The organism is Tolypothrix sp. FACHB-123, from assembly GCF_014697075.1.
Taxonomy (GTDB): Bacteria; Cyanobacteriota; Cyanobacteriia; order Cyanobacteriales; family Nostocaceae; genus Aulosira.
Map to the genome: position 1 here is coordinate 1 of NZ_JACJRE010000021.1, position 115,343 is coordinate 115,343.

Annotated in this window: 96 protein-coding genes, 1 other RNA gene and 4 pseudogenes (1 of these 101 running past the window's edge); 52 read left to right on the forward strand and 49 right to left on the reverse strand. The window is 40.0% G+C overall.

Annotated features, from left to right (window positions below; all coding sequences use genetic code 11):
• Positions 1-112 precede the first annotated feature (112 nt).
• Positions 113-520 (reverse strand): annotated as a pseudogene (locus tag H6G41_RS15415) (alpha/beta fold hydrolase); the annotation flags it as partial.
• Positions 521-1,873: 1,353 nt separating this feature from the next.
• Here H6G41_RS15415 and H6G41_RS15420 point away from each other — a divergent pair.
• On the forward strand, positions 1,874-2,521 hold the full coding sequence (locus H6G41_RS15420; protein ID WP_190747069.1) for a hypothetical protein: 648 nt from the start codon (positions 1,874-1,876) through the stop codon (positions 2,519-2,521).
• 31 nt (positions 2,522-2,552) lie between these two features.
• On the opposite strand, the gene def is transcribed toward H6G41_RS15420, so the two are convergent.
• The 3 genes from def to H6G41_RS15435 form a co-directional block, all read right to left on the reverse strand.
• Positions 2,553-3,089: a peptide deformylase gene (gene def, locus H6G41_RS15425; protein ID WP_190747070.1), complete on the reverse strand. Its 537-nt coding sequence runs from the start codon at positions 3,087-3,089 to the stop codon at positions 2,553-2,555.
• A 199-nt stretch (positions 3,090-3,288) separates the two neighbouring features.
• On the reverse strand, positions 3,289-5,133 hold the full coding sequence (locus H6G41_RS15430; protein WP_190747071.1) for a bifunctional serine/threonine-protein kinase/formylglycine-generating enzyme family protein: 1,845 nt from the start codon (positions 5,131-5,133) through the stop codon (positions 3,289-3,291).
• Between the two features lie 354 nt (positions 5,134-5,487).
• A complete protein-coding gene (locus H6G41_RS15435) occupies positions 5,488-6,213 on the reverse strand; it encodes an ABC transporter permease (RefSeq protein WP_190747072.1) in 726 nt (241 codons plus the stop codon).
• A gap of 458 nt (positions 6,214-6,671) precedes the next feature.
• Here H6G41_RS15435 and H6G41_RS15440 point away from each other — a divergent pair, with 458 nt between their 5' ends.
• The 5 genes from H6G41_RS15440 to H6G41_RS15460 all read left to right on the forward strand — a co-directional run bounded on the left by H6G41_RS15440 (position 6,672) and on the right by H6G41_RS15460 (position 15,034).
• Positions 6,672-7,757, forward strand: a complete 1,086-nt coding sequence (locus H6G41_RS15440) for a glycosyltransferase family 4 protein (protein ID WP_190747073.1) — start codon at positions 6,672-6,674, stop codon at positions 7,755-7,757.
• Positions 7,758-7,999: 242 nt separating this feature from the next.
• The gene (locus H6G41_RS15445) at positions 8,000-12,064 is read left to right on the forward strand and encodes a hypothetical protein (protein WP_190747074.1); all 4,065 of its coding nucleotides are present in this window, start codon (positions 8,000-8,002) and stop codon (positions 12,062-12,064) included.
• A gap of 52 nt (positions 12,065-12,116) precedes the next feature.
• Positions 12,117-12,758: an SMI1/KNR4 family protein gene (locus H6G41_RS15450; protein WP_190747075.1), complete on the forward strand. Its 642-nt coding sequence runs from the start codon at positions 12,117-12,119 to the stop codon at positions 12,756-12,758.
• Between the two features lie 26 nt (positions 12,759-12,784).
• On the forward strand, positions 12,785-13,918 hold the full coding sequence (locus tag H6G41_RS15455) for a YbjN domain-containing protein (protein ID WP_190747076.1): 1,134 nt from the start codon (positions 12,785-12,787) through the stop codon (positions 13,916-13,918).
• A gap of 816 nt (positions 13,919-14,734) precedes the next feature.
• Positions 14,735-15,034 (forward strand): hypothetical protein, encoded by a 300-nt coding sequence (locus tag H6G41_RS15460; protein WP_190747077.1) that lies wholly within the window; start codon positions 14,735-14,737, stop codon positions 15,032-15,034.
• Between the two features lie 220 nt (positions 15,035-15,254).
• On the opposite strand, the gene H6G41_RS15465 is transcribed toward H6G41_RS15460, so the two are convergent.
• The gene (locus tag H6G41_RS15465; RefSeq protein WP_190747078.1) at positions 15,255-16,262 is read right to left on the reverse strand and encodes a metal ABC transporter solute-binding protein, Zn/Mn family; all 1,008 of its coding nucleotides are present in this window, start codon (positions 16,260-16,262) and stop codon (positions 15,255-15,257) included.
• A gap of 60 nt (positions 16,263-16,322) precedes the next feature.
• Between H6G41_RS15465 and H6G41_RS15470 the strand changes: the two genes are divergently transcribed.
• Together H6G41_RS15470 and H6G41_RS15475 are read left to right on the forward strand one after the other, a co-directional pair.
• Complete coding sequence (locus H6G41_RS15470; RefSeq protein ID WP_190633798.1) at positions 16,323-17,051, forward strand: metal ABC transporter ATP-binding protein; 729 nt, start codon at positions 16,323-16,325, stop codon at positions 17,049-17,051.
• A 115-nt stretch (positions 17,052-17,166) separates the two neighbouring features.
• The gene (locus H6G41_RS15475; RefSeq protein ID WP_190747079.1) at positions 17,167-18,051 is read left to right on the forward strand and encodes a metal ABC transporter permease; all 885 of its coding nucleotides are present in this window, start codon (positions 17,167-17,169) and stop codon (positions 18,049-18,051) included.
• Positions 18,052-18,127: 76 nt separating this feature from the next.
• Here the strand turns inward: H6G41_RS15475 and hisI are convergent, their stop codons facing one another.
• The 4 genes from hisI to hemB all read right to left on the reverse strand — a co-directional run bounded on the left by hisI (position 18,128) and on the right by hemB (position 22,609).
• A complete protein-coding gene (hisI, locus tag H6G41_RS15480) occupies positions 18,128-18,463 on the reverse strand; it encodes a phosphoribosyl-AMP cyclohydrolase (RefSeq protein WP_190747080.1) in 336 nt (111 codons plus the stop codon).
• Positions 18,464-18,477: 14 nt separating this feature from the next.
• Positions 18,478-20,322, reverse strand: a complete 1,845-nt coding sequence (gene thrS / locus H6G41_RS15485; RefSeq protein WP_190747164.1) for a threonine--tRNA ligase — start codon at positions 20,320-20,322, stop codon at positions 18,478-18,480.
• Between the two features lie 88 nt (positions 20,323-20,410).
• A complete protein-coding gene (locus H6G41_RS15490; RefSeq protein WP_308796216.1) occupies positions 20,411-21,487 on the reverse strand; it encodes a WD40 repeat domain-containing protein in 1,077 nt (358 codons plus the stop codon).
• A gap of 120 nt (positions 21,488-21,607) precedes the next feature.
• Positions 21,608-22,609, reverse strand: a complete 1,002-nt coding sequence (gene hemB, locus H6G41_RS15495) for a porphobilinogen synthase (RefSeq protein WP_190747081.1) — start codon at positions 22,607-22,609, stop codon at positions 21,608-21,610.
• A gap of 161 nt (positions 22,610-22,770) precedes the next feature.
• Here hemB and H6G41_RS15500 point away from each other — a divergent pair.
• A pseudogene (locus H6G41_RS15500) lies at positions 22,771-23,016 on the forward strand (DUF4351 domain-containing protein); the annotation flags it as partial.
• A gap of 1 nt (position 23,017) precedes the next feature.
• Here H6G41_RS15500 and H6G41_RS15505 read toward each other — a convergent pair.
• On the reverse strand, positions 23,018-23,410 hold the full coding sequence (locus H6G41_RS15505) for an MAPEG family protein (RefSeq protein ID WP_190747083.1): 393 nt from the start codon (positions 23,408-23,410) through the stop codon (positions 23,018-23,020).
• A 174-nt stretch (positions 23,411-23,584) separates the two neighbouring features.
• Here H6G41_RS15505 and H6G41_RS15510 point away from each other — a divergent pair, with 174 nt between their 5' ends.
• Complete coding sequence (locus H6G41_RS15510) at positions 23,585-25,150, forward strand: YARHG domain-containing protein (RefSeq protein WP_190747084.1); 1,566 nt, start codon at positions 23,585-23,587, stop codon at positions 25,148-25,150.
• A gap of 34 nt (positions 25,151-25,184) precedes the next feature.
• Here H6G41_RS15510 and H6G41_RS15515 read toward each other — a convergent pair whose 3' ends face one another.
• Positions 25,185-27,563, reverse strand: a complete 2,379-nt coding sequence (locus H6G41_RS15515) for an ATP-binding cassette domain-containing protein (RefSeq protein WP_190747085.1) — start codon at positions 27,561-27,563, stop codon at positions 25,185-25,187.
• 426 nt (positions 27,564-27,989) lie between these two features.
• Between H6G41_RS15515 and H6G41_RS15520 the strand changes: the two genes are divergently transcribed.
• From H6G41_RS15520 to H6G41_RS15540, 6 genes and pseudogenes are all read left to right on the forward strand, one after another.
• On the forward strand, positions 27,990-29,708 hold the full coding sequence (locus tag H6G41_RS15520) for an IMS domain-containing protein (RefSeq protein ID WP_190747086.1): 1,719 nt from the start codon (positions 27,990-27,992) through the stop codon (positions 29,706-29,708).
• Positions 29,709-29,721: 13 nt separating this feature from the next.
• Positions 29,722-30,537 (forward strand): D-alanyl-D-alanine carboxypeptidase family protein, encoded by an 816-nt coding sequence (locus H6G41_RS35145; protein ID WP_242037941.1) that lies wholly within the window; start codon positions 29,722-29,724, stop codon positions 30,535-30,537.
• Between the two features lie 229 nt (positions 30,538-30,766).
• A pseudogene (locus H6G41_RS35150) lies at positions 30,767-31,528 on the forward strand (protein kinase); the annotation flags it as partial.
• 174 nt (positions 31,529-31,702) lie between these two features.
• Positions 31,703-33,214: pseudogene (gene dnaK, locus H6G41_RS35155) on the forward strand (molecular chaperone DnaK); the annotation flags it as partial.
• 64 nt (positions 33,215-33,278) lie between these two features.
• On the forward strand, positions 33,279-33,893 hold the full coding sequence (locus tag H6G41_RS15535) for a Uma2 family endonuclease (RefSeq protein ID WP_190747088.1): 615 nt from the start codon (positions 33,279-33,281) through the stop codon (positions 33,891-33,893).
• Positions 33,894-34,077: 184 nt separating this feature from the next.
• Entirely contained in the window at positions 34,078-35,625 is a 1,548-nt protein-coding gene (locus H6G41_RS15540; RefSeq protein WP_190747089.1) for a serine/threonine-protein kinase, read from the forward strand.
• Positions 35,626-35,648: 23 nt separating this feature from the next.
• On the opposite strand, the gene H6G41_RS15545 is transcribed toward H6G41_RS15540, so the two are convergent.
• A complete protein-coding gene (locus H6G41_RS15545) occupies positions 35,649-36,218 on the reverse strand; it encodes a 2'-5' RNA ligase family protein (RefSeq protein WP_190747090.1) in 570 nt (189 codons plus the stop codon).
• A gap of 88 nt (positions 36,219-36,306) precedes the next feature.
• Between H6G41_RS15545 and H6G41_RS15550 the strand changes: the two genes are divergently transcribed.
• The 7 genes from H6G41_RS15550 (at position 36,307) to H6G41_RS15580 (ending at position 40,850) form a co-directional block, all read left to right on the forward strand.
• Positions 36,307-36,573: a YciI family protein gene (locus tag H6G41_RS15550; protein ID WP_190747091.1), complete on the forward strand. Its 267-nt coding sequence runs from the start codon at positions 36,307-36,309 to the stop codon at positions 36,571-36,573.
• Positions 36,574-36,610: 37 nt separating this feature from the next.
• An RNA gene (gene ffs / locus H6G41_RS15555) (signal recognition particle sRNA small type) lies at positions 36,611-36,707 on the forward strand.
• A 25-nt stretch (positions 36,708-36,732) separates the two neighbouring features.
• Positions 36,733-37,119: a phasin family protein gene (locus tag H6G41_RS15560; RefSeq protein ID WP_190747092.1), complete on the forward strand. Its 387-nt coding sequence runs from the start codon at positions 36,733-36,735 to the stop codon at positions 37,117-37,119.
• A 185-nt stretch (positions 37,120-37,304) separates the two neighbouring features.
• Positions 37,305-37,700: a hypothetical protein gene (locus H6G41_RS15565; RefSeq protein ID WP_190747093.1), complete on the forward strand. Its 396-nt coding sequence runs from the start codon at positions 37,305-37,307 to the stop codon at positions 37,698-37,700.
• An 87-nt stretch (positions 37,701-37,787) separates the two neighbouring features.
• Positions 37,788-38,174: a preQ(1) synthase gene (queF, locus tag H6G41_RS15570; RefSeq protein WP_190747094.1), complete on the forward strand. Its 387-nt coding sequence runs from the start codon at positions 37,788-37,790 to the stop codon at positions 38,172-38,174.
• 596 nt (positions 38,175-38,770) lie between these two features.
• Complete coding sequence (locus H6G41_RS15575; RefSeq protein WP_242037942.1) at positions 38,771-39,832, forward strand: hypothetical protein; 1,062 nt, start codon at positions 38,771-38,773, stop codon at positions 39,830-39,832.
• A 52-nt stretch (positions 39,833-39,884) separates the two neighbouring features.
• Complete coding sequence (locus H6G41_RS15580) at positions 39,885-40,850, forward strand: outer membrane beta-barrel protein (RefSeq protein ID WP_190747095.1); 966 nt, start codon at positions 39,885-39,887, stop codon at positions 40,848-40,850.
• 338 nt (positions 40,851-41,188) lie between these two features.
• Here H6G41_RS15580 and H6G41_RS15585 read toward each other — a convergent pair whose 3' ends face one another.
• From H6G41_RS15585 to H6G41_RS15630, 10 genes are all read right to left on the reverse strand, one after another.
• On the reverse strand, positions 41,189-44,464 hold the full coding sequence (locus tag H6G41_RS15585) for an efflux RND transporter permease subunit (protein ID WP_190747096.1): 3,276 nt from the start codon (positions 44,462-44,464) through the stop codon (positions 41,189-41,191).
• 173 nt (positions 44,465-44,637) lie between these two features.
• Positions 44,638-45,633: a permease gene (locus H6G41_RS15590; protein WP_190747097.1), complete on the reverse strand. Its 996-nt coding sequence runs from the start codon at positions 45,631-45,633 to the stop codon at positions 44,638-44,640.
• Positions 45,634-45,643: 10 nt separating this feature from the next.
• Positions 45,644-45,904 (reverse strand): thioredoxin family protein, encoded by a 261-nt coding sequence (locus tag H6G41_RS15595; protein ID WP_190747098.1) that lies wholly within the window; start codon positions 45,902-45,904, stop codon positions 45,644-45,646.
• Between the two features lie 27 nt (positions 45,905-45,931).
• A complete protein-coding gene (locus tag H6G41_RS15600; RefSeq protein WP_190747099.1) occupies positions 45,932-47,365 on the reverse strand; it encodes an efflux RND transporter periplasmic adaptor subunit in 1,434 nt (477 codons plus the stop codon).
• Between the two features lie 13 nt (positions 47,366-47,378).
• Positions 47,379-47,726 carry a rhodanese-like domain-containing protein gene (locus H6G41_RS15605; RefSeq protein ID WP_190747100.1) on the reverse strand — a complete coding sequence of 116 codons (348 nt, stop codon included), beginning with the start codon at positions 47,724-47,726 and terminating at the stop codon, positions 47,379-47,381.
• A gap of 92 nt (positions 47,727-47,818) precedes the next feature.
• Entirely contained in the window at positions 47,819-48,214 is a 396-nt protein-coding gene (locus H6G41_RS15610) for an SCP-2 sterol transfer family protein (RefSeq protein WP_190747101.1), read from the reverse strand.
• 150 nt (positions 48,215-48,364) lie between these two features.
• Positions 48,365-48,658 (reverse strand): helix-turn-helix transcriptional regulator, encoded by a 294-nt coding sequence (locus H6G41_RS15615; protein ID WP_190747102.1) that lies wholly within the window; start codon positions 48,656-48,658, stop codon positions 48,365-48,367.
• A gap of 16 nt (positions 48,659-48,674) precedes the next feature.
• Positions 48,675-48,965 (reverse strand): DUF4405 domain-containing protein, encoded by a 291-nt coding sequence (locus tag H6G41_RS15620; RefSeq protein WP_190747103.1) that lies wholly within the window; start codon positions 48,963-48,965, stop codon positions 48,675-48,677.
• Between the two features lie 4 nt (positions 48,966-48,969).
• Positions 48,970-49,422, reverse strand: a complete 453-nt coding sequence (locus H6G41_RS15625; protein ID WP_190747104.1) for a DNA-binding protein — start codon at positions 49,420-49,422, stop codon at positions 48,970-48,972.
• A 153-nt stretch (positions 49,423-49,575) separates the two neighbouring features.
• Positions 49,576-50,880 carry an NAD(P)/FAD-dependent oxidoreductase gene (locus tag H6G41_RS15630; RefSeq protein ID WP_190747105.1) on the reverse strand — a complete coding sequence of 435 codons (1,305 nt, stop codon included), beginning with the start codon at positions 50,878-50,880 and terminating at the stop codon, positions 49,576-49,578.
• A 412-nt stretch (positions 50,881-51,292) separates the two neighbouring features.
• Here H6G41_RS15630 and H6G41_RS15635 point away from each other — a divergent pair, with 412 nt between their 5' ends.
• From H6G41_RS15635 to H6G41_RS15655, 5 genes are all read left to right on the forward strand, one after another.
• Positions 51,293-51,523 carry a hypothetical protein gene (locus H6G41_RS15635; protein WP_190747106.1) on the forward strand — a complete coding sequence of 77 codons (231 nt, stop codon included), beginning with the start codon at positions 51,293-51,295 and terminating at the stop codon, positions 51,521-51,523.
• Positions 51,524-51,649: 126 nt separating this feature from the next.
• Positions 51,650-52,342, forward strand: a complete 693-nt coding sequence (locus tag H6G41_RS15640) for an MBL fold metallo-hydrolase (protein ID WP_190747107.1) — start codon at positions 51,650-51,652, stop codon at positions 52,340-52,342.
• A gap of 79 nt (positions 52,343-52,421) precedes the next feature.
• Entirely contained in the window at positions 52,422-52,961 is a 540-nt protein-coding gene (locus tag H6G41_RS15645) for a rhodanese-like domain-containing protein (protein WP_190747108.1), read from the forward strand.
• Positions 52,958-53,824: a sulfite exporter TauE/SafE family protein gene (locus tag H6G41_RS15650; RefSeq protein ID WP_190747109.1), complete on the forward strand. Its 867-nt coding sequence runs from the start codon at positions 52,958-52,960 to the stop codon at positions 53,822-53,824. The genes H6G41_RS15645 and H6G41_RS15650 overlap by 4 nt, the downstream gene beginning before the upstream one ends.
• 251 nt (positions 53,825-54,075) lie before the next feature.
• Positions 54,076-54,501, forward strand: a complete 426-nt coding sequence (locus H6G41_RS15655; RefSeq protein ID WP_190747110.1) for a hypothetical protein — start codon at positions 54,076-54,078, stop codon at positions 54,499-54,501.
• Between the two features lie 58 nt (positions 54,502-54,559).
• On the opposite strand, the gene H6G41_RS15660 is transcribed toward H6G41_RS15655, so the two are convergent.
• Positions 54,560-55,756, reverse strand: a complete 1,197-nt coding sequence (locus tag H6G41_RS15660) for an AAA-like domain-containing protein (RefSeq protein WP_190747111.1) — start codon at positions 55,754-55,756, stop codon at positions 54,560-54,562.
• Between the two features lie 719 nt (positions 55,757-56,475).
• Between H6G41_RS15660 and H6G41_RS15665 the strand changes: the two genes are divergently transcribed.
• From H6G41_RS15665 to H6G41_RS15675, 3 genes are all read left to right on the forward strand, one after another.
• Entirely contained in the window at positions 56,476-61,065 is a 4,590-nt protein-coding gene (locus H6G41_RS15665) for a YncE family protein (RefSeq protein ID WP_190747112.1), read from the forward strand.
• 142 nt (positions 61,066-61,207) lie between these two features.
• Positions 61,208-61,900 carry a bifunctional 2-polyprenyl-6-hydroxyphenol methylase/3-demethylubiquinol 3-O-methyltransferase UbiG gene (locus tag H6G41_RS15670; RefSeq protein WP_190747113.1) on the forward strand — a complete coding sequence of 231 codons (693 nt, stop codon included), beginning with the start codon at positions 61,208-61,210 and terminating at the stop codon, positions 61,898-61,900.
• Between the two features lie 20 nt (positions 61,901-61,920).
• On the forward strand, positions 61,921-62,484 hold the full coding sequence (locus H6G41_RS15675; protein ID WP_190747114.1) for an NUDIX hydrolase: 564 nt from the start codon (positions 61,921-61,923) through the stop codon (positions 62,482-62,484).
• On the opposite strand, the gene H6G41_RS15680 is transcribed toward H6G41_RS15675, so the two are convergent.
• The gene (locus tag H6G41_RS15680) at positions 62,481-64,265 is read right to left on the reverse strand and encodes a ShlB/FhaC/HecB family hemolysin secretion/activation protein (RefSeq protein ID WP_190747115.1); all 1,785 of its coding nucleotides are present in this window, start codon (positions 64,263-64,265) and stop codon (positions 62,481-62,483) included. The genes H6G41_RS15675 and H6G41_RS15680 overlap by 4 nt on opposite strands.
• A gap of 999 nt (positions 64,266-65,264) precedes the next feature.
• On the opposite strand from H6G41_RS15680, the gene H6G41_RS15685 reads away from it, so the two are divergent.
• Positions 65,265-66,740, forward strand: a complete 1,476-nt coding sequence (locus H6G41_RS15685) for an MFS transporter (RefSeq protein WP_190747116.1) — start codon at positions 65,265-65,267, stop codon at positions 66,738-66,740.
• 79 nt (positions 66,741-66,819) lie between these two features.
• On the opposite strand, the gene H6G41_RS15690 is transcribed toward H6G41_RS15685, so the two are convergent.
• On the reverse strand, positions 66,820-68,319 hold the full coding sequence (locus H6G41_RS15690) for a protein kinase (RefSeq protein ID WP_190747117.1): 1,500 nt from the start codon (positions 68,317-68,319) through the stop codon (positions 66,820-66,822).
• A 983-nt stretch (positions 68,320-69,302) separates the two neighbouring features.
• On the opposite strand from H6G41_RS15690, the gene H6G41_RS15695 reads away from it, so the two are divergent.
• Positions 69,303-69,977 (forward strand): hypothetical protein, encoded by a 675-nt coding sequence (locus tag H6G41_RS15695; protein WP_190747118.1) that lies wholly within the window; start codon positions 69,303-69,305, stop codon positions 69,975-69,977.
• 27 nt (positions 69,978-70,004) lie between these two features.
• Here the strand turns inward: H6G41_RS15695 and H6G41_RS15700 are convergent, their stop codons facing one another.
• On the reverse strand, positions 70,005-70,319 hold the full coding sequence (locus H6G41_RS15700; RefSeq protein ID WP_190747119.1) for a hypothetical protein: 315 nt from the start codon (positions 70,317-70,319) through the stop codon (positions 70,005-70,007).
• 581 nt (positions 70,320-70,900) lie between these two features.
• Between H6G41_RS15700 and H6G41_RS15705 the strand changes: the two genes are divergently transcribed.
• A complete protein-coding gene (locus H6G41_RS15705) occupies positions 70,901-71,488 on the forward strand; it encodes a L,D-transpeptidase (RefSeq protein WP_190747120.1) in 588 nt (195 codons plus the stop codon).
• A gap of 11 nt (positions 71,489-71,499) precedes the next feature.
• Here the strand turns inward: H6G41_RS15705 and H6G41_RS15710 are convergent, their stop codons facing one another.
• Positions 71,500-72,195, reverse strand: a complete 696-nt coding sequence (locus tag H6G41_RS15710) for a Crp/Fnr family transcriptional regulator (RefSeq protein WP_190747121.1) — start codon at positions 72,193-72,195, stop codon at positions 71,500-71,502.
• A 184-nt stretch (positions 72,196-72,379) separates the two neighbouring features.
• Between H6G41_RS15710 and hcp the strand changes: the two genes are divergently transcribed.
• Complete coding sequence (gene hcp / locus H6G41_RS15715) at positions 72,380-74,014, forward strand: hydroxylamine reductase (RefSeq protein WP_190747122.1); 1,635 nt, start codon at positions 72,380-72,382, stop codon at positions 74,012-74,014.
• A 128-nt stretch (positions 74,015-74,142) separates the two neighbouring features.
• Here hcp and H6G41_RS15720 read toward each other — a convergent pair whose 3' ends face one another.
• From H6G41_RS15720 to H6G41_RS15770, 12 genes are all read right to left on the reverse strand, one after another.
• Entirely contained in the window at positions 74,143-74,364 is a 222-nt protein-coding gene (locus tag H6G41_RS15720; RefSeq protein WP_190747123.1) for a DUF4327 family protein, read from the reverse strand.
• 774 nt (positions 74,365-75,138) lie between these two features.
• On the reverse strand, positions 75,139-75,663 hold the full coding sequence (locus tag H6G41_RS15725) for a DUF937 domain-containing protein (protein WP_190747124.1): 525 nt from the start codon (positions 75,661-75,663) through the stop codon (positions 75,139-75,141).
• Between the two features lie 543 nt (positions 75,664-76,206).
• Complete coding sequence (locus tag H6G41_RS15730; RefSeq protein WP_242037943.1) at positions 76,207-78,849, reverse strand: CHAT domain-containing protein; 2,643 nt, start codon at positions 78,847-78,849, stop codon at positions 76,207-76,209.
• Between the two features lie 197 nt (positions 78,850-79,046).
• A complete protein-coding gene (locus H6G41_RS15735; protein WP_306790433.1) occupies positions 79,047-80,201 on the reverse strand; it encodes an ATP-binding protein in 1,155 nt (384 codons plus the stop codon).
• Between the two features lie 24 nt (positions 80,202-80,225).
• Positions 80,226-80,369, reverse strand: a complete 144-nt coding sequence (locus tag H6G41_RS35995; protein WP_306790431.1) for a hypothetical protein — start codon at positions 80,367-80,369, stop codon at positions 80,226-80,228.
• 6 nt (positions 80,370-80,375) lie between these two features.
• On the reverse strand, positions 80,376-83,228 hold the full coding sequence (locus tag H6G41_RS15740; RefSeq protein ID WP_306790432.1) for a CHASE2 domain-containing protein: 2,853 nt from the start codon (positions 83,226-83,228) through the stop codon (positions 80,376-80,378).
• A complete protein-coding gene (locus H6G41_RS15745; protein ID WP_190747125.1) occupies positions 83,165-83,896 on the reverse strand; it encodes a DUF928 domain-containing protein in 732 nt (243 codons plus the stop codon). The genes H6G41_RS15740 and H6G41_RS15745 overlap by 64 nt, the downstream gene beginning before the upstream one ends.
• A gap of 560 nt (positions 83,897-84,456) precedes the next feature.
• Positions 84,457-85,134, reverse strand: coding sequence for a serine/threonine protein kinase (locus tag H6G41_RS15750; RefSeq protein ID WP_190747126.1), 678 nt, complete (start codon positions 85,132-85,134; stop codon positions 84,457-84,459).
• Positions 85,135-85,353: 219 nt separating this feature from the next.
• Positions 85,354-85,740, reverse strand: coding sequence for a type II toxin-antitoxin system VapC family toxin (locus tag H6G41_RS15755; protein ID WP_190747127.1), 387 nt, complete (start codon positions 85,738-85,740; stop codon positions 85,354-85,356).
• A 2-nt stretch (positions 85,741-85,742) separates the two neighbouring features.
• Entirely contained in the window at positions 85,743-85,991 is a 249-nt protein-coding gene (locus tag H6G41_RS15760) for a type II toxin-antitoxin system Phd/YefM family antitoxin (protein WP_190747128.1), read from the reverse strand.
• A 152-nt stretch (positions 85,992-86,143) separates the two neighbouring features.
• The gene (locus H6G41_RS15765) at positions 86,144-87,001 is read right to left on the reverse strand and encodes a metal ABC transporter permease (protein ID WP_190747129.1); all 858 of its coding nucleotides are present in this window, start codon (positions 86,999-87,001) and stop codon (positions 86,144-86,146) included.
• 91 nt (positions 87,002-87,092) lie between these two features.
• Complete coding sequence (locus tag H6G41_RS15770) at positions 87,093-87,833, reverse strand: metal ABC transporter ATP-binding protein (RefSeq protein ID WP_374939432.1); 741 nt, start codon at positions 87,831-87,833, stop codon at positions 87,093-87,095.
• A gap of 315 nt (positions 87,834-88,148) precedes the next feature.
• Between H6G41_RS15770 and H6G41_RS15775 the strand changes: the two genes are divergently transcribed.
• Together H6G41_RS15775 and H6G41_RS15780 are read left to right on the forward strand one after the other, a co-directional pair.
• On the forward strand, positions 88,149-89,063 hold the full coding sequence (locus H6G41_RS15775) for a metal ABC transporter substrate-binding protein (protein ID WP_242037947.1): 915 nt from the start codon (positions 88,149-88,151) through the stop codon (positions 89,061-89,063).
• A gap of 121 nt (positions 89,064-89,184) precedes the next feature.
• Entirely contained in the window at positions 89,185-89,655 is a 471-nt protein-coding gene (locus H6G41_RS15780; RefSeq protein WP_190747131.1) for a hypothetical protein, read from the forward strand.
• Between the two features lie 63 nt (positions 89,656-89,718).
• Here the strand turns inward: H6G41_RS15780 and H6G41_RS15785 are convergent, their stop codons facing one another.
• A complete protein-coding gene (locus H6G41_RS15785; RefSeq protein ID WP_190747132.1) occupies positions 89,719-91,140 on the reverse strand; it encodes an MFS transporter in 1,422 nt (473 codons plus the stop codon).
• Positions 91,141-91,209: 69 nt separating this feature from the next.
• Here H6G41_RS15785 and H6G41_RS15790 point away from each other — a divergent pair, with 69 nt between their 5' ends.
• The gene (locus H6G41_RS15790) at positions 91,210-91,746 is read left to right on the forward strand and encodes a phosphoribosyltransferase (protein ID WP_190747133.1); all 537 of its coding nucleotides are present in this window, start codon (positions 91,210-91,212) and stop codon (positions 91,744-91,746) included.
• A 184-nt stretch (positions 91,747-91,930) separates the two neighbouring features.
• On the opposite strand, the gene H6G41_RS15795 is transcribed toward H6G41_RS15790, so the two are convergent.
• Entirely contained in the window at positions 91,931-92,695 is a 765-nt protein-coding gene (locus tag H6G41_RS15795; RefSeq protein WP_190747134.1) for a Uma2 family endonuclease, read from the reverse strand.
• Positions 92,696-92,789: 94 nt separating this feature from the next.
• Entirely contained in the window at positions 92,790-93,707 is a 918-nt protein-coding gene (locus H6G41_RS15800) for an AEC family transporter (RefSeq protein WP_190747135.1), read from the reverse strand.
• 101 nt (positions 93,708-93,808) lie between these two features.
• On the opposite strand from H6G41_RS15800, the gene H6G41_RS15805 reads away from it, so the two are divergent.
• Positions 93,809-94,663, forward strand: a complete 855-nt coding sequence (locus H6G41_RS15805; RefSeq protein WP_190747136.1) for a D-alanyl-D-alanine carboxypeptidase family protein — start codon at positions 93,809-93,811, stop codon at positions 94,661-94,663.
• 679 nt (positions 94,664-95,342) lie between these two features.
• Here the strand turns inward: H6G41_RS15805 and H6G41_RS15810 are convergent.
• Entirely contained in the window at positions 95,343-95,735 is a 393-nt protein-coding gene (locus H6G41_RS15810; protein WP_190747137.1) for a carboxymuconolactone decarboxylase family protein, read from the reverse strand.
• An 84-nt stretch (positions 95,736-95,819) separates the two neighbouring features.
• On the reverse strand, positions 95,820-97,742 hold the full coding sequence (gene shc, locus H6G41_RS15815) for a squalene--hopene cyclase (protein ID WP_190747138.1): 1,923 nt from the start codon (positions 97,740-97,742) through the stop codon (positions 95,820-95,822).
• A gap of 376 nt (positions 97,743-98,118) precedes the next feature.
• On the opposite strand from shc, the gene H6G41_RS15820 reads away from it, so the two are divergent.
• Positions 98,119-99,318, forward strand: a complete 1,200-nt coding sequence (locus H6G41_RS15820; protein WP_190747139.1) for a glycosyltransferase — start codon at positions 98,119-98,121, stop codon at positions 99,316-99,318.
• Positions 99,319-99,413: 95 nt separating this feature from the next.
• Here the strand turns inward: H6G41_RS15820 and H6G41_RS15825 are convergent, their stop codons facing one another.
• Positions 99,414-101,726: an NACHT domain-containing NTPase gene (locus tag H6G41_RS15825; protein WP_190747140.1), complete on the reverse strand. Its 2,313-nt coding sequence runs from the start codon at positions 101,724-101,726 to the stop codon at positions 99,414-99,416.
• Positions 101,727-102,440: 714 nt separating this feature from the next.
• Between H6G41_RS15825 and H6G41_RS15830 the strand changes: the two genes are divergently transcribed.
• The 11 genes from H6G41_RS15830 (at position 102,441) to H6G41_RS15880 (ending at position 111,849) form a co-directional block, all read left to right on the forward strand.
• On the forward strand, positions 102,441-103,193 hold the full coding sequence (locus tag H6G41_RS15830; protein WP_242037944.1) for an acyl-CoA desaturase: 753 nt from the start codon (positions 102,441-102,443) through the stop codon (positions 103,191-103,193).
• A gap of 644 nt (positions 103,194-103,837) precedes the next feature.
• Entirely contained in the window at positions 103,838-104,035 is a 198-nt protein-coding gene (locus H6G41_RS15835; protein ID WP_096646630.1) for a hypothetical protein, read from the forward strand.
• 16 nt (positions 104,036-104,051) lie between these two features.
• A complete protein-coding gene (locus tag H6G41_RS15840; RefSeq protein WP_190747142.1) occupies positions 104,052-105,707 on the forward strand; it encodes a PRC-barrel domain-containing protein in 1,656 nt (551 codons plus the stop codon).
• A 111-nt stretch (positions 105,708-105,818) separates the two neighbouring features.
• Positions 105,819-106,064: a hypothetical protein gene (locus tag H6G41_RS15845; protein WP_096646632.1), complete on the forward strand. Its 246-nt coding sequence runs from the start codon at positions 105,819-105,821 to the stop codon at positions 106,062-106,064.
• A gap of 127 nt (positions 106,065-106,191) precedes the next feature.
• Positions 106,192-106,479: a pentapeptide repeat-containing protein gene (locus H6G41_RS15850; RefSeq protein WP_190747143.1), complete on the forward strand. Its 288-nt coding sequence runs from the start codon at positions 106,192-106,194 to the stop codon at positions 106,477-106,479.
• A 209-nt stretch (positions 106,480-106,688) separates the two neighbouring features.
• Positions 106,689-107,174 carry an allophycocyanin gene (locus H6G41_RS15855; protein ID WP_190747144.1) on the forward strand — a complete coding sequence of 162 codons (486 nt, stop codon included), beginning with the start codon at positions 106,689-106,691 and terminating at the stop codon, positions 107,172-107,174.
• Between the two features lie 493 nt (positions 107,175-107,667).
• Complete coding sequence (locus H6G41_RS15860) at positions 107,668-108,069, forward strand: fasciclin domain-containing protein (protein ID WP_190624240.1); 402 nt, start codon at positions 107,668-107,670, stop codon at positions 108,067-108,069.
• Positions 108,070-108,363: 294 nt separating this feature from the next.
• A complete protein-coding gene (locus tag H6G41_RS15865) occupies positions 108,364-108,879 on the forward strand; it encodes a response regulator (protein ID WP_190747145.1) in 516 nt (171 codons plus the stop codon).
• A gap of 138 nt (positions 108,880-109,017) precedes the next feature.
• Entirely contained in the window at positions 109,018-109,977 is a 960-nt protein-coding gene (locus H6G41_RS15870; protein WP_190747146.1) for an orange carotenoid-binding protein, read from the forward strand.
• A gap of 352 nt (positions 109,978-110,329) precedes the next feature.
• Positions 110,330-110,758 (forward strand): photosystem II assembly protein Psb34, encoded by a 429-nt coding sequence (gene psb34 / locus H6G41_RS15875; protein WP_190747147.1) that lies wholly within the window; start codon positions 110,330-110,332, stop codon positions 110,756-110,758.
• Between the two features lie 746 nt (positions 110,759-111,504).
• A complete protein-coding gene (locus H6G41_RS15880; RefSeq protein WP_190747148.1) occupies positions 111,505-111,849 on the forward strand; it encodes a hypothetical protein in 345 nt (114 codons plus the stop codon).
• Positions 111,850-112,031: 182 nt separating this feature from the next.
• On the opposite strand, the gene rpsU is transcribed toward H6G41_RS15880, so the two are convergent.
• The 4 genes from rpsU to H6G41_RS15900 form a co-directional block, all read right to left on the reverse strand.
• On the reverse strand, positions 112,032-112,220 hold the full coding sequence (rpsU, locus tag H6G41_RS15885) for a 30S ribosomal protein S21 (protein WP_096683615.1): 189 nt from the start codon (positions 112,218-112,220) through the stop codon (positions 112,032-112,034).
• 71 nt (positions 112,221-112,291) lie between these two features.
• Positions 112,292-112,600, reverse strand: coding sequence for an RNA-binding protein (locus tag H6G41_RS15890; protein WP_190747149.1), 309 nt, complete (start codon positions 112,598-112,600; stop codon positions 112,292-112,294).
• Positions 112,601-112,794: 194 nt separating this feature from the next.
• Positions 112,795-113,004 carry a hypothetical protein gene (locus tag H6G41_RS15895; protein ID WP_190747150.1) on the reverse strand — a complete coding sequence of 70 codons (210 nt, stop codon included), beginning with the start codon at positions 113,002-113,004 and terminating at the stop codon, positions 112,795-112,797.
• A gap of 57 nt (positions 113,005-113,061) precedes the next feature.
• Positions 113,062-114,165 carry a sensor histidine kinase KdpD gene (locus tag H6G41_RS15900; RefSeq protein ID WP_242037945.1) on the reverse strand — a complete coding sequence of 368 codons (1,104 nt, stop codon included), beginning with the start codon at positions 114,163-114,165 and terminating at the stop codon, positions 113,062-113,064.
• A gap of 341 nt (positions 114,166-114,506) precedes the next feature.
• Here H6G41_RS15900 and kdpA point away from each other — a divergent pair, with 341 nt between their 5' ends.
• Positions 114,507-115,343 carry the 5' portion of a potassium-transporting ATPase subunit KdpA gene (gene kdpA / locus H6G41_RS15905; protein ID WP_190747152.1) on the forward strand. Its footprint extends 906 nt past the window's final position, so the window shows 837 of its 1,743 coding nt (coding positions 1-837); its start codon is at positions 114,507-114,509; the stop codon falls past the right edge of the window.

Genomic DNA, 115,343 nt, shown 5'->3' on the forward strand with positions numbered 1-115,343 from the left:
TTTTAGCGATCGCTCTCTTCACCAGTTATATATAGTTCTCTTGTACTACTCAAAACACACCTCTACTTAGCACTTTTCTCTATTTAGATGCGTTTGCCCTGAGGGTGTAGGCGAGTTCTCCCCAGGTGGAGATTATATGATTGAATAAGGCATCACCCTTAGCTAAAGATGAGAGAAGTATTAGACTTTGTACCTTTTCGGGATGAGATAATGCTAGTTCTTGGGCAATATGACCACCCATTGAATGGCCTGCTAAATGTACCTTATCTACACCAATATGTTCCAGCAGTGCGGCGGTATCATTTGCCATTTGCCCAATAGTGTACGGACTGTCAGGGGCAGAAGTTCGCCCAAAGCCACGATTATCTAAGCGAATTACCTGATACTGCTTCGCCAATGCAGACATTTGCAATGACCAGTAGGTATGATCGCAAAAGTAGCCAGAAATTAATAATAAAGGTTCGCCTCTTCCTTTAATGTCGTAGAACAAATCAATTCCATTAACGCATACTTTGGGCATATTATTACCTTCTGCCTTGTTTTCCTAGCCAAAAAGAAAGTAAGGCGATCGCAATTCCTATAATCATCAAACAAGGAATATATAGCAGTCCTAAAATAATTGTGGCAAAGGCGGCGGTACCATTATAGTGTCTACTTTAAGTCTGATGAATCTTTTGATTCAGAAAATTTTATTACATTTCGGCTTGCGATCGCTTTTCCCAGATTCGCTGACTTGTCGGTTGTCAGTAGGGGCCGGTTTTGTGATCTCGATTAAACCTGCACCTGTAAAAATTCAGCATCCATATTAATTAAATTAAACTTACGTAACTACTAATTTTAGATATCAGATATCACTGCTGGCAATTTCACCTCAATAAATAGACTTGTTTAAATTTTAACCCTTTGGCATTTTGGCAACTATCTGCAAAATTACCTTGATATATTACATATATTACCAAGATGTTTACACTCATTACAGAAGACGGGGCCGCACCTGTCTTCTTGCTTTTTTGGTCTGTTATTTTTTGGCATTTTGGCAACTTTTGAAAATTTAACTATGCTATTTTCATAGAGCTTGTTAGGAGTAAACCGGATCAGACCTAAAAATAATCAGCAAATAACAGTTATTTTTGCTTCCTGAATATTCCTGACAAACTATTTAATTCGCTGTGTATTTTTTTCAGAGTCCAAGGTGTGTTACCTCTTTCAAGCTATCTGGGCGGGATAATACCCGTCTTTTATTTTGCGTTAAATTTGTGGGATATTAGTTTTATAACGAAATAGTTAATCGAGATAAAATACAGTATAGCTAGCAAAATCTTTTTTATACCAAGATTTATTTTTGTAGGGGTTTCACCTGCTTTTCATTACCCGTTTGTCTGTTGATTACAGGGAAATGGTATTACCTAAGTTATATTGTAATTTTGATTTAGGTATTATCATCTGTGACAAGATTTGAACACATCCTAGAGGAAGATGCCTAATAAAAAAATAAAGAGTAAATTTAATCGGGATGTTGTTATGCACTGGATTTATCAAAAGGTCTGGTAATCAGCCAAACCTTTTTTTTATTTAGCCATTAAGAATAGGATATTACCGAATTAAGGATGAAGTAATGTCCCGCTTGTGCGCTGGGACATTACTCGCGACAAATCGTCACCGTTAAGTCAGCGTTTTTTGTTAGCGTTAGCCGTACTCCTTCTCCTAACGGAGACGCTAACGCGAACGGAGAAGCAAGCTACGCGTAGTGTCTCGTTCGCCGTAGGCGTCTCGTAGAGAAGAGAAGGCTTTGGCGGAGCCACCGCTTGACATCAAGTGCGATCGCTACTAATACTATCTCCCAGAATCAAATCGCCAAATCAATGGGAGTAATATGGCAAAAACCCTCAAAGTCTTACCTAGCAGTTTTTTCAATTGTCTAGTTGGGGCATTATGGTTATTATCACCTCTAGCTGTGCAAGCACAATCGCAAAATCCTAACGCACCTCACAATCAAGCGGAACCAGGCTGGAGTTTGTGGCGATCGCAAGCAGAAGCTGTTAAAGCTGATTTTGATGCGGGTTTTTCTAATTTAGAGTTGGGGGGATATTTAGATTTTGAGAATGCTTGTAAAACTGATGCGGGATCTGATACAGAGATTAAGTACTGGTTTAGGTTGAGTAATTCAGTTCAACGCCTTGGTACGGGATTGGTAGAATCTGGCTGTTGGTTTGGCGGACGTTTTTTGCATACATATCGCAGCACTGCAATTAAAGCAAGTTTGCACAATGTTAATTGTCTGCGTGTTGACACTCAAAATAAAAAAAGCTTGGTAATTCGCCAAGAACCAAGGGTGAATTCTCGGCGCTTGGGAATAGTAGCTAATGGAAGAATTGTCAAACCAGATAGTTTCCCTGCTTCAATTGTCGAAGTGGATGGAGAAAATTGGATTGCGATCGCTTCTCCAAAAGAAGGTTGGATTTCTGATGGTAGTCTTGCTAGTTCGGGAAATCTCAGGTTATGTTCTGCGAAAAAGCGGTAATACCAATTCAAAATTCGGTAGGTATTACTTACTATAAAACTTGATTAACAATACGTTCTTGGTATTCTGCTTCTGTTATTTTATCCTCGTTACTTTCTAAACGATCTACAAACAAAATACCCTCCAGATGGTCGTATTCATGTTGAAAAATTCGCGCCACAAAATCAGTTAGTTCTTGTTGCTGTAAATTACCATTGCGGTCTGTATACTCTACTGTAATTGCTTGATATCTTGGCACAAATCCTCTAATTCCAGGAACGCTCAAACAACCTTCCCAACCTTTAACTATTTCGCTAGAATGGGCAATAATTTTTGGATTAATCATCGCGGTTGGTGCCATTTCTGGCGCATGGGGATATCTGGGATTAGGACGGGATGCAACAATAAATAAACGGTAAGATTCGGCAGTTTGTGGTGCAGCAATACCTACGCCATTAGCTTGCGCAACTGTGGTAATTAAATCGTCAATAAGTTTTTGAATTTCTTGGTTGTGAATATTATCAATTGATGTGGATTGCTGGCGTAGGATGGGATTACCTATTTGAATAATTGGCAGTAAATCAGACATTTAATAAACTCCTTTTTTAATATTTTTTAATATAGCAATTAAATTTTGCTATTCTTCAAGGTGCGTTGCGCTACGCGACAACACAACCTACAAGATTTTTAACACAATTTGAAATGTAGATTCAAGTTGAATAAACAATAAATAAACACGCATGATTTATGGGTGTTTATAACAGGTTGATGAGTTGTAAAATATAATTTTAACTATTTCCTTCCACAGAAAATACTACCCGAAAGCCACAAATTCTCAATCCACCGTCTGACTCATTCCAACTGCGACTGGCGCTGCGACAAAGTTCTGCGCCAAAACTCCAGGAACCGCCACGGAGTACGCGACGATGAATATCACCACCTTCTTCCCAAACTCTAGCGTCTGCGGGTGCGCCTTGATAATTATTGTGCCAAGGATCGGCGCACCATTCCCACACTAAACCGTGCATGTCGTACAATCCAAAGGCGTTGGCAACTTCAAAACTACCTACATTTGTGGTTTCTTTACGGTATTTGGTATCGCTATAACTACAGCTAACTAATTCCGGGGTAATGGTTTCCCCAAAGTGAAAGGATGTCTTGGTTCCAGCACGACAAGCATATTCCCATTCGGCTTCGCTGGGTAGACGATATTCCCGTCCGGTTTTTTCGGCTAATCTCGCACAAAATTCTACAGCTTCATGCCAAGATACATTTTCTACTGGACGATAGGGGCCTTTATTTTTCGAGGGGTTAGGATTTAATGTTTGTTTGACTTTCGGTAAGGCGGTGACAACTTTCCATTGTGCTTGGGTGACAGGATATTTCCCCATAAAAAAGGGTGCGACTGTAACTTTGTGCTGGGGACGTTCGTCAGCATCACCTTCAAACTCTGGGGAACCCATCATGAATGTACCGCCAGGAATTGAGACCATTTCCAGGGCGATCGCTTTTCCCAATTCTTCTGTAAAATATTTACTATACAGGCGATCGCGGTTGACTTCTCTACCAGCTGTGTCTACTGTGACAACATCAAATTCAAAGCTTTGTAAAGAAGGTAGGGGTTTGATGGCTTTTTGTTGTTTTGTCTTTGGCGTTCCCGATAGTAATAGTCGCTGGGAAATAGCGAAAATCTCTGCTTCTAGGGCTGATGTGGTGGTAGATTTTAAATCATTCAAGACTTCGTTAGCGGTTTGATATCTATCTTTGGGTAAATGTTGCAGCAATTTATCCAGTATTTTCGCTAACCCATCACTAATGGTAATGCCATGTTCTTGCAATTTTTCTGACCATAACCATTGAGCATTCATGGCATCATACAAATTATCTTCAATATTGCCATCACCATTTTGTAAGGGCAAACATTGAGTTAACAGACGCACACAAGTTACACCTAAAGCATACAAATCGCTAGCATGACAAGCAAAGCCAGCCATTTGTTCTGTGGGAGCATAACCAATTGTATAAATGACTGTAGCTTGTTTCGCTAAACTAGTTTGGGTTACCTGTTTCGCACCACCAAAATCGATTAATACCGGTTTACCATCACTATCGCGACGGATAATATTTTCTGGTTTAATATCCCGATGAATGACATTTCGCGCATGAATAAAATCCAGTACTGGCAATAAATCGGCTAAAAGTTGGCGAATTTCTTGTTCAGTAAAGCATTGTGCTTGAACTTCTTGTAATAGGGTTTTCCCTTGAATAAATTCTTGTACGAGATATAAGCTTGAACCTTGTTCAAAATAAGCTAAAAGTCGAGGAATTTGGGTATGATTTTCTCCGAGTTCATACAGTCGAAATGCTTCTTCTTTAAAAAATTCTGCGGCTTTTTTACGCTGTCCAGTTCCTTGAACTTGAGGAAAAAATTGCTTGATGACACAAGGCGCATCTAATCTATCTGCGTCTTCGGCTGCATAAGTTCTACTAAAACCGCCTTCACCTATTAACCTTAAAACACGGTAGCGGTTTCTCAGCATTTTGCCAAAGTTGTTTTGACCACAACTTATACAAAATATATTGTTGTCATGATTGAAGGGATTTGAGCAATTGGGATTTTGGCAGATTTGCATAATGTAGGGTAGGTAGCATCTTGTCCAAAGTTAGCCCCAATATTATCTAAAGTGAAAACAGGTTTACGGACAAATAAATAGGCACAGATTTAATCTGTGTAGATACTTAAATGATTTAATTCAGATGGAGCCATTGTATTTATTTGTTGAACTCTGTTTGTGACTTTTTAAATATGAGTAAATATGAGAGCAAGCATTTTTATCACATAAGAATAATAATAGTATTTTCATTTATCTGTCAACAGAATACTAGCTGTATTACGAAACACAGCTAATTGTAAATGCTATTAATTGCTGTCGCCAAATTCAAATCGGCTTGCTCAAAGCTTTTGGCTTTTTTTGAACTAGAAATTTTTAAACTTCGTCTCCGTAAGCGCGAATTAATTCTGCTACAAAAGCAACGAGAGCAGAGACTAAAATTAAAATAACGCTCAAAGCATTAATATCAGGTTTTACTCCTGTTCTAATCCGACTAAAAATTTCCATTGGTAAGGTGTTATAACCACTACCTGTGGTAAAACTGGCAATGAGAAAATCATCTAAACTCAAGACAAAAGCTAATAGACAACCCGCAATAATACCCGGCATTAACTGGGGTAATAATACTTTGATAAAAGCCTGTACTGGTGTAGCGCCTAAATCTAAAGCTGCTTCCTCTAGGTGGGGATTTAAGTGAGAAAGGCGCGAAGAAACCACCAAGCCGACGTAGGCTAGACAAAATACTATATGGGCAGCAATAATTGTCCACAGGCTTAAAGGAATGGCAAATGCCGCTAAAAACACTAGGGTGGCAACTGCGATCGCAATATCTGGAATAATTAATGGTAAATAAGCCATGCCTTGATACAATTTCTTGAAAGGAAACTGATAACGGGCTAAACCCACAGCCATTAACGTTCCCAATACTGCGGAAATCGCCACTGCACTAAAAGCAACTATTAAACTATTCTGCAAAGCTAAAACAATCCGCTCATCACTAAATAATTTACGATACCAATCAAGAGTAAATCCTTGCCAACTGGCGCTATAAGGCGATTTATTGAAACTATAAAAGGAAAGTACCAGTATAGGCAGGTACATAAAGATAAATATAATTACTGATAAAACCGCCTGCCAGACGACACGCGGTTTTTTTGAAGATGGAGAAATATTCACGTTAGGGTTTTGGGGATAAATTTTAATCAGCCAATAATTTTATGCGGATTATGTTTAAAAGTCAAGATTAACTAGCATTCGCAGTCAACACTCAACAATCAACATTTTACTTTGCGAATGATTTGTGAACGAACATAAACCGATAGATGTGGTACAGGTTCACTCAAAAAGCTAATTTTTACCTCTAAAGGAGAAGCAAATTTCCCTACAAAGATAGAAGAAAACACTTCAATTTAAATTTTACTATTCTCTAGTAATTCATAATTTGCTTGGCGTGCAAAAGGTGCTTTGGGCTTAGGTTGTATAGCTTAAAATTATGCATTAAATATGCAACTCACAAAGCCAAATCTCTCAGCCAAGACTAACTTTTTAGGAGGTTTGTGATGCGAATTGCTCAGATAGCCCCACTATGGGAGAGAGTACCCCCTCCAGCTTATGGAGGAATAGAGTTAGTAGTGGGGTTGCTGACTGATGAACTGGTGCGACGCGGACATGAAGTCACACTATTTGCATCAGGAGATTCTATCAGTTTGGCAGAGCTAGAATCAGTTCACCCCCGTGCTTTAAGACTCGATCCCAATATCAAAGAATATGGCATTTACGAGATGTTGCAATTGGGTTTAGTCTACGAGCGAGCCGACGAATTTGATATCATTCATTCCCATATGGGTTGTGCAGCTTTACCCTATGCGAATCTCGTCAAAACCCCTACAGTTCACACGTTGCATGGGATTTTTACGCCTGACAACGAAAAGATGTTTAAATATGCAAAAAATCAACCTTATATCAGTATTTCCGAAGCGCAACGCGAATACAGATTAGGACTGAATTATGTCGCCACAGCATATAACGGGATTGATGTCAGCAGTTATAAATTTCATGCGCAACCAGAAGATCCCCCTTACTTAGCATTTTTAGGGAGAATATCGCCAGAAAAAGGAACTCATTTAGCCATAGGAATTGCTAAACAAGCAGGTTGGCATTTAAAAATTGCTGGTAAGGTAGATGTCGTTGATGTGGAATATTATGAAAAAGAAATTAAACCCCTAATTGACGGCAAACAAATTGAATATTTAGGTGAAGCTGACCACGAGCAAAAAAATGCTTTAATGGGAGGTGCGGTAGCTACTTTATTTCCTATCACTTGGCGAGAACCATTTGGGTTAGTGATGGTAGAATCAATGGCCGCAGGTACACCAGTGATTGCCATGAACCTCGGCTCTACAGTCGAAGTCATCGATGATGGTAAGACAGGCTTTTTGTGTGAAAATGTTGATCAGTTCGTTAGTGCGATCGCTAAAGTCACAGACTTAGACCGTTATGCTTGCAGACAGCATGTAGAAAACCGCTTTAGCTTACAGAAAATGACCGACAGTTATGAAACAGTTTATCGGCAAATTCTGCAAAAGCGCTTTGGACAAAATGGTCGTTCCCATAGTTTAGCTGGTTTAGACAAGAGTCGCATTTAGGTGGATTATGCTAGTTCACCTTTTGAGTGAGCGAACAAAATAGCAGAAAATCAGCATCCTACTTTTAACTCCTCTTTAAACACACCACAGATATTCATCGCCGCCCATCGATGTTTATCTGTGTTTTTTTGGGAAAACAACAATTAGACTTTGGGCTAATTGCTTGATAAATGCGATCGCAGTATCCTAATTAAACTGGTGCAATATTGACAACTTGATTGCTGGGGCTTCAGGAGCAGACCATGAGAGAACAGGTAAGCCGGCATAAAAAAACTACTACAGGTTTCTCTATCCCCACTCTGAAAAACCCGGTACGCGGCTTTGGTTTAAACACATCTCAAACTTCTCCCCCAGCAGTTTCTTTATTACAACCCCTCAATCAGCCTCCAGGACACGACATTAGTCGCATATCATTGTTGCGTCCACAAACCCAGCCGGAAACTGAGCCAGCTAAGGAATTACAGCCCCAAGAATCAAAACCACTCCAGCCCAAATCTCTCCATATCACTCCCAAGGAAAACAAACTCTCGACAATTCAACGCCGGGAGAATTCCCCCAAACCCACTGAGGAAAATCAGTCAAAAAACTCAGAGGTGGGAGAATCCAAACCAGAAACCGAAAATAAAGAACAAAAAAATCAGCAACCGCCGATTAAAGAACAAGCTAGCGCCTCTCCCCCACCCAATAACGGTGATGGGGGTGCAAATCCACCGCCGACAAAAAAGGTAGATACCGCTGTCGAAGCTGCGGGAAATCCCTTGTCAGCCCAGAAACAGCCTCAGCCACAAGATATCCAAGCTAATCAAGGCAAAGGTAACAACCCTGGGGAATTACCAGGGGCTAATGTAGCTAATACCACTGATAAATCAGCCAATGTTCCTAGTGAAGGTGAAAAAGCTCCCGTTTCTCCAGACAATGACCCTGCATTTCAAGCAGTAGTTAGTAATACTAAACAAGTCGCCGGACAAGAAAAACAACACCCCACCGCCGCCAGCAAAGCCCAGTCCGCCCAAGCTGCGGCGGTTGCGCCTACTAATGAAGTAGACAGCAAAGCCCAAGCCAATCACGTAGGCGAAATGGGACAGGCTCCCACCCCAGGATTTGACGCCGTCGCCTTCAAAGCTAAATTGATGGAGCGGATTGCGGATATGGCTCCTAAAAATTTAGACGAAGCAGATAAATTTAAAGATAATAATAAACTTGATGCCGTCAAAGGCGATTTAAGTGGCAAAGTCAAAGAAGAACAGAAAAACTCTCAAGGTCAGTTAGAAGAGAAAAGCAAACAAAAACCCGATACCAGTGGGATTGAAGCCAAACAAGTTACCCCCCTACCGCCAACGGAACCCGGCGCACCGCCTACTGGGATAGGTGCAGATAAAGCCGCACCCAAATCTAAAGGACAGGGTGAAGTGGAAGCGCCAATCCAAACGGAGAGTAAAAAACTTGACCAGCAAATGCAAGAGGCGGATGTCACAGAGGAGCAATTAGCAAAATCTAACGAGCCGGAGTTTCAAGGCGCACTCACCGCCAAGAAAGAAGCCCAAACCAACGCCCAGGAAGCACCGCCCAAATATCGCCAGCAAGAGCAAACAATCCTCGCCACAGCCCAAGCTACCGCCACAGCCACCGCTCAACAGCAACTGCAAGCTATGCATGGTGTCCGTAGTCAAAACCTGGGACAGGTAGCAGATAAGCAGGTAGGGGCTAAGGGTAAGGATGAGCAAGCCAGAGCGAAAATTGCCGGTGATATTAATAAGATTTTTGATAAAACCAAAGCCAAAGTTGAGAAAACCCTAGGCGATTTAGACGGACAAGTAATCCAAGCCTTTGATGCAGGCGCGGCTGAAGCCAAGAAAGCCTTTGAGGATTACGTCAGCCAAAAGATGGACAAATATAAGAGCGATCGCTATGGTGGAATGTGGGGCTGGACAAGCTGGATTAGAGACCAATTTGCAGGTCTACCAGATGAGGTGAATGTCTTCTATCAAGAAGGTCGTCAGCTTTACATCCAACAGATGGATGGGGTAATTAACAAAGTCGTCGCTATTATCAGTCAAGGATTGACCCAAGCCAAAGCCGAAATAGCCACTGGTAAGCAGGAAATTCAAACTTATGTTAACCAACTACCCCAAGACCTCAAAGGCGTAGGCCAAGAAGCCGCTACAGAAATTGACAGCAAATTTGACGAATTGGAGCAAAGCGTTGATAGCAAACAAGATGAGCTAATTGATACCCTAGCCCAGAAGTATAAAGAAAACCTCGAAGCCGTTGATGCTCGCATTGAAGAGATGAAAGCAGCAAATCGCGGTTTAATTCAAAAAGCCTTCGACTTTGTGGTGGGAGTCATTAAGACTATCATCGAATTGACAAAAATGCTGTTGGAAGTTCTAGCACGAGTTGCTGGTGTAGTTGGGCAAATTCTCAAAGACCCCATAGGTTTCTTAGGTAATTTAATTCAGGCGGTGAAGCAAGGCTTCCTCAACTTCATGAAGAATATTGGGAAGCACCTACAACAAGGATTAATTGGCTGGCTAACTGGCACAATGGCAGAAGCCGGCATTGAAATGCCAGAAAACTTTGACCTTAAAGGTATATTTAGCCTAGCCATGCAGCTTGCAGGCTTCACCTATCAAGTAATTCGCGGCCAAGCTGTGAAACGACTGGGTGAAGACAAAGTTAGCTGGATGGAACAAAGTGTAGAGGTATTTCAAATTTTAGCTAGTGAAGGCATAGCGGGGATTTGGCAGTTTGTCCAAGATAGAATTGGCGACCTCAACACCTTAATTATTGAACCCATCAAGAACTTTATCATTGAAAAAGTGATTATCGCCGGGGTTGAGTGGGTTCTGAGTTTGTTGACACCCGCTTCGGCCTTTATCAAAGCCGCCAAGACAATTTACGAGATAGTCAAATTCTTTATTGAACGCGCCCAGCAGATTGCAGATTTAATTAATGCGATACTGGATGCAATTGGCGCGATCGCTAGTGGCTCAATCGACCAAGCAATTGCAGGTGTAGAAAATGCTCTCGCCAAATCTTTACCTGTAGTTATTAGTTTCTTAGCTAGCTTGTTAGGCTTAGGCGGTATAGCAGGTAAGATTCAAGCCATCTTCCGCAAACTGCGCAAACCAATGGAAAAAGCAGTTGATTGGATAATTGATAAAGGTGCTAAAGCTTTTAAGAAAGTTAGTAATAAGATTAAGAATAGCAAGTTTGGTAAGAAAGCTGGAAAAATAAAAGATAAAGCAGTAGAAAAATATAAAGCTGGTAAGCAGTGGGTTGAAGATAAAAAAGAAGCTGCCCAAAATTGGATGGAAGATAAGAAACAATCTGTTAAAGATAAGTTTAGTTTTGGCAAGGATAAACATAAAGCACAGGAAGAGCAAAGCAATCAAAAAAATACAAAAGATGAGGAACGAACTCATGAGGACAAAACAAAAGATTTAGAAACAGCCCAGAAACGATTACAGGGAATTATTTCTCAATCTGAAAGTACACAACAAGTCGAACAGTCTTTTCCTACTTTGAAGAAAGAATTTGGTCTCAAGAAGCTTGAGTGGGACAACTTAGGTACACCCTCAGCATCTGTCATTATGGAAATCAATCCTAAGGCAGTAATTCATCTTAATAACTCTGGTTTGGGTCTACTTAATGAAGGAGATACATCACATAGCAACCTCTTTAAGCAGGAGGTTACTTTTGAAACTCATAGCATTGATAACAAATACTTGGTTGGTAGCAAAATGGAAGCTACCAGATTAGGCCCAAATCACCCACAAGGAAGTCCTCCACTTGGGGGCGCACTCAATCCGCTAATGAAGAAGTTACCAACCGATCCTTCTTTATCGAATAATGCAAAATATGTAAAAGGACATTTATTAAATGATAATCTTGGTGGGCCAGGAAGCGCACAAAATCTTTATCCCATAACTGCTGACGCCAACAAGCAACATGTACAACAAGTAGAAAGTGTAGTGAAAAATTGGGTAAATAATCAGGGTTATTGGGTTTATTACAAAGTTGAAGTTGCCAATGAGAAAGCTGATATTGCCAATGGAGTAGTTAATGCTGATTTAATTTGTGAAGCAGCTAAACTTGATGTTGAGGGCAAAAAATCTTTTAAAGGAGCTTTTAAAACAACTGTACATTCTGAATTAACTCAAAATAAAAAAGATACCAAAAATGAACTCGATAAAGATGAGTATAGCGATAAAGATCCCATAAAAGATGCTTCATTTAATCCTAACCAAGTAGAAGTTTCCTCCGGCAAGAAAAGTAAAAAGCGAAGAATTGAAGAAGTAGAGTAGCAAGAATTAGTCAGAATATCTACTGCAAATAAAGCAAAAAATAGCAAGATTTATGAATACCACAAGTATTGTAGATAGATTTCGGGCGATGGTAGAGGAGCTAAGAAATAATCCATTAATTAATACGAATGAGATTGACTGCGAAATTAATCCCCCAGCCACAGAGGCAGAAATTAATGCAGCCCAAATGAAATTCAAACTGACGCCGGCAATGATGGATTTTTATCTTCAGGCAAATGGAATTAGAATTTATTGGGAATTAGAGGAAGAAGTAGAAGTCCTTGGAGGCAGATTAGCTGCTGGATATATTGATTTACTACCAGTTCAGGAAGTATATAAGGATTGGAAAAATATTATTTATTTTGATGCAGACGATCCTTGCAAACCTTTACATCCGATAGATTTTTTCATTGGTAATGCTTGTGCAGCACTTTATTTAGATGGCTCAAGTAACCCGGAAGTATATTATTATTACCGTGGTGAAAAAATGAGACCGCTAGGTGTAGATTTTGAAGGTTACTTAAATTTATTACTTAAATCGCGCGGTTTTTGGTATTGGCATCTAGCTATTGCTGGCCCTGAGAATGTTAACCTTGATGAACCCATGTCAATCGAAGAAAAAAACTTTAGAGAAATTATGCCACAAATTTTTTCCGACTTTCAATCATCAGATTTTCAACGGTTGAATACTTAATAAAGTGATTAAATGGTTAACTTTACATGGTTACAAAAACTGAAAATTATATTATTAACAAACTTTTCAAACTATACGACTCCTCTCAATCTCCCTTAACTGTTCGCGCTGTTACTTTAACCTTCACTAGAAAAGATAACGAACTCATCGCCTGTTGTCTTACCTTTGAAGTAACATTAGAACTCTATCAACGCATCGACACAGAAGCATTATTCAACCTCAAACCAGATGCTCGAAACCAGCTTTCATCTCAAAAATTTCTTGAAGCACCAAATATTACCATCGAAGCTAGTCTCAAACCCGATTTATTACCCCTGCTAACTGAATACACTGTCAATGATGAAGAAGCTGCAAATTACATTTTAAAAATCAGCCAAGAACAACCAGATCATCAACTCTTATTTACTGAAAGTTGGTTAGCTTTATCTGTAAAACAGCAACAAGAATCAGGGGAAATTGGGTATACAACTCTTTGGTCTTATATTAGTCCCGAAAATCTTGCTCAAGCTAGTAATTCTGGTGAGGAAATCGCTACAGGAATTGTCAACTTTTTTAAAGATTGGACGGAAGCAAATTTATCTGCGAAAACGCAAAAATCAGCGGCTAAAATGCTGCAAGAACTAGATAAATTTTTAACAGAAATATCAGATATTAATCCCGATAAAATTACCCCAAATATTGCGGCTGATTTACCAGAACATACTCCAGATGATAATCTGTTAGCCACCATCGTTAATTTCTTTAAAGCCGATGAATGGGCTTTTATGGAAATTCCCGGACAGCCAGCGTTACAATTACCATTCCAAGGCGAAAATGGTAAATGGAATTGTTATGCTAGGGCAAGAAGTGAACAAAAGCAATTTGTTTTTTACTCAATTTGTCCAGTTAACGCGCCAGAAAATAAACTGTTATCTATAGCTGAATTTATTACGAGAGCAAATTCTGGGATGATTGTTGGTAACTTTGAGCTAGATTTTAATGATGGCGAAATCAGCTATAAAACCAGCATTGATGTGGAAGGTGACAGACTGAGTTTTGCACTGATCAAACGAGTGGTTTACGCTAACGTGGCGATGATGGATGAATATTTGCCAGGGATTATGTCTATTATTTATAGTAATGTCACGCCAGTAGATGCGATCGCGAAAATTGAAGCATAATTAAAATAAGGCAGAGATCAGATGCCAGAGGGTAGAAGGGAAGGAGATTTGATTAAATTTACTGATTATTAACAAAAAACAGGGGTAGTGATTCACCACCCCTATTAAATTACAGCTTGGATAAATTAGAAATGCTCTGCGAACAGGCTAACTGCTACTCACAAATATCGTCAAGGCCAATCCCAAAATAATTGTCTTTCCACCTAGTACAAATGACCAGAAGCGGTAGTTTTAGCCAGCACAAAGTGCGCGCCATGTTGTCATGAGCAACTGGGAGACAAATTGAACAATGATTAAGTTTTAAGGTAATTTGAGAGTCGCTAAACCATTGTGGTTAGCTTGGGTAGGAGAACAAATGCCTCCGTTGTCGGAGGTTTGGCTCCCTTAATTATACCATTGACATCTGCCTTAGCCTCAAGGCATGAGCATTTCTCAGACATCGAGTATTGCGAAAATCCTAGGTATAACCCTTCATCAGCTAAAAAAGCGATCGCTTTTTTTGCGATGTAGCACTTTTCAACCTGAAAACAAAAAGCCCCCGGTTATTACCAGGGGCATTCATCTTTATTCCCACTAATGAGGATCGCATCTATTTGGCTATGATTCAAACCCTATATGTATATTTTGCATAATTCTAATGCACTAATTACAATTACTTGGCAAATTGGTTGAGTGGAATACAGATTTTGCCAGGATAAGTCCTACATATTTTTCTCTGATTCTTGATTCGAGTAACATAAGACAATAACTGCGATGCAATCTGAGTAACAGATGCAGTCGATAGCAACGTCAAAGTATGGTTCTCTACCTGTTTAAATGAGCGCAATCAGATATGTAACTTTTTTACTGCTACTGATACTTTCTTTCTCGGTAGCGCATCCAGCTAATGCTGCTGTATGCCAAAACTATCATGGACATCGTGTTTGCATTCTCAGTATCGAACGCAGCGCTAAAAATTATTGGGAATACAAAGCTGCTGTGAGCGTAGATGATGTCAAACAGCCGACGAAAGTTTATAACTGCCGGTCTCAAGTTAAAATTCTTAAAGATGGGACTTTTATACCATTTGCCGACAAAGACTCAGGTGAACTGATATGCCGTTTCTTCAAGCGCTAATGTTCATCGCTTCTGGGGGGTAAATACACCCCAGATGACGAAGACTATCAAACTTAAATATGCAGATACCGTTAGCCACTCTTGCCAGTCACTAAATAAGCTAAGTTGTGGGTTAGCAAAAAGAAAGATATTCATGATGAGCGATCGCACTGAACCATAACTAGCATTTCATCATAAATCTTCCTGGGATGTGTTTCCCTAGCAAAACACATCCGCGAAATCAATTTGGTACAAATGGCGTATACTTTCCTCCCAAACCCTCAACTATCGATTGGGTATTTGCAATCAGCATTTTTTGATAGGTATCGGCATCACTCCCAGGTTCCCCTAAACTATCAGCATAGAGTTCTCTATCTGAAACCTTGACATTGGCATTTTTCGCTACTGCTGTAATTAATTTGGCATCATTTGTTACTTCTGCGAAAATTGTCGGTACACCTGTTTTTTGAATATCTTTCACTAATGCACTCACCCTGGCGGCTGTGGGTGCGGCTTCCGTACTAATTCCCCCTAATGCCTGTTCTACAGGGATATCATAGGCTTGAGCGTAATAACCTAAAGCATCGTGAGTAGTCACCAACTTCCGATTTTTCTCTGGAATTGTTGCTACTTTCGATTTAATCCAGGTGTCGATTTTGCTAATTTCGTTAGTAACTTTCTGTGTATTTTCACTATACAAATTAGCATTTTCTGGTTTTAATTTACTCAAACTGTCACCAATTACCTTCGCCATTGCAACCCCATTTTGAGCATTATGCCAAACATGGGGGTCGGTGACAGTTTTGCCATCTTCTGCAAACTTTTGCGGGTTGGGAACAGCTAGTTCGTTCACTGCGACTTTGGTAGCTGGGTTAGATGTTGCTTGGATTAAGTTAATTAACTCCGGTTCAAAGTCATAACCACCGTATAAAATCAATTTAGCTTGTTCAATGGCTTTGCGATCGCCTGGTTTAGGCTGGTAAACATGAGGATCGGAACCAGGCTGAATCAAACATTGCAGATTCACCGTTGTGGCGGCTATTTGTTTGGTTAAATCGCAAAGTATAGTATTAGTTGCTACAACTAACGGAACTTCGCTGGCGGCGGTGGCTGGGTTAGCAGTTGCAATGGAAGCAGCACTATCTAAGGGTTTAGTTTGTTGAGTTGTGGGTGGTGTCGCCTCGCATCCCAGTAAGCTGAAGGTAAGAGCTAATACCACCAGTCCTTTATTTTGTTGGTTTTCTAACATTGTTGATACTCACAGATGAATTTATGATTATGATTATCATTATCATAAAATCGGAGTCTAATGCTAGAAGTTCGTCATTTAGCAGTTAACTACAGAGGCGTTTGTGCGGTGACTGATGTCAGTTTCCGCCTAGAACCAGGACAAATCGTTGGTGTCATCGGCCCCAATGGCGCGGGTAAAAGTACGATGGTGAAAGCGATTTTGGGTTTAATTCCCCGTGAAAGTGGGGTAGTTAAATTTCGTAACGGTTCCTTGAAACAGCATCTGGCGCAAATTGCTTATGTACCGCAAAAAAGTCAAATTGATTGGGATTACCCGATTACAGTGTTTAATGTGGTGATGATGGCGAGAACCAGACATACAGGGTGGTTTCGTTCCCATTCTCGCCAATCCCAAGCCATAGTCAGAGAAGCTTTAGAACGTGTGGGGATGTGGGAATTGCGTCAGCGTCAAATTGGGGAATTATCGGGAGGACAACAGCAAAGAGTATTTTTAGCGCGATCGCTTGCGCAACAAGCTGAGTTATTCTTTTTTGATGAGCCATTTGTCGGTGTAGACAAAAAAACCGAGGCGGTAATTTTTGAAGTATTTAACGAACTGAAATATCAAAATAAAACCTTGATGGTGATTGGTCACGATTTGGGCGAAGTTTCCCGCAGATATGACCGATTTTTACTCCTCAATAAAACCATTATTGCTGATGGAAATAGTGCAGAAGTCATAAATGCTAAAAATATTCAAAAAGCCTATGGCGATGGAGTATTTTTTCTCCGCAGTGAACTAATTTAATTAGAACTGATGCACAAAAAATCAAACTCTTATCTCTCTGCGTTCTCTGTGTCCTCTGCGGTTAAAATTCTCTTAAATTTACGTAATATCTGTTAATTAATGTGGAGTTTATTTAATGTTAAATCTACTTTTAGAACCGCTACAATTTGAGTTTATGCGCAACGCCTTATTTACATCCATAATGCTGGGTGTATTATGTGCTGTTGTCGGTAGCTATTTGATTGTACAACGCATGGGATTATTAGGAGATGTGATTGCTCATGCTGTTTTACCAGGATTAGCGATCGCCTTTTTTTTTGGTGTCGATATTTTTATCGGTGCGTTCATTTCCGGTACAATCAGTACCTTGATTATTGCCTGGATTGAAACTCAGTCACGGGTAAAAGTTGATGTAGCAATGGCAATGGTATTTTCAGGTTTTTTAGCATTAGGAATTATGCTAATTACCATATTAAAAAGTCAAATAGACCTGCATAGTTTTTTATTTGGCGATATTTTAGGCGTAACCACATCTGATGTTGTACGTACTTTAATAATTACAGTAATTGTTTTATTAGGTGTAAAATTATTTTACAAAGAATTACTATTTTACACCTTTGATGCTTTAGCCGCACAAGCAATAGGATTACCTGTAAACTTAATGCAAATAGGTTTAATTTCCGCCATTACCCTGACCATCATTGCTAGTATGCAAGCAGTGGGAGTAGTTTTAGTAGTATCACTATTAATTGGGCCTGCTATCACAGCTTATTTATTAGTCAAAGAATTACATCAAATGATGTTTTTAGGAGCAATTATTGGTATAGTTGGCAGCGTGAGCGGGATGTATATCAGCTATTATTTAAATGTGCCATCAGGAGCCGCAATTGTTCTAGTCATATCTGGACTATTTTTACTAGCGCTTTTATTAAGCCCCACACAGGGAATTCTCACCAGACCAGAAATGGCTCATCAAAGAGCTAGACTAATTCAACAATTGACATCTGCAAAAAAGAAATGAGTTAATTCAAAATTCCTCAGCAAAATTTTAGGGACGGGGCGATACCGTCCCTAAGAATTAATCCTCCAACCAAAATCTAAAATTCGGTTACAGATATTGGTACAGCATTAAAAAAACAACTTCTTGCACCAGTGTGACAAGCAATATCACCAACTTGCTCAACTTTTAACAAGATAGTATCTCCATCACAATCATAAAAAAGCTGTTGGACTTTTTGAATATGCCCAGATGTCGCTCCTTTATGCCATAATTGAGAACGCGACCGACTCCAATAATGAGCTTCACCAGTAGCGAGTGTTTTTTCAATTGATTCCCGGTTCATCCAAGCCATCATTAAGACTGTACCATCGCGGTAATCTTGGGCGATGGATGGAATCAAACCTTGGTCATTAAACTTCAAATTGTTCAACATTTTATTAACTGCTGTTAAATAACTTGTTTAGCAATTACAACCTCTTCTAAGCGGTGTAGTAATTCATCCAGATTCATAGTTCCTAAATCTCCGCCGATTCTAGTTCTGACGCTCAGATTTTGATTTTCTACTTCTTTTTTACCAACAACAGCCACAACAGGAATTTTCTCTAATTCGGCTGTACGAATTTGCTTTCCTAATCGCTCACCACTGTTGTCTATTTCGGCTCTTATCCCAGCTTTTTTTAAAGCAATTACTACAGATTCTGCATATTCTCGCACATCATCACTTACAGGTAATAAGCGTACTTGAATTGGGGCTAACCATAAGGGAAAATCACCAGCATAGTTTTCTACTAAAATGCCAAAAAACCTTTCTAAAGAACCAAAAATAGCCCGATGAATCATAATCGGTCGTTGACGACTACCATCAGCTGCAATATATTCCATATCAAAACGTTCTGGTAAATTAAAATCTACCTGAATTGTGGAACATTGCCACAAACGACCGATAGCATCTTGGATTTTAATATCAATTTTGGGGCCATAAAAAGCACCACCACCTTCATCAACAACATAATTCCAGCCTTTAGCATCTAAAGCTTGTTTGAGCGCTGATGTTGCTAACTCCCAAACTGTATCTGTTCCTACTGATTTATCTGGACGGGTAGAAAGATTAACTTCATAATTTTTAAAGCCAAAATCTGACAAAATCTGTTCTGTAAGATTTAAAACTTTGAGAATTTCTTCAGCGATTTGGTGAGGTAAACAGAAAATATGTGCATCGTCTTGGGTAAATCCTCTCACCCGCATCAAACCATGTAAAGCCCCGGAGCGTTCATAGCGATACACTGTACCTAATTCTGCCCATCTTAAGGGTAATTCGCGATAGGAATGTAGTTGATGCTTGTAAGTTAAAACATGAAAGGGACAATTCATCGGCTTAATTTGATAAGCCTGATTTTCTACATCCATCGAGTCAAACATATTCTCTTGATAAAAATCAAAATGACCCGATGTTTTCCATAAATCAAGATTGGCTATATGGGGAGTGTAGAGTAATTGATATCCTGATTCTAGATGGGCTTTGCGCCAATAATCTTCAATAATGTAGCGAATATTTGCACCTTTGGGATGCCAAAAAACTAATCCCCCACCAGCTGCTTCTTGAATACTAAATAAGTTCAGTTCTTGACCTAATTTTCTATGATCTCGGCGTAAGGCTTCTTCTCTTTGTTTGAGGTATGCTGCTAATTGGGCGGGAGTTTCCCAAGCTGTACCGTAAATACGTTGTAGTTGGGGCTTGGTTTCATCTCCTTGCCAATAAGCGCCAGCAATATTTAATAATTTAAAAGCATCAGGTTGAATTTCACCAGTAAAATTAATGTGAGGCCCTGCACATAAATCCCACCAATAATTATTGTTAGGTTGAATATCTGTAATAAATAAAGAAGATTCTGGTGTCCCAACATCAGGACTACCAATAAAGTAACGAGTAATTGTTTCTGCTGGCGGAATCCGGTCGAGAATTTCTAATTTATAAGGTTCGTTTAATTCGGTAATTTCGGCGCGAATTTCTGCTCTTTCTACCTCTTCGCGAATGATAGGAAGATTCGCTTTGATTATCCGCCCCATTTGTTGCTCAATTTTTCCCAAGTCATCAGGGGTAATGCTAACTGGACAATCAAAATCGTAATAAAAGCCGTTCTCTATAACTGGGCCAGTTGCTACTTTAGTCCCAGGAAATAGCTTTTGCACCGCCATCGCCATGATATGGGCGCAGGTGTGACGAATTCGTAGCAGTTTCTCACTGTCTTCCTGGGATAGGTTTTCCTGGGGTTTATTTAAGGAACTGACCATAATTAAACTATAATGATAATCGTTATCATTATAGCGCCAAAACACAGAAAATTCCCCACCATGAGGGTGGGGAGTCGGTCAAAAAAATCTACTTTTTGCCAAAACCTTGACCTCGCTTCCCCTTTTTCCAGATAATTAACTCACCATTATTCCCACCGGCGGCTAATAAATGTCCTTGGGGATGCCAAGATAGACAAGAGAAACCATTTGCAGCACCATCAAGAACTTGAGAGATACGCTTACCCTTATTCGAGAGACAAACCCAACCATCTTCAGCAGCAGAAGCTAACAGGTGAGTTTGGGGTTGAAATTGGAGCGATCGCACTGTATCTTGATGTACAGGTAAAACCTGCGCTTCCCAATCATCAGATTTTTTTTCCCACACCACCACACCTTCAGCGCTAGCAGCAGCCAAAAGCGGTGCGCCAGATTTTGTGGCTGTATCTGACCATGTTAAATAACGAATTTTACCCGGAAAGCCGCGCATCATCCAAGGGTTGGGATTCTCCCATTCTAAAACAGTAATTGAACGATCCATATTCGCAGAGGCGATATATCTACCATCCGGTGACCAACTTATCATCAAACTGGCGGAATCAACAGGTAACAAAGAAGGTTCATCATTCCAATTTTCCGCCATCCATATTTTCACCTCTTGATAACCCGCAACGGCTAAACTTTCACCGTTAGGATGCCAATTAATATCAAGGACAGAAGAGGTATTAAAATTTAGTATCGCCTCAAGTTCACCGATTTCTGCATTCCATATCTGCACGATGCGACCTAAACTAAAAGCCAGTAGATTGGCGTTTGGACTCCACACCATTCTGTCAATCCAAGCACCATCATTCTTCCGCACACTGACTAATTCTGGCTGCTGGGACTGTAAACGCCAAATTTTCACTTCTCCATTTTGCCCAGTTGCGGCGAGAAATTGACCATCCCAAGAAAAAGCCAGACAATCTAAAGATTCTCCATTTCCTGGGAGGAGAGAAATTCCCTCAACTCCTTCTCCCACCAACCACATCATCACCTCTCCATGCGCAGAACAGGCGGCGAAAATCTCACCTTGCGGCGACCAAGCGATCGCTGTAACATAATCTGACAGCATTCCTCGCCACTGCTGCTCAAATTCTCCTTGTATCTTTGCTTTTAAACTAGACACGCCCAAAAACCTCTTACAACTCTGCGTACCTCTGGGTGCAAAACAATAATTTACCCAAGTAATTACACAAAAATCACCAATGACGGTTGACGGTTGACGGTTGACTGTTGACTGTTGACTCTAAAGCAACATCAAAGCCACTTCCTTGGCAAAATAAGTCAAAATCAAATCAGCACCAGCCCGCTTCATACTGGTTAAAGTTTCTAAAATCACCTTTTTCTCATCAATCCAACCATTTTGCGCCGCAGCTTTAATCATGGCGTACTCACCACTGACGTTATATGCAGCTACAGGCACATTAGTATAATCTTTTACCTTTCTGATAATATCCAAATAAGCCAAAGCCGGCTTGACCATGACGATATCAGCACCTTCAGCAATATCTAGGGCTACTTCCTTGATTGCTTCCCGTGAATTTGCGGCATCCATTTGGTATGTTTTTTTATCGCCAAACTTGGGAGCCGAATCTAAAGCATCGCGAAAAGGCCCATAATATGCAGAGGCGTATTTTGCCGAGTATGCCAAAATTCTGACATCAAAATATCCAGCTGCATCTAATCCCCGACGGATAGCGCCGACTCTACCATCCATCATATCGGAAGGCGCTACCATATCAGACCCAGCTTCAGCTTGGGAAACTGCCATTTTCACTAATACTTCGACTGTGGGGTCGTTGAGAATTACGCCATTTTCATCGACAATGCCATCATGACCGTGGGTAGTAAATGGGTCAAGGGCAATATCGGTAATTACTAAGATATCAGGCACAGCTTGTTTAATTGCCTTGATGGTGCGCTGTACTAATCCTTCAGAGTTGTAACTCTCAGTACCAGTATCGTCTTTTTTGATTTCTGGAATTACTGGAAATAATGCGATCGCATTTATCCCCAATCTAGATACTTCCGCAATTTCTGCGACTAACAAATCTAGAGTATATCGATAACATCCAGGCATGGAAGCAATTTCCACTTTTTGCTCCTCTCCTTCCATGACAAACATCGGATAAATCAAGTCATCCACAGTCAATGTTGTTTCCTGAACCATGCGACGTAAGGTAGCAGTGCGACGCAAGCGCCGAGGGCGATGTACTGGGGTAGTCGGAGTGGGATTTTCTGATGACATGAGATTTGAAAACGATTATCGCTAACATATAATGATAATCGTTTTCATTGTTTGTACCGCAAAATACTTTCACAAAAAAATAGCCATCCGGTTATTCTACTTTTAAGTTGCAAAATCCATCGTCAGGGCTGTTGACGGTTGACGGTTGACTGTCGCCATAATTGAGTCGTAAAGAGGTTGAATCAATGTTAGGAATTACGCTACAAGAAACGAGAGTTTATCGGGAAATTAAGGAAGAAGGAGAAAGAGCGCTGGTTCTGCGTCAATTAACTCGGCGGGTGGGACAATTACCTGAAGAGGTGCGTGAACAAGTTGAAACTCTTCCCCTAGAACAATTAGAAAATCTAGGGGAAGCACTGCTAGATTTTACTAGTTTGGCTGATTTGCAAGCTTGGTTAGAAGCATAAATTATGGCTGCACTAAAGATAGGATGATACCAACCAGGGAACCAACAAGTAGAACCATACCGCTAAGAGAACTGATACCAAAGCCAACCATCCGTTTTTCCGCAGCTTGATAATATCCCCAGGCGTAAACAATTCGACCTACCAGCCAAACTGCACCAATACCAGCAGCCCATAACGGGTTAACGTAAACAGAGAATAACCATAAACCCGGTAAGAACAGAACTACTTGCTCTAGAGTATTTTGCTGGACGCGCAACACTCGTTCAAAGTTGGGATCTCCGGTCATTTGTGGAGGTGGTACTTTATACTTATCTCTGGCTCGCCCAACATTAATTGTAATGACCAGGTAGAGCAACAGCGTCAAAGCAGTTATTAGACTAGTCCAGGGTGACATATCAATGCAAATCTTCGTGTACCAAAAAAGTATACTGGAAATAATCGCTATGGCTACTTAACAGGTGAAATACCCTAGCTGTAAGTATATTCAACTGTTACTATCAAGTATTACAGGTGCGTTTGCTGACTGCGTAAACTACCTGAATCTAGGTCTTATATCTTTGAATTACGAATGAACCTGTTGAACGATCGCTATCAAGTTATCCGCACATTGGGTGCTGGTGGGTTTGGAGAAACCTATCTCGCAGAGGATACTTATATGCCCTCAAAGCGCCGTTGTGTAGTAAAACAACTCAGACCGATTCAAAATAATCCCCAGATTTATCAATTGGTGCAAGAACGGTTTCAACGGGAAGCGGCGATTTTAGAAACTCTTGGCGGCGCAATTGACCAAATCCCGACTTTATATGCCTATTTTGAAGCTGGTGGACAATTTTATCTAGTGCAAGAATGGGTGGAGGGAGATACCTTAACAGCAAAGGTGCAACAGCAAGGTTTATTTAGTGAAGGCGCTGTACAAGAATTATTGCTAAATTTGTTACCTGTACTCGAATATGTTCACGGTAAGTATATTGTTCACCGGGATATTAAACCGGATAATATTATTATGCGCCACCGTGACGGTAAACCCGTGCTGATTGATTTCGGTGCGGTGCGGGAATCGATGGGAACGGTGGTGAATTCCCAAGGAAATCCTACCAGTTCAATTGTGATTGGTACACCGGGATTCATGCCTAGCGAACAAGCCGCAGGTAGACCAGTTTATTCTAGCGATTTATATAGTGTGGGGATGACAGTAGTTTATTTGCTGACGGGGAGACAACCGCAGCAAATAGAAACAGATCCGCAAACGGCGGATATTATTTGGCGACAATATGCCAGTCATATTAGCCCAATGATGGCAGAGATTATCGATCGCGCGATCGCCTATCATCCCCGCGATCGCTATCCTACTGCTAGAGCGATGCTGGATGCTTTACAGAGCATATCTAGCCCCATTGCACCAACCCAACCATTCTACCAACCGCAGGTAAATTCTGTACCACCACCGCCAACGATTCCTGTCAGTCCTGGTGCAATAACAGAACCACCAAAAACTGAACCGCCAAGAACGGAACCCCCAAGAACAGAAAGTAATAATCGTAACGCTTTTATTACCGGGGGTTTAATTGCTGGGGGTTTAATTGCTGCGTCTATCATTCTGAGTCAAGTGTTAAAACCTACTCAACAAGTAGCGCAAACAACAGTCACACCTACAGAAACCTCATCAAACGTGACATCTCCAATTGCACAAACTCCCACTAGTTCGCCATCTCCTATCCCCCAACCCACTGTAACACCGCAAGCGATACCTACGGCAACCCCTTCGGGGAATGCCACTCCGACTCCGACATTTTCTGCTTCTAATTCAGCTTCTACAAATACATATACACCACCAACTAACAACACCACAACTAACGATTATTCTTGGCTATCTCAAAGGCCTGTAACTGATGCAGATTTAGCGGGGAAAGATGGTTTTGAATTAGATATTATGCGTAATTGGGTATTTGCAATTCATGGTAGACAGTTTGATACTCCTGGCATACAAGATTATTTTAATAATCAACCTTGGTATCAACCGACATATTCACCAAAACAATTTCCTAATCGATTATTAAAGCCTATAGAAATCCGCAATGCAGAATATATTGCCAAATACCAAGACCGTTATAACTTACGATATTTTAGGAAATAATTTTAATATTGCCCCATGCCCCATGCCCAATATATTAAAATATATCTTTGCGCTTTTGCAGCCAAAAAGTAATAGTTAAATAAATGGCAGCATGTAATAATAAAATACCCCAATTTAAATGTAAATTACCCCATGTTGCATCGTAAACTGCTGTGGGTTCAAATGGTTGGGGGACTGTACTTCCATCAGGTAATTTGGTTGGTTCGGGGACTAAACCGTTGACATTTACTAAAGCACCATAAGCACCTACAGACCAACGACTTAACATCAGCCAGGATAATATTTTATTTACATCGCCAGTTGTTTTAAATAAAACTCCAGAAAAGATAATTTGAGGTAGCAAGAGTAATGGTAAAGCACTATTAGCTTGACTACTATTTTTCACACATGTTGATACTAGTAATCCTAAGCTAAAACTAGCTAATAAAGTGAGGAAAGTTGTAATAGCTAATCCTATCGGCCAGAAAATTAATTCTGAATCAGGAGATTTAAAGCCGATGGAAATAACTATCAGCATCAATAAAGTTTGCGCGATCGCTAAAATTGAAAGGATGGTAACTTTCGAGCTAATATAAGCTAACAATCCTAAATTAACTAATCTTTCCCTTAAATAAATTGCTGCTTCTTTGACAATTTCTTGTAAAGAACTAGAAAGTCCTACCCATAAAGCAGCACAAGTAAAGACAAACAATACTTGCAAAGCTAATGGTGCAAGTTTGGGATCTGGTTCTGCGCCTAAAACAAAGGGTGTTTTATCTTTAATTGCTAAAGTAATTAAACCAATACCGATAGGTGCGGTTAAAAGTGAGAGTAGAAGATTAACGCGATCGCGTAAAATTAATTGCCAATACCGTTGTGTTAATAAAAACCACTGTTGTACAAAGGAAACTTTTTTGCGTGTTGGTGCTAAAGACTTCGCTGGCGATGGAGTGACAGTATTTAATTGATTGCCAATATAACGTTGATAAAAAGGCGATTGCTGAAATAAAGTTGCATAATTAACAACTGCTTGCTCTTGTTCGAGTTTAATATAAATATCGGCAAAGTCACTCACACCAAAAAACTTCAAAGCTTCTTGGGGTGTGCCAAAATAGCAAAGTCTACCACCTAAACCGAGAAAGACAATGCGATCGCATTCGGTAATATTAGCTGTTGCGTGGGTAACTAAAATAATTGTTCTTCCCCCTTGATGGGCTAAATCCTTTAATAGCTGCATCATCTGCTTATCTAAGCCAGGATCTAATCCAGAGGTGGGTTCATCTAAAAAGAATAATTTGGGATCGGCTAATAATTCTACGCCAATACTTACCCGTTTGCGTTGTCCGCCACTGAGATCGCTCACTAAAGCATGACGCCGATGAGTCATTTTAATTGCTTCTAACGCCTGTTCTACCAGTGGTTGCAGTTGGATATCCGGTGGTAAGCGCAGCCTCGCTGCATAGGTAAGTACTTCGGCAACAGTCAATTCTCGGTGAATAATATCATCTTGGGGAACGTAACCAATTTGAGTGCGGTACAAATTAAAGTTTTTCTGCAAATCTTCGCCATTAATCTGCACTTCACCTTTAGTAATTTTCTCAATTCCTAACAGCGTCCGCATTAATGTAGATTTACCCGCACCACTTCCGCCAACTAAAGCAACAAATTGTCCTGGTTCAATTGCAAAAGATAAATTATCTAATCGCCGCTTACCGTTAGTTTCTAAAAGTATATTCTGTGCATCTAGACGAATGCGATCGCCTTGATCGAGAATTTCTAAAATCTCATCGCGCACCACCAAGGTAAACGGCCCGATACGAATTTTCGCCCCATTTACCAATACAGCCGTTCCCATGACTTGTTTACCGTCAATAAACACCCCATTGGTGCTGTAGTCCCGCAGAATGTAACGTCCTTGTCCATCAGTATCAATGGTTGCGTGACGCCGAGAAACTGTAGGCGCATCTAACTGTAAATTAGCTTGGGGATCGCGTCCGAGTAAAATTGATCGCTGTTTTAACGAAATTGACCGAATTGTTGGTGTAGTTACTGAATGGGCGTTAGAGGGATTACCATATCTAATTTGAATCAGTTGATTTGGATTTTGGGCAATTTGAATTTCTACACCATGCGTTAAACAATAGCCTTCTTTGGGAGTAATTAGGGAATGATTAACATATAGCTTATTACTACTCGGTTTTTGCCCATCGCCATCATAAATGCGGTAGTCTGCACCTTCTTTGCATAACACCGCTTGACAACGGGAAACTACTTCCCAATGTTGCGGGACAAGTAAATCACTGGTGCTGGGATCTCGTCCCAAAATATGCTGTGGCTTTTTGAGTTCAAAGTAGAGAACTTCACCTTGGTTGTTTAATTCTAGAAAAGGATTGGAGCTAAAAACAGTTCGACTTTGGGAAGGTGGCTGCACCATAAATTGCTTAAGAAATTAAAGGTGGTCTACTTACTCTGAAGATTGGGCTGCTTAACAGCAATACTTGCTTACTTATCAAAAATTAATTTTTTACGCAAAAACTAAATTAATTATAGGTACTAAAAGTTTATGATATTGAACAGCTAAATATAAATTATATGTAAAAAATCCCCAACTATAATATCGGATATTGCGTAACCGCAGCATAAATTTATTGATTTTTCTGTGCGTCTTATTGTCTATTATCCGAGTTCTGCTTTGCAACTAGCCGAATACGTGAGGTAGCGATCGCTAGATTCAGCAATGCCAAATATTAGAATCCAGTTTGATTTTTGAAAAAGTACCTACTCTGATACTTTCCCTTTCCCCGTTCTGTGTTTGCTCTATTTATGAGTAAGTTCACAAATCAAATAGGAGTGTTATTTTATGACCTTGACATTATTAAATAATCGTTATCAAGTTTTGCGTGTGCTGGGGAGTGGTGGATTTGGGGAAACTTTTTTAGCCGAAGATACTCAAATGCCTTCTAATCGCCGTTGTGTGATTAAACAACTCAAACCCATAGCGAATAATCCCCAGGTTTATCAATTAATTCAACAAAGGTTTCAGCAAGAAGCAGCAATATTAGAAGAATTAGGTGATCGCAGTAATCAAATACCCAAACTATATGCCTATTTTATCGATAATGGGCAATTTTACTTAGTCCAAGAATATATTGAAGGTCAAACCTTAACCCAAAAAATCCAACAGCAAGGGGTATTAAGTGAAATTGCAGTTAAGGGCATATTAATTGATATTTTACCAATTCTAGAATTTATTCATAGCAAGCATATAGTTCATCGAGATATTAAACCAGATAATATAATTTTGCGTTTCGCTGATGGCAAGCCCATATTAATTGATTTTGGTGCGGTTAAAGTATCAATGGGCACAATCATGACTACCTCTGGTAACTCCACCCCGTCAATTGTCATTGGAACACCAGGATTTATGCCGATGGAACAATCGGTAGGTAGGCCGGTATTTTCCAGCGATATCTATAGTTTAGGACTGACAGCGATTTATTTACTTACAGGGAAAATACCCTCAGAATTTCCCACAGATCCGGCTACAGGGGATATTCTCTGGCGAAATTTTGCATTTAATATTAGTCCAGATTTTGCAGCTGTGTTGGATAAAGCTGTGCAACAATCACCACGCGATCGCTATCTTACCGCTAGAGATATGTTAATCGCATTGCAAAATCCAGTTGCACCCACCATACCTGCTATACCCACCGTACCCCCTACTAATCCCACACTAATCGCTACACCAGTCAACGGAGGCCATGTTTCAACGCCAACAATTCCATCTCCACCCCCTGTATATCAGCCACCAATTTCTTACTCTCCAGAACCATCGCCACCTCCTAAAAGTTTGGCTACTTGGCAACAAGGTGTAATTATTGGTGGTGTAATTGGCTCATTAGTTGTCGGTGGTTTATGGTTAGTTAGAGGACAATTATCTAGTCCAACTCAGCCATCAACAAATGTAGCCACATCTCCTACACCTACCATATCACCAAGCTTAAATTCACCTAATAACAATGAAGAAAAATCAACTCCCCCAACTTCCAAAGTAGTTGATTCAAACTCCTCTAATTCTAATACTCCAATCAATACGCCATCAACACCTATTAGCACAGAGCAACCAATCATATCTGAAGATAATTCAACCGAGACAAATACACCTGTAACAATAGCACCAAAACTTACAGAAGCGGGAGCAAAAAATGTAATTAATAATTGGTTAAAAGCAAAGCAAGTTATGTTTGCACCTCCCTACAATCCTCAACCAGCTTCTGAATTAACCACTGGTCAACAATACGAGCAAGTTGCTGGTTATGATGGTTCAATCAACTCCCTCAAAACCGACGGTCATTATTACCAATATGGGTTACAACAAATTGATGGAGTAGACGATTTTGTTGTTAATGGTAACCAAGCCACTATTCAAGTAAAAGTTACTGAAGACCGCACGCTTTTTGATAGAAATGGCAATATTCTTCCTAAAGAAACTGATTTTAAAACTAGAACTGTGCGGTATACTTTACAGTTTGTAGACCAACGTTGGAAAATAGCTTCTACGCAAATAATTAGTAAATAAATAGCAAATAATTATGAGAATTTTCTCAAAATTACCTTATATTGTCAAAATATTAGTAACTGCTACAATTGTAGCAGTTTGCGTTATCATTAGTGGTACTTTGATGATGAGATTTTCTACCTCAAATGTACCCGTTCAAGCTACAAATTCTCCAACAGTAACAACTACAATTGCCGCACAACCAACCTCAGAAACCATAGCTTTACCAACTGCGAATATTCCTACTAATTCGACACCCCTAGAAATTAGTAGAACTGTGCAAATCGAGAAAAATACAACTCAAAATACAGCAACATCTAATCAAATTGCTTATGGGCATTTTCCTTACCCACAAGCCGATCGTAGCCAAATGATGCTTATTGGTAGCTATGCAACAGGTGCAGATCAGCGCTTTGAATCTTTAAATACTGAAGCTGTACAAGCATTTATGAAAATGACTTATGCAGCCAGAGAAGTAGGTATTTGGATTATTCCTGTATCTGGATTTCGGACTATAGAACAACAAGAAAAATTATTTCAAAACCAAATTAAACGCCGGGGTTCGGCACAAGCAGCCGCAAAAATTAGTGCCCCACCTGGACATAGCGAACATCATACAGGTTTTGCTTTAGATTTAACAGATGGCAAATCCCCGAAAAAAGACATTACTTTAGCATTTGAAAATACAGATGCTTATCGTTGGTTGACTAAACATGCTCAAGAATTTGGCTTTGAACTGTCTTTTCCTGCCAACAATAAACAAGGTGTCAGTTTTGAACCTTGGCACTGGCGATATGTAGGTTCAACAAATGCAGCCGCAGTATTTGCTAATGCGAGAAATCAGCAATAAATAATTCAAAGTCATGACTTTTAAATAAATTTACATCTCATACCTGGTTAAAAAAGAATACGACAAATACATGAGTTAAGGGAAACCTTGGAACCTGACACATGATTGATGTGTTACCAAGGTTTTTGAATTGCTATAACTTGTTGAATAAACGAGAAAAGTAAAGTGTAGAATGTAATATACGTAATTTTTGCAAAAATTAATACTAAAAATTCAGTAACATCACACCATGATTGGGCAAACACTGGGACAGCGTTACAACATTATCCAGCTATTGGGAAAAGGTGGCTTTGGTGAAACCTATCTTGCAGAAGATTTGTATATACCAGTAGAACCAAAGCCGAGATGCGTTGTCAAGCGTTTATGTCCACAAGTGATACAACCTGATATTTTACGACTATTTGAAACCGAAGCAAAAACACTCTACAACCTGGGACAAAACCACGAACAAATTCCCAAACTTCTCGCCTATTTTGAGCAAAATGGTGAATTTTATCTTATTCAAGAATTTATCGAAGGGCATGACTTAGGTAAAGAACTGACTCCTGGCAAAATCTTGAGTGAACCTTATACTATCAAACTGCTACAGAATGTTTTAGAAGTTCTGGCATTTGTCCATCAAAACAATGTGATTCATCGGGATATCAAACCCTCAAATATCATGCGGCGCAAACCTGGGGGCAAATTAATCTTAATTGACTTTGGGGCGGTTAAGCAAGCTGGTATATTTTCCCCAAATATATCAGGGCAAACAAGTCTCAGCGTCAGTATTGGCACACCTGGTTATATGCCTAGCGAACAAGCATTAGGTAAGCCGAGATTACAGAGTGATATTTATGCATTAGGAATGGTTGCAATTCAAGCTTTAACTGGTATACCACCGCATCTACTTTCGGAAGATGATGACGGCGAACTTTTGTGGCAAAACCGAGTTCAAATTAGTGATGATCTGGCAAGTATTTTAACGAAAATGGTGCGGTATGATTGGCGACAGAGGTATGCTAATGCAGGCGATGTTTTACAGACATTGAATGAAACTTTACAGTCTTCTGTTCCGCCTACTATATTAAAGCCTCCTCAACCTTCACAGTCTTCTGTTCCTCCCAATTCCCAAAGTCATGTACATTCATCAGCATTCAAACACCAACACAAGCAATGTGCGAATATTATTGGCATTGATTTGGGTACAACAAAAGCAGTAATGGCTGTAATGGCAGATGGAAAACCTGTTGTTATTCCTAATGAATATAACTCTCTCATAACTTTTTCTGTGGTGGCTTACGGCCAAAACAGTGACATTTTAGTTGGACAAGCTGCAAAAACTCAAGCGCTCAAAAATCCTCAAAATACTTTTGATTCAGTGATAAATTTTATCGGTTGCGAATATGATGAAATTACGAAAGAGCTAATAGAAAAAGTTTTTTACAAAATAGTTAATAATGCAGGTAAACCCAATATAGAGTGCCCAATTACCAGACAGCTATTAACAGCAGAAGAAATTTTAGCTCATATTTTATCGTATTTGCAAGACTGTGCCAGCAAGTATACAGGACATACAAATATTCAAGCTGTCGTTACAGTTCCAGCTTATTTTAATGATATTCAATGTAATGCTCTCAAAAACGCCGCAAAAATTACTAAGTTAGAAATTTTGCGGATTATTCGCCATCCTTTAGCAGTAGCATTAGCTTATGGTTGGAATAAAAAAGATAATGAGACTATTTTAATTTTTGATCTGGGCGCTGCTCAATTGAGTATTTCAACTTTAATAGTTGAAGATGGAGTATTTGAGGTGTTGTCATACTCAGGAGATAAACGACTAGGAGGAAGCGATTTCGATCGGCAAATCGTTGATTACTTAATTGAAAATTTTCGAGAAGACGAAGGCGTTGATTTACGCCAAGATAGACAAGCTATACAACGTTTAACAGAAGCCGCAGAAAAAGCTAAATTAGAACTTTCGAGTGCAACTCAAACAGAAATAAATTTACCTTATATAGTGCAGACAAATTCTGGCTATAAACATCTAAATATATCCTTAACTCGTGATAAATTTGCGGAAATATGTGCAGATTTAATCAGCCGTTGTCATATTCCTCTAGAAAATTCGCTGAGAGATTCAAAGTTAAGTAAATCTGATATAGATGCGATAATTATGGTTGGTGGTTCTAGTCGGATTCCTGCCATTCAAGAATTAATTCGTAACTTTTTTAATAAAGAGCCAAACTTAAAGTTAAATTCCCAATATCCAGCAGCCTTGGGAGCAGCAATACAAGCTGGTATTTTAAGTGGAGATATGACTGGTATCTTGCCATTAGATGCGTTACCACTATCTTTAGGTGTAGAAACATTGGGCGGTGTAATGACCAAAATTATTCTCCGCAACACCACAATTCCCACCAAAAAATCAGAAGTTTTCTCCACCACTGTTGATGGTCAAACAAAAGTAGAAATTCATATTCTCCAAGGTGAAAGAGAATTTGCTAACGATAACAAGAGTTTGGGAGGCTTTTGTCTTGATGGTATTCCCTCAGCACCACGCGGTGTACCTCAAATTGAGGTGACTTTTGATATTGATGCTAATAGCCTTCTATGTGTAATTGCTAAGGACAAAGGTACAGGTAAAGAAGAGTCTATTTGCATTACTCATGCCTCTAGGATATATAAACAAGAAGTTGGAAATTTTGCCATCAATTTTGCCATCATGGGAATAGACACACCTAAGCAAAAATAAAGATATTATGACTCAAGCTTTACCAAAAATAGTTACTTTTGATGAATTTATTGCTTGGTATCCCGAAAACTCTGGGGTACGCTACGAACTGCACAATGGGGAAATTGTCGAAATGTCACAGCCAACAGGGAAACATGAGAAAGTAAAAGGGTTTTTGGTAAGAAAGCTATCTGTGGAGTTTGACAGGTTAAATCTTCCCTACTTTATCCCTAATCAAGCGATAGTAAAACCTCCAGCAAGAGAATCAGGTTATTTCCCAGATGTTTTGATCGTCAATGATGCAGCTTTAGCCTCGGAACCTCTTTGGGAAAAATCTTCCACTATTATCAATGGTGCATCAATCCCTTTAGTTATAGAGGTTGTCAGTACTAATTGGCGAGATGATTATTATTTAAAACTTGCCGATTACGAGGAAATGGGTATTCCTGAATATTGGGTTGTTGACTATGCAGCGTTAGGTGCGAGAAAATTTATTGGCAATCCCAAACAACCTACTTTTTCACTTTATCAATTGATTAATGGTGAATATCAAGTTACTCAATTTCGGAGTAACGATCAAATTCAGTCTCCAACATTCCCGGAATTAAATTTAACAGTAGAGCAGATATTTATAGCAGGATAATAACCTGATATTTTCATAGGTGTGGTGAAGCGATCGCCAATCAATACCAAACCTAGTCATTTGTTATTCTCCGCGTCGCTGCGTCCCCCTTGCCTTCAACAAAGCTATCTTGTTTAAATCCCAAATCCAACATGCTATAAAATATACAATTGATATCCTGATTCTGACTGGCTAACGCCAACTTATGCAAACGCTGCTAAATAATCGCTATCAAGTAATTGAGACTTTGGGGGGCGGTGGATTTGGTGAAACTTTCTTAGCAGAAGACACCCAAATGCCTTCTAGGCGTCGCTGTGTGATTAAACAACTCAAACCAATTCAAAATAATCCCCAGGTTTATCAACTGGTACAAGAAAGGTTTCAGAGAGAAGCAGCGATTTTAGAAGATTTAGGTGGTGCTACAGACCAAATACCCGCCTTATATGCTTATTTTCAGTCAGAAGGGCAATTTTATGTGGTTCAAGAGTTGATTCAAGGTCAAACTCTGACTGCAAAGATGCAACAGCAAGGAAGATTTAGTGAAAGTGCTGTTAAAGAAATATTAGTAAATTTATTACCAGTTTTAGAGTATATTCACTCAAAGCGGATTATTCACCGCGATATTAAACCAGATAATATTATTTTGCGCGATCGCGACGGTAAACCCGTACTGATAGATTTTGGTGCAGTGCGGGAAACAATGGGCACAGTATTTAATTCCCAAGGTAATCCTACCAGCTCGATTATCATTGGTACACCCGGTTATATGCCCAGCGAACAAGCAATGGGGAGACCGGTGTTTTCCAGCGATTTATATAGTTTAGGGATGACAGCAATTTATTTGCTGACGGGGAAACAACCACAAGAATTAGAAACAGATCCGCGAACAGGGGAAATTATTTGGTCTCATTATGCATTAAACGTGAGTCCAACATTAGCCGGAGTTATCGATAAAGCGATCGCCTATCATCCACGCGATCGCTTCGCTACAGCTAGGGAAATGCTACAATCCTTGCAAATTGGCGCAAATACCTTTCCTCCCACACAGCCTTATAACCCTCAACCAGTAGCATCAACACCACCAACAATCCCAGTTAGCCCAGGTGTATCTTATCAACAACAGACAATTCCCGTTAGTCCAGCCCCATCTTATCAACCAACTAATCCTCAACCCACAAATAACGGACAAAAAGGAGTCTTAATCGCCAGTTTAATCGCAGGTGGCTTGATTGTGGGTGCGGCTATTATTGGTTTTGCGATCGCTAACAATAAGCAACCGCAAATAGCACAGTCCCCACAGCCATCTAACGAATCTGCAACAATCCGCAATCAACCCCAAGAAACCGCTACACCAAATACCACCACTCCTAGTCCTACGCCATCTGTGCAAGTTTCTCCCACAACACCCACATCAGTTGAACGTCCATCACCAGAACAAGTGATACAAAATTATTATGCAAATATCAATCAACGTCAGTTTGAAAATTCTTGGAATTTACTAGTACCTAGTTTACAAAATAATCGCAAACTTCACCCCAACGGCTATCTTTCCTATATAGATTGGTGGGGAAATAGAGTCCAAAGTGTATATGTATCCCAAGTCAATTTATTGTCAGCAAATTCAGATACAGCTACCGTTAATGCCCGCTTAGAATACACAATGAAAACCGGAAAAACTGTCCCAAGTTCGGTAAATTTTTCGTTATTATGGGATGCTGCAAATAGCAGATGGGTTGTGGGTGATGTCAGGTAGTATTTTGAAGCATAAAGTCCTCACTACAAAATAACATCAGAATTTTCACTTTTAGGTAAAAAAGCAAATTCTGATTTGATATGCCATCGCTTATTGTCGTGAATTAATAATGTTACCTTATCGGCAATAAACTCAAAATATAACTGGCGATTGGCAAATTCTGTCCAAGCTGCTTGAAAATTTTGTCTGATTAAATCGCGGAAAGCAACTGTCATGTGGGGTGTAAAGCGGTGGTTTTTACCTTCCTTATCTACAATACCTAAATTTGCTTCGACAACGGCTTTTAAGTCTGCTTGCAAATTTAGCAATTCTTGGCTTTGCACCACATCTATATAGATGACACGGGGCGGAAAAGCTGCAAACCCATTCAGGGTAATAGTTAGCGACTGTTTTTGACTCGCAAACTCCGCCAAAGTAGCTTCTATTTTCGATACATCACTATCAGCCCATTTAAAAGGCTGTTGTAATGTAATGTGCGGTGGGGACTTTTGCGCATGTCTGCTGGCATAATTATCAGCAAAATACTGCTTGATGTCGTTGGCGTAATCTTGAATATCTTGCGGTGGTAGCAAGGCTATGAAAAATAGGCTCATTCAATTTGAGATTTAAGTCAAAGGGCACAAAGAAAAGGATTTATCCTATGGATTTGAGGATAGCAAAATTCGAGAGGTTCTAAAGTAAATGCCAATTTTCGTCAAAATTGAAACGGGCAAAGTTGATAAACCTACCTTTGACAAATACGTACCTGCCCATAAAGCTTACGTTCAAGATTTGATTGCTCAAGGACATAAAGCCAGAACTGGTTACTGGGCAGGATTTGGCGGTGGAATGATGATATTTGAGGCACAATCAATGGCAGAGGCCCAAGAAATTATCGCCCGTGACCCCTTGGTAGCAAACGGTTGCGTGAATTATCAGCTACACGAATGGCGAATTGTTGTGGAATAACATCCAATTACGGAATTATTGTGTTAATCTATTAATAGACCTGGACTTATGCGACTTCAACGCCCAAATCTTGTCAGGACCGGAAGGTAGCAGCAATACGGGATGCTTGTGGTAGGCGTAAACTCCGGGTCGCCCTATTTTTAGGAGCGTTCAGCAGCAATGCCTGGTTTTGGAGATATTGTTCAAAAAGCTTTTTACCTCGGTGTTGGTTTAGCTTCTTACGCAGGTGAGAAAGCAGGGGGAAAATTAGCCGAATTGCGATCGCAAGTCCAAAAACTGGCAGATGAAATGGTGGCAAAGGGCGAAATGACCACAGAAGAAGCCCGCCGCTTTGTCGAAGATATGATGAAGCAAGCTCAACAGCCCCCATCATCTACCGCACCTACAGACAAAACACCGCCTGCTGAACCTCGTCGCATCGAAATTCTTGAGGAAGACGAAGAACCAACAGTCAAAGATTCCTCCCCAACTGATGATGTAGATGGATTGCGTGACCAAGTGCTAGAACTGCAAGAAGAGTTAAAACGGCTGCAACGCAATGACTAGTCAATAGCAGTAATTTAGCCATAGCACAAACACAATATATTTTTGAATATACTTGAACTAGGATCTACCTAGGACATCATAGCGGGAATCCAAAATCCTTTGCGAATTTTCAGCTAACGGTACTAGTACTTCCAGCCAGGTCACACTGAGCGCTCTATTCATAAGCCAGTAAAGGCGTCAAGTTTATGGAAAATTGGCAAAAAGATTTGATGGACATCATTGAGACTGTGGCTGAGGAAGTAGAAGAGTTTTTCCTGGGAATGAGTGACATGGTAGACGCTTTTTTGGAACTCACAGAAGAAATTACTGAACAGGTACAAACTACAATTGCTACTGAAGTTGACCAGTATTTACAAGATTTAGCCGAGCCAATGTTTGAGGCTTACTGGGAACTAGAAGATGTAGTTACAGATTTAGATGCGGGTTTTCCCTATTCAGTTGAAGCCACAGCAGAAAAAAATCCGGCTTGTATCGGTTGTACCCATTACCACGGGCAAGCTTATAGTGGTAATTTATTAGTCTGTGCCATGCATCCTCACGGTTGGGATGATAGTAATTGTCCAGACTGGGAGCAGGAGTAGGGACTGGGAAGGGGGACAAGGAAGAATTATATAACACTTGCTCAATGACAACTGACAACTGACAACTGACAACTGACTATTTGACAAATGACAACTGACACCAAAGAAATGAAATATGGCGAACGCGAGATTGCGGAAGGACAATTAATTACCTTTCCGAATCCGCGTGTGGGTAGGCGATATGACGTTAGCATTACTTTACCGGAGTTTACTTGTAAATGTCCGTTTTCTGGCTATCCGGATTTTGCGACGATTTATATTACCTACGTCCCTGATGAGCGGGTAGTGGAATTAAAAGCGCTGAAGCTTTATATTAACAGTTACCGCGATCGCTATATTTCTCACGAGGAATCTGCAAATCAAATTCTTGATGATTTTGTCGCTGCTTGCGATCCTTTAGAGGCGACAGTCAAAGCAGATTTTACTCCCCGTGGTAATGTGCATACTGTGGTGGAAGTACGTCATCAAAAATAATAATAATATTAATATTTTGGGTATTGGTAACTATATTTCTCAATGCGCAATGCCCAATGCCCCATGCCCCACGCTCATAAATACAACAACACCCAAGCTGCGACTTGCTTAGTGATTTCCTCTGTTTACTCAGGACACACGGGGTTACAATTACTAATTACATTCTCGCTATGTAATTACGTTTACTTGTATTACCCCCTCTTCACCACATTGAGGAAATATTAGCTTTCGAGTTGGGTGTTGTTGTTAGTTGACGAGACAGACTATGTAACAGCGTTTTTTACCTCTTAACTAACGTGGACTTTGTCTACTTGGCTGTTGTATCTGCCAGGGAAGCTTTGTAGCTTCAATTATTAAAATAGCACTATTAAATTATGGCGTCTGATTTTGAAAGCAAACTTTACTGATATGCAAATATACACTCATTTTGTGTAACGGTTTATTAACTGTAGGGCATGGGGCATGGGGCATTGGATATTTATTAAACGTAACAGTGTTTATCTGGAAAAAAGCGATCGCTGTTTGTAGTCGAAAATCACAGAACAAATGTTCTAATTATAATTAGGACTTTTATTTAAAGTTGTGATGGAGTGGGGATGGGGTCATTAAGTCAAAAGCTAATTGTGGGGATATGTCTCACTGCATCTTGGATAACTCCAGCATTGGCGCAGCAAGATTTACTTACCCGTGCAGAAGTTTACAAGTTGCAAAATCAAGTGCAATTGTTATTGAAAGATAAACCACCACGGGCGGCGAAAAAGGCTGATGTGTTGGTTCCTTTAGATGCACTACAAACAAAAACGCGATCGCGGGCTGAATTATTATTTAACGAAGGTGCGCTAGCGAGGATTGGTTCTAGTGCGACTTTTCTATTTAAACCAGGACTCCGGCGCTATGAAATCACTAACGGCGTTTATAAAGCAGAAACTATTTTTCAATTGCAAAATGGTACAGCTGTAATCGCCAGTGCGGCTGGTAGTACAGGAACGACAATCGAAACGCCTCAAAGCCGGATTAATATTATTGCAGCCGCACCACCACCAGGTTCAGATATATTACCCCCAAATGTTACCAGTGGGGCTGTAGCTGTAACTCATAACGGTGCTACTAATACTACTCAAGTTTTTAATTTAACTAATTTACCTGTTACAGTTACCAATCTCAACGGAACTCAAACCCAAACTTTACAGGCTGGTCAAACAGTTACCGTTAACAATGGGGTAATCAGTCCAGTACAAAACTTTGACTTGCAGAAATTTTATCAAACCAGCCAATTAGCTACGGGATTAGGGCCGGGACAAGAAGCATTAGTAGCCCAAGAATCTCCGAATGTGCAGTTAATTCTCAATAAAGTGAGAAAAGAAACTTTAGCAGGATTAGAGACACAAAAAGTCTGGATTGAAGGTTTGTGTAATGTCAATTCCCGTGGTGGAGCTAGTACGCTCTCTACGAATTGTATCACTACTAACGATGACCCACTGCGGAAATTTGAAGACGATCGCAATCCCGTGACTCCCCAACCACCAAGAACAGACCAAGACAATCCAACTGGCGGTCAAACTGGCGGTCAAACTGGTGGTCAAACTGGTGGTCAAACTGGAAGGGATACTGGTGTACCAACAGGTGGTCAAACAGGCAATCAAGGACAAATACCTTAAAATGCGATCGCACAATCAAGCAAACTGAATTTATTTGAAATTTTAAATAACCATGCGTACTTATAAGATTGCGCTTTGTTCGTTAGCTACCTTACTAATTTGGGACATTCATTCTAGTATCGCTTCTCCGCAACCATCACCAGAAGATACAATTGTCGTCCAACTACCTGTAGTTCCTGGCGATCCCAATAATCCCGCAGATTTTCCTGTCAATGACACTAATCAAGCGGTAGATCCGCAAGATGTAAAAGATGAATTAGGCGAGATTGAAATCATTACTCCCCGTCAACAACAACCACCTCAACGTCGCCAGCCAGATGTGCAACTATTACTGCGTTCCTCGGCTTTTACCAGTTCTAATATTACAGGTTTTGAAGCATTTCAACCGAGCGATACAGTATTTATTAATAGCGCCACCTTACTAGCAACACCCAAACTAGGAGAAGAAACCCGGTTAGTAGCGGCTGCTAGCGGTGGTTTGGTGAGATATGCTGACCAAGGAGACTTTAATTACAACTATCTCAACTTTAATGTGGGGATACAGCAAAGAATTGCTAGGGGAATGTATGGTCAACTAGGATGGGTGCAGGAGAGACTATATAGAGATGGAAATGGCGATCGCTTATTATTAGATGATTCAGTTCGCTTAAGTGTAGGACGACAAGACCAATTAGGCGATCGCTTGAGATTAGATTCATTTTACGAACTCCGCGCCAGCTTTGCCACACCTAGCGAGCAAAATCGCGTTGCTAACACCTTAGGGGCGCGTTTGCGCTATGATATTACACCTCAACTTCAAGGTGCATTAGATTATCGCTTAAGTTTAAGAGACTTCACTCAACAAGAGAGATTTGATACGCAAAATCAAATTGGGTTAGAAGCAATTTACAGTATTAATCCAGATTTTTTTATTAGTGGTTCAGCATCCTACCTTTTCGGTGCTTCATCCGATCCGAATGTTGATTTAGATAATTTTTCTGTAGGGATAAGTATCGGGTTAAATGTACCTTTATTCTAAATAAATTATCTCTCTTTCCTTGGCGTCCTTGGCGTCTTGGCGGTTTATTTCAATAGATATTTAATACAATACGGTTTAGTTATGGACAATTGTGGTTTAACCCCTGGAAATGCTCGGTTTCATTCCTTAACCCAACCTTGTATCTTAGGAACAGAGATAAGAGTAATACCAATTCGCTATGATGCAAGGAATATTTATTTAATGAACCGCCAAGACGCCAAGAACGCCAAGAGAAAAGAAGCAATTATTAAGTGCGAGTTTATAGAGAATGTGGTATGGCTCAAGAAATCTGTTGTTTCTCTCTGCGCTCTCTGCGTTCTCTGCGGTTTAAAATTCATTTATTGAACCACAGAGGGAATAGGAACATCCTTCAATTTTGATTGTTTCCCCCGCCACACCTTATAATATAAAATTGGCACAGCCGACCGCGATAATAGCAAAGATGCCACTTCCCCAGCCATCAAGGAAATCGCTAATCCCTGAAAAATTGGGTCAGTTAAAATAATTGCCGAACCAACTATTACTGCTGCGGCTGTTAATAACATCGGACGGAATCGGACTGCACCCGCATCAATTACCGCTTCTTCTAAGGGTATTCCTTCTTTCAATCGCAGTTCAATAAAATCTACCAAAATAATTGAATTCCGCACCACAATTCCAGCCCCCGCAATAAAGCCAATCATGGAGGTGGCGCTGAAAAATGCTCCCATTAACCAATGTGCTGGCATAATTCCTACTAAAGAAAAGGGAATAGCAGCCATAATTACTAAGGGAGTAATAAACGATTGAAACCAACCGACAACCAGGGCATAAATTAACACCAACACCACAGCAAAAGCTATTCCTAAATCGCGGAATACTTCAAATGTAACGTGCCATTCCCCATCCCATTTGATGCCGAATTTTTCTGTAATTGGTGGTTGTTCGGTAAAGTAGGTAGCAATGTTATAGCCTTTAGTATGGGAGAGTTTATCGATTTGAGATTGCACGTTGAGCATAGCATAAACTGCACTTTCAACTTTGCCGGCGACATCAGCAGTTACATAAACTACAGGCTGTAAGTTTTTGTGATAAATACTGTGGTCTGCTGTGGTGGTTTCGGTTTTAATTAAGTCGCTGACAGCTACTAAATTTCCGTTGACTCCTTTGATTTTTAAGGATTTCAGGTTTGCTAAACTGGTACGATTAGCCTGATTTAAACGCAAATTAATCGCTACATCTTCGCGGGATTTGGCATCATGTAGTAAACCCACATTTTGCCCAGATAACGCAATTTGTAAAACTTGAGAAATTTGCGCTGGACTAATACCATTAAGGGCGGCTTTTTCGCGATCAATTACTAATTGATATTCTGTTTGTGGTGATTCCATGTACCAATCCACATCGACAATATCGGCGGTATCTTTATAAATTTGGCGGATTTGTCGCGCTAGTTCAATTTGTTTTTCGTAATCTGCACCGTAGACTTCAGTAACCAAAGTTTGCAATACTGGTGGCCCTGGGGGTATTTCTGCTACTTGTACGCGGGCGTTATACTTATCGGCAATTTGCTTTAATTGAGGGCGGATAGCTTTAGCAATATCATGACTTTGGCGATGGCGAACGCCTTTTGGTAAAAAATTCACCTGCATATCTGCGATATTCGCACCAGAACGCAAAAAGTAATGTCGCACCAAGCCATTAAAGTTGTAAGGTGAAGCAGTGCCGATATAGCTTTGATAATTAGTTACTTCTGGGACTGTAGTTAAATATTGTCCCATTTCTCGCGTTACCCTCGCCGTTTGTTCTAGGGTTGTCCCTTCTGGCATATTTAAGACAATCTGCAATTCGCTTTTGTTGTCGTAGGGTAGCATTTTCAGAATTACTAACCGAAATCCGGCTAATCCTAAAGCTGCTATTAATAAGGCTAGTGTTCCCGCAATAAAAGCATTTCCCCATTGACGACGCGCAATTAATGGACTCATGAAACGGCGATACAATCGGCTGAGAAAGTCTTCCTCCTCATGTCCATGATTGTGAGTGTTATAATTCCCAAAAAACCGCATCGTCGCCCAAGGGACAACAATAAACGCCACTAAAGCTGAGAATATCATAGCGGCGGAGGCTCCTAAAGGAATTGGGCGCATATATGGCCCCATTAAGCCGCCCACAAACGCCATTGGTAAAATTGCCGCAATTACGGTTAATGTCGCCAAAATCGTCGGATTTCCCACCTCGTCTACAGCTTCGAGGACTATTTTTTGTAGCGTCTTTTGGCGGTTGCGCGATAGCTGAAGTCGGGTTTTGTTTTCGGGAAGTTGTAGATGACGACCAACATTTTCTACCACCACGATCGCATCATCGACTAAAATCCCAATGGAGAAGATTAGCGCAAAAAATGTTACACGGTTTAAAGTAAAGCCGTAAAATACAAAACTAGCCAGAGTTAGCGCTAAGGTTACAGGGATAGAGACAGCCACTACCATCGCCTCTTTTTTACCCAGTGCAAACCACATAAGGACAGTAACAGAAATTACTGCAATCCCCATGTGGACTAATAACTCATTAGAACGTTCGGCGGCGGTTTCGCCATAATCCCGCGTGACTGTTAGCTGTACATAGTTGGGGATGTAATTGTGCTGAATTTCCTTTAATTTGTGCAATACATGATGGGAAACTTGAATTGCATTTGCACCCTGACGTTTTGCGATCGCAATTGTCACCGCATCCGCTTCACCCTGAGTTGCTTTTTTACCCTGTCCAAAAAATACATAACTAGCTGGTTCTTCTGCACCATCAGTAATATTAGCGACATCCCGCAAATATACAGGTTGATTATTCGCTACACTCACAACTAAATTTTGAGCATCTGATGCCGAGCGAATAAAGCTTTGAGTTCTAATTAAGAAAGATTGATTATTTTGACTCAAAGCACCGCTTGCTAGCTCTGTATTTTGTAACTGTAAAGCTTGAGAAATATCTAAGGGAGTTAAACCAAATGCATTTAACCTCACTGGGTCAATTTCGATACGTAGCTGTCGTTTTTGACCGCCGATAATGGTAGTTTCGGAAACATCTGGTACTTGCTTTATCTGCTCATCTAATTGCGCCGCTATTTGGCGTAAATCGGTAGCGTTGGCTTGATTACTCCACAAAGTTAGGGTGAGAATAGGGACATCATCAATGGCGCGAGATTTAATTAAAGGTTGAGAAACACCAGCAGGTATTTTATCGAAGTTAGCATAGAGTTTGTTGTAAAGTTGAACAATAGCATCTTCGGTTTTTTGACCAACATAAAACCGGACAATAGCAACAGATGAACCAGGGCGAGAAGTAGAATAAACATACTCAACACCTGGTAATTCTTTAATTAACTTCTCCATTGGGAAGGTAACACGCTGTTCTACCTCTTTGGCTGTAGCACCGGGCATTTGCACGAATACATCTGCCATTGGCACTGTAATTTGCGGTTCTTCTTCGCGGGGGAGAATTATTGTTGCTCCAATGCCTAATAATAATGAAACTAAAATAATTAGGGGAGTTAATTTAGAGTCAATAAATTTCTTGGCTAGTCTGCCAACAAAACCAAGTTTAGATTGATGTTGTAGTTTTGGTTCTGAACTTTTACCGTTCATGGATTTAGGATTGTAGATTGTGCTAATTCGTAATTCGTAATTCGTAATTTGTAATTACATAGATTTCTAGATTTAAATCTGTTGCCCAACTTTAGAGAATTGGCAGCAGCAAGAGGAGGGAAGTCTAAAAATTAGATTTGAATAAAGTTACTGCTTGAAGTTTACGAAAAAAATCAGGTTAGTAGAAAATTAAATAGATAGCCAACGCTGATAATACCGACTGTGACCAAAGAGATAAATACTAATAGTAGTTTTGGCTGCAATACTTTCCGTAAAATCACTATTTCTGGTAGAGATAGGGCAGTTACAGCCATTGTGAAAGAAAGCACGGTTCCTAAAGGCATTCCTTTATGAACTAGAGCTTCGGTAATCGGTAAAACCCCAGCAATATTGGCGTAAAGAGGAACGCCGATCATAGTAGCTATTGGCACAGCTAGTGGATTACTCGCACCTGCCCAACTTGTAATCAAATCTGCTGGTACATAGCCGTGAATCCCTGCGCCAATCGCAATTCCGAAAACAACATACAGCCAGACTGACTGGAAAATTTGGCTAGACTGGAACTGGCCTTGCTGAAATCGCTGTTTCCATGTCATAGCATTGTCATCAAAATCAAGCTGCTCGTAGTTTTGCGGCTGACGATTTTTTTGTAGTTCCCAGACAAATGGCTCTACCCATGTTTCTAAGTTCAGCAAGCCAATTGTATAACCTGCCACTAGTGCCAGTAGTACCCCAAATCCGATATACATCAAAGTGACTTTGGCTCCGAACATTCCCCAGAGTAATATCACCGCAACTTCATTCACCATTGGCGCAGATATTAAATAGGAAAAAGTCACGCCTAATGGTACGCCAGCTTCTAAAAATCCGATAAACAAAGGTACAGCAGAACATGAACAAAACGGGGTCACAATCCCTACCATTGCTGCCATAAAATTACCAAGAATGGTACGTTTTCCTCCCAACCAATACCGGACTTTTTCTGGTTGTAAAAAAGTTTGCAGCGTACCGACCACAAAACTAATAATGATTAATAATGTCAAAACTTTAGGAACATCGTAGAGAAAAAAGTGCAGACTAGACCCCAAATTAGATTCTAAAGATAAACCCAAAATTTGGGTAACAATTTTAGTCGCCAGCCAATTAAAGGGAGAAAATGGGTCAGCCATTAGCTTATTCTCAACTTTGTTGTAGTATGTTTTGTTGAATGTTTTGCTGAATTTGTACAGCAGGTAAAACCTGACCTTTGCTAATCAGTTTTTGGTTAACGAACAAGGCAGGAGTAGAGATAATACCTCGCTGGGCAATTTCTATAGGATCGGTGATATGGCTGATTTCTGCTTCGATGCCTAAGTTGGCGATCGCTTCTTTGGCATTCGCTGTTAACTGTTGACATTTCTTACAGCCTGTGCCGAAAACTTCAACTTTTATCGTACTCATGAGTACAACTCCTTTATTTATTAACATTTATTTATTAGCAACAACCTGCTGTCCATCTCGCAGTTCTTCCACATTGCTAGTAATGATGCGATCGCCTGTTTCTAACCCGGAAACAATTTCTACTTTTTTCTCTTGCATCTTCCCGGTTTTTACCCAGCGTAATTGAGCAGTATTATTCGCAGCAATTACATAAACACCTTCTAATTGACCGCGCTGAAAAACAGCATTTTCCGGAATCATCATCACTGTGCGCGTTTCACGAGGTAATTCTAAGCGCCCAAACATTCCTGGCATTAATTGATAGGAGTTATCCAAAGCAACTTTTACCGTAAAACTACGTGAATTTAAGTTAGCAGAAGGTACAATTTGCCGCACGCGACCAGTAACGTAACGGTTCACAGTATCTAACTGTACTGTTACTTCGTCCCCTAATTTAACTAGAGAAATCAATGATTCTGGGACTGCGACAGTTAAACGTAGGCGGTTGGTGCTTTCTAATGTCACTATAGGCTGTCCTGGCCCGGCGATCGCACCCACTTCTGTATGCTTTTTAGTAATCACGCCGGCAAAGGGGGCGGTAACGGTGCCATAGTTTAAGTTAGCGAGGGTTTGCTGTTGTCCGGCTTTGGCTTGCTGAACTTGGGAACGTGCTTGTTCTACACCGCCTTTGGCTTGCTGGACTTGGGAACTGGCTTGTTGTACGCCGGCTTTGGCGCGATCAATTCCCCGTTTGGCTTGATCGATACCGGCTTTGGCTTGTTTAATTCTGGCTTGAATCAATGCGACTTGTGTATTTGCTTGATCCAACTGTGACTGACTCACAGCGCCATCTTTTTGTAGCATCGCCATGCGGCGTTGATTTAATTGCGCATCAGCTAGCTGTGCTTCTGCTTCTTGTAGTTGGGCTTCGGCTTCACGTTGCGCCGCTTCCGCTTGATTTAACTGTGCTTCAGCTTGAGATTTACTAGCTATTGCTTGAGTTTCTGCGGCTGAGGCGACTGTAACGCCAGCTTGCGCTTGAGCAATGGCGGCTAATGCTTGATTACCTTGGGCTTGGATATCTTTAACATCAATAATGGCGAGGACTTGACCGGCTTTAACTTTGTCACCTTCTGCTACAGGTAAACTTTGAATTTGTCCCTGAATGCGGCTGGTTGTTGTGACAGTTTCTACAGATTCGATAGTACCAGTGAGACTGCTGCCACCAGCAATAGATTCTGGGGCGGCTGTTGTCGTTTCCACTTCTAGGGGTTGGAGATGGGCGGTTATGGTTTCCGTTGATTCGGAAGGGTGACGCAATAACCACAACCAAGCCACACCCCCAAAAGCGATCGAAAAAACGCTAATTAAAGCGATCGCCCGCAGCCGCTTGGGTTTTTTGGGTTGTAGTTCTGGGGCTGGTTCTGTGGTAATTTCTGTATGAGTAGCTTCCAAGTGAACGGACGATTGATCGTTAAACATAAGTTTTATCTAGCTAGGGATTGTTTCCGCGTTGCAGAGGATAGCCCAACTGTTGCCATGTCATAATGCCGCCTTGCAAGTTGTAAACTTTAAAGTAGCCTTGCTCCACTAACCAACGGGCTGTAGTTAAACTGCGGTGTCCTGAGAGGCAAGTAACAACTATTAATGCGTCTTTGGGAATTTCCTCTAAGATATTGCTTTGGCTAAGGTAACGCGCTCCGGGAATATGCCCAAGAAGGTACTCCATCCAACTGCGTGCATCGATAATTGTGAATTGTGCTTGACGCGATCGCAGTTGTCTAGCATTTAAGTCAAAAGGTTGGGCTTGATTTTGTTGGTTATCTTTGAGAGTACGTTTCATCAGGATTTTAGATTTTGGATTTTGGATTGGGGTAATTCTCTTGCGCCTGTTTCACGCATAGAGGCGCAAAGAGATGAAGAGTGAGAAGTGATTTAAACTTTACCCATAACGGAAAAGGATTTGATAAATGGCCCTGCCATGCGTGGATCTTTAATCATGGCAAGATAATCTCCCACACGGAATTGCAGCTTACGTGACATATAAGCCATACTTAATCCCATCATGTTTAAGCCCTTAGTTACCCACTGTTGCCAATGATCCTTATCGGCGCGTAAGTCCCAATTGAGTTTTTGCCCATTGTAGGTCTCTGCATGGATGGCTTTTCCATCGATAATAGTGAGTACACCTCTTGGTTCTGGCTCATCTTCAAACCCATAACCAATTACTGAACTGAAATGAATTTGTTTCAGTGCATCTGCTAACTCAGGCTCTTGATTCCATTTTTCTGCGTAAGCTTGCATCCATTCTGAGGAAAATAATTCTGTCATGTTATTACTCCAATTAGGGATTAGGGATTAGGGGCTAGAGAGAGATACCAAATAACCAACAGACTACTGATTCCCCCAAATTAGTAGAGCTAAACTGCCAAGTAGTAATAGCCAGGAAAAAAATCTTCGGATGTGGCAAGGTATCATAATTTACCTAGTAACGTTACAAAAAACATGTTTGCACATAGATAAAAGTTCAATGTCGATGACGCGGTAGTAGCGCCAAGAACCGTCACGGCGACAGGTTAAAACTCCTGCGTCTTTCATTAGTTGCAGGTGTCTAGAGACATTTCCTTGTTTTAGCCCAGTGCGATCGCATATTTCCTGCACAGTCTGCTCTTGATTGCATAATGCTCCTAAAATCTGCAATCTTGTCGGTTCTGCCAGAACTTTAAAGCGGCGTGCTAATAATTCTAATTCGTTCGGGTTTAGCGCAATTTCCATACATCTTTAATAAAGATTATTCCCATAGATTTTGACGATTATTCAACTTTCCTAAAATTCTCTGATAAATTATCAGATGAACCACTGTAATACACAAAGTAATTACACCCATAAGTAAGTGGAGTTTGCCCCATTCATGTTGTAATAAACTAAATAGCCATACAACTATACTCACACATTTATCTGTAGGGGCAAACCACAACAATACACCTGTAATTAATGTCAAACTCCAGCCAGTAATTAGTGCTAAAACATCTACTAAATGAAAGTAAATCTCTAGCCTATGATTGGGATCATCGCTGTTCATCGGCTCACCTTTGGTGTCTTCTCCATCCAGCCCAAACTGGTATACCATCATCAGAACGTAACTTCAAAATTTGATTTTCTTTCTTAACTTGGGCAGCAATAATTGTTGGCTTTCCAGCAAAACTAATTCTTGAGCCTTTGACTTCAATATTGTCTTGCAGATGAAATTGGATGTTTTGTTGATTGATATACCATGCTGGCCCTAAATGCACTGGAATCACTTCAGTTGAAGTTTTAACTTTTAAATGCAAGCCACCAGACATACCTCTAACAGAAGAGATATTATCTATAGCAATTACTTGTCCCGTTATAGTTTCTACAGTTTTTGGGTTATATATACGTTGGTAGGGAGTAGGTCTATAAGCGCGTCCTCCTGTGCCTGATTGGGCTAGTACAACTGGTAGGCAAAGTACAGTCAAAATTGAAAAAGTTGCGATTGTTGGAATGATTCTTATCATATTTATTTCTCCTGTTTCTGGTTAATGATTTTTGGCAGAATATCCAGATTTGCCAGAGAAAGTTTTGGGGTTAAATCTAGAAAAAATTGATTTTTATTTGGTGCGTTGCGCTACGCGACAACACACCCTACATTTTCTACAAATGACAAATGACTATTTCATTTCTACAGGTTGAAATTTTTGTGATAAATCCAATTCCTCAATTGGTTTTACTAGGGTTAAACCCATAAGATTTAATCCCCATTGCTCGAACCAAGGAACTCCTAAACCCCAGCGCATTTTCGCTAAAAAAAACTTTTCAAAAGCAGTCTTCGCCCAACTTACCCAAAGTCCTTCTTTAGCTATAGCTCTCCGCCTTTGTTGAGTAATTGGATCTGGTAAAACTTGGTCTGCTAAAAATGCAATTCCTGTATCGCCAAAATCGGCTAAACAAAGTGCTTCTAAAGTTGGTGTTACCAAGGGTGCAGAAATTGCTTTCAGTTGGACAGCAATATTATGAGCTACAGCCATTCCCATTGCTTCTGTCATTTGTCCAGTTTTGGGTACACCGATGGGAATTGGTGTTTGTTCTGGTGGTTTAAGTTGGGAAATCACTCCCACACTATATATAGATGGAAATTGAGGATGTTGGTAAGTTGGTAGTACAGGTAAAAATCCTGTTTGATCCGTTAAACCAGGCGCTTCTCGTAAGAAACGCGGCCCGCGAAATGGCGGAAGTAGCATACTAAAACTAAAGGGTAGAGAATGTCCATTTGCTAAGTAAATTTTGTCTGTCCCAACATAGCTAATCGCAGTATTTTCCAAAACTGTAATTTCTTTTTCTTGTAGTAATTTAGTTACTAACTCCGCAGAATTTGCCATTCCCCCAATTCCCAAATGTCCAACATAGGGTTCTGGTGTGACGAAGGTAATAGAAGCGCGATCGCGTAATCCATATCTTCGCAATAGCCAGTCTGTTAGTAATGCAAACTCGTAAGCTGGGCCAAAACAACTAGCGCCGGGTACTGCTCCCACCACTATTGGCCCTGGTTCTTGGAGAAACTTTTTCCAACATTCCGCAGCTTGGATTGCATGATGTGGATTACACACCGATTGCACATATCCTCGATCCAATCCAGGGATTGCATCTAACGCTAGTTCTGCACCGGTCGCAATCACTATGTAGTCATAAGAAATTACAGTTCCGTTTACAACGATTTGCTGCAATTCTGGCTCAATTTGGCTAATTTCTCCTAATATCCAATCTATTCCGCGATTTATTAGCAGATTTTCTACATCTAATTGAATACTCTCAAGTTCTTTAAGATTCAACCCTACCCAAGGTAGGGAAGGAATAAAAGTGAACTTAGGGGTATTGGAAATGAGTGTAATTTGGTGCTGTTTTGGTAGTAGTCGTCGCAGCTCGTAGGTAACGGGTAATCCGCCGATTCCCGCACCAATCACCACAATTCGAGCCATAAAATTCCCCCCGGTAACTATTTAATCAAGCTAGAGTCAACCAGCTCTTACTAGTTACAAGGTTCGCTCACTGATACCGTCTCGTGGCGTCTGCAACTGACTTACTCCAGCAGTTTTACCTTATAACTACTATTTTATGATATAACTATATAGTAATAAAAGCTGTTGGTAAATTAAAATCATAAAAATCTTTACATTCAATTTCAGGTTTTTACGCTATTGCGGTTTTTGAGGAATAGGGTATGAGGAACAAATACAACAGATTGTGACTTCTGCTTACTTCATTTACCGGAAAAATGACAACTGTAGGGGCGGTTTCACCGATTCCTCATTGATTAACAAAAATCTAAATAAACCCGCCCCTACTAACTCAGGACTGTTGATTATTGATTCTTTCACAAGGTGCATTTCTATGTATACATCCTCGATCCTGGCATTTATGGTTGCACTGATCGCCATCTTTGTGCGATTCAACTTCCGTCATGAAGAGATAGTAGTTGTTTTAACAAGCACCATTGCCGTAATCAGCCTATTTATTAGTTTTGTTTTCAGTCCTATGGTCTTAAAGATTGTGATTTTAGTTACTTCTTTATGGGGGCTACGGTATTACTGCCGTCGCCGTTCCTGTGATGACATAGAGTAGAAAGGCTTACCAATCAGGAATTTTAATTATTTTTTTGCAAAATATATAGACAAATATACTATATTACTATATAGTAGTATTATCAAATAAGATGACTTGCAAGAAAGATAATCGGAGTCAGCCATCATGTTATTTAGACAACTTTTCGACCCAGAAACAAGTACATATACGTATTTAATTGGCGATCGCGCGACAAAATTTGCGGTCTTAATCGATCCGGTATTAGAGCAAGTAGAACGGGATATCAAATTGCTCAATGAACTAGGACTAACTCTTAAATACTGTCTAGAAACCCATATCCACGCCGACCATATTACAAGTACAGCAAAACTGCGGGAGTTAACAGGTTGTCAAGGAATAGTACCAGAGAATGCGCAAGTTGCTTGTGCAGACCGCTTAATGAAAGATAAAGAAGTATTAGAGTTAGGGAGTGTAAAAATAGAAGCGATCGCCACTCCCGGTCATACCGACAGCCATAATGCATATCTGGTTAATGGTACTCACTTGTTAACTGGAGACGCGCTACTGATTCGTGGTTGCGGAAGAACAGACTTCCAAAGCGGGAATGCAGAAGCCATGTATGACGCCATCACGCAGAGATTGTTTACCCTACCAGATGAAACCTTAGTTTATCCCGGTCACGATTATCGCGGACAGACAGTTTCTACTATTGGTGAAGAGAAACAATGGAACCCGCGACTAGCCGGACGTAGCCGCAGCGAATTTGTCCAATTAATGGCAAATCTCAACCTACCCCAACCCCAAAAAATTCAAGAAGCCGTTCCAGCAAATCAGCGTTGCGGTAGCGCCGCCGCTTAGTTGAATATACAGCCAAAAAAATATACCTCAAAACTTCTTTACTTCTGCCCTCTGCTTTTCATTACAAGGATACAATTCGATGACTACTTCTGGTGTGAACAAATTACAAACTGTGAATGCGCAAACTCTCAAACAGCTAGTAGAACAAAAAGCTGTGACATTAATAGATGTACGCGAACCAGCTGAGTATGCAGGAGAACATATCCCAGGCGCAACATTAGTTTCCCTCTCCAACTTTGACCCGCGCAAGATTCCTCAAGATGGTAGCATGGTTCTCTATTGTCGCTCTGGTAATCGCTCGGCAATGGCAGCCCAAAAGCTATTTAGTGCTGGGTTTGCAACAGTCACTCATTTAAACGGTGGGATTGGTGCATGGAAAGAAGCTGGTTATCCTACCAACATCAACCGCAAAGCTCCAATTAGCTTGTTGCGCCAAGTTCAAATTATTGCAGGCTCATCAATATTAATCAGTACATTACTAGGAGCATTTGTTTCTCCCTGGTTTCTACTTGTTAGTGGCTTTATGGGAGCAGGCTTAATCTATTCAGGCATAACAGACACTTGTATATTGGGGATGATGGTGGCGAAATTACCTTACAATCGGCGGAGTATTGTATGACACTGTGGATTATCGGACATCTACTAGCTGCTTGTATTGGCTTAAGCTTAGGCTTAATTGGCGGTGGTGGTTCGGTGCTAGCGTTGCCCATTTTAGTTTACGTCATGGGTATAGCGCCAAAATCTGCGATCGCCATGACCTTGGTAATTGTTGGTACAGTTAGTTTACTGGGAGTAATTCCCCACTGGCGAGCCAAAAATGTCATGCTGAAGACGGCGATGATATTTGGTTCCGCCACAATGTTGGGTGCATTTATCGGGGCGAAAATTGCCACACTCCCAATCATCACCGAAAGCTTGCAGATGACGCTGTTTGCGATCATGATGTTGCTAGCAGCAGTCTTTATGATTCGCCGGAGTTCTCAGCCTAGCAATGCAGATCCACAGTTAGCATTTTATCCCCGACCTGTATGTAAATATTGCTGGTTGTGGTTAATGACTGAAGGCTTAGGTGTAGGGGTATTAACTGGATTGGTGGGTGTTGGTGGTGGATTTGCGATCGTCCCAGCTTTGGTACTATTAGGAAATGTACCGATGAAAAAGGCGATCGGGACATCACTGCTGATTATCGCATTTAATTCAGTTGCAGGTTTTTTGGGCTACCTGGGACAGGTTTCTCTCAATTGGAATCTCATGCTGTCTTTTATTGTGGCTGCAAGTTTAGGCACAATTCCCGGTGCATACTTAGCGCAGTTCGTCCCCGCGCAGAAACTTCAGAAAACCTTTGGCTATTTTCTACTTGCAGTTGCAGCATTAGTATTGGTGCAAAATCGCCATCATCCGCAATCGTCTGCGATCCCAAAACACAGCCCTGTGAAAATCACACAGAAGAATTTCCGAAGTTACTACAGTCACCGTTCATAAATGGTAGACAAACATCAGTGTTAATACGGACAAAAAACAACTGCTAATTGCGATCGCATCAAGGTAGAATTTTTACACAACTTAGTAATTTAACTATATTTATCGTCGGGAACAATCTGCGCTACATGGTGGTCTATATAGGAAAATCAGTGTTTGATTATACTTGATATAATAAACAATATTATTTTTGTACTTTCCTATATAAATTCGCCGCAGTCACTATGAGTGATGGCGCGACTGGAAAAAATGATATGAAACTAGTTAAAAAACTTTTGGCAATATGTTTTTTATTATTTGGCATTCCATTTTCTACAATGGCGATTGTAGATATTCTCAATCCACAAACTACCCCTAAAAACAAAAGCGATGCTGTAGCTGCTTTAACTATTCTTACACTTCCATCAACAGCTGTAGGAGGCTGGTTAATTTGGTCTTTAGCACAACAAAAGCGCAAAGAACAAGCATTACTTATAGAAGCAGAACAAAAACGTCTTAGCTTAGTGTTCTTAGAATTAGTTGATCATAATGCTGGCAGTATAACTGTATTTCAGCTAGCGAGAAATGCGGAAATATCAATCAAGGATGCTAAACAATATTTAGATGACAAAGCTAAAGAACTAAATGCTTCCTTTGAAGTGAATGAAGATGGCAATATTTTGTATCGGTTTTTACTGTAAGAGGTTGTGAAAAAAGTGATTTGCTGTATCTTTGCAACCAAGCAAGAAATTATGCAATCTAGATAATTTGTTGACATCTATCAAGTAAATCAACATTTTGCTTTCTACTCCAAAAATGTTCCTGTAAATCCTGACTCAAAGTTTCCGTATCAGTGGCAGTATTGAGCAATAAAGTTTCTATAGGCAGTTGATATAATACACTATGATAAAGTGCTTGCCTTACTAAGTAAGGGAATCCGCCTGTAAGCTCCATTACTACTTCTAATTGAGGCTCTGTAAGTTCCAGCCCATGTAGCTTTGCTAAATCTGCCACTTGCCATTTAGTAAATGGAGGTAAGTGAATTGTTAACCCTAAATTAAAAGGATGGTTGTGCTTATTTAATTCACCATAAGTATATGTAGATTTAACAATTATCAACCGCAAATTTTGCCAAATCCAGATATCTCTAGTTTCCTCATACCAAGAACGTAATAAAGTGAGAAAATCAGCATAGATATCTGGATATTCAAATAGTTTATTAACTTCATCTAAAGCTAAAATAACTGGGTGAGAAATTGCTGGTAATAAATAGTTTTGAAAATAAATAGTACAGTTCATCAAAGCTCCCATTTCTTCGTGCCAATATTCTTCTAGCTTTGACTCTATACCTAGCTGATATGTGACATTTACACAAAACCACCGCAAGAATTTTTCTAAGGAAGTAAAAACTTTAGTTTCAGCGCAGTGTAAACTTAAACGTACAGTATGATAACTATTTGCTTTGCCATAAGCTAAAATTCTTACCATGAAAGAAGTTTTTCCCATCTTCTGTGGTGCTTTGATATGGATAAATGCATGAGGTTCGCTAATTTCTGCATAACATATCTGTTCTAAACCACGTTCAATATAAAAGGTAGAGGTAAGCGGAACTTGTCCTTCTGGTGGCTCTAAATCTATTTTTTTCCGATTCTGTATTTCTGGAAGTTTTCTCTGAAAAAAATTAATATTTAATCTTTGCTCTAACACAGCACGGCAATTAGTGCGATTCACTTTTACTTCCAAAATTTCCGAAAGTAATTGCCATAACTTAGGAGCCACTAATTGTCTAATGTAATTTTCTGAATAGTTATTTTCTAGAGCAATTTGTGCATAATTCTTTTTTGTCTCGCCAAGGGAAGCCACCAGAATAGCTTTTTGAATAAAAGAGAGTGATTTTCCTGTTTTATTGAGAATTAATGCCTCGGCTGTTTTGATAATTTGTTCTATAGTATTCATTGATTTTTAAAACAAAAATAGTTTGAAAATCTGAACTCTTTATAGCCATCACTTTTGCTGATTAATTAACTCAATAATATCGAAACACAAGTGTTGTAAATACTCTAGCTAGATGGATTAAACCTTCCCATCTGAGCAGGTTAAAATAACCAAAATCAACACCATTAAAGTCAAAATGCCCAAAAAATTGTCTTAAATTCAGGTGTTAAAAATCTCTTTCCTTTGCTGCATAGCATTTGGTAATTTTCTGAAAAAATACTGTGTTGAGTAATTTTATACTAACAATAAATAAACTAACACAGACAAAGAACTTAAAAAAATTAATAAATAATTAATATTTGCAATTTTGTAATATAAATTAATTCTATTAACGCAAAGACATGATTTATATGTATTGACAACTTGCCGTAAATGTGGATAGTGTTCACATTTATGACATTAGCTCTGCAATATTATTCATAATAATTTAGTGACAAAAGACTAGTTAGTTGCCAAACTAGTGAACATATCTAATGCAGAGATAAATATATGACATTTATGATCTTGGAACTTATACATTAAACGTGTTTAAATAAATAAGTTCCCTAAGTATTTGCATCCCATTTATCCATAAATTTCTATCTACTGCTTGGGTTTCTATTCCTCGATGTTGAAGTTCGTAAACCTCTGCAAATATGAAATTATTTAGTTTCATTAACAAGAAAAAAAGGGAAATAAGCATGAATAAACCAGCAAACTCTGCACCTGCTGTTGATTTAGTAATCATAATTGATACTAGTCCTTCCATGAAAGATGAAGCACGCAGCTTAAGTGATGCGGCTGCTAGTGCGATCGCAAAAGCTAAATCTAGTTGTCCTTCAGATTTAAGAGTAGTTTGGCTAGGTATAGAAAGTATTTGGAAAGGAACAAACTTCGACCAAACTATCAGAAATTATCTCACACAAATAGCTAAAGTCTCGGAATCAAAACTCCGGGGGAGAAAAATAGGGACAGTAAAATCGGCGGGAGCGCAAGAAGATGGCGCTCGTGCGATTGAAGATATTGCTGAACACTTTAATTGGCGCAAAGATGCAGCCAGAGCAATTTTTTATCTTGGTGATGAAGCACTTGAAGGTGGTGGAGATAAAACAGAGCAGAAAGATATTCAAGCAGCTGATTTAGCTATCGAAAAAGCTCAAAAAGCAGGAGTTACTGTCCACACCTACTTTGGAATTTCTAATAGCAAACATCAAGAGGGAATTAAAGCTGAATACGCAAGAATTTCCGCCTCAACTGGCGGACAATCTTTTACAGATAAAGATGCTATCAGTGGTTTTAGTGCAGTTTTAGAAAAAGTTATTTGTGGTAGTCGTACACCTAACAATCTAACTCCAACAACTACAGCTAAAACTGTAAAACTTCAACCAGGAGCAGTTTATATTCAAGATTGTGTTTCCAATGAACTAAGCAAACTCTATACTCTAGATTTAGTGACCGGCAAAGCTTCTTTCATTGGTGAGATAGTTACAGAAGTTGCTGATATTGCGTTTGTCAATTCCCATTTATATGGACTGGATCGAGAAGGCGAAAAAACTCGTTTAGTAAAAATAGATTTAAATTCAGGTGATGCGACTGTAATTGGAGATATTGGTTTTGCCGCAGCAGGTTTAGCATATAATCGCCAACGTCAAACCCTATACGCCACAACAGCTAAACAACTAATTGCAATTAATCTCGACACAGCTAAAGGTACCCCAGTGGTAACAGTAGCAGATAAAGAATACAACTGTGGCGAAGTTGCTTTTAATGCTGAAGGCAAAGCTTATATTACTTTGATTGGTTACGACAAGAAGAAGATATTAGCAAGCACTAATTTAGATACTGGTGAAGTTAAAAAAATCGGCGAGATTGGGTTTGCGGATGTCGCTAGTATGGAATTTGTTGGTGATGTTCTCTATGGCGTCACTGGCAACTTCTTTAACTTAGGTAAAGACGGGCAATTAATTCGGATTGATACTAAAACTGGTAAAGGTACATTAGTTGCTATCACCGAACCTGTAGGGCGTTGGGCAGGTATTAGTCTTTATGAACCAGTTACAGCAGTCACAACAGCAATTACCTCAAAATTAACCTCGGAAGAACAATCGGAAAAGATAAAAGTTTCGCAAGAAATTAAAACTGTTAAGGAGGGAAATGTGAGTATTTTAACCATCGACACCAAAAACAATTGTTATGTTATTGATGCCAATCAAATGAACAACTTGCAGCAAAATATTGCAAGTAGCTATGTTTTCGAGAAAGGCAGTTACGACATTAAGATTACTGGCGGACGCTATAGTTACGCTAAGATAAAAACTGAAGGTGAACCTTTTGTTTTACTTTGGATATATGGTGTCGATGGTAGTACATTCATTAACAAAAATACAGGCTTTGAGGTAGGCGCGACCTGGACAACATTAAATGGATACAATGATAACTTGCGGTTAGAAGTTAAGGATAAAGCAGTTCTCAATGCCTTATTCTTTGATGTCAATAAGGCTGATAATGGTGGTTCAATTAATTTATTAATTAACAGTAACAAGCCCTATTTTACGCCTCAAACTTTAACAGTTGACAGCAAACGCAATTGTTATATTTTGGATGAACAATATCTTTCTAGCCTGCAACAATCTGGCGCTAACTTTGTTGAATTAGCCCCAGGTAATTATCGGCTGAGAATCCGTGAAGGTAATGCTAGCTATTGGTCGGATAGTAAGAAATTCAATATAGAACCTTGGGCTTTAATTTGGCTCAATGGTGGAAAGACGATTACCAAACTCACGGGAATTGAAGTTACAGAAACTTGGATTTCCCTGAATGGGTTGAAAGATGAAGCAATTTTAGAAGTCAAAGAAAAAACTACGCTAACAGGTTTATTTTTTGACACCTATAAAGAAGATAACGAAGGACAAATTATTCTTGCAATCGAGTCTGTTAGCGTCTCTGAACTGACTGAAAGATATCAAAAACAAGAAAAGACTGTTACCAATGGATCTGTGACCAATGTTACAACTGAAACTGTAACCACTATTCATGGTAATGGCGGTGGTAACGCTGGTGGTTCGGTAAGTCGTGAAGCAGTGGGTGCGACTGCTGGAAGAGATTTCACCTTCCGATTTAACAACGATGAATTTAAGCAGAAGTGGGAACAGCAGTTACAGCAGATTAATGCATCTATCAAGGTAATAGATCAAACTGATGTTACTCTGGAAGCTAAATATTGGGATCAGCTAGAACAGTGGCTGTTAAAGAACTACGAAAAACACTTCAAAAACCTATCTGTAGAAGTAGCGAAAGTCAGATTTTCAATGGATGCTTATATCCAGCAGATGGAGTTTAGCCTGAACCAACATTTACAAGGTTGGTCTAGTTATTTAGATAGGCTGCTGGAGGAAAGAATTAATGTTGAGATATCCAATAGGATTAACCAGCAAATTAACCAATATGTTGACCAAACCTTTGAGCAAAGGATACGTAACAATATTGGTTTAATTATCAACAATATTGTCAATAAACAAGAACTCAACCAGTATATTGACCGCCATGTCAATCAACAAATTGACCAAACCTTTGAGCAAAGGATACGTAATAACGTTAGCTTAATTATTAACAACCTTGTCAATAAGCAGGAACTGAATCAGTATATTGACCAGCACGTTAACCAGCAAGTTGACCAAACCTTTGAACAAAAAATCAACAACAATGTTGAGTTAATTATCAACAAACTTGTCAATAAGCAGGAACTTAACCAGTATATTGACCAGCACGTTAATCAGCAAGTTGACCAAACCTTTGAGCAAAAAATCAACAACAATGTTGACTCAATCGTTAACAGCATTGTCAATAAGCAGGAACTCAATCAATATATTGATAACCAAGTTAATCAGAGAGTTGATCAAACCTTCGAGCAAAAGATCCAAAACAACATCAATTTAATTACTCAAAATATTGTTGCTAACAATACTGAAATTAACCAGTATGTCAACCAACAAATAGACCATACCTTTGAGGACAAGTTACAGAACAACATTGAATTGATCGTTAACAACATCATCAATAAACAGGAACTCAACCAATATATTGGTCAACATGTTGAGCAACACCTAGACCAAAGCTTTGAAGCTAAGATACGCAACAACATCAAACTCATTACTCAGAATCTCATCACGAATAATACTGAATTGAGTCAGTACTTTAACCAGGAAATCGACAATAGCTTTGAGCAGAAAATCCAAAACCACATACAAGCAATCACCCAGAATATTATCAATGATAATGATGTCTTGAACCATTACCTCGATCAAAGAGTACAGCAAACGGTAAACCACAATACTGAAGTTAATCATAATATTGTGAATATCGTTGCCAACAGTCAGGAAATTAACAGCAAGATTGAAAATATTCGCAACGAATGGAATGACACATTTATCAATCTGGTGACACAGCAAGTTGATGAACTGATTAACATCATTGGTGGTAGGGAAGCATTCATCAAATTGATTACTCAAAATGTTGTGAATAACAATGCTGAGATTAATCAATATGTTAACCAGCAAATCGATAATACCTATGAGCAAAAGGTACAAAATTACGTCAAGTTAATTACTCAAAACATTGTCAACAATAATGAGTTGCTGAATCAGTATGTCGATCAGCGGGTACATCACAATGTCACGAACAATAATGTCGTGATCAAGCAAATTTTCGATAATGAGCAAATAACCCAGAAGATTCAGCATATCTTCAACGACAATACTCAAATTCACCAAAAGATTGAGAGTGTCGTGATCAATAGTACTGAAATTAACAACAAAATTCTGAATTTCGTTGTTAACAGTACTGAGATTAGCAACAAGATTAACAACGTCTACAAGGACATTGACATTAAGATTGAGAATGTGCGCAATGAATGGAATCAAGCATTCATCACTTTGGTGAGACAATATGTTAATGAACTCATCAATATTATTGGTGATAACGATACATTCAATCTCCGGATTGCGAATGCGATCAATATCAAGGTAGACGAACTTCTCAACCAAGTTTTGAGAATTAGAAATGAACTGACTGTGATTATTAACAATGCAGACAGACATCTCTATGAGTGGACTTTGGGAGAATTAATGGCGATCAAAGGTTGCTTAACCGATCGCCAAGCGCTGGTGGAACAACTAGTTACTTTCAGTTCGGAACTGAGAGTGAAGTTGGATAATACAAATTGCGTGGATATCAACACATTCAAGCCATTTAAACCTTTGTCTACTCCTCAGCCTTTACCAGGTAATAAATAGGCGTTACTAGCTCAAACTAACTTAACTGAAGGGTGAATTGTAGAGGTGTCGTTCTTGTATAGCTGGAACGCCCTCTACTTTTATATATGAGAGGTTTCTTGATAAAACAGATAAAATGATCGGGTGAGTAGTATAACTGTTTATGCTGGAAGAAAAACCGGAAAATTTACGGCTGTATGTTGAACAATTAGCTAACGAAGCCTTGGAAAAATCTGAACCATCGGTTTGGTTTGAAGTTTTATATGCGTCAGCTAAGGGTGATGCTACGCAAGTTCCTTGGGCGAAATTAACCCCCCATCCCTATCTGCAAGATTGGTTAAATTCTCATCAATTATCTACCTCAGGAAAAAAGGCGCTGGTTATCGGTTGTGGTTTGGGAGATGATGCAGAAGCTTTAGCACAGCAAGGATTTACAGTCACAGCATTTGATATTTCGCCGACAGCTGTTGCTTGGTGTCAGCAGCGATTTCCTAATTCGACTGTCAATTATGTAGTTGCAGATTTATTGGCGATTCCAGCAGAATGGGATTCTACCTTTGATTTTGTATTTGAATGTCGCAATATCCAAGCTTTACCTTTAACTGTACGTGCTGCTGTCATTTCTGCTGTCGCCTCAATGGTAGCTGTGGATGGGATATTATTGATGATTACTCGTTTTCGGGAAACAGAAGTCGCACCTTCTGGCCCTCCTTGGCCGTTATCTCATGCTGAACTATTACAATTGGAAAATTGGGGATTGCAACCAGTAGAACGGATAGAATTTTTCGAGTCGCAGCAGATTGACGTTAAGCAACTGCGGATAGAATATCAAAGATGCAATCCTGGTGAAAATTAGGGAGCAAGTGCGATCGCCAAATGGAACAATTCTCAGGGGAAAACTGGAAAACTCGCGATCGCTTTGTGGAAATGCGCTCAAGTTGGTTGACTGTGATTGGCGAACACCTAGAAGATAATCACGGTCAAATATTGGAATACTGGCGCGTGGAGAAAGCTGACTCTGTGGTGATTCTCCCCATTCAAGCCAATCAAATCATTCTCCCACCACCCAGCTATAGACCGGGATTGGGTCAACTTACCTTTGACTTTCCCGGTGGTCGCTTACCTCCAGGACAAAGTCCTGATGCGGTAGTTCCAGCTATTCTGCAACGAGAATTAGCAATTACAACTACAACAATTAGCCGACTCATACCTTTGAATGCTCAAGGTTGTCCGGTAAATAGTTCTTTTTCTAATCAGAAACTTTACGGCTTTGTAGCCGAACTTGAACCTATACCAATAGTTGCTGCTGAGTATGTTGGTGCAACTTATCCGAAAAATACCACAGGTATACATGATTTACTCCAGAGTCTCATTTGTTTACAATGCCGTACTGTGCTGCTGGAGTGGTGGTATCAAGAATTAAGAAGTCATATCCCTTAGAAAGGATTGTAAATCAAAGAGAAATACAGCCCGTTTTCTTGCCAGGTGTTATCTCTGGATTCTACAGATACTAAAGGAATACCCCAATCAAGACGGGCGGTAAAGCGATCGCCTTGTGTCCAACGCAAGCCTAAACCCACAGATGCTAAGGTATTGGGGTCTGGGTTATCCCGATTAGAACTATTCCAGGCGACACCAAAGTCAACAAAGGGAATAATCTGCAATACACTATTCATCTTGGGTAGGCGCAGAATCGGTACTTGCACTTCAGCGGAAGCAAAAGCACCATTATCTGTTAACAAGTAATCTTGGCGATAGCCGCGTACTGTATCAATCCCACCCAAACCAAGTTGTTCTAAAGGTAGCAAAGCTCTAGAGGCGAGTTGCGTATTTGCTCGGATGAGCAATAATGTTTCCGGCGCTAGTAGCCTGGCCCACTGGGCTTGACCTTGCCAAGAGAAAAACTGGCTATCGGGAGCTGATTGATTAATAGTTGGATTTAATACATCTATACCTAAGTTAAATTGCGATCGCAGGGCGATGACTTCGCGGCTATTACGACTTGTCCATTCTTGGAAGAATCGCAGTGCAGAGATGCGGGTTTTACCTTCAGCATCAGCCCCTAATGAGGGAAAAGGTAAGCGATCGCCTTCAATATAACTAGCTTCACTTTCTCGCCGCGAAGCTGTCAACCCTAAAGCAAATTCTTGGGTAGGAGTTTGAATGATGGGTTGACGATAGGTAATTTCGTAATAACGGGAAGAGGATTCAATATCAAGAATATTAAAGGGTTCTTCAATGACATTGCTAGATGTGGTACCAAAATTAAAAGAAAGGGTACCGTTACGGGCGTTGAGTGGTAAGGTATAGCCTAAATCAAAGGCATTGCTACCATCGGTATTGGTATAAGCGAAGTTAAAACCATCTCCGAAGCCCAGCAAGTTAGCTTGATTGATTTGTAAGCGGCGACGGAAACTACCTACACTAGGCGATCGCCCATTATCGAGGACGATTTGCGAACTAAAGGTTTTGGCTTCCCGCACTTCTACTTGTAACACGCTGACCCCAGGACGAGAACCGGCGGATAGTTCCGCAGAGAGGTTTTGAATTAAGGGATTGAGTTGCAGTAGTTGCAATGCTTCGAGTAATTTTTCCCGATTTAAAGGTGCGCCGGTGGCGATCGCTAAGCGACTCCGGACATAATTAGGATTGAGACGGCGAGTTCCAGTTATCTGGATTTCTTCTAACTTTCCTTCCACAATCTGAATTTTCACCACACCAGATTTAATAGTTTGGGGAGGAATGTACGCACCCGAAGTAATATAACCTTTCTTGACATATAAATCGGTAATTTTCGACCTTGCTTGAAATATCTCCGCTAGAGATATTGGTCTTTTGGTAAATTCTGCGATCGCCGCAGCTAATTCTTCCTGAGAGAAGACTGTACTCCCCACAATTTCAAACTTATCCACAACAATCGTTTCTGGTAACTTATCGGGAAAAGGTTGCTCTGGTGTCGGGTTAGGACTAGGCGAGGGAAGTAAATCTTCTGGTGGGGGTAATGGCTGGGGTGGGTTCGGTGAGGGAGATGGGGAAGGTATGGGTGGTTGCACATCTTGTGGCGGCGGCAACTGTTGAGAGAGGATAGAGCTAGCATTTGGCACTTGTACAGTATCAATCGTCTGGGCTTTCGCTGACCGAGAACTCATGCTGCTAAGCAACACCAATATACTTAGCTGTAACCATAATACTGTTCGCTTGGGAAAAAATTTATTGCTCATACTGATTGTGACAATTCAAAGGACATAAAAATTTATCGGTCAGCAAGTTGACATTACAGGGAAGTAGTTTGTGTCATATTTATTGACCTAAGTCTTACCTAAATGGAAAATTTAACCTATAGTTTAAACTGATACCTGAAGTTTCACTATTATCTAGTACGATCCAGGAATTTGCCAAGCACATCAAAGACCTCTTACCAACCGCCAACTGGATAAAATCAATATGTAGTAATCCTATAGCAACCTGACATGAGTTAGGAAATTAATCCTAGATATAGGAAATATACACTGTTACAGCAGGTCAGAGATTTGTTCATAAATAATTGACAATTTATATATTTGATTTTTGCAAATTTTAGATAGTCTGACACCTTACAAATATCGGATATTTTAGTTATTAAACTATTTACCTATATTTGAAAATAAATTATTAATTATATATTTCATGAATATAAATAACTGAAATTTTGATGATAGTTAAACTGTTATCTGTCTCAATTGTAGATATCAATATCAATTAGCTAGAAAAATGTCTCATTAGTATCAAATATTTTGCCTGCTCGGCATATTCTGTTATTTTTAGAGTTTAACTTAATGTATTTAATTGCACATTTATTACTTCAGTATCATACCCTTGAACTTGCTGTAAGTAAGTTGGTGCAATAAAACCCAACTATGTGAAGAAAAGTAAATAAGGCTCAAACTCTTTCTCCCTCTGCCTTATGCCAACAATAATTATTTACGCTGACCTATTTAATGTAGCTTTTTTGACTCTTCATTCCCCTTGCTTGTGAGCATGACTGATAAAATAACTACCCCATCCCTGGATGAAAAACCTACTCTTGGGCAGTATTTTGTAAAGAGTCTTTCGGTATAATATCTTATTTGAACTTTTGTTTCGTTAGATTGAAAAATCTATCATGCTTTTGGCTGTTACTGTGCGTTAATCGCCAGCTTATTGTCAGTTTATTACCACCAATAAAGTAAGATTTTCCGCTAGTGAAGACTCTATCTCCCTCTGCTGAAGAACTACTAAAAAACTCCCCTCCGATAGAAGTAGAAGTCATCAAGCCCGCTCCAGCATCAGCACTCATACCTCAGACAGATTCGCCACCAAGAATTTCCAAGCAAGCTACTCGAACTAGCCTCAAGGCTTCCACCATAGATGGCGTGTTTGCGACTATTTTTTCTAATATTACTGGTGGTGTACTGCTGGTTAACTTCTTACTCCAGTTGGGTGCTACCCCAGTGGAAATTGGCTTGCTATCTTCCATCCCCCTACTCGTAAATTTCTTACAACCTCTAGGAGCCTATCTTGCCGATCGCACTTCCAGTCGCCATTGGTATACAATGATTATTTTTGGCCCCTCCAGACTTCTGTGGTTGGTATTAGTCGCGGGTATTGCTTGGTTTTGCTGTGCTGATATTGAATCCCACCAGTTAGTTATTTGGACTTTAGGAATTATTCTCCTTACTAATATCTTGGGAGCCTTAGGTGGTTGCGCCTGGTTTAGCTGGATGGCTGCTTTAGTTCCCCCTCCTTTGCGAGGGCGTTATTTTGGCTTGCGCAATAGTGCAGGTAGCTTGGCTAATTTCTTATCTGTACCTGTTCTCGGATATATTGTTTCGGCTTGGCCTGGTGGTGATATTCAAGGTTACGGTGTACTGTTATTTTTCGGGGTCATCATTGGCTTAATCAGTTTAGCTTGTCAGTTTTGGATGGTGGATGTTAATCCCCAAGTTTATCGCGCTGGTAAAACTGCATCTTCAACTGCGGAAAATCCCGACGATTCCCCACCAAAGCCATTCACTATGTTTAAAGACAGGAATTTCTTAAAATTTCTGCTCTATGTGGGCTTGTGGACATTCGCTGTGAACCTCAGCTCGCCGTTTTTTAATCTTTATATGTTAAAAAACTTAGATTTAGACTTGACTACAGTCACTCTTTATGCAAGTTTACTGGCTGGGGCTAACTTAGTCATGTTGGTAATCTGGGGTAAGTTAGCCGATCGCATAGGTAATCGTCCCATACTATTATTAGTTGGTAGTTTAATTGCCGTCACACCCTTATTTTGGCTAGGCGTGGGTAGTGACTTAATTTCTGTCTGGTTATGGCTACCCTTGATACATCTGATTTGGGGTGGTTTTGGTGCAGCCCTCGACTTGTGTAACAGTAATATTCAGATGGAAATGGCTCCTTTGGATAGTCCTTCGCAATATTTTGCGATCGCAGCTGCTGTTATTGGCGTTAGTGGTGGTTTAGGTGCAACAACTGGCGGTTTTTTAGCTCAGCTAGATATTATTGGTGGTTTTCCAGGATTATTTACGCTTTCCGCCGCTTTGCGATTAATAGCTCTTTTCCCCTTAATCTTTGTGCGCGAACCCCGCAGTAAATCGCTGACTCATGTCATCGAAAAAATTCTGCCTTTTAAGCCAAAAACAGAGTTAGCCTCTACAGAGAAAATGGCAGTTTAATTGAAATTTTCGCCAACAAGCTAGAGCATATAAACTTAAGGAATTTTAGATTGTAGATTTTGGATTGTAAATTCAAAATCTACTTCTGGCTAGCAACAGGTGATGAAGACTGCTTATTACATAAGAAATTACTTCCTTCTAACTGATTTTTCTGCCACTTTCCATGATGTTCTGTATTATCTGGTGTTAGAGATAATACTCCTTCTCCTTGACATTGATTGTTAGCAAAGTTTCCTCTATATTCATTACCATTCTTCCATTTCAATCTGCCTAGCCCTTGCAATTTATCTTCTTGAAATTGACCTAAGTAATAATAGAGATGAGAAGATTTTGGATAGGATAATCTTCCACAACCATTACGTTGATTATTTTTAAAATCTCCATAGTATTGAAAACCACCTTGCTTAAATACCATCAATCCTCTACCATTAGCGTCTTTTGTTTTTGGATCTATCTGTCCGTAATATTTATATACGTTATTTTCCCAATCTGGTTTACCTGTAGCTGGAGGTGGTGAGGATAAGCCTCTATCGCCATCACAAGGTAACTCCACGAATTTTTTTGTCGGTATTGGTGTGGGGGTAGAAGTTTGTGGATTGTTTACAGGAGATGGTGATTGAGCCAAATATTTAGGTACAAAGTACAAAGACGCAATTAATGCCACTAAACCTACCCCCCCTGCTACGATTAATTTCGGATTAATTAGCGATCGCCTGGGCTGTGACTGTACTTTTACTGAGCTTAGCGGTAGTGATTGAGTCAGTGCTTGTAAGGCTTCTGTGGCTGTGGGGTAACGTTGGCTAAAGTGAGAACGTACCATAGTTGTTAACACTTCAGCTAACCTATCGCTGACAATTGCACGATCCCGCCACATGATTTCACCTGTAACAGCATCTTCCGGTAAATTTTGCGGTGCTATCCCTGTGATTGCTTGGATTCCTAGCATCCCTACTGCATACACATCGCTAGACAGCTTAGGCTTACCATTAGCTTGTTCATTTGGCATATAGCCATTTGTACCAATCAAGATGGTTGATGTCACTAAACCTTGAGTATTCGTCTCCAAGCCTTTAATTTCTTTGACTGCGCCAAAATCAATTAGCACAATCGTTCCATCTTGACGACGCATGATATTTTTGGGTTTAATATCCCGATGAATAATATTTTGTTGATGAACAACTACTAAAATTTCTAAAACATCTTTAAGTAATTTTTTTACTTGTGCTTCGTTCCACGGCTGACCTAATATTATTTCTTTGCTTAAGTCATGCCCATCAATAAATTCCTGTACTAAATAAAATTCGCCGTTCTCTTCAAAATGGGCAAAAAGCTGGGGAATGCGATCGCTCATTTTGCCTAAACGGTATAAAGCTCCAGCTTCCCGATCGAATAAAGTTTTAGCAATTTTTAAAAGTTCTTCATTTTGGTTTTGTGGTTTTAGATGTTTAACCACACATTTCGGCTTAGGATTTGTAGGTATATCCAAATCTTCTGCTAGATATGTTTCACCAAATCCACCACTTGCTAATGGTTGAATAACTTTGTAACGACTGCGGAGTATTATGCTACGATAGTCCATCAGATTCACTTAACCTTAAATCAGGAATATAGGATTTGATTTATAGTGGTTTAAACGCAATCAAATACAACAGTAAATTTGTTTTTTTATATACAAAATTTGCACAATGCTAGAACCGAATCTTGGAGTAGCAACAGCGTCATAAGGCATAAACAAGGGACTAATAATGTTATGTATCTTATATTTTATGCTATTATATTTTTATTAAAATTCTATCGAAAAAACTAAAATTTTTCATTATACCGAGCAGTTTATAAAAAATTAACTTGTTGTAGAAGTGTCGTACTGCAATAAAGTGACGCTTGGTAGTCATTGTTACTCCTATTCATAATTTATCAGCAAAAAAACAGTAAATTTTTGTAAAAATTATATTGTAAAAATATATTCTTATTATTTTTTCAAGGAAAATTTAAATTCTTGAGGGCAAGTTTGTGCCAGACACAGCCATTATTAGGACAGCGAGTTTATATTTTCTTATACTTAAGTACTACCGTAAATTAATATCTCCTGCTAATATATACTTACGTGTTGTTCAGATGGGCTATATTTGTTATTTTTGCGTAACTAAACTCTATCAAATCTAGTAGCAATAGAAACTAGTATTGACTGTGTTTCCATAAGCATTAAGACAATACTTAGCTTTTTGTGTCATTTTTATGATGAAAGCCAAAGAGAAATTTATGTAACATAAAATACTGACAGAATTTTTGGCTAGATTAATAAATTTTGTTTTTTAACAATCATGACCATGCACTCTGGAAAATAATGCTACATTTAATAATTAATCCATATAAGCAAAAAGCCTTAGTTTGTTTTGTCTGAATTTATACGGCCAAATTCAAAGTAATAGTCTTAGTTGGAAGGGAAATTTTCTGGCTCAATGTATGTAGTTTAACGACATTAACTTGATAAACAAACAAATCCATTTTTTATCCAAAATTTGCTAAAGTCTTCCAGTAGTTTAGTTTTAAAAATCAGGTTTTATGAAGAAGAATTTGATAATTTCCACTACTTTTTTACTTGTTTTTACAACTTTAGGTATTTTTCCAGTACAGAAAATATTAGGTCAACAAGTATCGCCTGGATCTTCTGAACCAAGCAACTTACCAGATTCCCCAACAACACCATCATCTACACCAACTACTACACCAGTTCCTGAAACAACACCAAATAAGGTACCAAATTCTCCAAAATTCTCCCAACTACCTTGCGATAGCGATAGCAAGTTATCTTCACCACCTTCAGCTACAGGTAAACCAACCTGGGAAACTAACATCTATAAATATTACGGACAGATAGATTCAAGAACAAAACAAGCTAACGGTAGAGGATTGATGGTATTTAAGGAGAATGGGTTTCAATATTATGGTGATTTTAAAAATAATAAACGTCATGGTTGTGGAAGATTATCTTATCCAGTAGAAAGTAATATTAACTATTATGTAGGAGAATTTAAAAATGATAAATTGCAAGGACTGGGGTCTTTAAAATTAAGAAATGGCAATGAATATAGAGGAAATTTTGCCAACAGTAAATGTCAAGGAGAAGGAGTCTATATATTTGCAGACAAGACTGAGCAAGATGGACGCTGGAACGCGGATAAGTTAGAAGGAATTGATAATTTTTCATGTAAGTCGTTCAACCGCGATTATCGCTAGTCTACAGATAAATTAACAAAGCAAAGGTTATTTAATTAACATGAAAATTCTACTTTCTGCTACTGCTTTATTTGTGTTCACAAGTTTGAGTTTTCTTCCAGCCCAACGATTATTAGCCCAAGAAGCGCTTCCTGTTGCAGGCCCCGCAATAGCGTCTAACAATAATGTTGATGAATTACCCTCTGCTGGCCCTGCGAGAGTGTCAGGAGGGACACAATCTTCATCACGCGCCTCAAGACGTTCAATGGTCATTAGTAGGGCAGAATCTAGAAGGGTATCAAGACGTTCCACAGCTACAAATACACAAGAACCTAGAAGGGTATCAAGACGTTCTACAGCCACGAATACACAAGAACCTAGAAGGACATCAAGGCGTTCTACGGCAGTTACTAGCAGAGAATCTAAACCACGAGTTAGATCTACAACTTACACAACGCAAGGACAAACTCCTTCAAGAAGGAGGATTAGAAAAACTACTACACCAGTTCCAAGAATACAGTCAGTCCCTGGTAATTTCCGAGTAATATTATGGTGAAACAAGCGGAAAACTAAAATTTAAGAATTCGGAAATTAAGATTTTCTGAATTCTTAAATTTTATTAATTAAGAGAAACGATTTTTGTAGCTAGTAAAGAAGATAAAAATATTGTTTGAAGTAGTCCATTAATAATACACTAAAAGATGAATTAAGAGTTTAAGCATTACCTCTAATTGTTACTACATTTTTGCTTTATATAATTTACATCCTCCGATAAGCCAGATAATGTGAATGCAAAATTTTAGAGTTTATAATTAAACAATCGTGACATAGCACAGTTGAGAAGAGTCTATCTATAGTATATTTCTTGAATAAATTTATGTTTTCGTTAGATTAACAAAGTGATGATTTTCACTCAAATAGCTATGCTAGAAGCTGAGTAATTTATGCAAAACAAGATAATCAAGAAAAACCTAAATATTATTACTGGGTTAGGTATTGCTTTGAGTACAATTACAATGTTGTTCTGGCTGCAATCAGAGCCTACGGCTAAAGTAGATCTAAAGAAACGTGTAATTTCCCAAAAAACAACAGAGAATCCAGCAACGCCTGTTATCAAATCAACTATTCCCGCAACCGCTCAAAAAAACATCCGTTTAGTACTGAAATTAAGTATGCGGAAGCTATATGTATATACAGGAGATAATTTACAAGCTAGTTATCCAGTTGGGATTGGTAAACCAGGATTGGAAACACCAGTAGGAAAGTTTAAAGTAATTGAAATGCTGAAAAACCCAGAATGGACACATCCTCAAACTGGGAAATTAGTTCTTCCAGGGCCAAATAATCCCTTGGGGGAACGCTGGATTGCTTTTTGGAATATTGGTAGAGAATACATCGGATTTCACGGGACTCCTGAGAGAGCATCTGTTGGTAAAGCGGTTTCTCATGGTTGCGTTCGCATGTATAACGAGCATGTCCGTGAACTGTATGAAATTGTCAAACTCGGTACTCCCGTTGTAGTAGAAAATTGATACTTCCCCGTTTATTTATTTTGTCCTACATTCATTAAGCGATCGCGATCGCACAATTTAATGGTTGTCCCGTTGATTTCAATCATGCCATCTTGACTCAGTTTATAAAAGGCACGGGAGAGGGTTTCGGGAATTGTCCCTAATAGCGCCGCTAGTTGTCCTTTAGCTAAATCCAACTCGAAAACATCCGCATTACCCCGGCGATGGCTCAAATTTAACAAGTAATTCGCTAAACGCTCTGGTACTTCCTTAAAAGACAGGCTATCAACCAAAAAAGTTAATTTGCGCAAATGACGGGCAAAAGTTCCTAAAATTGCGATCGCTAAAGTTGGGTGTTGTTGTAAAACCATCAAAAATGCCGTGCGCGGAATAAACACCACCTCGGAATTTTCAATCGCCGCAGCTGAAGCCGGAAACTGTCCCCCATCAAAAGCCGGTACCTCCGCAAAATGATCCCCCGCAGCAAATATATGCAGAATTTGTTCTTTACCTGCATTAGCTAGCTTAAAAACCTTAATTCTCCCAGATTTGACAATAAAAAACCCGCTCCCTGGATCTCCCTCTAAAAATATCGTTGCTCCTCTTTTATAAGTCTGGAGAATCGAAATATTAGCTAATGCTTGTAATTGCTCATCTAATACACCTTGAAAAATCGGCGTACTTTGCAAAAAATTTTTAACTTCTAAAACACTTTCAGTTAAAGTCATGACTTGTCAATAGCCATTAGTCATTGGTCATTTGTAGATCTTATCTTCCTTGTCCCCATGCCCTATGCCCCATGCCCCATGCCCTCTATTGTTACCAAACTTTATATCTCCTTTTGACTTAGATCAAGGATTTACTTTTGGCTTCTTCATAACCTAGAAACATGAAGATTTGAGAGAAAAGACTATGTTCTGCAACCAATGTGAACAAACAACCCGTGGCGATGTCTGTCATCAGTGGGGAGCCTGTGGTAAAAGTCCAGAAGTTGATGCTTTACAAGATTTACTAGTCCATTGTTTGCGAGGACTATCGCAAGTGGCGTTACAAGCAAAATCTCTAGGGATTGCAACTCGCGAAACTGATGAATTTACCTGTGAGATGTTATTTTCTACGCTGACAAATGTCAATTTTTCTATAGATGATTTTATCAACTTTGTGAATCGGGCGATCGCTTTACGCGAAAGTCTCAAGTTACAAATTCAAGCTACAGGTAATCCTGTTGTTGAGTCGGCAATTGCTAATTTTCAACCTGCTAGCGATACTAAACAACAAATTCAGCAAGGTAAAGACTTAGAATTTGCATTTATTAGTCAATCTGCTAAAAATATAGATATTTTCTCCCTTAAACTCACCGTATTGTATGGACTTAAAGGTTTGGCGGCCTATGCCTTCCATGCTTGTGAACTCGATCAACATGATGAAGGTTTATATACCTTCTGCCATGAAGTTCTCGCCAATTTAGATGCTCAAGATAAGACTCTAGAAGAGTGGCTGGCTTTGGCGCTGAAAGTTGGGGAAATCAACCTCAAAGCAATGGAACTCTTAGATGCTGGTAATACAAGCACCTTTGGGCATCCTACGCCCACCGTTGTCCCCCTCGGCGCTACCGTTGGTAAGGCAATTCTGGTTTCTGGACATGATTTACTGGCTTTAAAGGCTGTTCTAGAGCAAACCGTCGGTACTGGTATCAAGGTTTATACCCACGGTGAATTGCTACCTGCACATGGCTATCCCAAACTCAAACAGACTTATCCGCATCTATACGGGCATTACGGTACAGCATGGCAAAATCAAACCCATGAGTTTGAACATTTCCCTGGTGCAATTGTCATGACAACTAACTGCCTCATGCCTCCCCATGAATCTTACAAAGATAAAGTGTTTACCTTGGGGCCTGTGGGTTATCCTGGATTGCAACATACCAGTATTCGCGATATTTCCATCATAATCGCCAAAACTGAGTCAATGCCGGGATTTGAGTCAGAATGCGATCGCGGTACAGTAACTACAGGCTTTGCGCGTAATGCCGTGTTAAGTGTCGCTGATACTGTAGTTAACGCTGTCAAAGATGGTAGTATCCGTCACTTCTTCCTCGTTGGTGGTTGCGATGGCGCTAAACCCGGACGTAATTACTATAGTGAATTAGTCGAAAAGCTTCCCGATGATTGTGTTGTTTTAACTTTAGGCTGTGGTAAGTTCCGCTTCTTTGATCAAGATTTAGGCAATATTGGCGGTATTCCTCGCCTCCTCGATGTCGGACAATGTAACGATACTTACTCCGCAATTCAGATTGCTGTCGCCTTAGCTAACGCCTTCGGTGTTACCGTCAACCAACTGCCACTTTCATTAGTATTATCTTGGTACGAACAAAAAGCGATCGCAGTTCTCCTCACCCTACTTTACTTGGGCATCCAAAATATTCGCATCGGCCCCACACTGCCAGCTTTCTTGACACCTAATGTAGTCAAGATACTCTCAGAAACATTCCAGCTTAAACTCATCACCTCAGCAGAACAAGATTTAGCTGCATGTCTTGGTTAAATGTTGGGCATTGGGCATTGGGCATTGGGCATTTGTTAATTTATCTTCCTTCTGCCATTTGCCTTCTGCCCGGTCACTGAAGCTCTGTCGTTCGACGGAGTCGTTCCCGCAGGGTAGTGCTGCCTTTATCAATCTTCATTCCATGTTTCATTAGCTAACAAATCAATAATCTTATCTCTTAACAAAAATTCATTTTTTTCCAATTCTAACTCTACACAAACCCAATCACGACCAGGAATAAACTTACATAATGCATAAATTGGTTCATTCCGCTTAACCGATCCTTTCTTTACCAGATAGCGAGCTTCTTCCCTCAGAACATCGAGGTCGTATTTAACAGCAGTTTTCATAATAATCACCCCAAAAATTACTATTTGTAACACATTAGTCTAGTGCATTAACTGTTGCCGACTTGATAGTAAGTAAGTCGGCAATTGAACTTAATTATATGACGAAAAGCCCCATTACCGGAAGCCTTTGCTCAATCAGACGACAGTTACTTTCAGTGGGTAAACTCCATCAACTGATCTATCCCAACTTTGTCAGTGAGAACCAAAGATCATCTTTACCATTAGTTTGATTGCCTTGTCTTACTTCATCACAAAGTGAACTTTATACTTTAGGACTTACGTCTTTAGAAAATAGACTATACACCACAGCATAAATCAACCATCATGAGAAATATATTAAATCGTTGCAACAATCTAATTACGAATTATGTCCAATGACATTAGTTGTATCTGTGTACTTGGAAATTCGCCATGCAGTTTGTAAACCCATCTTTCCAGCTTTGGTAAAAATCCAACAACCACGTTAAAATTAATCTTTACCTACTGCGCACTTAGGTTTAACTCCAATTAACTGTTCGATTTCTTCACTTATCAGCAACCAATATTAAGATATCCACAGAGGCGTTGTTCGTTCATCATTTCTATGCCTCCAAAGTATAAGCGATCGCATCACGCTAACGTAATATTTAGCAACAAATTACCAGAGGTTTTTATCTGCCTATACTTGCACATTAGCAAAAAAATTTGAGGAACTTGTGAACTGCTGAAATTTGTTGACGATTGACTGTGAACAGTTAACCGTCAACCGTCAACAGTCAACTTCTATGAGAGTAATTATTGGCCAAAATGACGACTAGCTAATTGCATCGCATCAGCAATATCAACATCACCATCATTATCAGCATCCAGGAACGAATTCAGCACAGAATTTCCCCCTGATTGGGGATGTTGCGCATTAGCACCAGATTGTAAAAAATTCAGCACCACAGGTACTACTTGCGGTAAGATTTGTTGAATTGTCCCTGCGTCTAAACCAGTACGCTGGGCGACAATCTCAGCTATTTGTTGTTGCATACCAGGAGCAAATACCGAGTCAACAGCTTGGGGATTAGGAGAAGTTCCTGCAAATTGATTCACTAGAGATTGCACCGCTTCATTACCTTGTGTAGCTTGCTTTTGTTGCAAAGCCGATCGCACTTGACCACCCACCACTGACAACACCGTTTGCATTGTCGAAGGGTCTGCACCAGTGCTATTACTCAGCTGATTCACAGTGTTAATAATAGTTCCCAATTGCCCCAAACTACCTTGCTGATTGGGATTGGTCACAGCACCGAGAATTTGATCGAAAAGTCCCATAAATTTTTGCTCCTAATACCGGATTCCTATATATGAATATATTTTCATGGAATCAACGTGAATCATCTCTGAAGGTTGATATTTTTCTATATAACAACATATTGTTATAAATATTACAAATTTAATTTAGTTTAATTATCCATTAATCTATCTTTAGCCAGAAGTTTATTAATTTTATTTATACTAAAATTTTTTTCAGCATTATAAACAAATGCTTTAGTGAGGATACTCACTTACACTTAATACTAGCTCCTTCAGAGGGTGCAAATGATTGCACCCTTATTTACTATAAAGTTTTATAAATTTGTATTTTTAACGTCATATAACTGTAAATAATATTTGCGATATATAAATATATTCGTCTCTTCATTACATATAAGCCCTCTGTGGGTGCCTGTCTTGGATTTTAAATTTTGAATTTATTCATACTTTTAATATTTATAAAACCCACAAACAAAGCCTGGATTAATAGGCTTTATTTGGAGGTTTAGTGATGAATTAATCTAGTTTCGGTCGGCTTGTTGTTTCTCATTTCTATGATTTTCACAACCAATTACCAATTAATACAAACGCTGACCAATAAAAGGGATGTTGAAAATCAGGATCTTGTAAAAAACTAAGTTGAGTTTGTCGCAAAGCTTCTGCTTTTGTAATTCCTGGTTTCTTCAAGTTTTTATAGAACTCAACCATAAATTTAGCGGTGGATTCATCTTTTACAGCCCATAAAGTAGCTAAGGTACTACGTGCGCCAGAACGGACTGCGACACCTGCTAAACCTAATACCGCCCGCTTATCTCCTTTGGCAGTTTGACAAGCACTCAAAACCATTAATTCTATTGGTGTAGAATCAGATTCGTTTCTAGTTTTGAGAAATTCACTCAGTTCTTTAACGTTAATTTTGCTATCCCAAGCAAGAATAAAAGTATCATCTGATTTACTACTAAATTGACCGTGTGTCGCCAAATGCAACACTGAAAATGGATTTGATTTAATTGCGCTTTGCAGATTAGTATCAGTAAATTCTTGATTTAAAAGTAATTGTACGGGTAATGCCGCAGAAATTTCTCTGACCTCTGCTTGCACTGCTGGTAAAGCTTTAAAACCTTGACGCGCTTCACTCAAGGCGGCTGTAATTACTTTGAGATTTTGGGGTTTAAGCGATCGCGTTGGCAATAACTGCATTCCTGGCGACAGTGCCAAACTATACTTTTCTAGTAAAAATTGTTTGCCATCATGTAAAGTCGCCATTGGCAAATTGCGCAAAGATCCATCTAAAACAAAGGCTAAAGTCTTAACTCCACTGTTAGCTAATTGCGATTCTGCGGGACGGATTAACCAATCATATATTTGTTGCGATACATTTAACCGATCCTCATCACCAAAAGCTGGGTTGAGAGATTGTCTCATTTGCTTAATAGTCGCTTCAATTTCCCCTGACGATAAGGTAGTTCTATAACTAGAAAGCGGTTTACCGGGAATTGAAAGAATGACTTCGATGCGATCGCTTAAAATAATTGGGTAGATGACAGCTGCTTGTTTATCGATTTTGTCGATTTGTTCTGGTTTGGCGTTTAAACAAGCTTCTTGAAAGAAATTATCTAATTCTGCCAGCTGTAGCGCTTCAATTGTATCTCTGGCTTGCTTTAGATTCTTCTGGTTGGGTTTAGATTGCAGTAATAAATCGACAAATTCCCGATACACTGGTTCCACACTTTCTTGAAAAGAGAATTGGATATCGCGATTTACCGCCACCAAATCATTACGTAAAGACTTGAGGGTTTTCACAGAAAAATCATAAGCTGCGATCGCCCCTTGAGTATCACCCTGTTGTTTGAGAATTCTCCCAGCTTGCCAAGAAGCTTGATAAGCTATATCTGCACCATTAATTTCTTGGGCGATTTGTAATGCTTGTTGGGTAAGTTTTAATGCATCAGCCCATTGTTGCTTTTCATAATATAATTTGCCTAACTCATTTAAAGCGTAAGCTTTAGCCCGTGAATCGCTCAACATTGTGGCTTGTTGTACAGCTTGAGCTAAAGTGACTGCTGCTTGTTGGTATAAGCCAGATGCTTTCTCTTCTAGTTTCGCCAACTTAGACAAACTACTAGCAAAGTTAACTGCTGCATAAATCGACATCCGACTCCCAGGGAGGGTGGCTAATTGGCTTTGAATCTGCGGTACTAATATATTAGCTGGTTCGATTTGCGATCGCTCTAGATACAGGCTGAGTTGGTTTAACTGGGCTTCGATGCGTACTTGGGGTTTAGTCGCCCTAACTACCGCCTGTTGATAATAATCTATCGCCTCTGTTGGTTGCTGTAATTCTCGCGCCCCATTTCCCAAACTTAAGAGAATCTCGCCTACATTTTCTGTTGACTGGAGGCGATCGCTAATTTGCAAACTTTGCTTTAAAATTTTTTGAGATTGTTGTAAATCGCCTAACAGTTGCAACCCGATACCTAAACTTTGCAACGCTTTCGCTTTCATCGCCGAATCTGACTGATTTTGTAATTTTTGATTCACATTCAGTAAAAGTTGCTGCGCTCGGCGATATAATCCTAAAACTTGCAGTGCTTGTGCTTGATTAATTTGGCTACCAATTTTTCCCGCAGCATCACCAATTACCGCATAATTGCGTTCTGCATTTTGCCAAGCCTGTAAAGCATCTTCCGCTTTTCCCCGCGACAATTTCAGATTGCCTAAAGTATTTAACGCAACCGCTAAAACTGCCGTATTTTCCTTTTTGCCTTTGTGCTGCTTCAGCAGATTTAAACTCTGATTAATTGCTTGTTCTGCCTTAGACCAATCTCCCAAATTCTGTGCTGCTAATGACAAGTAACTCAGCGTCCAAGCTTGATTAATAGTATCACCTTGACGTTCAAACACTTCAGCCGCTACTTCCCAAACTCTTACCGCTTCTGCAAACTTTCCCCCTGCAAATAAACTTCTACCTTGATTAAGTAGAGAATGCGGTTCTGAGGCGGAAATTTCAGCTTGTTTTTTACCTGATTGCAGAGAAGGAGGAAAACTAGCAACATGGCGATTGACTAAAGAGTTAATCATCATCTGCGGCGACGAACTGCTAGAGGCGATGGCGGGAAAACCAGTAGTTACTATAAATAATGTTAATGAGCTTAAGTAAAATTTATCTTGAGCAAGTTTAATTTTTTTTTGTGCCTTTAGCATAATTTTATTCCTTTCTACAGTAATTTTCCTATTGCCAAGGGTCAACACATTATTATGTAGACACCCTCCTCAACTTTCGGAACCACTCAGTCTAGTGACGATGTTATTAATGTGCCCAAAATTTTACCGTATCTCCCAGTAGAGAACGGAAATTAGCAATTTTACTGTAGAATTTCTCCAGCTATGATACTTGATGCTTATCCCACAGGAAGCTCAATAATAAATTCTGTCCCTTTTCCTAATACAGAAGTAAAGTAAATTTTGCCTGCATGGGTATCTTCGATAATCTGCTTGCTAATAGATAAGCCTAAACCTGTTCCTTTACCTATCGGTTTAGTGGTAAAATATTGTTGAAATATATGCTGGCAATCTTCAGGAGAAATTCCCTTAGCATTATCTTGAACAATTATTTTAATTACTTTATCTTCATTAGAAAAGAAAGTAGAAATTATGATTTGCGGCGTGAGATTTTCGATTTGATTATCAAATTTAATATCTTCATCTAACGCATCAATTGCGTTAGCTATAACATTCATTAATACTTGATTTATTTGTCCGGGATAGCAGTCTATAAATGGCAAAATTCCATAAGTTTTTTTCACTATTATTTCTGGACGTTGGTTATTAGATTTAAGACGGTGCTTTAAAATTAACAAAGTACTATCTATACCATCATGGATATCAAAACTCAATTTATGTAATGTATCTGTACGTGAAAAAGTCCGCAGACTATTACTAATTTCAGTAATGCGTTCTAGACCTAAATTAACCGATGAAATCACTTTTGGGACATCTTGAAATATTTGTTCTAACTCGATAATTTTGGCATTTTTGACAATTTTGGCATCTGGATCTGGATAGATTTCTTGGTAAAGCTGTAAATGAGTGATTAAACTCTGAATATAATTACTAATAAAATCTAAATTTCCCGTTATAAAGGCTAGAGGATTATTAATTTCATGAGCAACTCCAGCTACTAACTGTCCCAGAGTTGACAGTTTTTCTTGTTGGATTAATTGTAATTGAGATTGTTTTAAAATTTCTAAAGCTTGTGAAAGTTCTTGCGTCCGTTCACCCACACGTTTTTCTAATTTCTGGTTTTGTTCTGCCAGTTGTTTGGTTAAAATTCTGATTTTTAAATGTACTTGAATTCTCGCTAATACTTCTTCTATTTGAAAAGGTTTAGTAATGTAATCTACACCTCCTATTAACAACCCTTGCACTTTATCAAATTTATCTGAAAGAGCAGTTAAGAAAATTATTGGTATATCATGAGTAAGTTGATTTTTTTTGAGCAACTGACAAGTTTTAAAGCCATCTATACCTGGCATCATCACATCTAGTAAAATCAGATCAGGTTTGGCATATTCAGCTTGCTAAATCGCACTTTCGCCGTCAGTAGCTACTAAAATTTCCCAACCAGACTCAGCAATTGCATTAGATAGCATTCTTAAATTTGTCTGATTATCATCAACAATCAAAATAGTGGAATCATAAATATTCATCTCTGAATTATGCATATTATTCTACTTTAAAGATTTTAGTAATTGCCTGATTTTTTTAACTTGAAAGTTTTCAGCAAGTTGACGAATTTCGCCCACAAAAGGTAAGTATTTATCATCTGATTTAGCAATTTCATCTAGTAAAGTTTGCAGCCCTGCAATATTACCTCTCATAGCCATGTCCAATAGTTTATCTAATTCTGGTTGTGATGGATAAATTATATTTTGTGGATTTTGTGCAAGTAATTTTGCATTAATATTATTTACTGCGGCGGTGTTAGCTTCTTGGTAAACCCACTCCAGGTTTAAATGGTTTTGTAATATCTGTAACAAATCATTGATGTTTAATGGCTTGGGTAAAAACTCATTAGCCCCAGCTTCTAAGCTTTGAGCTTGATAATTTTCAAATACACTGGCAGATGAAACGATAATTGGTAAATTTTTAAATTGTTCCATACCTCTGAAAATCTCAATCATTTCAATGCCATCGATAATTGGCATTTTTAAGTCAGTTATAATTAAATCGGGTTGAACTTCTCTGGCTACAGATAAACCTTCTTGACCATTAGTAGCCTCAAAACATTGAAATCCTAGCGATGCCAACAAATTAATAACAAATGAACGATTTTCGCAATTATCATCAACAATTAAAATTTTGGGATTTTGATTTTTAACAGCAATGATTTTTTGCTCTAACAAGGTAGATTTTATGCCAATATTTTTACTGATAATCTCTATATCCAAGTCTAGCCAAAATTTACTACCAATACCTACAGTACTGTCTACTTGAATTTCACTATTCATTAATTGGGCAATTCTACAACTAATAGCTAAGCCCAAGCCCGTACCTTCTATTTGTTTGTTTTTATCACCTACTTGTTCAAAGGGTAAAAAAATATTTTCTAACTCTTCGTGAGTCATTCCTATACCAGTATCTTCAATTTGAAATCTGATTTTGGTAAATTGAGTTTCGTTAATTTTTTGAGTTGCTAAAATATCTACTTTAAAAGTGACGGCTCCATTGTCTGTAAATTTAATCGCGTTCCCCAGTAAGTTAATTAATATTTGTCTTAAACGTTTTTCATCAGTATGAATTACTTGCGGTAGGAGAGGGTGGGGTTCGTAAATAAATACAATGCCTTTTTGCAGGGCACGAATCCGACAGATTTCGACAACGCCAGTTAAGAAAAAATTAAAATTAAAATCTGTGTTATGTAATTCTAATTTCCGAGCTTCTATTTTAGACAAGTCTAAAATATCGTTAATGAGCGTCAAAAGATGAGAACCGCATTGATGAATAATTTTGATACCATCCAATTCTGCTGGAGCCAAACTTTGAGAGCGCTCTAAAATTTGTGCATATCCTAAAATACCGTTTAAAGGTGTGCGTAGTTCATGACTCATATTCGCCAAAAATTCACTTTTGGCTTGGTTGGCAACATCAGCAGCAATTTTAGCAATCTCTAACTCTTTGGTGCGATCGCTCACTTTTTGCTCTAAAGTTTGTGAATATTCCTGGAGTTGCTCATTTGCTTGTTTGAGTTGTAATTGTTTATAAGAATTTGTCGTCACAATTGCCGAGACAATCAGTGCTAGTGCGGGTGTCACTGAAGGAATCCACCAACCTAGCAAAAAAGCCAGATAGCTGCTGCTAAGCAGTACACAAGTGGCAAATGCGATCGCGAAGATGGGGAATCCCCCTAATCTTTGCCGACCAAGAGATTTAACTTGTAACAATTTCCAAGTCGCACCAGTACTGACAAAAGACCAGCACAAAACCCATAACCACTCTGCCGAAAAAGACCAGACTCGGATTAAGGTTCGCCTATCCAATGCAGCGCTTAAAATCTGACTAATTAAATTGGCATGAATTATTACCCCTGCCATCCGTTCACCATCTACTTGAAAATTACTACTATAACCAACGTTAAAAAAGTCATTAGTGCTTTTGGCTATTGTCCCAATTAAAATGATGCGATCGCGTACTAGTTCTGGCGAGACAGAATCATTCAAGATATCCCGCAATGTAACTGTATCAAAACGCTCTGGAAAACCTCGATAGTTCAAAATAATTTGGTAGCCGCCAACATCTGCACCGCGATAACTAAATTCGTTACCTCTTAGGGGTATAAATACAGCCTTACCTAACTGCAAATTATTCCCGTCTTTGTCCAATGCTGTTAAGGAAATACCTTTGGGTTCCAAGTACATCAAGCTTAAGCGTGTTGCTAAACCCAAATAAATTTCACCATTTTCATCACCAACAGACAATAAGCCTCGCCGCACTTTCCCATCAGTATCTAAAACTAAATCGGCGAGAGCCACTTGATTAAGTTGAGCTAAGGTGGGGGGTGGCGCGACTCTATCCCCGACTAATTTTTTGACACCAATCAAGTTAGGTGTAGACTGCATCAGTTTAATTAGTTCTTGATGTCCAGGTTCTACCGCTAAATCTCGATAAATATCCATACCAATAGCTACTGGTTGCTGCGCTTTGAGTTTGGCGAGCGCTTGAGCTAGCACTGCATCAGGAATCGGCCATTGACCCACCTGAGTAATGTCTTGTTCATCAATTGTGACAACAAGAACCCGCTTTTCTGGTGCTTCTAGAGGACGCAAGGCAAAAAATTGCTCTAAAGTCGCCCATTCCAAAAGTTGAAAGAACCCGGCCATTTTCGCAGCAATGATGCAGATGGCGACTATGGGAGATACCATCAACAGACAACGCCATTGAGCTTGCAGTAATAGATGTCTAATTTGAGATTTAGGTTTTTTCTGGATAGATGCACCCCAAAACATGGCTTTTCGCTCGATTAATTTGTCAGTGGTGCATTGGCGATCGCACTTAGATCCACTGATTTTAACAGTGCTTGCCAAGCATCATTGAGTGCTGGATTATGAGGTTGCGATCGCCTTAATTGGGCAAGATTGGCGAGTGAATCGTACCAAATACCAGTCTCGGCTAATCGAGAAATTAAATCTAATGAAGCAGGTTTGTTCAGCTGACTTGTCACCTTAGTATTCGGTTCCACACGCCGAATCCAGCCACTTACCCAAGGACTATCCGGCTCTAACTCTTCGGTGCAAATCATTACCAAAGACCATTTATAGTTTTTACCTGTCTTGAGTGCGGGAACTGAAGCCGGAATTTTAACTTGCATTACCCCTGGCTTATTGGGTAACGATACATTTGTCCGGTAACTATATTTACTATCTTCAGTTTGTAAAGTAAATAATGCTGTTTTAGCGGTAGTTGTGGGAATATAGACAAATATGCTGGGACGTTCTGCCACTGTAAAACCAATATTAGTTGTTGGTATTAATGGAGTGACAGAAGTATTAGTTGTTGCTGGTGTTGTGAATCCACACTGATTACCATCTCTGGAAGCTCCTCCAGAAGAACGTTTAGGTGCTTGCGCTCCTGGTGGTTTAAAAGTTACACCTGCCATAGTTGGTGCTATCCACATAGACTCAAAACAGCAGGAAATTAAAAGTGCGATTCCTAATAATGGGTTTCTCAACAGCGATTTATTATTTTTCTGCATAAATTAATTGATTTGTAATTGTGTTTCTGAAAAAACAGAATTCTAACTATGCTTTTCCATTTTTAACTTAACTTTCCATGAAATATTCTTACTTTATTGGGTTTATTTTTTAATAGCCAACAGTGCAATTACTTATTTTTATCTTTTTATAATTAAAATTATCTGAGGTTCATAAATAAATTTATCTGGGCTTGATATAAATTTTAAAATTCTAGTTATCAATTGTAAATAAATAACATTTATTAACAGCTAAATATATAAAAATCTCTAGTTTTTTGGTATTACCAAATAAAATATTCTGGGTAATCATGAGATTTTTGTAAAGGCATAAATATCAATTAATAATTTAAAATTCACCCATTAAAGACATTTTCAGGCGGGGATTTAAACCCCACTAAAAATCTGCTACTTGTAGACTAAGGGGTCTTAAACCATTGAATATATGATAAAAGTTGATGTTTGTCACAGGCGAATGCCTATGCTTTAATTTGTTATAAAAATTTTTAATAAAACTATATAGCTAAAAAGTGAGGAAAATCTGAAGATAGCAAGCTCCTATTTTAAAATTTAGTGAAGATGCGATCGCCAGCTTGTTTTAATTTAGAAAAGAAGCGATAAGTTTTGCGCACAACATCTAACAAAAAGTAGGGAATTTTCAAGCGCAATGGAGCGAGGATCGGGCGATATAACAAATAGTATGCTCGTTTGAGGTTTTCCCATTTGCCACATTTGTCTTGATGAAGAAAGTCGGAAATATCGACAACTAATCCTCTACCTTCATACATCATCACATTACGCCCATGCACATCATGGGGATATAGTTCCCGCTTACGTGCATAATCTAAGGCTCGATCAATATCTTGAATTACTTGCTTGGGTATACGCAGACCGCGTTGAATCGCGTCGTACAGCGTAACACCATATAATCGCTTAAGAATTAACACCCCATCTTGAGCATAGAAACATTCAGAGAAAGCAGGGTGAGAACCCAGACGACGGTATACTTCTACTTCTTCTTCAAAACCTGGCCGTTCAGGTGCATAAATTTTTACTACCAAGTGTGGATAATCTGGATGGTAAACGACTGCGGCGTAATTTCCTACTCCCAGTTTTTGCCAAGGCTGGGGAAGATAGCTGATTTCTACTGGATCGTGTGGAGCTATGCTTTCTATTTTGAGTTGAGGAATTAACTCTTGGTGAACAGTCTTTATCAGCTGATCTATGAGCGCTTTATCCATACTCAATCCCGTGAGACTAGTTCCAATGTCCGGGATTATACATTATATTTATGACCTTAGCACTGTTTGTGTAGGCGATCGCATTTTCATGTAGGGTTAAAAGCGCTCGTCTGATGCCTTAATATCCAAACTATAAAAGTTTATTGGCGATCGCGAGTTATGATTTGGTACAAGCTTTAGTTAGGCGATCTCATTTTATCAAAGCTAGCGCGATTGCGATTACCATATAGTTTGAACAGCATACTGTATAATTTGCTGGTCAATGGTTACTATTGGTAACTGCTCTACTTGACTTTGAGCAATCAAAATCCGATCGAAGGGATCTCGGTGGATATTTGGTAAATTAGCAACTTGCAAAACATGACTCATGTCAATGGGTAAGCTTTCAAAGCGATTAATTGCTAGACGATTGGGAATATATTGTTCTACAGGTTCGGGTAAAGTCAACTTCCCTAATTTATTTTTGATGATAATCTCCCAGGAACTTACCACACTCAAAAACAGGCTGTTACTTGAATCAGAAATCACATTACGCGCAGTAACAGATAACTGAGAGTCATCTGTCACCCACCAAATAAATGCATGGGTATCCAGTAAAAATCTCATTACTAAACAATGTGAGAATTTTCAAAATCACTCAAAATTTCTTCTGGTAAAGGTTCGTTGAAATCGGGCGTCATAAACACTTTACCTTTATCTAAGCCGGGAATGCGAGGAGAACTAGTATTTGCGATCGGGACTAAACGTGCAAGGGGAATACCCTGTTCTGCAATTACAACTTCTTCACCTAGCAATACTTGACTGAGAAGTTCAGCAAATTTGGTGGTTGCTTCAGCCGCGTTGACAGTGATAGTCATTTGTTTTGGTTTTGGTAATTCTTAATTCCAAATATTTCTTACAATAACACTAGCTGCATAGACGTTGACTAGGTTGGGTAAGCCTATACATTTTATGTAGCTTTCACAGGGATCGTCTGAAGGTTTGATATCGTCTCTGAAAGAATAAAAGTTTACTTTTCCACCAGTTCTTTTTTCTGCGGTACAAATATCCCATGCCTAGGACTAAATAATAATGCCAAAACAAATAACCCCGATACTACTAATACAATTGCGGGGCCGGAGGGTAAGTTATAAAAGTAACTCAGGTACATACCGCTAATACTCGAAACTACACCGATAATTGCACCCAAAATCATCACTTGGTTGAGGCGTTTAACTAATAAATAGGCGGTAGCACCGGGGGTAATTAATAGAGAAAGTACGAGAATTACACCTACAGCTTTCATACTGGCGACGATTGTTAAGGCTATCAGCAGCATTAAGCCAAAATTGAGGCGATTAACTGGTAAACCTGCGGCTTGTGCGCCTAAGGGATCGAAGGTGTAAAATAATAGTTCTTTGTATAACAAAACGATAACTAATAACACGATCGCGGCGATGATGGCGGTGTCTCGGACTTCATCTGTTGTGACGCCCAGGATATTACCAAACAGAAAGTGATTCAGGTCGATTTTATTATCTTTTTGAATGACTGTAATTAAGGTAATTCCCAAGGCGAAAAATGCAGAGAACACTATCCCCATTGCTGCATCTTCTTTAATTGGCGATCGCGTTCTAATCACTGCGATCGCCATTGTACTCACAACGCCAGCAATAAACGCACCAACAAATATATTAGCCCCCACCATAAAGGCGATCGCAAGTCCTGGCAAAACTGAGTGACTGATGGCATCACCCAGTAACGCCAATCGTTGTACCATCAAGTAGCTGCCCACAACTGCACATAATAAACCTACTAATATCGCAATCACTAGCGATCGCTGCATGAAGCCATATTGTAATGGCTCAATTAATGCTTGAATTGTCATTTGTCATTTGTTAGGTGTCAGTTGTCAGTTGTTATGTTTTATCTGTATTTTTCCCGATAACCAATAAATATTGACTATTGACTATTGACTATTAAGCCGCATCAGAAAAGTACATAACCTTACCACCATAAGCACGGTGTAAGTTTTCTTCGGTGAGTACTTCTTGCCGTGAACCTGTGGCAATTAATTCTCGGTTTAATAATATTAAATCATCAAAGTGAGCGATGGATTCGCCTAAGTCGTGGTTGACAACTAAGACAATTTTACCTGCGGTTGCAAGTTCGTGAAAGACTTCAAATATTACTGTCTGAGTCTTTTGATCGATACCTACTAAGGGTTCGTCAAAACAAAATATCTCGGCTTGTTGAGTTAAAGCACGGGCTAAAAATACTCGCTGCTGCTGTCCCCCAGAAAGTTCGCCAATGGGGCGATCGCAATAAGCTTTCATCCCCACTCTTTCCAAAGCATTATTTGCTACCTGGCGGCTAACTGCGGAAAAGCTACGCAACCATCCTGTCTTTTTTACTCGCCCCATCATGATGACATCCCACACTGTCGCCGGATAAGTCCAGTCAATTTGGCTACGCTGGGGAACATAGGCAACTTTTTCTAGTTGCTGCATTAATGGCTTGCCTTGGTATAAGGCATTACCGCTACTTTTAGGAACTAAGCCCAACATCGCTTTCATTAAGGTACTTTTACCTGCACCATTGGGGCCAAAAATACCTGTAAGTTTACCTGGTTCAATATAGCAATTAACGTCTCTTAATGCTTCTTGGGTGCGGTAATATACCCCTAAATGGGCAATGTTAATTCCTGCTGTCGATTTCATATCATGAGTTTGTATAACTTGTGCCGATTGTTCCCAGATATTTTTCTGTGATTTATTAAACTTGGTGTAAAAAGAGACGTTTATCATAATAGTGTTTTATATTTCATTAACTTGAGCTTACTATAAAAATGAGAGAATTATGAAAAAATCTATAGAGAGGAATAATGTTGTAAATAAGTGAAACTAATGCTGAAGATAGATAAGGGTATGGGGCATTGGGCATGGGGCATGAGGCAACCGTCAACCGTCAACCGTCAACCGTCAACCGTTAACAATCCCCAATTGAAGAATATTATTTCGCAGATATGCCTGGTAATGCTTCTGCCTTTGGCTTTATTTGGTTGCAGTCAGCCAGGTAATAATTCTCAAGGTGATGGTAAACCGCAAGTTGTCGCCACTAGCACAATCATTGCTGATTTAACCCAAGAGGTTGCTGGTGATGAAGTTAAGGTAACGGGAATTCTCAAACCGGGTACAGATCCCCATGTTTACGAACCGGTACCAGCAGATAGTCGGGTGATGGAAACAGCGAAATTGATTTTATATAACGGCTACAATTTAGAACCAGGGCTGATTAAGTTAATGAATGCTGCGGGTGGAAAAGTTAAGCGGGTAGCGGTGGGAGAAGTTGTGAAACCGTTGCAGTTAGAGAAGGGTAAAGGTGAAATAGTACCAGATCCTCATGTTTGGGGAAGTGCAGAAAATGCGATCGCAATGGTAAACGCGATTCGCGATGCTTTAATTGAATTATCGCCGGAAGATAAAGAAAAATTTACTCAGAACGCGAGGGAACTTAATAATGAGCTAAAACAGTTGGATAAGTGGATTAATCAGCAAATTAAAACGATTCCTGTAGATAAACGCAAACTTGTGACTACCCATGATGCGTTTCAATATTATGGACAAGCTTATCAAATTGCGATCGCAGGTACATTAATTGGCATTAGTACCGAAGAACAACCCAGCGCCCAAACAGTACAGCGATTGGTAGAGTCAATTAAGAAAATTGGTGTAGATGCAATTTTTGCCGAAACTACCATTAATCCAGCATTAATTAAAACTGTCGCCCAAGAAGCTGGTGTAAAACTAGCCTCCAATCAACTTTACTCTGACTCTATTGGTGCCAAGGGAAGTGCAGGCGATACTTATATTAAAATGATGCAAGCCAATACCCGCACCATAGTAGAAGCATTGGGGGGTAAATATACACCTTTTCAAGTCAAGAAGTAGCATTTCTCATATTCGCCTGTGACACCAGTTGTTAGGCAAGTTACTGTTACGGGAATAATGCAAGAAAGACCCTGTATTTAACTATTTAATCGGGGTTTTTCCGTCAGTAAATCAAAATATTATGAACTTACTACCTTACGATCGCTTTACGATTGTCACACCTGACATAGTACCTGTAGTTTTGCAACGATTAAGTGCCAACATTGAAACAGCGAAAATTTTGCAATTTCCAGATGCCAAATTACCTTATTACGGCACCATCTCCGAAGCAAGCTTTAATATCACTCGCAACGTCTATCGCAAATTATTTATCCCAGTAATTAAAGGTAGCTTAGAAACACAATTTCAGCAAACAGCAGTGCATATTCAAATGAGTTTACACCCTGCTGCTATTGGTTCATTAATATTTTTATTTTGGTTTTGGTATGGTGGTTTTCTGCCAATTTTGTTGCAAGATGCTTTGCCGATTTATTTGAGATTTCTATTTCTATCTACACCTTTAGGAATACTAATTATAGTTTGGTCATTTTTTTGGTCAGAAGTCAAGAAAACTCGTAGTGAATTGGCTGATATTATTCAAGGAAAATTATAATTAATAATAACTGTTGTCATTGGTAATTGGTTATTTGTTAGGTGGGTAATTCCCACCTTTTGTTTACTCAATTTTTTCTTTTCGCTGCTGCAATTTCAGCATAATTTCGGCGTGCATTTCACGGGTAATTGGGTAAAAGTAGGTTAAAAATAAACCAGCAATTAAACAAATAGTAGGTAAAGGCCCAACCGCAAGACGTATTGCTAATAATGCTGATTCCGGTTGTGTGGGTAGTTCGGTTTGTCCAGCAACAGCTTCTTTAAAACCATAGGCTTGTAAGGCATTTCCTACTAAAAATAAACCAAAAGCTAAACCAAACTTTTGCAACAACACCATGAAACCATAAAAAATACCTTCGCGACGTTGTCCGGTTTGCAGTTCATCTAATTCAATGACATCGGGAATCATTGACCAAGGAACAAGATAAGCTGTAGAGACACCAAAACCAGCCATCACCGCCATGATATACATTATAGTTATTTGACCGGGTTGTAAAAAATATAGTCCGGCGGCGGCGATTATCCATAAAATCATTCCCAGAAAATAAACAACTTTCTTGCCTACTTTTTTACTTAAATTACTCCAAAAAAACAGCATGATTAAAGCTGTTCCTTGCACGGCTATCATAGTTGTAGGTACGTCTGCTTCTGGAAGACGCATACAGTAAACTACAAAATAAGGAATAATACTGGCTGTAATTTGTACACCTAACCAAGAACAAAGATATATACCAATAACAAATAAAAAAGGTCGATTAGTAAAGACAATTTTTAATTGGTCGAAAAAAGGAATAGATGGCGGTTCTTCTAATTGGATGCGTTTAGCTTCAAATGCCAAAACGCGATCGCGCGTACCGTAAACGCACCAATATAAGCTTAAGACTGAAATTATAGTACAGATGGCGGCTAAGACTACATATTGTTGAGCGCGATCGCTAATTTGAGAAAAGACAATCTTTGACAAAATCAACGATAAAATACTGCCACCAATCGAAAAGGTAAAGCGAAAACTATTGAGGCTAGTACGTTCATCATAATCTTGCGTGAGTTCTGGCGTCATTGCCGTGTAAGGCAAATTGACAACGGTGTAAAACACCTGAGATATCAACCCAATGACTACGTAATACCAAAATAAACCCCAGACACTAAACGGTGGTACAATCCACTGTAAGAAAAAGAAAACTCCAAAGGGAATAGCCCCATATAATAGCCAAGGTAAACGACGACCCCAACGCCGAGATTGAGTTTTATCTGTGAGAAACCCGACAAATGGATCGTTGACTGCATCCCAAATTTTACCAATCATCAAAATGCTGCCAGCTAAACCCGCTGGAATCCCAGCAACATTAGTAAAGAACACCAATAAAAAAAATACCGAAATATTGGCATTAATCGCCGGGCCTAAGTCACCTGCACCGTAGGCTAGTTTAGTTTTAAATGATAGCTTTTCACTTTTGGTAGAGTCATCCGCAACAGAATCATTCATAATATTTAGCGCTCATATTAAAATAAAGAATTTGCAATTCCTTCAGTATTCACCAAAACCCCTTGCTTTATGCCAGACCTTTACGTTTCTTGGTCAGATTATCACCAGAAAATTGAACAACTGGCTGCTCAGATTTATCAATCCGGTTGGGAATTCAACCAGATTGTCTGTCTAGCCAGAGGTGGACTACGAGTGGGAGATATTCTTTCCCGTATATATAAGCAACCACTGGCAATTTTAGCAACATCATCTTACAGTGGCCCCGGCAAGCAGGAAAGGGGATCGTTAATCTTGTCACGCCATGTAACAATGACTAGCGAAACTTTAGGTTCGCGGATTCTGTTAGTTGATGACTTAGTAGACTCTGGTATCACAATTCAAGAGACTATTCCCTGGTTACAGCAACATCCTGAATTTGCGATTTCCGAAATTCGCTCCGCTGTAATTTGGTATAAAGCCTGTTCAGTTTTTGAGCCGGATTACTATGTTGACTATCTCACAGATAATCCCTGGATTCATCAGCCTTTTGAACCTTATGAATATACAAACCCAGCAGATTTAGCTGCAAAGTTTAGTCCACGCAGCGAGGTATCATATCGCGTATAGTGAAAAACTTATCGTGAAGGCTGCAAGGGAGCAGGGAGCAGGTGAGACCAGCCCCCGTCTTGGCGGTCTCCGTCACGATGGGGGACTGGCGAACCCGAAGGGGAGCGGAGGGGAGAAAGAAAATATCCTCCCCTTGTAAATGGAATAATTTATGTTCTGGAACTCCCCTATCAAGATTCTGGCGTCAAATTAAATCTTCTGGATTTTCGCCTAATTCCCGCAAACGTGCAGCTAAACGTTCGGCGCGTTGGCGTTCTATTTCTGCACGTTGGCGTTCTGTTTCTGCACGTTGGCGTTCGGCTTCTTCTGGTAAAAAAACTAGATTTTCTTCTCGGTCAAAAAATCGTAACCAAGGCGCAGTTTCTCGATCTATTGTTCCTTCCCAAAGTCCTAACCAAAATCCCAAAGTTTCGCACCATAACCAACCGCGCTCATTAGGGACTAAGGGCTGATATCGAAAATTAGCATCTAAACGCCATCCTTGCAAGGAATTGGTGTCAAAGGGATCGAAAACAAAATAATCTCTAGTTCTAAACACTCCTTCATAAATATTCTTTTTCTCTCCTAAATCCGCATTTTTCGTTGAAGGTGACATCAATTCAACAATTACATCAGGATAGCGTCCTTCTTCATCCCATACCACCCAACCTTGACGCGAACCAGTTCCTTCGACATTGAGAACCACAAAAAAATCCGGCCCTTTAAAATCTCGATTTCGCGCCTGTGTCCGACTATAGTAAACAAACATATTACCGCCGACAAAGTAATCATCGCGGTCTGACCAAGCTTGTTGCAATGACCGAATTAAAACATTCATCGCAATCCGGTGGCGGTTACTTTCCAAGGGTTCTCCGTCATCAAATATTAAATCTGTTGGGGGTGGGGTAGGTTCCCAGTCTGGGACAGATGCGGCTGGGAAACTCTGATTTTCGGTGATGTTGGTTGTCATTTTTCATTGGGCATTGGGCATGGGGCATTGGGCATTGATTATTTTCTCTTGTATTTCTTGTCCTCCTTGTTCCCTTTCTCTAAACCGAAGTTATTTAAAACAGCCACAACCAAAAAGGTAATGTAATCAGTAGTATAAAAGCTCCTGCGGCTAGGGCAGTGACGGCTAAATCGCGATCGAGATTGAAGGTTTCCGCTAGTACCAGGGTAGCAAATGCAGGTGGCATAGCCATTTGCAAAACAATGACTTTGGCGGCTGAACCTGTGACGCCAAACCATCCTAAGGTACTGCCGAGAATTAGGGGGACTAAGATCATTTTAATTGCCAAGCTAATGCCTACCTGGGGCAAGCTTCTCCAAGATTTTAGCTGTGAGAGCCGCATTCCAATTAAAACTAAGGATAAAGCCAGGGCAATCCAAGCTAATTTATCCATGTAGAAGGCGACTAAGTGGGGAATTTTCACTTGGCGCAAGAGTAAGCCAAAAGCGAAACTCCACAGCGCAGGATTAATTAAGATTGCTTTAGTTATCTGCCCAGAATTGTTGATATTATTGCCAAATCTTGCTGCTAGGGCGACGCCTAAGCCGTAAGCACCAAATACTGTGCCCAAGAGATCGTAAAATAAAGCCCAAGCAAAGTATTGTTGTCCTACCATTGCTAAGGTGATGGGAAAGCCGAGGTAACCTGTGTTACCTACCATTGCAGCTAACAACAAACTACCTTGCGTTGGTTGTTGGGGCATGGTATTTGTCACATAGGTTTGCCCTTTAATTGCTAACCAAGCCAATAATGCTCCTAGTAAAATGGCAAGGTAGGCGATCGCAGGTGCAATCCAAATCTGTCCCGAAAGGTCAGCTTGATATAAAAAAGATACTATGCTTATCGGTACTCCCAGATAAAAGAGGAAATGACCTACAACTGAGGGAACCGTGCTTGGTAGCTTACGTCCCAAAATGAATCCTAACAGGACTAGTCCCACTAGCTTGACATATAGCTCGAAAAGATTTGTCAAGATCTCACCTAAAAATATAGATGTAAAATGCTAGCGCTTGCATTTATTTTTTTCCAGTCTAAAATCTGTTATGGCTATTGAAACAAGGCAGGAGAGAATTCTTGAATAAAGCTGGGTTTTCTGGAGAACCTCAACACTCTTCGGCTGCTTCTGGGGATGATATTCCAGCAGCTTTACGCGATACTCCCGATCCAAAACCGAAAATGCGCGTCCAACCTCTAGTTTTGCTGATTGGTGGAGCATTGGCTTTTGTCCTGCTTGCTGTCAGTAGTGGCTTTGTATTTTTTATCTTTTCACCTAAAAGAATCGCTAATTCTCAACCTTCTGCGACTATTTCCCCGACAGAAACACCAATATCTGATAGTTCTGGAGAATCTCAAAGTAATAATAGCGATAGTATATTAGGGCATTTAGCATATACAGAAGCGCCAGAATCTGAGTTAGCAGCAGTTTCCGCCGATGGACGAGTGAGAATGCGCACAGCAGCTGCGGAAAGGTTTCGCGAGATGGTAAGAGCCGCACGCCAAGCTAATGTAAGTTTAGTCCCGATTTCTGGCTTTCGCTCTGTGAAGGAGCAGGAACAGTTATTTTTTGGTGTGGGTGCGCAGCGCAATCAAACCCCCGCCGAAAGAGCAGCTTTAAGCGCGCCTCCCGGTCATAGCGAACACCACACTGGCTATGCTGTAGATATTGGTGATGGTGCAGTTCCGGCGACTAATCTGCAAACTAATTTTGAAAATACCAGAGCTTATAAGTGGTTAGAAGAAAATGCTGCGCGTTTTGGGTTTGAGATGTCCTTTCCTAAGGATAATCCCCAAGGTGTGAGTTATGAACCTTGGCACTGGCGTTTTGTAGGCGATCGCGATAGTTTAGAAACTTTCTACAAAGCCCAGAATCTTAAACCTACGCCTAGTCCTAGTTCTAGTCCTACAGTAGCACCGGAATCAACGCCTTAGTAATTCGTAATTCGTAATTACCTATGGAGTGGATTTTATTCATGATGGTCAATGGCAAAGATATTTCACGCTCAAAACCACAACAACTGACTACTGACTACTGACAAAAATAAATACAGAGTAAAAAATATGCTTTTTACTCTGTTTTACCTATGTATCTGCACCCTCAATATTTGTGATGCCTTTTGCTTTCTATCTAATAATTTAAATTTATTTAGCAATCTTCTCATCTGTCTTACGACAGGTTTCAAAATATATCCATTTGTTTAATTATTTTAGATTTTTTTGTAATTATTAAAACTGAGTAATAACCTCTAATTTGCTAGGAAACATTTAGCACAGTTTGAGATTTTATCTTTGTAGAATTCCATACTTTATCTCAGTTTAATAAAGATTGTTTAAAGTAACATAAAAGTCATAGATCTATCATTATTTTTGCGTAAGCCCTATTTATATTTAAAGGTCAAAACCTGATTAGCAATAATTTTCAATCTCATTTGAATTTCAGGGTAAAGAAAGATGTAAGAGTTAAAATAGGATAGATTACCTAGAAGCGATCGCTCTCCTAACTCAGCAATTTTGGCAGGGGATAGGCAACAAATCATCAAAATGTTGCCTGTGCCCTATGTTTGAGCCGCATCTAAGACCAGATGCGGTCAGTTAGACAATTAGATAATACTTAGGTTTTGAATTGCTCATCCACAGGGATTTTATAACCATTAGCTAGGCGATTGGTAGAGTTTGCTGTAGCAACGATCGCCAAAAGTTCGCCAAACATTGTATCAGTCATTCCCTTGGCACGGGCGGAAGCTGAGTGTGAGGAAATACAATAATCACAGCCATTTGTCACGCTCACGGCGATGTAAATTAATTCACGCATCAAGGGATCGATTTCTCCCGGACTTGTCATCACTTCCTTGACAGCTTGCCAAGTGCGTTGCAGCGTCGGTGGATGATTGGCGATCGCTTTCCAAAAATTGTTGATATATTCAGTCTTGCGGGTAGCGCGGATGTCGTCATATACCGCCCGCACTTCATCAGTTGCTTGTTCGTATTCGATTAAATTAGTCATATATTATTGGGCATTGGGCATTGGGCATTGGGCATTGAAAACAATTTTGGATTGTATTTGAATCTAAAATCCAAAATCTAAAATCTAAAATTCTCTAGCCCCTAAAACAGAACGATAGCGACCGAGGGCGATTAGGGGGAAATACTGCTGATACATGTGATATTTGAGGTAAAAATGGCAGGGGAAGCCTGTACCTGTAAAATATGCTTCGTACCATGTACCATCAGGCTTTTGTGTGGTCAAAAGATAATTAATTCCCTTTTCTATGGCTTGATGGGCAAATTTACCAGTGGCTTCACCAGCCGCTATCAGCCCAATTAACGCCCAGGCTGTTTGGGATGCGGTGCTGGTTCCTTGTCCTTTGAGGCTAGGATCGTTATAGGTACGGCAGGTTTCACCCCAACCACCGTCAGAATTTTGACATTGGACTAACCAAGCTGCGCCGCGTTCGATGCTTTTTTGCTGGGTTTTGGGTGCAACTAAGGCTAGGGCGGAAAGTGCGCCGCTAGTACCATAGATGTAATTTACGCCCCAACGCCCAAACCAACAACCTTCTGATTCTTGTTCGTTTAGTAAATAGGCGATCGCTCTTTCAAAGTTACGATTATCTATAGCAAGGTTACAAGCACCGAGCATTTCTAATACTCTGGCGGTAACATCGGCGGTGTTGGGGTCAATCATGGCTTTTAAGTCGCCATAGGGTATCGCATTCAGCCATTCTTGATCGTTGTCGATGTCAAAAGCTGCCCAACCACCTGGTTTACACTGCATGGTCGCAATCCAGTTTAAAGCACGAGCGATCGCAGCTTGTTTTAATTTTTCGTTGGGGAGTTTGGTTTGATGTAGCGCCATGACGACAACCGCAGAATCATCAACGTCTGGGTAAAAGCGGTTATCAAATTCAAACGCCCAAGCGCCCGGTTTGCCTTGGCGATTTTTGACATACCAATCTCCGTAGTCGAGAATTTGCTTGTCAATTAACCATTCTGCCGCCTGTACTACAGCCGGGTGATCGGGGGCGAAACCAGAATCTATCAAGGCGCGAATCGCCCAGGCTGTATCCCAAACCGGGGATACGCAAGGCTGCACGCAATAGGTAGTTTCTGTTTCAATAGCAAAGTTATCAACGGCTTTTAGTCCCCGTTCCACAATGGGGTCAGCAGCGTCATAATTGAGACAGCGCAAGGCTAATAAAGAATTGAGCATGGCGGGAATAATCCCACCCCAATCACCGGTGGCTTCTTGACGGTCTAAAATCCATTTTTCGGCGGCTTTGATGCTTTCGTCGCGGAAGGGTACAAAATTCAAGCTTTCGGCAAGTTTAAAGCCTCGATCCAAGGTAAGAAATAAATCAGTCCAATCACCACTTTTAGGTAATTCCCACTGGACGCGATCGCGTCCTTCGGCGTAGAGTTCATCAACAGTAATTGCTGGTTCAATTTGAAAAACAGGTTTGCGATCGCAGACAATCAACAACGGTACAGTACTGGATCTCGCCCAACTCGACATTTCATAAATGTTGATAAAGAAATTATCGGGCAAAAGCATGATCCAAGGCGGTAGGGAAGGAATACCGCGCCAGTCGTAACAGCCAATCAGGGCGAGGTGTAGTTTAGTAAAGATGCGAGTTTTACTGATGCCGCCCCGTTGGAGAATAAAAGCTTTAGCCTTGAGCATGGCGGGATCATCGGCAGGTACGCCCAAGAGCTTCAAAGCCATGTAAGCTTCTACTGTAGTACTCAATTCGCCGCCATCATCAAAATACAATTCCCAACCCCCATGTTCCCGTTGTTGAGAACGCAGGTAAGTTTCGACTTTGTGTAAAGGACGAGTGCTATCTGTGCCCCAAATTTTATGCAGCAGCACAGCTTCAGCCGTAATCGTGACATTAGATTCTAACTCAGCCCACCAGTAACCTGCTGGCTTTTGAATTGATAGCAGATATTTTTGACTAGCCGCGATCGCTTCTGCGACTTGATTGAGACTGACTCTATCTTGAGTTTGCATCAAATACCCTTGAACCTCTACACCACAGGGACTTCTAACTAAAAAGATATACTATCACTGTGTAGGCAGGGGGAAGAGGCAGGGAGCAGGGGGACAAGGAATTTTAGATTTTAGATTTGCGTTAGCGTAGCGTAAAGCCTTCTCCTATCGGAGACGCTACGCGAACGGCATAGCTTCGCTTAGAGCGAGTCCGCGAGCGTCTTTTGGATTCCAATCTAAAATCCAAAATCCGTCTTGAAAAGTTCAGATCGCCGGAAGCCGGCGCTCCGACTTTTCGCAAAATCCAAAATTGTTTCAATGCCCAATGCCCCATACCTCATGTTCCTGAAATATGCTGTAGTATTCTCTCTGAGATATTGAGAATAGGCTACAGCTCATGGCGGCAGTTGTATTAGTGTTAACAGTGTTTTCTTTAGTGATTTGGATAGGATTACTGATTTTACGCGGACAGTTTTGGCGTTGCGATCAGCAATTAGAAGTTGCGGAGATTCCTTTGCGTTCTTTACCGAGGATTTGTGCAGTTATCCCTGCGCGTAACGAAGCCGATTTACTACCCATCACTTTGCGATCGCTTCTTGTGCAAGACTACCCAGGCGATTTTAACGTGTTTTTGGTGGACGATCGCAGTAATGACGGTACTGCCGACTTTGCCCAAGGGGTCGCCTACGCTTTAAATAAACCCAATCAATTACATATTATCTCTGGTAAATCCTTGCCTGCTGGCTGGAGTGGTAAACTTTGGGCGGTGGAACAAGGTATTCAATTAGCAACTGAGTTTGCACCAGACTATTTTTTACTCACAGATGCAGATATTGAGCATGATATCAGCAGTCTCCGCCGATTAGTTGCTAAAGCCGAACAGGAAGATTTAGATATGGTTTCGGTGATGGTGCGCCTCAGATGTCAAAGCTTTTGGGAACAACTTTTAATACCAGCTTTTGTGTTTTTCTTTCAAAAACTTTATCCTTTTCGCTGGGTGAATAACCCGAAAAATCCCACAGCTGCGGCGGCTGGGGGTTCGATTTTAATTCGCACAGCAGCTTTAGAAAAGATTGGTGGAATTGGAGCAATTAAACAAGCTTTAATTGATGATTGTGCTTTGGCGAAAGCTGTTAAAAGTAATCAGGAATGGAGACAAGGACGAATTTGGTTAGGATTGAGTGGTTTAACTCGCAGTTTGCGCCCTTATCCCGATTTAGATACAGTTTGGCAAATGGTCGCGCGTACTGCTTACACCCAACTTAACTATTCTCCCCTACTGTTAGTTGGTACAGTCTTGGCGATGACATTAATTTATTTGATACCACCATTTGCAACTATTTTAGGTTTATTAACCTTAAATTGGGCGATGTCTGGCGACAAGACGCCTGGCGTCTACGCTCTTTTAGGTTTATCAGCCTGGTTATTGATGACTTTGGCTTATTACCCAACTATCCGCTTTTATAAATGTCCGCCTTGGCTCACCTTTTGTTTACCTGCGATCGCTTTTCTTTATACCCTGATGACTGTAGATTCTGCTATTCGCCATTGGCAAGGGCGCGGTGGTTCGTGGAAAGGGCGGGTTTATCCTGGGTGAAGAGGCAGGGGGGCAGGGAGAAGGAATCACCCTCATGATATGAATACATTCGTAGGGGCATTGGCACTGCCATGCCCTCTAGAATACATCGACGCCTATTGCCATTCCCTATCTTCAAGTTCCTTTTGGGGTAACAATAAAGTTGCTTCAATTTCTTGTCTAATCGCAGATGTCACCTCACAATTGCTATTCAAGCAATCGAGAAGTAACTGATTGGCATCATAGTAGCGTTGCAGCACTTGCTGTTGCTGCTGACTAAATTGCCAATGGTGATTAATGTTACGATAATTCATCACCGTCATTTTTAATTGTTCAATCCAAGCTGAAGAGTGTGCCTGCCACCATAGTTGAAATTTTTCTTGGTTTTGATTATGGTTTGGCAATTGCTCCTGAAGCTGTTGCAGGGATTTATGGAGTCCAGCATCCAAAACAATGCTCAGAATGTTCGACAGAGCATCTCCACAGGCATGAGCATAGGCAAAATCTTGGCTGCGGTCGATCGCACATTCCAGCAGCAAGTTATCTAACACGGCATCCAGAAGCATTCCCTGGTCGAGGGTACAGGCTAGGGTAAAGTGAGAAGCTATGTGAGGATTCCGGGCAAGAGCAAGGTAAAATGCACGGTTACTCGCAACTTTTGGTGGCGATGGGGTAGTCAGAGATTTCTGGCTTGCCCATGTCAAAAATTCTTGGAGGTACGGGTCTTGGGCAACTAGTGCATCAATGTGTTGCTTCATCAACTGCACCAGCCCGTCTGCACTCCGAAGCATGGCAGCTGTCAACAAGAAGATTTCGCGCCAGTGAGGGTCAGTGATGTGACTGACTAATCCTGTCAGAGCTTGTTCTAATGCCTGTAGGTTATGGCTGGCAACGATTTTTCTCGCCGTGAAGTATTCTTGAAACACTAGATAAGAGAAGGAGAAAATTCCCCGCGCTCGTTCTGTCAGTAGCCCATGTTGAGCTTCGATGGCCTTTAGTACCGCTTCACTTTCTAATTGCAGTTCCTCTGGCTCCATTGAAACGTCAGGGAGATTCCGAATATAGTCACTGATGTATTGCTCAATCACCCGTTGCTCAAAGAAGTACTGACCCCCTTCAAAGGTTGCGGCGGCTATTTGACTTAATAACTTGAGCTTTTGTGGTAATAAAAATCCTCGGTAAACCTCATCCCGTTCCACGCCTCTAGCTTCATCCCATTTCCCCAAAAGAAGATCTAGCCCTTGCTTATAAAAATCAGTCCGCTTAGTGGGAAATTTTTCCTGACCGTGGAACACCCAGCAGGCTAGATGCAGAAATAGGGGTGTGATAACTAGTTGGCGAAATTGCCAGTTTTCGGGTAAGTCCAGCTTATGAATAAACTGAATGGACTGTTCTTGCCCATGTTGAGTATTTGTCTTAGTGAATGCCACAAACCATTTTCGAGCGAAGGCGCGGATTTGTTCAGAGGTAAACGGGGCAATCTCAACATCAGTAAAGCCCCGGAGGGTGAGCTTTTTAGCCGCCGTTCGACAGGCCGCTACAAACCGATTTTTGTGATATTTGTCAGAAAATCTGCGAATTTCTCTTAAGACAGCATTGCTTTCTTGGTTAAGAACTTCATCCATCCCATCGAACAATAGCAATACTCTGCCTTTCTCAAGCAAGGTTTCAATCACAGATTCTTCTGTAATTCCAGACGTAACAAATTCCTGGCGGATGTAGTGTAAGAGGCTGAACTCGCCACTTACCCTAGATTCTTCCGCAAAATTCCTCAATACGATGAAAACAGGAACTTGGTTGCCTGCAAATGCGCCTTGGTTGCACTGAATAGCAAGATGTTGCAAGAAGGTGGTTTTACCTACTCCCGGTTTACCCAGCACCCTGAGCTTGGAGTAAGTTTCGACTGCCCGCATACCCGGTATTTGTTTCTGTTCAACTTCCCCTAAGCCAAAACGGTCAAATTCAGTTGGTTCAAGGTTTTGCAGGTTAGATATATCTAACCACTGTTGACTGGGGATGTCTTCTAGAATATTGACATCAATATATATATCATCGAGCGCAACGGGATGACCCATATCTAATAACTGCAATATCCCGCATTGGTCTTGAATTTTGTCCTGACGTTGCGATCGCACTTGTTGCACTAAGACATCAATATCTAAGACAGGAGGCTGGGCAATTTCTGTGGGATCAAAGAATTCGTCCGGTGGATCGGCAGCAATCTCCCGCCAATTCAATTCCAATATGGAACAAATTTCTAAAAAAATATGACGCTCAACCGGACGCCCAGAGAAAAACCGCCAAATAGGTTGTCTAGTCTTTAAGCCGACTTCTAACGCCAAATTTTCCTGAGTCCAACCTTTGCGGGCAAACGCTCTTTTAGCCTGTTGAATTCCAATCTGTGATGCTTGGAGCGATCGCCTGACCATAAGACAAAAAACTCATATTAAAATTCAGATCTTAAATTTTTATGAATACCAAGGATTTTATACTTTTCCTTATGCTACATATTTTTTTCTCTAGTTAAATCATACATAAGTCAGAGTCCAAGGGGAATTAAAACCAAATATTTTAATTTTTGTAACAAATTCAAACACTATTTACTCATCTTATACATCTCTAACCTTTGCCACACCCTCATCTCAAACACCGATTTGTCATGTTGGAAAAGTAAAGAGGTAGCGCTTCTCTATAAACACTAGTACCGCTACGCGGAATTCAAAAGTCAAGTTTCGGCTTTGCTCAACCTTGACCCTGAGCGTAGTCGTTCTCCGAAGGAGTTCCCGAAGGGTAGGGTCAAAAGGTTAATAAATCAAGGCTTGTGACTGTTTGAAATGGTAGCTGTATTTACGCTGTGTTTTACTAATTAGCTCTTTAGAGCAATGACAGCAGATAGAAAGTCGATTACTATAACCAGAAGTTGCAATATTACAAATATTTAAAACGAAGTTTTTACTAGTAATCATTGCTATTTGTGAACCTGATTCAAAAGCTGGCAATTTATGTTATCAAGGCAAGAAAATAAAATAGATATTTTAGGTAATATTCCTTTTATATCAATTCATATCAGTAGCCTATTAATTTTTTGGGTGGGTTTTAGTTGGGCTGCTCTCATTACCTGCTTCATTCTTTGGTTCATCAGGATGTTTGGAATCACAGCAGGATATCACCGTTATTTTTCACATCGCACTTATAAAACAACACGTTGGTTTCAATTTATTCTTGCTGTTTTAGGTAATTCTTCAGCTCAGTTGGGCCCCCTATGGTGGGCAGCGCATCATCGCCATCACCACCGCAATGCAGATACAGAACAGGATATTCATTCTCCGGTTGTTCATGGTTTGTGGTGGTCGCACATTGGTTGGGTGATGTCTCCTAAATATTCCCAAACAGACGAAAAGCAAGTCAGAGATTTTGCCAAATATCCAGAGTTGCGGTGGTTAAACCGTTTCCATATGATTGTTCCTATTGTGCTAGCAATCACTGTAACTGCCATTGGTATAGCGCTTCAATTGTGTATTCCTCAGCTAAAAACTACTGGGTTACAGATGCTTGTATGGGGATTTTGTTTAAGTACTTTGCTACTTTATCACACAACTTTTACAATTAATTCCCTTGCTCATATCTTTGGTTATCGCCGTTTTAACACAACAGATAGTAGTTGCAATAATTGGTTTTTAGCTCTCATAACTCTCGGCGAAGGTTGGCATAATAATCATCATTATTATCCGGCTTCAGAACGGCAAGGTTTCTACTGGTGGGAAATAGATTGTACCCATTACATTCTCAAGCTACTTTCATGGCTGGGAATAGTTTGGGATTTAAAAACTCCTCCCCAAAAAATCTATGAACATTTGTCTTTAATTATCACACATCAAAGTTCTAAAACTCTCTAGCAAATCTCAAAATATTTTTTGGCTGAACAATTGAGAGTAAAGTTGTTACGATTGCTGTCTCTGGCTTCAACAATAGTCAGCCAGCAGTCGAGGAAATAATTCCCTGCCCTTCACAGTATTATTTGAGAATCTGAGAGACAAAACAAACTCAAATATTACAAACACACTTAAACCTTTTATCCAGCAAAGCCAACCCCTGCTGTTTGAAATCAGCTAATCACCAGAAAATCACACAACCAAACATGAAAATCTCTTTCCCCTAGCCCCTAGCCCCTAGCCCTTATTTTCCAGTTAGGTTTAAGGAAAATTTGAATAGCCTAAAATTTGGATATTTTGCACTGATAAATTATTTTTTTAAAAATAGCCTACCATTAGACGGAACTAAAATTATCTTTTAAGCAATACAATAGTAGTAAGGCTAAAAATATTTGTTTCAGAAATAGCTTCAATAGCTTGAAAACAAGTAAATTAAAAATGTATCTTTAGAAATACATCTTTTGAGTTTATTTATTTTTAAATAACAAAGTCAACAAAGGCATTATCCGATAAATAGGTAGATAAATTATATTTTTGGTGGAAATAATCTTGTCTAAAACTGACAGCAATTCTGGCTATAACAAATAACAATAAACTAAAAGGAAAAAATGCCAAGACTCGTAGGACAACGCTCTAATACTGGAGCAAACATCACCGTTATCATCATCTTGCTCGCTATCTTTGGGGTACTCCTCGAATACTTTGGCTGGATTGATGTTGTTGCTGGCTTTGGTCGAGAGGGAAGATATTTTCAGCTAAAAAGTCAGCCAACTAACGAACAAGTGACTGGACAACCCAATCAATAAAAACTGCGAGGAATAAATGCGTAAAGGTAGTGATATTATCGATAAAGTTGTCGTCACATACGACGCGGGTAAAAAAATTGAACGAATTCAAGATTTAATTTTCGATCAAAATCGCAATCAAATTTTGGGCTTTTTAGTTGAAGAGAAGGGACTGTTTCGGGATGCAAAAGTGATTCCTCTGCAAGAGGTGCGAGCTATAGGGTTAGATGCGATCGTCGTTAACTCGAAAGCATCTGTTGTTGAGGCACATCTTGTGCCGGCAATTAAAGAGATTTTGCACCATAATATCGTGCTGAGAGGCACGAGAATTCTCACCACTGAGGGACTGGATCTTGGCGGACTGGTTGATTTGTTCTTTGATGAGCATAGTGGGTTGGTGGAAGGATACGAAGTTTCAGGTGGTGTGTTTGCCGATGTTTACTCTGGGCGATCGTTTGTTCCTGCTCCCGAAACGCTGAAAATTGGTGCCGATGTTGCTTTTGTGCCTCCAGAAACTGCTCAAATGATGGCAGAACAGGTTGGTGGTATCCAAGGAGCCGTTAACGCAACCGAAGATAAATTCCAAGACTCGGCTGAGACTGCTAACCGCAGACTGCAAACAGCAGTTCAAACCGTAAATCAGCAACTGCAAAGTTCGGTAGAGAACGTGAACCGTAGCCTACAACAAGCAAGGCAGAATGCAGGTGAGCAATTGCAGAATGCAACTGATGCTACTAGCAGCAAACTGCAAGACCTAAATCGAGATGCGACTGCTTCGCTGACAAATAATCTGATTGATCCTGGGGAGCAAAAGGTATATGTGATTGGCAAGCACGTTGAGGAGGATGTGCGGACTCCAGACGGAAATATATTGCTACTGCAAGGGCAGGAAGTCACCCTAGTTGATGCAGAATCAGCCGATCGCATGGGTATCCTCGATCAACTCTATCGAGCCACCGGTGGCAGTCTCACTGCAAACATCAGCCGCAATATGCAAGCAGCAATCCAATCTACTAGCAATCAAATTGGGAACGCAACTCAAAGTAGCGTCGCTAATCTGCGTCACTCAGTTGATGGGGTGGCTGCACAGGTAGCGATCCTACAAGCAAAAGGGCGCAGAGTCTTGCAAACAGTGCGTGCTAACGACGGCTTAATTATTGCCGCATCTGGGCAAATTGTGACCGAATCCGTTCTCGATCGTACCCAGGCTTACGGTAAAGAATTAGAATTACTCAACGCTGCTGGTCTACATTTGGCAACCGCAGCCCGTTCTAGCGCTAATGACACTTGGTTAGAAACCAAAGTTCAACTGCGCGACGGAGCAAGTGTCGCCCAAAAGAACCTCAACAGTTTCTGGCAAGCCTTGAAAAAGCAGTCTGAAAAGCTACAAGGACGCAGTACAAGGGCAATGAAGAAGCAACGAATTGAACAAGCATTGGGTCGTCCAGTTACCCGTGTCATCCTTGATCCAGAAGACAATGTGATTCTGAATGTGGGCGAACTGATTACCCATCGTGCCGTCCGTCAAGCTGAAGAAAGTGGAATTTTGAATATCTTGTTGAGTTCAGTTTATACTAAGGAGCCAGAAATCTCTGACAAGGAGTTACGTGCATCAGAACAAGGAATGGCAGCTTTGGCGCATCATGGTAATGGGCGATCGCAACTTGAATCTAAATCCATCTTGGTCAACTAATACTAGACTTTAACACCTGAGCTATCCTGCCACACAGAGGTGTTAATTTCCGCATCTAAGCTAAATTGCCTTAGTGTTGATCGACTAAAGCTATCAGGAGTTTAGGCAACAATGTATAAACCAATCCTAGAAAAAGACGGGACTAAATTTGAGGGTGGAATTACTCTACAGTGGTATGTGGCAGTACATTCCCACCCTTTAAATCAAAGAAATTATTCTTACGCGATCGCTATCGATAACGTATTCGAGCGCAACCCATCCCCCATTGCAGACTTTGACTCCTGCTTGTTTGGTTGTTATGAAACAGCCTATCAAGCACTGAATGCCGCAGTTGAGGAAGCAAATAAGATCGTGTAACTGTTTTTGCTACACAACCTAACAAGATGCGATCGCAAAGAGTAAACTGCTGCTGCCACAATGATACATTGTGAGTTATAATGGAAATATAAACAGCGACAACGCTACAAGTTGCGAGGCAACCAATATGGATGCCAAGGAAGTTTTAAGACGATATGCTGCCGGAGAAAGAAATTTTAGACAAGCAGACTGGAGAGGAATAAATTTAGCTAAAGCAATTTTGAGTGGTGTAGATCTGACTGGGGCACATTTGCATAATGCAGACTTGAGCAACTCAGATTTAAGCAGTGCTAATCTCAACTGGGCTGGACTAAAAGGAGCCAATTTCAGAGGTGCTAATCTCCGGGGAGCAAAAATGCCTGATGGCAGAACACACAACGACCTCTTAGAGTCTGCCAATTATTTCTCTAGCTAAGACTGGACAATAAATTTGCTATTGGTGAGCAGTGCCTTGAGATTAACGGTACTGCTCATCGCTAGATATTAAAGATGATTTTTCATGTCGTAGTTAACTAAATAAACCAAGAAATAGAACAGCGCCAAGTCATGCTTGAGGACAACGGATGTAGTTCATTGCAGCAGTTCTCAATATACGCCTAATTTAAATCTTTCAGGAGTTTGTAAATGAGTATTATTACCAAGATGATTCTAAATGCAGATGCAGAGGTTCGCTATCTCACTCCTGGAGAATTAGACCAGATTAATATCTTTGTTAAGAGCAGTCAGCGCCGTTTGCACCTTGTAGAAGCTTTAACTCAAAGTCGCGCAACTATTGTTAAGCAAGCTGGAAAGGACATATTTCAGAGGTTTCCACGCCTTGTTGCTCCAGGTGGCAATGCCTATGGCGAAAATATGACTGCCACCTGCTTGCGGGATATGGATTACTATCTACGGTTGATTACTTACAGCGTAGCGGCTGGAGATACTACGCCAATTCAAGAGATCGGGATTGTTGGTGTGCGGCAAATGTACAGATCTCTCGGCACCCCAATTGATGCGGTTGCTGAAAGTGTCCGTGCAATGAAAAACATCACTATCTCAATGTTATCTGCAGAAGATGCAAGCGAAGTTGGTACTTACTTCGACTACCTAATTACTAATCTCCAATAGGCGTCCCTGAAAAAGGGGCTAAGATTCTTTTTAATTCCCCCTTTTTCAGGCTACGGTGTACACACGGGTGCTGTGGTTTTATCCCCCTAAATCCTCCTTCAAAAAGCAGAGCTGTTTCATTCCCTAAAAGGACTGAAACAGCTTTGCCTTAAAAAAGGGGGTAGGGGGATAAATCAGTGTTAAAATACAGCCAAAAACTTTTCAAACAACCTCTAAAAATATTTGATATATCACCTGAGATTTGAAAAACATCCTCTTAAATTGGGAAATTTTATTAAAAAAATTTATTTGGGATTTTAGCGATAAATATTTTGTATTTACTAAAGCATAATTTGACAGAATATATTTTAAATTTATTTCAAATTAATTGTGACTTTTTACTACAAATCAGACAAATTATACGCTATTCAAACAGTTGCTTAAACATGATTTATGACAACAGGGTGTCATACTAAACCTTGTACACAGATTTCACGCTCCCCAGGTAAAACACATGGCTGATATTGTTGATACTGCTATTAATGCTGGTTCTTTCAGTACCCTAGTAGCTGCGGTCAAAGCTGCTGGTCTAGTAGATACTCTTAAAGGAACTGGGCCATTCACCGTCTTTGCACCCACAGATGAAGCGTTTGCCAAGCTTGCTAAAGGTACAGTAGACGCATTGCTTCAAGACATTCCCAAGCTCAAAAAAATCCTGACCTATCATGTTGTTTCCGGCAAAGTGATGGCGGCGGATGTGGTGAAGCTGAAATCAGCTAAAACCGTTGAAGGTGAAGATGTGAAAATTGACGCTTCTAAAGGTGTCAAGATAAACAATGCCACAGTCACAACACCAGATGTTGCTGCTGATAATGGTGTAATCCACATCATTGATACAGTGTTAATTCCTGCATAAGCAACCGCTTAAATAGGAAATAGTATTTATAGGGCGGTGACTATTTCTATTTATAGTCACCGCCCTATTATTGTCTGGATATTTTTTAGTAAAAGAATCTTGAAATAATTAATCTCTAAAACTTTTTTTACTTTTCATGTTGAAGTTAACCAAATAACCCCGGAAATCAAACAGCAACTTGTCATGCTGTAAGAGACAGGATGCTATATTCTTGCTCTCTAACAGTTCACTCCTTTAAGGAATTACTGAGGATTTTTAGCACTCGTTGCACATGAAATCTCAATTGGTGTAGCTATGTATCCAAGTAATAGATTTCTTAATAATCTTTCATCCCTCCAAGGGCTGCAAGTACTCATCGTAGACAATAATGTCGATTGCTGCGATTTGATAACGATCCTGCTGCAACTCTATGGTGTTGAGGTACAACAAGCGTTTTCAGCCCCGCAAGCTCTGGAGATATTTGAGCAATGGCAACCTTATATAGTCGTGAGTGACATTAGCTTGCCCAAGGAAGATGGCTATGCCCTGATTCAAAAAGTCAAAAGCAAAGCGAAAGAGCGAGGGCAAGTAGTGTTAGCCATTGCTGTGACAGGCTACGCCGATGAAAAGATGTGTGAACGGGCTTTGTCTGGTGGGTTTGACCTATGGTTTACCAAACCCTTAGATATTGATGAATTCGTCGCTGTGCTTGCCTGTTTAGCTGTTTGCCAACAGTCATCATATGCGATCGCGCAACGGATTTTGGATCATGTTCCTAAATATGGTGATTTAAGTCTTGAACAGCAGTTAGAAGCGTCAGTTTCAAGCTAGTCAATCACAAGAATATCTCACAACCAAACATGAAAATCTATCTTTCCTATGCCCAATGCCCAATGCCCATTTCAAGCTAGTATCACCATTTTTGAAACACTATCAATTAATGTAATTTCGTTCTGGAGATTTTAAAAAATGTCGTTTACTATCGAGTCTGCACGCTCCATTTTTCCAGCAACTCAAGTTGCTAATGCAATTCCAGCTACAGTTGAATCATGCAACCAACTCAGTGCTGAGGATCAGTTGGCTTTACTTTGGTTTGCCTATACCGAGATGGGAGTTACAATTACTCCTGCTGCTATGGGAGCAGCCAATATGGTCTTCGCAGAAAAAACCCTGACTCAAATCAAGCAGATGCCTGCTAGAGAGCAAACGCAAGTTATGTGCGATCTAGTTAATCATAGTGATACTCCCATCTGCCGTACATATTCATCTTTCGGCACAAATATCAAGTTGGGCTTCTGGTATCAGTTAGGTGAGTGGATGAAACAAGGAATCGTTGCTCCCATTCCAGAAAGTTATGAACTGTCTCCACAGGCATCTGATGTCCTCCAAGCTATCCGTCAACTTGAAGGGGGTCAACAACTCACCGTATTACAAAATATTGTCGTCAATATGGGGTATGCCCCAACGGTTAACACCCAAAAAGTCAAAGAACCTGTGGTTCCACCTAAAGATATCGCACCCAGAGCTAAGGTTAGCATTGAGGGCATCAACAACTTGATAGTCCTAAGCTATATGGAGAATATGAACGCCTTTGACTTCCAAGGGGCTGTGGCTTTATTTGCTGAAAATGCTGCCCTGCAACCCCCTTTCCAAGAACCGATTGTGGGTCGAGAGAAGATCCTCGCCTATATGCGGGAAGAATGCTACGGACTCAAGCTCATGCCAGAGCGGGGGGTATCTGAACCAGCAGAAGGAGAATTTACCCAGATTCAAGTGACGGGTAAAGTGCAAACTCCCTGGTTTGGTGACAGTGTTGGCATAAATCTGGCATGGCGGTTCTTGCTCAATCCGCAAGGCAAGATTTTCTTTGTGGCAATTGATATGCTGGCATCTCCCCAGGAACTACTTAATATGGGCTTTAGCCAGTAAAACAGGTTTGGGGTAGGCAGTATCTAGGTGGATCTAGAGGAGTAGTGTTGGTAAATTAGAAAGGGGCTATTTAGGTAGCGAGCAACTCATTTACAAGGGCATAACCCTTTTAACCCCTGAAACACGGGGGTTTCTTTGTTTTTATCAAGCAAGCTCAATTATTAGCAATACTATTCGTTAAAGATTGATAGACAAGACCCTGTATTTAGTTGCAACACAGTTTTTGGAACTTTTACAAAGGTAAAGATATTTTTGGCCAAAATAAAAGGATAGAAATCATATCATAAGTATTTTAATTTTGTAAATATTTTGTTATAATAATTACATATAAGTTAAACACGAGGTCACGCCCATGCGCTACACCGATAGAGAAGGGACGACCCTCAACCTTGATGATTGTATGACTGCTGACAGCTTCTTTATGGAAGCGGAGGTTTACATCTGCGAGCCATTGGAAATGCATTTCAATAAGCAAGGAGATTTAAAAGCAGGAAAGAAACCGAACAAAGCGATCGCCCATCTTCCTAGTGATGGTAGTGAACTGATCCCCGCTGAAGTTCAAGCGCGTACACACAGAGAAGGCAGTCAATTACTGAATGTACCCGTCGCAACTGGCTACACAGTAGATGATGAGGGAATGATCAATAATTACACAATTCAGCCTGCTATGTCCTTGGCAGAGTATCCCTCAACCGAACAGCAACAGCGCTACATCTTCCAAGGGGTAGTAGCTATCGTGTTTATTGCTCTGACACTGCTAACTGCATTGGCTGTCAGCTAGGTTTAACAATAGCGAGTGGTTCATCTCATTAATTTTGATGAGTGATGAGCTACAATATCCCGGACTTCTTCCAGAAGCCTGGGATCTTACCACCACTAACGACTCAGAACACATGGGATGAACCACTAGTTAAAGTTGTTGCCCAACAATTGGATGCGAATTTGGGGGCATAATACAGCGTTATTCTGAGCGTTTTTTCTGAGTTATGTTAACAAAAAAATGTGATGAATATAGTTTTTTCAAATAAAATTACTAGCTTATCTTTATCGCTAATTTGTGTTGCTTACGCTTTCTTTGGTTGGTATCTCTAGAACTTCTAAAATTAATTTAATTAATATATTTTAAATTAAATCTTCTTGGTTTTGATGATAACCATAAATGCTTATTTTTTTACTGAAATCACAATTTTACAATCATAAATCAAAGATAAGGAAGACAAAAATGCTAGCTTTATCCACTAATCTGAGTCAATTACTGACTCTTAATATAACTGATAACAGCCAAAGAAATACAACTACATATACCTGGAACTCTCTATGGAGTCACCATAGTTGCCCTTGCTGTTCATATTGTTTACTCCGTCATATAAGTAATAGTGGTATTTACTGGCGTTGTAGCCATTGTTATCAAGAAATGCCAGTTTGGGACATATCTAACTACAGAACTAGCTACTCTAGCTTCCTGCCTCTACAAGATTTTCCAGCCAAACATTCATATTAAAATCTCATAACTTAGCCAGAAAACTAATGCTCGACCTTAACATGTTAACTGAATTCTCAAGCACTTACTGCATTGGCATTTGTGCTTTTCTAATTCCAGCCAACCTGCTTGCTACCTCATTGACAATAACTTTTACACTATTGCATCGTCCGGCTGTTCAGGTCTGGCAAGCTGCTGGAATTGCCAGTATCTTTGCTCTATTCATGATACTGCATGTACTTGCTTGGTTAATGATTGGAGTAGTTATGGCTCCTACATATATTTTGTTGGGTTTGGCAAGCATTTGTTTATTAGCCAATTTAGGGGCAATTCTTAGACATAGACGCTTTGTGAGAGCTTGTAATTACAATACATTTTATACCGATATTTAAAGATACTAAATTCTAGTAATTTAAGTTAATCAGCTTGTATTTTACTCTCCAGCGTGTTGATATATATAGTTTTGAACCAAATAAGAACTATCACTGCTTAATTTTTGCTTACTGCTGCTAAATTCCATAAAGAAAACCCTCATAGACACTATGAGGGCATTAATGAAAATCTATTTCAGTTCTTAAGTGCGGAAACGTCTTTTACCTTGCTTTTGTAAAGCTTGTTTTTTACGCTTGGATTTTTCAATAGGTGTTTCAAAGTGACGGTGCTTTCTCATGTCTTGAAAAATTCCCGCTTTGGAAACTTCTCGTTTAAATCGGCGTAACGCTGACTCAAGGTGTTCGTTTTCACCCACTATAATTTGGGTCATCTTCTCTCCTAATAAATTGACTTCATCAATGGACTAAAAATTCGCTCTCTGTTTCAATACGGTTTCAAATCTTAGTAGCGTCCGCGTCCACCGCCGCCACCATATCCGCCCCGGTTGCCACCAGATGAACCTCTGTCTTCTTTGGGCTTGGCTTTATTAACTTTCAGGTCACGGCCCATCCATTCAGCACCATCAAGGGCTTCAATGGCAGCTGCTTCTTCAGCATCTGTGCCCATTTCCACGAAAGCGAAGCCTCTGGGACGGCCCGTTTCCCGGTCTGTGGGTACTTGAACCCGCTTTACAGTACCATATTCAGCAAAAATACCTCTTATGTCATCTTCTGTAACTTGATAAGAGAGATTACCTACATAAATTGACATCGATTTTCTCCAAAATTATCAGCGTGTAGAGATTTAAATTTCGGAGAGAAGCCTGTGAATACTAAAAACAAACACTGTCACCGAATTAACTCTCATTGTTTAGAATGACATAGAAACCGACTTTATGCATCCAGTAAATGGTTAATAGTTGGTTAATCAGTGATGTGATGATGAGGATGTATCGCCTCAGTAGGCTATTCATCGTGATGAAATAAGCATTGGTGTGCCCAAAAATTCCATTTAGGATAGTGTAGACCGAGTTGTGCCCAGGGAGGCGATCGCTCCTTTATTGGTAAGCTTGGGGCAAATTGCCTCGGCATTGGGCATGGGGCATTGGGCATGGGGCATTGGGCATTGGGCATTGGGCATTGGGCATGGGGCACTTGTAGTGAGCGTGGGGGCATTGGGCATTTGTCTTCCTTGTCTTCCTTCCCTAGTCCCTAGTCCCTGTCCCCTAGCCCCTAAATTGGATAAACAGGTAATTTGAAAGCAAACATCGCACCAGTGGGGAGTCTGTTTTCTGCCCAAATTATACCGCCGTGGGCTGTAATAATTTGACGAGATAGATAAAGCCCCAAGCCTGAACCTTTGGCTTGGCGTAGGCAAAGCCCGCCGAAGGCATCACTATGTCCTTGGTAAAATCGTTCAAATAGATGAGATAACTCTGCTGTTTCAATTCCTGCGCCTGTATCGAGGATTTTCACGACTTGGTAATTAGTTTGCGGTTCTAAAACTACTTCCACTCTTCCCCCGCGCCGGGAATGATTTATTGCATTGACTAATAGATTGTTAAATACTCGCTGTAGTTGCAAAGCATCACCTTGAACCCATAAGGCGCTTCGCCAATCGGAATCGCCATAACTCACGGCTAAATGAACGCGACGGTTGGCGGCTAATTCAATTAAACTGCTAGCGGCATCTTCTGCTAAGTTGGTTAAATCTACAGGGGCTAAGTTTAGTTTTAAACCTTCAGTATCGTTGCGATAGATATCTAATAAAGTTTCTAACAGTTGTAAGGAAGTTTGATGGCTGCGCGCCATTGTCGCTAAAACTTGTTGCTGGGTGGATGATACAGAGCCAAATTTTTCTTGTTGAAAGGCTTTGATGGTTTCAATTGCACCTAACAATGGCGTTTTTAAATCATGGGTGATTGTGGAAGCAAAATCTTCGCGGACTTTGACTAATTCTGCTTGCGATTGTAATTTAGCACGAGCGATCGCGATCGCTTCTTGAGAACGACGCAGGCGATCGCTTAATATACCTGTGACAATTAAAGCCATAACTGCGATCGCGCGACTAGCAATAGTCGATGCTTTTATTGTTTCATTTCCTGGCAGAAAAATATTTAAAACCGTGAAGCAGACAGCAATTAATGTGGCGTAAAAGGTAGCCATTCTGCCAAACCAGGAATTAGCTAATAGTATCGGCCCTGTATATAAATATCCAAATACATATTCAGTTGGGGTAGAAAACTCCATAAATATGACAGTCAAAAATAGCCCCAAGATGGCTGTAAACCTACTAGCTTGATTGTTATTGGGCATTGGGCATTGGGCATTGGGCATTGGGCATTGGGCATTGGGCATTGGGGATCGGCACATCAATATATTCTAGAGGGCATGGCAGTGCCATGCCCCTACCATTTGTCACATTCTTTTTTCAAATTTGTAAATCATTGTTAATCTTGGTGTTTAGGTAATTATCTAAACGCTCTAAACGCTAGATATAGAAATAATAAACGCTTGATTATATCTAAAATAAACCTGTTTTTATATCTTAAATATATTGAATATGTGACTCAATTAATTGATGATGAAATTAAATAAATACTGTAGGGGCAAGGCAGTGCCTTGCCCTTATATATATACCTCCTTTGTCTGACAATCACCAATTGAGATAACTCATCATGTTACAAGGATGGATACAAATAGGATTAACGCTACTAATTGTCGCGGCGATAACTCCTATTTTTGGTAGATATATAGCGCGGGTTTTCTTAGAACAGCGAACTTGGCTCGATTCAATTCTCAATCCAGTTGAAGGATTGCTTTATTCTTTAGTTGGCGTTCCCACTAAAGAAAATATGACAGGTTGGCAGTACGCCAGAGCTATTTTGTATAGCAATATAGTGATGGGGTTGCTGATATTTTTCATTCTGATTAATCAAGGATGGCTACCCCTGAACCCAACTAAGATTGGTGCGCCAACTTGGGACACAGCATTACACACAACTATATCTTTTATTACTAATACCAACCAGCAACATTATTCCGGGGAAACTTACCTCAGCTATGGTAGCCAAATTTGGGGGCTGGGTTATCACATGTTCACCTCGGCGGCGACTGGGTTGGCGGTGGGGATTGCTTTTATTCGCGGATTGACTGGTAGACCTTTAGGTAATTTCTATGTAGATTTAATTCGGGCAATTACGCGGATTTTATTACCTATTTGTCTTGTCGGCGCTATTGTTTTGATGGCGGCTGGTGTACCGGAAACTTTAGCGGGGCCTGTTGTTTTCCCTACTTTAGAAGATTCTAATATTAATCAGGCGATCGCACGCGGCCCGGTTGCCCATTTTGAAATCATCAAACAATTAGGAGAAAACGGCGGCGGCTTTTTCGCTATCAATTCCGCCCATCCCTTTGAAAATCCCAACCCATTGACAAACTTAATTGAGATTGTGGCGATGTTATCTATCCCCACATCGCTGATTTATACATACGGTTTGTTTGCCAATAATACT

What these genes read in the sequence shown, in the direction of transcription:
- H6G41_RS15420 (WP_190747069.1), top strand. Translation starts at nt 1,874, where the DNA reads ATGGCAAAAACCCTCAAAGTCTTACCTAGCAGTTTTTTCAATTGTCTA.
- def (WP_190747070.1), bottom strand. Translation starts at nt 3,089, where the DNA reads ATGTCTGATTTACTGCCAATTATTCAAATAGGTAATCCCATCCTACGC.
- H6G41_RS15430 (WP_190747071.1), bottom strand. Translation starts at nt 5,133, where the DNA reads ATGCAAATCTGCCAAAATCCCAATTGCTCAAATCCCTTCAATCATGAC.
- H6G41_RS15435 (WP_190747072.1), bottom strand. Translation starts at nt 6,213, where the DNA reads ATGTACCTGCCTATACTGGTACTTTCCTTTTATAGTTTCAATAAATCG.
- H6G41_RS15440 (WP_190747073.1), top strand. Translation starts at nt 6,672, where the DNA reads ATGCGAATTGCTCAGATAGCCCCACTATGGGAGAGAGTACCCCCTCCA.
- H6G41_RS15445 (WP_190747074.1), top strand. Translation starts at nt 8,000, where the DNA reads ATGAGAGAACAGGTAAGCCGGCATAAAAAAACTACTACAGGTTTCTCT.
- H6G41_RS15450 (WP_190747075.1), top strand. Translation starts at nt 12,117, where the DNA reads ATGAATACCACAAGTATTGTAGATAGATTTCGGGCGATGGTAGAGGAG.
- H6G41_RS15455 (WP_190747076.1), top strand. Translation starts at nt 12,785, where the DNA reads ATGGTTACAAAAACTGAAAATTATATTATTAACAAACTTTTCAAACTA.
- H6G41_RS15460 (WP_190747077.1), top strand. Translation starts at nt 14,735, where the DNA reads ATGAGCGCAATCAGATATGTAACTTTTTTACTGCTACTGATACTTTCT.
- H6G41_RS15465 (WP_190747078.1), bottom strand. Translation starts at nt 16,262, where the DNA reads ATGTTAGAAAACCAACAAAATAAAGGACTGGTGGTATTAGCTCTTACC.
- H6G41_RS15470 (WP_190633798.1), top strand. Translation starts at nt 16,323, where the DNA reads ATGCTAGAAGTTCGTCATTTAGCAGTTAACTACAGAGGCGTTTGTGCG.
- H6G41_RS15475 (WP_190747079.1), top strand. Translation starts at nt 17,167, where the DNA reads ATGTTAAATCTACTTTTAGAACCGCTACAATTTGAGTTTATGCGCAAC.
- hisI (WP_190747080.1), bottom strand. Translation starts at nt 18,463, where the DNA reads ATGTTGAACAATTTGAAGTTTAATGACCAAGGTTTGATTCCATCCATC.
- thrS (WP_190747164.1), bottom strand. Translation starts at nt 20,322, where the DNA reads ATGGTCAGTTCCTTAAATAAACCCCAGGAAAACCTATCCCAGGAAGAC.
- hemB (WP_190747081.1), bottom strand. Translation starts at nt 22,609, where the DNA reads ATGTCATCAGAAAATCCCACTCCGACTACCCCAGTACATCGCCCTCGG.
- H6G41_RS15505 (WP_190747083.1), bottom strand. Translation starts at nt 23,410, where the DNA reads ATGTCACCCTGGACTAGTCTAATAACTGCTTTGACGCTGTTGCTCTAC.
- H6G41_RS15510 (WP_190747084.1), top strand. Translation starts at nt 23,585, where the DNA reads ATGAACCTGTTGAACGATCGCTATCAAGTTATCCGCACATTGGGTGCT.
- H6G41_RS15515 (WP_190747085.1), bottom strand. Translation starts at nt 27,563, where the DNA reads ATGGTGCAGCCACCTTCCCAAAGTCGAACTGTTTTTAGCTCCAATCCT.
- H6G41_RS15520 (WP_190747086.1), top strand. Translation starts at nt 27,990, where the DNA reads ATGACCTTGACATTATTAAATAATCGTTATCAAGTTTTGCGTGTGCTG.
- H6G41_RS35145 (WP_242037941.1), top strand. Translation starts at nt 29,722, where the DNA reads ATGAGAATTTTCTCAAAATTACCTTATATTGTCAAAATATTAGTAACT.
- H6G41_RS15535 (WP_190747088.1), top strand. Translation starts at nt 33,279, where the DNA reads ATGACTCAAGCTTTACCAAAAATAGTTACTTTTGATGAATTTATTGCT.
- H6G41_RS15540 (WP_190747089.1), top strand. Translation starts at nt 34,078, where the DNA reads ATGCAAACGCTGCTAAATAATCGCTATCAAGTAATTGAGACTTTGGGG.
- H6G41_RS15545 (WP_190747090.1), bottom strand. Translation starts at nt 36,218, where the DNA reads ATGAGCCTATTTTTCATAGCCTTGCTACCACCGCAAGATATTCAAGAT.
- H6G41_RS15550 (WP_190747091.1), top strand. Translation starts at nt 36,307, where the DNA reads ATGCCAATTTTCGTCAAAATTGAAACGGGCAAAGTTGATAAACCTACC.
- H6G41_RS15560 (WP_190747092.1), top strand. Translation starts at nt 36,733, where the DNA reads ATGCCTGGTTTTGGAGATATTGTTCAAAAAGCTTTTTACCTCGGTGTT.
- H6G41_RS15565 (WP_190747093.1), top strand. Translation starts at nt 37,305, where the DNA reads ATGGAAAATTGGCAAAAAGATTTGATGGACATCATTGAGACTGTGGCT.
- queF (WP_190747094.1), top strand. Translation starts at nt 37,788, where the DNA reads ATGACAACTGACACCAAAGAAATGAAATATGGCGAACGCGAGATTGCG.
- H6G41_RS15575 (WP_242037942.1), top strand. Translation starts at nt 38,771, where the DNA reads ATGGGGTCATTAAGTCAAAAGCTAATTGTGGGGATATGTCTCACTGCA.
- H6G41_RS15580 (WP_190747095.1), top strand. Translation starts at nt 39,885, where the DNA reads ATGCGTACTTATAAGATTGCGCTTTGTTCGTTAGCTACCTTACTAATT.
- H6G41_RS15585 (WP_190747096.1), bottom strand. Translation starts at nt 44,464, where the DNA reads ATGAACGGTAAAAGTTCAGAACCAAAACTACAACATCAATCTAAACTT.
- H6G41_RS15590 (WP_190747097.1), bottom strand. Translation starts at nt 45,633, where the DNA reads ATGGCTGACCCATTTTCTCCCTTTAATTGGCTGGCGACTAAAATTGTT.
- H6G41_RS15595 (WP_190747098.1), bottom strand. Translation starts at nt 45,904, where the DNA reads ATGAGTACGATAAAAGTTGAAGTTTTCGGCACAGGCTGTAAGAAATGT.
- H6G41_RS15600 (WP_190747099.1), bottom strand. Translation starts at nt 47,365, where the DNA reads ATGTTTAACGATCAATCGTCCGTTCACTTGGAAGCTACTCATACAGAA.
- H6G41_RS15605 (WP_190747100.1), bottom strand. Translation starts at nt 47,726, where the DNA reads ATGAAACGTACTCTCAAAGATAACCAACAAAATCAAGCCCAACCTTTT.
- H6G41_RS15610 (WP_190747101.1), bottom strand. Translation starts at nt 48,214, where the DNA reads ATGACAGAATTATTTTCCTCAGAATGGATGCAAGCTTACGCAGAAAAA.
- H6G41_RS15615 (WP_190747102.1), bottom strand. Translation starts at nt 48,658, where the DNA reads ATGGAAATTGCGCTAAACCCGAACGAATTAGAATTATTAGCACGCCGC.
- H6G41_RS15620 (WP_190747103.1), bottom strand. Translation starts at nt 48,965, where the DNA reads ATGAACAGCGATGATCCCAATCATAGGCTAGAGATTTACTTTCATTTA.
- H6G41_RS15625 (WP_190747104.1), bottom strand. Translation starts at nt 49,422, where the DNA reads ATGATAAGAATCATTCCAACAATCGCAACTTTTTCAATTTTGACTGTA.
- H6G41_RS15630 (WP_190747105.1), bottom strand. Translation starts at nt 50,880, where the DNA reads ATGGCTCGAATTGTGGTGATTGGTGCGGGAATCGGCGGATTACCCGTT.
- H6G41_RS15635 (WP_190747106.1), top strand. Translation starts at nt 51,293, where the DNA reads ATGTATACATCCTCGATCCTGGCATTTATGGTTGCACTGATCGCCATC.
- H6G41_RS15640 (WP_190747107.1), top strand. Translation starts at nt 51,650, where the DNA reads ATGTTATTTAGACAACTTTTCGACCCAGAAACAAGTACATATACGTAT.
- H6G41_RS15645 (WP_190747108.1), top strand. Translation starts at nt 52,422, where the DNA reads ATGACTACTTCTGGTGTGAACAAATTACAAACTGTGAATGCGCAAACT.
- H6G41_RS15650 (WP_190747109.1), top strand. Translation starts at nt 52,958, where the DNA reads ATGACACTGTGGATTATCGGACATCTACTAGCTGCTTGTATTGGCTTA.
- H6G41_RS15655 (WP_190747110.1), top strand. Translation starts at nt 54,076, where the DNA reads ATGAAACTAGTTAAAAAACTTTTGGCAATATGTTTTTTATTATTTGGC.
- H6G41_RS15660 (WP_190747111.1), bottom strand. Translation starts at nt 55,756, where the DNA reads ATGAATACTATAGAACAAATTATCAAAACAGCCGAGGCATTAATTCTC.
- H6G41_RS15665 (WP_190747112.1), top strand. Translation starts at nt 56,476, where the DNA reads ATGAATAAACCAGCAAACTCTGCACCTGCTGTTGATTTAGTAATCATA.
- H6G41_RS15670 (WP_190747113.1), top strand. Translation starts at nt 61,208, where the DNA reads ATGCTGGAAGAAAAACCGGAAAATTTACGGCTGTATGTTGAACAATTA.
- H6G41_RS15675 (WP_190747114.1), top strand. Translation starts at nt 61,921, where the DNA reads ATGGAACAATTCTCAGGGGAAAACTGGAAAACTCGCGATCGCTTTGTG.
- H6G41_RS15680 (WP_190747115.1), bottom strand. Translation starts at nt 64,265, where the DNA reads ATGAGCAATAAATTTTTTCCCAAGCGAACAGTATTATGGTTACAGCTA.
- H6G41_RS15690 (WP_190747117.1), bottom strand. Translation starts at nt 68,319, where the DNA reads ATGGACTATCGTAGCATAATACTCCGCAGTCGTTACAAAGTTATTCAA.
- H6G41_RS15695 (WP_190747118.1), top strand. Translation starts at nt 69,303, where the DNA reads ATGAAGAAGAATTTGATAATTTCCACTACTTTTTTACTTGTTTTTACA.
- H6G41_RS15705 (WP_190747120.1), top strand. Translation starts at nt 70,901, where the DNA reads ATGCAAAACAAGATAATCAAGAAAAACCTAAATATTATTACTGGGTTA.
- H6G41_RS15710 (WP_190747121.1), bottom strand. Translation starts at nt 72,195, where the DNA reads ATGACTTTAACTGAAAGTGTTTTAGAAGTTAAAAATTTTTTGCAAAGT.
- hcp (WP_190747122.1), top strand. Translation starts at nt 72,380, where the DNA reads ATGTTCTGCAACCAATGTGAACAAACAACCCGTGGCGATGTCTGTCAT.
- H6G41_RS15720 (WP_190747123.1), bottom strand. Translation starts at nt 74,364, where the DNA reads ATGAAAACTGCTGTTAAATACGACCTCGATGTTCTGAGGGAAGAAGCT.
- H6G41_RS15725 (WP_190747124.1), bottom strand. Translation starts at nt 75,663, where the DNA reads ATGGGACTTTTCGATCAAATTCTCGGTGCTGTGACCAATCCCAATCAG.
- H6G41_RS15730 (WP_242037943.1), bottom strand. Translation starts at nt 78,849, where the DNA reads ATGCTAAAGGCACAAAAAAAAATTAAACTTGCTCAAGATAAATTTTAC.
- H6G41_RS35995 (WP_306790431.1), bottom strand. Translation starts at nt 80,369, where the DNA reads ATGCATAATTCAGAGATGAATATTTATGATTCCACTATTTTGATTGTT.
- H6G41_RS15745 (WP_190747125.1), bottom strand. Translation starts at nt 83,896, where the DNA reads ATGCAGAAAAATAATAAATCGCTGTTGAGAAACCCATTATTAGGAATC.
- H6G41_RS15750 (WP_190747126.1), bottom strand. Translation starts at nt 85,134, where the DNA reads ATGGATAAAGCGCTCATAGATCAGCTGATAAAGACTGTTCACCAAGAG.
- H6G41_RS15755 (WP_190747127.1), bottom strand. Translation starts at nt 85,740, where the DNA reads ATGAGATTTTTACTGGATACCCATGCATTTATTTGGTGGGTGACAGAT.
- H6G41_RS15760 (WP_190747128.1), bottom strand. Translation starts at nt 85,991, where the DNA reads ATGACTATCACTGTCAACGCGGCTGAAGCAACCACCAAATTTGCTGAA.
- H6G41_RS15765 (WP_190747129.1), bottom strand. Translation starts at nt 87,001, where the DNA reads ATGACAATTCAAGCATTAATTGAGCCATTACAATATGGCTTCATGCAG.
- H6G41_RS15770 (WP_374939432.1), bottom strand. Translation starts at nt 87,833, where the DNA reads ATGAAATCGACAGCAGGAATTAACATTGCCCATTTAGGGGTATATTAC.
- H6G41_RS15775 (WP_242037947.1), top strand. Translation starts at nt 88,149, where the DNA reads ATGCTTCTGCCTTTGGCTTTATTTGGTTGCAGTCAGCCAGGTAATAAT.
- H6G41_RS15780 (WP_190747131.1), top strand. Translation starts at nt 89,185, where the DNA reads ATGAACTTACTACCTTACGATCGCTTTACGATTGTCACACCTGACATA.
- H6G41_RS15785 (WP_190747132.1), bottom strand. Translation starts at nt 91,140, where the DNA reads ATGAATGATTCTGTTGCGGATGACTCTACCAAAAGTGAAAAGCTATCA.
- H6G41_RS15790 (WP_190747133.1), top strand. Translation starts at nt 91,210, where the DNA reads ATGCCAGACCTTTACGTTTCTTGGTCAGATTATCACCAGAAAATTGAA.
- H6G41_RS15795 (WP_190747134.1), bottom strand. Translation starts at nt 92,695, where the DNA reads ATGACAACCAACATCACCGAAAATCAGAGTTTCCCAGCCGCATCTGTC.
- H6G41_RS15810 (WP_190747137.1), bottom strand. Translation starts at nt 95,735, where the DNA reads ATGACTAATTTAATCGAATACGAACAAGCAACTGATGAAGTGCGGGCG.
- shc (WP_190747138.1), bottom strand. Translation starts at nt 97,742, where the DNA reads ATGCAAACTCAAGATAGAGTCAGTCTCAATCAAGTCGCAGAAGCGATC.
- H6G41_RS15820 (WP_190747139.1), top strand. Translation starts at nt 98,119, where the DNA reads ATGGCGGCAGTTGTATTAGTGTTAACAGTGTTTTCTTTAGTGATTTGG.
- H6G41_RS15825 (WP_190747140.1), bottom strand. Translation starts at nt 101,726, where the DNA reads ATGGTCAGGCGATCGCTCCAAGCATCACAGATTGGAATTCAACAGGCT.
- H6G41_RS15830 (WP_242037944.1), top strand. Translation starts at nt 102,441, where the DNA reads ATGTTTGGAATCACAGCAGGATATCACCGTTATTTTTCACATCGCACT.
- H6G41_RS15835 (WP_096646630.1), top strand. Translation starts at nt 103,838, where the DNA reads ATGCCAAGACTCGTAGGACAACGCTCTAATACTGGAGCAAACATCACC.
- H6G41_RS15840 (WP_190747142.1), top strand. Translation starts at nt 104,052, where the DNA reads ATGCGTAAAGGTAGTGATATTATCGATAAAGTTGTCGTCACATACGAC.
- H6G41_RS15845 (WP_096646632.1), top strand. Translation starts at nt 105,819, where the DNA reads ATGTATAAACCAATCCTAGAAAAAGACGGGACTAAATTTGAGGGTGGA.
- H6G41_RS15850 (WP_190747143.1), top strand. Translation starts at nt 106,192, where the DNA reads ATGGATGCCAAGGAAGTTTTAAGACGATATGCTGCCGGAGAAAGAAAT.
- H6G41_RS15855 (WP_190747144.1), top strand. Translation starts at nt 106,689, where the DNA reads ATGAGTATTATTACCAAGATGATTCTAAATGCAGATGCAGAGGTTCGC.
- H6G41_RS15860 (WP_190624240.1), top strand. Translation starts at nt 107,668, where the DNA reads ATGGCTGATATTGTTGATACTGCTATTAATGCTGGTTCTTTCAGTACC.
- H6G41_RS15865 (WP_190747145.1), top strand. Translation starts at nt 108,364, where the DNA reads ATGTATCCAAGTAATAGATTTCTTAATAATCTTTCATCCCTCCAAGGG.
- H6G41_RS15870 (WP_190747146.1), top strand. Translation starts at nt 109,018, where the DNA reads ATGTCGTTTACTATCGAGTCTGCACGCTCCATTTTTCCAGCAACTCAA.
- psb34 (WP_190747147.1), top strand. Translation starts at nt 110,330, where the DNA reads ATGCGCTACACCGATAGAGAAGGGACGACCCTCAACCTTGATGATTGT.
- H6G41_RS15880 (WP_190747148.1), top strand. Translation starts at nt 111,505, where the DNA reads ATGCTCGACCTTAACATGTTAACTGAATTCTCAAGCACTTACTGCATT.
- rpsU (WP_096683615.1), bottom strand. Translation starts at nt 112,220, where the DNA reads ATGACCCAAATTATAGTGGGTGAAAACGAACACCTTGAGTCAGCGTTA.
- H6G41_RS15890 (WP_190747149.1), bottom strand. Translation starts at nt 112,600, where the DNA reads ATGTCAATTTATGTAGGTAATCTCTCTTATCAAGTTACAGAAGATGAC.
- H6G41_RS15895 (WP_190747150.1), bottom strand. Translation starts at nt 113,004, where the DNA reads ATGCCCCCACGCTCACTACAAGTGCCCCATGCCCAATGCCCAATGCCC.
- H6G41_RS15900 (WP_242037945.1), bottom strand. Translation starts at nt 114,165, where the DNA reads ATGCCCAATGCCCAATGCCCAATGCCCAATAACAATCAAGCTAGTAGG.